This is a genomic window from Halomonas terrestris (assembly GCF_049166755.1).
Taxonomy (GTDB): domain Bacteria; phylum Pseudomonadota; class Gammaproteobacteria; order Pseudomonadales; family Halomonadaceae; genus Halomonas.
Window position 1 is genome coordinate 1 of the sequence record NZ_JBMHFZ010000018.1, and the last position, 105,483, is coordinate 105,483.

The following is a 105,483-nucleotide window of genomic DNA, read 5'->3' on the forward strand; positions in this document are numbered from 1 at the left end:
GGAAAAAAGGCGGCGGGGATGTCCCCGCCGCCAACCACCGATCGTTGCCGATCGAGAGAGTGCTCGCCAGTCAGTCCGACACGACCTCAGATCTCGAAGCCCAGGCCGAAGTCCTCGGCGCTGATCGCCATCAGCGGCTCGGCGCCGGCCTCGATGGCCTGCTTGTGGGCGCGGGTGCGCGGCAGCAGGCGCTGGTAGAAGAAGCGCGCGGTGTCCAGCTTGGCCCGGTAGAAGGCGGCCTCACCGGTGCCCTCGGCCAGCACGGTGCGGGCCTGCTTCGCCGCACGGGCGAACAGGTAGGCGAGGGTCACATAGCCGGCGTACATCAGGTAGTCGACGCTGGCCGCGCCCACCTCCTCGCGGTCGGTCATGGCCTTCATGCCGATGCCCATGGTCAGCTCGCCCCACTCGGCGTTGAGCTTGGCCAGGGGGCGCACGAACTCGGCCAGCTCGCCGTTGCCCTCCTCGGCCTGGCAGAACTTGTGGATCTCCCTGGTGAAGACCTTGAGGCTCTCACCCTGGCTCATCAGCACCTTGCGGCCCAGCAGGTCGAGGGCCTGGATGCCGGTGGTGCCCTCGTAGAGTCGGGTGATGCGAGCGTCGCGCACCAGCTGCTCCATGCCCCACTCCTGGATGAAGCCGTGGCCACCGAAGACCTGGACGCCCTCGTTGGTCGCCTCGAAGCCCACCTCGGTGAGGAACGCCTTGACGATGGGGGTCAGCAGGCCCAGCAGGGTCTCGGCGCGTTCCTTCTCGGCGGCGTCACTGCCGTGCTCGACGATATCGATCATCTGGGCGGTGTAGAGGGTCAGCATCCGGCCGCCCTCGGCGAAGGCCTTCTGGGTCAGCAGCATGCGGCGCACGTCCGGGTGGACGATGATCGGGTCGGCGGCCTTCTCCGGCGCCCTGGGGCCGGAGAGCGCGCGCATCTGCAGGCGGTCGCGGGCATAGGCCAGGGCGTTCTGGAAGCTCGCCTCGGTGAGGCCCAGGCCCTGGATACCGACGCCGATGCGGGCGGCGTTCATCATGGTGAACATGCAGGCCAGGCCCTTGTTGGGCGCGCCCACCAGGAAGCCTTTCGCCGCGTCGAAGTTCATCACGCAGGTGGCGTTGCCGTGGATGCCCATCTTGTGCTCGAGCGACCCGCAGGAAACGCCGTTGCGCTCGCCCGGGTTGCCGTCGGCATCGGGCAGGTGCTCATTCGGTAAGAACTTCGGCACCACGAACAGCGAGATGCCTTTCGAGCCCTCGGGGGCGTCGGGCAGCTTGGCCAGCACCAGGTGGACGATGTTCTCGGCCAGGTCGTGCTCGCCGGCAGAGATGAATATCTTCGTCCCCGTGACCGCATAGCTGCCGTCGTCATCGGGCACCGCGCGGGTCTTGATCAGGCCCAGGTCGGTGCCGCAGTGGGGCTCGGTGAGGCACATGGTGCCGGTCCAGGTGCCTTCGACCAGCCTGGTCAGGTAGGTGGCCTGCTGCTCCTCGGTGCCGTGGTGGCGCAGGGCGTCGGCGGCGCCGTGGGAGAGCCCCGGGTACATGCCCCAGGCCAGGTTGGTGGAGCAGACCATCTCGTTGAGCACCATGGCCAGCGAGTGCGGCAGCCCCTGGCCGCCGTGGGCGGGGTCGGCGGCGAGGCTCGGCCAGCCGCCCTCCACGTACTGGGCGTAGGCCTCCTTGAAGCCCTTGGGTGCCTTCACCTCGCCGCCCTCCAGCAGGCAGCCCTCGCGGTCGCCGCTCTGGTTCAGCGGCAGCAGCACCTCGCGGGCGAAGCGCGCGCCCTCCTCGAGTATCGCCGCCACCACGTCGGGGCTGGCCTCCTCGCCGCCGGGCAGGCGGGCGTAGTGGGCCGGGTAGTCCAGCATCTCGTCCATCACGAAGCGGATATCGCGCAGGGGGGCCTGATAGTCGGGCATCTCGATCTCTCCCAGAAAAGGTCGCCTGAAGTCGGGCGCAGGAAGGCGGCGGCGGCCGCTTTCAAACATGTGTTTGAAATTACGCGCGAGAGAACAAGGAGTCAAGCGTTCGTTTTAAAGCTGGAAGCTGGACAGCAACATCAGCTTCTAGTCTCGATGGAAAACACCCCCGCAGGTTGGCTACGAGGGTGTTTCTTCTTCAGGCTTCGCGCTTATAGCTTACAGCTCCCGGCGAAGCCGGGTCATTGCATGCGGATACCGCCGTCGAGGCGGATCACCTCGCCGTTGAGCATGGGGTTGGTGATGATCTGCTCGGCCAGGCGGGCGAACTCGTCGGGCTTGCCGAGCCGCTTGGGGAAGGGCACGGCGGCGGCCAGGGCCTGGGCGGCCTCGTCGGGGATCTCGCTCATCATGGGGGTCTCGAAGACTCCGGGGGCGATGGCCATCACCCGCACGCCGTGACGCGAGAGCTCCCGGGCCGCGGGCAGGCTCATGCCCACCACGCCGGCCTTGGAGGCGCTGTAGGCGCACTGCCCCACCTGGCCGTCCATGGCGGCGATGGAGGCGGTGTTGATGATCACCCCGCGCTCGCCGTCCTCGCCCGGCGCACGCTTCGCCATGGCCGCGGCGGCCAGGCGCATCACGTTGAAGGTGCCCACCAGGTTGATGTTGATGGTGCGCATGTAGGCGTCGAGGTCGGCGGGGTTGCCCTCGCGGTCGACCAGCTTGGCCACGCTGACCACGCCGGCGCAGTGCACGACGCCGGCCAGGCCACGGCCATCGCTGAGCGCGACGGCGGCGTCCACCGCCGCCTGGATGTCGTCACCCGAGGTGACGTCGCCGCGCACCGCCCGGGCGGCGTCGCCCAGGCGCTCGGCGTGGGCCTGGACGGCATCGTTCAGGTCGCAGAGCACGACCCGGCCGCCGGCGGCGACCAGCCGCTCGGCGGTGGCCGCCCCCAGCCCGGAGGCGGCGCCGGTGATCAGAAAGGTATTGTCCTTGACGTGCATATCGGGGTCCTTGGGTTACTTGGCCGGCGCCGCGTCGGCCTTGTCGACGGCATCGGCGCGCAGCTTGAAGCGCTGGATCTTGCCGCTCGGGGTCTTGGGCAGCTCCTCGACGAATTCGATCACCCGCGGGAAGGCGTGGGTGGAGAGCCGCTCGCGCACCTGCTTGCGGATCTCGTCGGCCAGCTGCTCGCTTGCCTCGAAGCCCTCGCGCAGCACCACGTAGGACTTGATGATCTCGCCGCGGATCTCGTCAGGCTGGCCCACGGCAGCGGATTCCGCCACCGCCGGATGGGTCATCACGCTGTTCTCCACGTCGGTGGGTCCCACCCGGTAGCCGGCGGTGGTGATGATATCGTCGTCGCGGCCGGCGAACTGGAAGGTACCGTCCTCGTTGCGGATCACCACGTCGCCGGTCAGGTAGTAACCCTCGGCGAAGGGGTGCTTCTCCTGCCAGGTGTAGCCGGCGAAGAAGTGCGCCGGGGAGTTCTCGATGTCCACTGCCAGCACGCCCGGCTCGCCCGCGGGCAGCTCGTTGTACTCGGCGTCGAGGATCGCCAGGCGGTAGCCGGGCATCGGCACGCCCATGGCGCCGACATGCTTGGGATGGTCCAGGGCATGGTGGTTGTTGCAGGTCATGCCGGTCTCGGTCTGGCCGTAGTGGTCCATGACCGGGCAGCCCAGGGCGCGCTCCACCCAGGTCACCACCTCGGTGTTGAGCGGCTCGCCGGCGGAGCTCGCCGCGCGCAGCTCCAGGGTCCGGTGGGCGTCGTCGAACAGGCCGGAGGCCTTCATCAGCCGGTAGGCCGTGGGGGCGGCGGCGAAGTTGGTGATGCGGTGTCGCGTCATGAAGTCAAGCGCGCCCTCGGCGGAAAAGCCCGCCTCGCAGAAGTGGGTGGTGACGCCCAGCAGCAGCGGTCCGGCGATGGCGTAGTAGAGGCCATAGGCCCAGCCCGGGTCGGCCATGTTCCAGAAGCGGTCGGTGTCGCGCAGGTCGACGGCCAGCTCCATGTAGAGGGCGAAGGCGGGCATGGCGGCCAGCGGCACCGCCACCCCCTTGGGCTTGCCCACGGTGCCGGAGGTGAACATCTGCAGGAAGGGCGCGTCGCGACCCAGCCGCGGCGGGTTCGAGGCGATCGGCGAGTGGGCCAGCGCATCGCGCCAGTCAAGGTCGTCGCCGTGATCGGCGTCCGGGCCGCCCACCGCCAGCACCGGCGGGCACTGGGAGAGGCCGTCGAACTTGAAGCGGTTGGCGTGATCGGTGATCACCAGCCGGGTGTCGGCGCGGCCCAGGCGGTAGTCCACGGCGTCCGGGCCGAAGGCGGTGAACAGCGGCTGGTAGACCGCGCCGATGCGCCAGGTGGCCAGCACCGCCACCAGCAGCTGGGGCGAGCGCGGCAGCATGCAGGCGATGCGGTCGCCCACGCCCAGGCCGCGCTCGGCGAACCATCCGGCGAGCTTCGCGCTCTGGGCCTCGAGCTCGGCGTAGGTCAGGGTATTGACGTTGCCCTGGGTATCCTCGTGGACCAGCGCCGGCACTTCGCCCCGGCCGGCGCGCAGGTGGCGCCCGCAGCAGGATTCGAAGGCATTGGCCTTGCCGTCCCGGTGATCGTCGAGCCGGGCGATCACGTCCTCGACGGAGAAGGTTTCCAGGTAGGTGCGGTAATCGGGAAGGTTCGCTTGGGTGCTCATGGAGTGACTGCCCTCTCGCGGTTTGTGCTTGTTGTCGGCCAAGGCGTCGGCAGGGATCGGCGCCGGCGTGCGGGCCCCTCTACCGTGTTATATGCAGTTGACGTAAGCGTCAACCTAGCAAGCGCTCGGTACAACGTAGTAACTTGCACGAGACAGGGCAACCCCTGGCGGGAGAAAGGCGACTAGACCATGGTCGAGCGAGCGGGCCAACGGGCCCGCCAAGGGCATCAGGCAGCGGGATGGGTGATCATGGCGACCAGCTCGCGGGCCAGGTCGTCCGGGGAGCGCGGCCCGGCCGGATCGTACCAGCGCACCGTCCAGTTCAGTGCCCCCATCACGAAGCGCGACACCAGGAAGCGGTCGCCATGAATCAGTCCCGCCGCCAGGGCCTCGTCGATGACCTGCTCCCACAGGGCCTCATAGGCGTCGCGCAGGTGGCTCAGGTGATCACGCGACTCGGCATCGAGCCGGCGCCATTCGTAGAGCGCCACCACGTGAGCATTGCGATCGGTGAGCAGGGTCTCGAGATGAGCGCTCGCCATGGCATGCAACCGTGCCTCGGGCGTGCTGTCGCACAGCTGGAGGGCCTCGCGCGCGATGGCCAGGGCGTTCTGGGTCCCCTCCTCGATCACCGCCGCGAGGATCTCCTGCTTGTCGCGGAAATGATGGAAGAGGCTGCCGGACTTGATGCCCATCTCCTGGGCCAGCATGCGCACCGTGGTGCGGTCGAAGCCCTCCTGGACGAACAGCTGTGCCGCCTGGCGCGTGAGTTCCTTGCGGCGGGGGGAGTCATTCATTACATTCATCGACGTTTACACTAGCGCTTGCTTGGTTGACCCTGAGAAAACCACAGCCCTGCGAACGGGTCAACGCGGCGGCCCCGTCGGCCGGCCTCGATGCCCCGGCAACAGTGAAGCGCCGGGGGCTACACCCAATCACGAAGCGGCTCCACCGGGAACCGCACGCCACACCGGGAGAACCACCATGAGCCACGCCAGCGATATCGTCTTCCTCTCCGCCGCCCGCACCCCCATGGGGGGCATGCTCGGCAGCCTCGCCAGCCTCACCGCCCCGGAACTCGGCGCGGTAGCCATTCGCGCCGCCATCGAGCGCGCCGCCATCGAGGCCACCAGCCTCGATGAAGGCATCCTGGGCTGCGTGCTGCCCGCCGGCGTCAAGCAGGGCCCGGCCCGCCAGGCCATGCGCCAGGCCGGCATCCCCGACGCCATCGGCGCCACCACCGTCAACAAGCTGTGCGGCTCGGGCATGAAGGCCACCATGCTGGCCCACGACCTGATCCGCGCCGGCAGCGGCGAGGTGATGCTCGCCGGCGGCATGGAGTCCATGTCCAATGCTCCCCACGTGCTGACCCGGGCACGCACCGGCTACCGTCTGGGGCACGGCGAGCTCAAGGACCATATGTTCCTGGATGGCCTGGAGGACGCCGAGACCGGCAAGCTGATGGGGGTGTTCGCCCAGGACGTCGCCAGTGCCCGCGACTACAGCCGCGAGCGCCTGGATGACTTCGCCATCGCCTCCCTGGAGCGCGCCATGGCGGCCACCAATGCCGGCCACCTGGACGCCGAGATGGCCCCGGTCACCGTCACCACCCGCCAGGGCGAGAACCTGGTCGAGCACGACGAGCAGCCCTTCCAGGCCAAGCTCGACAAGATCCGCTCGCTGCGCCCCGCCTTCGCCAAGGAGGGCACCATCACCGCGGCCAACTCCAGCTCCATCTCCGACGGCGCCTCGGCGCTGATACTCGCCAGCGCGTCGGCCGCCGAGCGCCTCGGCGCCAGGCCGCTGGCGCGCATGCTGGGCCACAGCACCCACTCCCAGCACCCCAGCGAGTTCACCATCGCCCCGGTGGGCGCCATCGACAAGCTGCTGAAGAAGCTCGACTGGCGCGTCGACGACGTCGACCTCTTCGAGATCAACGAGGCCTTCGCCGTGGTCACCCTGCTGGCCATGGACGGGCTCGACATCCCCCACGACAAGGTCAACGTCTTCGGCGGCGCCTGCGCCCAGGGCCACCCCATCGGCTCCACCGGCTCGCGGATCATCGCCACCCTGATCCACGCCCTGCGCACCAAGGGCGGCAAGCGCGGCATCGCCAGCCTGTGCATCGGCGGCGGCGAGGCCACCGCGGTGGCGGTCGAGCTGGTCGACTGAGGCCGGCGGCGTGACAGGGACGCCCGGGATGCATGAAGCCTGGATCGCCTCGCCCCGCGGCGAACGCTTCGCCGCGCGCTGGGCCCCTCCGGGCGGCGAGACGCCACGCAGCCCCATCGTGCTGCTGCACGACTCGCTGGGCTGCGTGGCACTGTGGCGGGAATTTCCCGCCATGCTCGCCGTCGCCAGCGGCCGGGAGGTGATCGCCTACGACCGTCTCGGCTTCGGCAAGTCGGCCTGCCATCCGGGCCCGCAACCCACCAGCTTTATCGCCGATGAGGCCGAGGCCTTCGACGAGCTACGCGAGCGCTTCGGGCTTGCGCGCTTCATGGCCCTGGGGCACAGCGTCGGCGGCGCCATGGCGACCGAGATCGCCGGCCGGCATGCCGACGGCTGCGAGGCGCTGATCACGGTGGCGGCCCAGGCCTGCATCGAGCCGCGCACCCTGGCCGGCATCCGCGAGGCGGAGCACGCCTTCCGGAACCCCGCCGCCATGGCGCGCCTGACGAAGCATCACGGTGACAAGGCCGAATGGGTGCTGCGCGCCTGGGTCGACACCTGGCACGCCGAGGCCTTCGCCGACTGGACGCTGGACAGCGCGCTGCATCGCGTGACCTGCCCGACCCTGGTGATCCACGGCAAGCACGACGAGTACGGCTCACTGGCCCAGCCCGAACGTATCGCCGGGGGGGTCGCCGGCCCCATCGAGACCGCCATCCTGCCCTGCGGCCATGTCCCACATCGCGAGTGCCCCGAGCAGCTGATCGCCACCCTCCAGCCCTTCCTGGCCGGCCCGACCTCGGCCTGACGCTTGACCGCTGTATCCACTCACCCCCGGGGTGCCGCCAGACGATCGAGGCGCAGACGCTCTCGGCCATCGAACAGCCGGCGGCTGCCTGCCGCCACCGCGGCCAGGGTACCGAAACCGGTCCCCAGGGTGATGGTGAACATCACGAGTATCTGGTACTTCACCGCCAGCGCCGGCGAGGTGCCGGCCAGTATCTGACCGGTCATCATGCCCGGCAGGCTGACCACCCCGGCGGCGGCCATGGCATTGATCATGGGCATCAGCCCGCTGCGCATCGCCTCGCGGCGGATGTCACCGATCGACTCCTGCCAGCGCTGGCCCAGCATCAGCCGGTTCTCGATCACGGCCCGCTGGCGCCAGGCGGTGTCGGTGAGACGATCGAGCGCCAATGCCACCCCGGTCATGGTGTTGCCGAGCATCATCCCCAGCAACGGGATGGCGTACTGGGGACGGTACCAGGGCTCCGGGCCGATGATCACCGTCAGGGTGAGTACCGTGACGGTGAAAGACGACAGGAACATCGCCACCGTACCGATGCCGAAGGCCCAGCCACCCAGCAGTCGACGCTTCTGGCGTGCCATCACCTCGCGGCCGGCAATCAGCAGCATACCCAGCGCCATCAACGCCACCCAGTGCAGCCGTGACGCCGCGAACAGCGCCTCGAGCACCAGGCCGACCAGCGCCAACTGGATCACCGTGCGCGCTGCGGCGACCAGCAGGCTCCGGCTCATCCCCAGGCGCGCGGCTGCGGTGCAGGCAGCCAGGGCCACCACCAGAAGCGCTGCCATGGCCAGTTGCCACCAGGAGAGATCGATCACGTTCATGCGCTCTGCTCCACTTCTACCAGGCGGTTGTCGCGTATGCGCAGGTGGCGCCTCGCCACCCGTCCGATCTGTGCCCGGTCGTGGGCGACCCAGATCACCGGCCAGCCGCAGCCCCGCACCTTCTCCAGCAGCCAGGTCTCGACCCGTCGCGTGGTGGCATCGTCCAGGTTGGCGGTGGGTTCATCCAGCAGCAGGGCGGAGGGCTGGCGACACAGGGCACGCAGCAGGGCCAGGCGTTGCTTCTCGCCAGACGAGAGCCGGCTCACCTGCCACTCCAGCACCATCGGGTCTAAGCCCAGGGCATCGAGATCGTGGGGATCGGGAGCGGCGAGGTGCTCACCGACGCTGTCGGCCCACCAGTGGCTCTCCGCCGGCACCAGCATCACCCGCCGACGCCAGTGATGGCCCGGCATGGCGGACTGGGCCCGGTCGCCCAGCCACACCTCGCCGCCGTGGGGCTCGAGGTCGGCAATGGCACGCAACAGTCGGCTCTTTCCGGAACCGCTGGGGCCGGAGAGGCAGAGAATCTCGCCGGGGGCCACGACCAGTTCGACGGGGTGCAGCCCTCCGACGGTGACACTCTCGAGCCGCAGGGCACCCAGGTCAGACAAGATGATCACTCCCGTTCGTGAAAACTGGGATCCTACCGTGGCAGGGGGTCGGTAGTCTGGTAACTTGCGACATCAAGGTCGCCATTTTCCATCAGGATTTCGATGATGCCCCATTTCCTGGTCTTCCTGGGCTCGGCCCGGGACGGCACCCCGCCCCCGCCCGCTCGCCTTGTGGGCCGAGGCCGCCGCCAGGCATCGCCACATCCAGGACCCCAGCGTGGTTTCGCCGGCCTTCCAGCGCGCCCCGGACCAACGCAACGCGCCAGCAACGGGGTGAACGTCATGCACCGAGTGGCCAAGTGCCGCCGTCGGCCTTAAAATATACGCCAATCCATATGTTCACGCTCGCCGGCCAAAGGATCCTGTTCATGACCACACATCGGGACACCCCGTCACCCAGCACTTCGGAGGGCATGGGGCTCTTCGAGCGCTTCCTCTCGGTCTGGGTGGCGCTGGCCATCGTCGCCGGGGTGCTGCTCGGCCAGTTCGCCCCGGCGGTGCCCGAGACGCTCTCGCGCTTCGAATATGCCCAGGTGTCGATCCCGGTGGCGATCCTGATCTGGGCGATGATCTTCCCCATGATGGCGCAGATCGACTTCTCCGCCGTGCTCGGTGTGCGCCGCCAGCCCAAGGGGCTGATCATCACCACCTCGGTGAACTGGCTGATCAAGCCCTTCACCATGTTCGCCATCGCCTGGTTCTTCCTGATGGTGGTGTTCGCCCCGCTGATCCCGGAGCCCCTGGCCAGCCAGTACCTGGCCGGCGCCATCCTGCTGGGGGCCGCGCCCTGCACCGCCATGGTCTTCGTGTGGAGCTACCTGACCCGCGGCGACGCCGCCTACACCCTGGTGCAGGTCGCCCTCAACGACCTGATCATGCTGTTCGCCTTCGCCCCCATCGTGGTTTTCCTGCTCGGGGTCTCCAATATCCAGGTGCCCTGGGATACCGTGGCCCTGTCGGTGGTGCTCTACATCGTCATCCCGCTGGCTGCCGGCTACCTGACCCGCCGTACCCTGATCGCCCGCCACGGCATCGAGTGGTACGACAACGTCTTCATGAAGAAGGTGGGGCCGATCACCCCCGTCGGGCTGATCATCACCCTGGTGCTGCTGTTCGCCTTCCAGGGCGAGGTGATCCTGGAGGCGCCCCTGCACATCGTGCTGATCGCCATCCCGCTGATCATCCAGACCTTCCTGATCTTCTTCATCGCCTACGGCTGGGCCAAGGCGTGGCGGGTGCCCCACAACGTGGCGGCCCCCGGGGCGATGATCGGCGCCAGCAACTTCTTCGAGCTGGCGGTGGCCGCCGCCATCGCCCTGTTCGGCCTGCAGTCCGGCGCGGCACTGGCCACGGTGGTGGGGGTGCTCGTCGAGGTGCCGCTGATGCTGGCGCTGGTGCGCATCGCCAACAAGACCCGGCACCACTTCCCCGAGGCCGAGGCGCAGGCCCCCGCCGAGGCCAGGGGCTGACCCATGGCCATCGAGGTCAGCGACCGCGCCCGCGAATGGCTCAAGCGGAAAGGGGGAGTCGCCACGGTGCGCCTCTCCCCGCGCCACGGCTGCTGCGGCGGAGGAGCCGATATCGCGGTGGCCGAGGCCAGGGCGCCGGATGCACCCGAGCGCTACACCCGCCTCGACCTCGACGGCGTGACCGTCCATATCGACCCGACGCTGGTCGACCAGGGCCTGAGGCTCGACGTGGAGGGCTTCCTGGGCCTCAGGCATCTCTTCGTGGAGGGCGCCTCCCCCACCCGTTCCAAGGAGTAACACCATGTTCAAGCACATCCTGGTCGCCGTGGACTTCTCCCCCGCCTGGCCGCTGCTGCAGGCGCGGCTGAAGACGCTGACCGGCTGGGGCACCGAGCGGGTGACGCTGGTCCACGTGCTCAGCTCCCGCTACCCCGCCACCCCCGAGGAGACCCACCGCCCCCACTACGAGGCCAGGCTGAAAGAACTCGCCGGCGACCTGGCCGACCCGGGGCTGACGATCGACACCGAGGTGCGCTGCGGCGAGCCCGGTGCCGTGCTGACCGAGGCCGCCAGCGACCTGGGGGCCGACCTGCTGCTGCTGGGCTGTCGCGGCCACAACCGCCTGCATGAGTTCTTCCTGGGCAGCACGGCTCTGGATGCCGCCCGCCTGACCGTGCAGCCGCTGTGGCTGGAGCCGGTGGCCGAGGCGCTGGTCGGCGCCGACTCGCGCCTGCTGATGCTGGCCACCGACGGCTCCGAGGCCGTGGGCGGCGCCGAGGCCCTGGCCGCGCGGCTCGCCCCGCACTTCCAGCGCCGCCTGGCGGTGACCGCCACCTGCGCCTCCGAGGGGTGCGATCGCGAGATCGCCGACGCCCAGCATCATCTCGACGAGATCGGCCAGCACATCGAGGGCCTCGAGACCCGGGTGCTGGACGGCGACCCGCGCCATGCCATCGTCGAGGCGGCCCGGCGCGAGCAGGCCGACCTGATCGTGATCGGCAAGCGCGGGCGCAACCGCATCCAGGAGTTCCTGCTGGGCAGCACCGCCGAGGCCATCGCCCGGGACGCCCACTGCCCGGTGCTGGTGGTACCCCGGGGCACCTGATCCATCGTGTCGTTCGCCCTCGGGTCCTTGCCAGCGGCAGTGCCAGCGGGAATGATGCCAAGATGCTCACTTCACTGATCCGGCGCTTTCCGCTGGCGGTCATCGTGCTCGCCCAGCTGTTCGGCACCTCGCTGTGGTTCTCGGTCAACGGCGTGGGGCTGTCGCTCTCCCGCGACCTGGGCTTCTCCGAGGCGGACCTGGGCCGACTGACCCTCACCGTGCAGGCGGGCTTCATCGCCGGCACCCTGTTCATCGCCACCACGGGCCTGGCAGACCGCTTTCGCGCCAGCCGGATCTTCGCCGCCTCCTGCTTGGCCGGTGCCCTGGCCAATGCCGGCTTCGTGCTGGTGGCCGACCAGATGTCCCTGGCGATCACCCTGCGCCTGCTGACCGGGCTGTGCCTGGCCGGCATCTACCCGCTGGGGATGAAGCTGGTGATCGGCTGGACGCCGAAGCACACCGGCGCGGCGCTGGCCTGGCTCGTCGGCATGCTGACCCTGGGCACCGCCCTGCCCCACCTGCTGCGCGGCGCCAGCCTGGGCATGCCCTGGGAGTGGCCGCTGCTGGGCGCCTCCGCGCTGGCCCTGCTGGGCGGTGCCCTGATCCTGTCCCTGGGGGATGGGCCACACCTGCCGCCCTCGAGCGGCAGGGCCCGGCTGCTGGACGGCCTGGCCGCGCTGCGCGAGGCCCGCTTCCGCGCCGTGGCCGGAGGCTACTTCGGCCACTGCTGGGAGCTCTACGCCTTCTGGACGCTCGCCCCCTTCCTGGTCGCCCGGGAAGTGGCGCGACTCGGCGCCCCGCCGGCCTGGATTCCCTGGCTGTCGTTCACCGTCATCGCCCTGGGGCTCGCCGGCTGCGTGGGTGGCGGCCGGCTGAGCCGAAGGCTCGGCAGCCTGTGGGTGGCGCGCCGCGCCCTGGCCGCCTCGGGGCTGATCTGCCTGGCGTACCCGCTGATGACCTGGCTGCCGCCTGGCATGCTGCTGTTGCTCCTTGCCTTCTGGGGGCTGACCGTGATCGCCGACTCGCCGCAGTTCTCGGCGCTGGCCGCGGCAAGCGCACCTCGCGAGCGGGTGGGGTCGACCCTGGCGGTGATGAACGCCGTGGGCTTCGCCCTGACCATCCCGGCCATCTCGCTCACCACCGCCCTGTGGGAACTGCAGGGCGCCTGGGTGCTGTGGTGGCTGCTGCCGGGGCCGCTGCTGGGCCTCTGGGCCCTGCGCCCACTGACGATCGCCCACGCCGCCGCCGAGGGCCGTACGCGCTGAGCCCCACCCCCCTTGACGCATATCACGGCGGTCGAGCCAGGGGTGTGCTATACCGAACGTCACATCGTTGAGCTTGCCCCCTTGTCGCCACCAGGAGTCTGCCATGTCATCTCGCGACGCCGTCATCTGCCACCCCGTGCGCACCGCCATCGGCACCTACGGCGGCAGCCTCAAGGACACCCCGGCACCCGACCTGGGCGCGCGGGTCATCCAGGAGACCCTCTCCCGCTCCGGGCTGGCCGCCGACAAGGTGCAGTCGCTGGTGATGGGTCACGTCATCCAGGCCGGCTGCCGCATGAACGCCGCCCGCCAGGCCGGCATCGGCGGCGGGCTGCCGGTGGAAGTCCCGGCACTCACCTCAACCGGGTCTGTGGCTCCGGCGCCCAGGCCGTGGCCAGCGCCGCCATGGAGATCTGGAGCGGCATGGCCGACTGCGCCATCGCCGGCGGCATGGAGAACATGGACCGCGCCCCCTATGTGCTGCCCCAGGGCCGCTGGGGCGCGCGCATGGGCGACGTGACCATGCACGACACCATGCTGCTCGATGGCCTCAACGATGCCTTCAGCGGCAAGCACTCCGGCTGGCACACCGAGGACCTGGTCACCCGCTACGCCATCTCCCGTGACGACCAGGACGCCTGGGCGCTGCGCTCCCAGCTGAACTTCTCCAGGGCCCAGGAGGCGGGCCACTTCGACGCCGAGATCGCCGGCGTCGAGCTCACCAGCCGCAAGGGCACCACCACCTTCGCCCGGGACGAGCACAACCGCGGCGATACCACCGCGGAGTCCCTGGCCAGGCTGATGCCCGCCTTTCGCAAGGAGGGCACCATCACCGCCGGCAATGCCCCGGGGCTCAACAGCGGCGCTGCGGCGATGATCGTCGCCGAGCGCGACTGGGCCGAGAAGCAGGGCCTCGCGCCCATGGCAAGGCTGGTGGCCTTCGGCGTCGGCGCCGTGGAACCGGGCTACTTCGGTATCGGCCCCGTGCCGGCGGTCAGGCAGGCCCTCGAGCGCGCCGGCTGGTCGGTGGGCGACCTGGACCGGGTGGAGATCAACGAAGCCTTCGCCGCCATCGCCCTGGCCTGCCAGCGCGAGCTCGGCCTGCCGGAGGCGATCGTCAATGTGGAGGGCGGCGCCATCGCCCACGGCCACCCCATCGGCGCCACCGGCGCGGTGCTGACCACCCGCCTGCTGCATGCCATGCAACGCAACGGCCAGCGCCGCGGCATCGTCACCCTGTGCATCGGCGGCGGTCAGGGCATCGCCCTGGCGCTGGAAAGCCTCTGATCCCAACCCACTCTCCCTCTTTCCCTTCCCCCGGTTGCCGGGAGCTTGATGCCCCTCAAGCTCCCGGCAGGCAGGGCTAGTAAATATACGCATAAGCATATATCATTATCGACATACCTCTCAGCTTGTCGCGAGGCTTCACATGTCGGAATCCAGGCCAGCCACCCCCTCCTTTCCCCAACGCCTGCTGGGCCTCGCCAGGGAGAATCCCGAGCAGGTGCGCTGGCTGGGTGCCGTGGTGGGAATCTTCCTGCTGATCTACTTCCTGCCCGCCGGCAGCGCCCGCTTCGACAACGCGGTGCTGGAAGGCATCCGGCTGACCCACTGGTACGCCCAGGAGCACGTGATCCTCTGCCTGCTCCCGGCCTTCCTGATCGCCGGCGCCATGGCCGCCTACCTGAGCCAGGGCGCGGTGATGCGCTACCTGGGCCCGTCGGCGCCAAAGCCGGTCGCCTTCGGCATGGCATCAATCTCCGGCACCCTGCTGGCGGTCTGCTCCTGCACCGTGCTGCCGCTGTTCGGCGGCATCTACCGGCGCGGCGCGGGGCTGGGGCCGGCGGTGGCCTTCCTCTACTCGGGGCCGGCCATCAATATCATGGCCATCGTGGTCACCGCCAAGGTGCTGGGCCTGGAACTGGGGCTGGCGCGGGCCATCGGCGCCATCGTCTTCGCCGTGGTGATCGGGGTGATCATGCACCTTATCTATCGCCGCGAGGAGCAGGCGCGTGCCGTTGCCAACGGCCGCGGCTTCGAGGGCGAGCTCTCCCGTCCCCTGGGGCAGATCGCCCTCTTCTTCGGCCTGATGGTGGGCATCCTGGTGTTCGCCAACTGGGCCGCCGCCGACAGCCCGACCTGGATGGCCATCCACGCCCTCAAGTGGCACATCACCGCCCTGCTCGCCGGCCTCTTCGCCCTGCTGCTGATCCGCCGCTGGGGCTGGCCGCTGCATCAGGTGGCGGTACTGGCCGGCGCCGTGGTGCTGGCCGCCCTGCTGGTGCCCGGCGTGCCGGAGCTGGCCTTCGCGGTGGGCATCATCGGCCTGATGCTGATCGCCACCCTGCGCGACGACGACCGGGAGTGGGCCGAGCAGAGCTGGGACTTCACCAGGCAGATCATGCCGCTGCTGCTGGTCGGGGTCTTCGTGGCCGGCCTGCTGCTGGGCCGCCCCGGGGAGGAGGGGCTGATTCCCTCCGAGTGGGTGGTGCTGGCGGTGGGGGACAACGGCTTCCGCTCTACCTTCCTTGCCTCGCTGCTGGGCGGCTTCATGTACTTCTCGACCCTCACCGAGGTGCCCATCGTCCAGGGGCTGATCGGCAACGGCATGGGCAAGGGCCCGGCCCTGGCGCTGCTGCTGGCGGGGCCGGCGCTGTCGCTGCCCAACATGCTGGTGATTCGCACCATCATGGGCACCCGGAAGACCCTGGTCTACTGCTCGCTGGTGGTGGTCATGGCGACCCTCACCGGCTATCCCTACGGTCAGTTCTGGCCCTGAGCACTGATCATCGACTCTGACCATGAGCCACGGGGCCGCGCGAGTCACCTCCCGTGGCCTGCCTTCCACCCGCAAGGAGTGATGCCATGAAACTCAAGATCTACGGCAGCGGCTGCAAGAAGTGCCAGCAGCTCGCCGCCAATGCCGAGACCGCCACCCGTGCCCTGGGCATCGGCTGCGAGATCGAGAAGGTCACCGACGTCAACGACATCGTCGATGCCGGCGTACTGCGTACGCCGGCACTCGGGGTCAACGGCGAGATCCTCGTCGAGGGCAAGGTGGCCAGCGCCACGGAGCTCGAGAAGCTGCTCAAGGCCTGATGCCGGTAACGGGCCCGGCGCCTGGCGGGTTCAGGGCACCGGGCCGCTCCCCTCCGTACCGAATGCCTCGCTGAGAGAGCCCTGGTAGCGCCAGCCGTCCGGCACCCGCAGCTCGTGGCTCTGGCTACCGGCCAGGCGACAGATCGCCACGCCGGGCGGCGTACCGCCGATGCCGATGTTCACCGTCTCGAAGGTCAGCCAGTCGCAGGGGGTGATCAGGCCGCGCTTCTGGTCGGCGAAGGCGATGTCCTCGACGTTGCCCTCCCAGTCGAAGCGCAGGCCCAGTGCCACCAGGCGACCCACCAGGCGACGCACCTCGGCCGGGTCGAACAGGCTGATGCTGACCAGTTCGTCGTCGGAGCAGACGCCCTGCTCGGGCAGGCTGTCGCCCAGGGCCTCCCAGCCTCCCGGGATGCGCTGCTCCACCGCCGCCGCACGGACGATCACCGCCGTTGCTTCCACCAGTACCGCCATGAACCTCTCCCCCACCTCGTGTTGATGGCCAGCTCGGATTGTCTCGTTGCCGGACCGTGCAAAATTGATCCAGGTCAATGCCTGGCGCTTCCCGCCGCTCTCTTAGACTAAAGGTCGTGGCAGCAGCCCTGGCTCTCTGCCACGCTTTCCTCTAGATATATGTTAATACGCATATAATCATAATAATGATAGCGGGCGAACCACCATGCCGCACCGTGACACCCACTCCGATCACCCCCCCAGGGCGCTCACGCCCATGGGGCCCCCACTTGGCTGGGTCGCCTCCCGCTGCCTGCAGGCGCCGCCCCATCCGCTGTCCTGCACGCGCTGCGTCGACGCCTGCCCGGTCGCGGCCCTCGCCTTCCACGAAGATGGCGACGACGGCGTTGCCCTGCGGGCCAGCGATGCCTGCCACGGCTGCGGCCAGTGCGTTCCGGCCTGCCCCAGCGAGGCCCTGGTCAGCACCGAGCTGGATGCCCTGATGGAGCAGCCGCCGCTCGGCGAGCCGCTGCGCCTGGGCTGTCATCGGGTGGTAGAAGTCGGCGGACCGGCTCGCCTGCACTGCCTGCGCACCCTGGGCCCCGACCTGCTGGCCTGGCTGGCGGCACGCGCCGCTCCCGCGGCGCTCACGCTGACCCTGCCCGAGGGCTGCCGCGACTGCCCGGCCGCCCCCGGGCAGGCCCCGGACACCTGGCGCCGCGACGCCGAGGCGCTCGTGACTGTCGCCGACACCCCCAGCGCCAGCGATTTTCGCGCCGCCCGCCCGGCGGTAAGCCGCCGTGACCTGCTGCGCGGCCGCCCGGCACCGCGGCTGCCGGCCATCGCCGCCGCCGACGCCGCTCCCGCAGCCCGCCGGCTTGAGCGCCAGCGGGTGGCCGCCGAGGCGCTGGGGAAGCCCCATGCGGCACCGGCACTGCCCGGGCTGAGCCTGGCCCCCGATGCCTGTCGGGCCCACGGCGTCTGCGCGCGGGTCTGCCCCACCACGGCCCTGCAGGAGACACCCGAAGGCGAGCTGGTCTTCGACCCCAGGGCCTGCCTCGACTGCGGGCACTGCCAGTCCGCCTGCCCGGAGGGCGCCCTGGCCACCGGCGCACCCGACGGCCCGCAAGCGGTGACGCTGCGCAGCACGCCGCGCATCGACTGCTTCCAGTGCAGGCGCCCCTTCACGCCACCCGGGGGCGATAGCGCCCGGAACGGCAACGAGACCACCGCCCGCTGCCCGGCCTGCCGGCGAGAGGCGGCACTGATGCAGGAGAGCTTCGATGACCTCTTCGGCTAGCCCGGGCCAGTGCGCCCGACGACCGACGACGACCGGTGGCGACCCGCCCCCGCCGCTCGAGCACCCGCGATACCAGCACGACTCGCACAACAAGACGAGCACCCCGAGGGAGATCCGATGAAACTGTTCCAGACCCTGATCAACCGGCGCCGCTTCCTGCAGTCGTCGGCCGCCGTCGGCGCCGCCGGTGCCGTGACGGCGGGCGTCACCGGCCTGCCCGGCCTGGCCCCCGCGCCGGAGGCCCGCGCCCAGGCACGCCGCGGCGAGACGACGATCACCAAGAACGTCTGCGCCCAGTGCCCGGCGCGCTGCGGCATCGACGTCTACACCACCGACGGCCGGGTGCACGCCATCTACGGCGACACCGGCAATCCCATCGCCAACGGCAAGCTCTGCCCCAAGGGGCACCTGGGCAGCTACTTCCTCTACGACCCGGACCGCTTCAAGGGGCCGATGAAGCGCACCAACCCCAACAAGGGGCGCGACGAGGATCCCGGCTTCGTGCCGATCTCCTGGGAGGAGGCACTGGACACCGTGGCCGAGCGCCTCAACGACCTGCGCCGCCGCGGCGAGTCGCATCGCTTCTCGATGTTCTACGGTCGTGGCTGGGGGGCCTCCGACGCCGGCATGCAGGGCACCTTCGGCCAGCTCTACGGCACGCCCAACGCCGCCATCGGCCACTCCTCCATGTGTGCCGACGGTTCCAAGAAGGCCAAGCACGCCACCGATGGCAACAACTCCTACAGCTCCTACGACTATCGCAACACCAACTACCTGCTGATCATCGGGGCCAGCTTCCTCGAGGCCTTCCGCCCCTACAACAACGTGATGCAGATGTGGGGCTACATGCGCACCAAGAGCCCCAAGACGCGGGTCACCACGGTGGACGTGCGCATGAACCCCACCATGGCCGCCTCCGATCGGGCCCTCTACATCAAGCCCGGCACCGACGGTGCCTTCGCCCTGGCCATCGCCCACGTGATCCTCACCGAGGGGCTCTGGGACCGTGAGTTCGTCGGCGACTTCACCAACCCCAACCTGCGGTTCGTCGAGGGCCGGCGCATCTCCCCCGCCACCTTCGCCGAGAAGTGGGTGCACGGCCTGGCCGACTGGTGGAACGAAGAGCTCAAGGACCGCACCCCGGAGTGGGCCGAGGAGGTCACCGGCATCAAGGCCGCCGACATCCGCCGCACCGCCATGGAGTTCGGCAGCACGCGGCCGGCCATCGCGCTGTTCGAACGTGGCGCCACCGGCCACTCCAACGGCACCTACAACGGCATGGCGATCCACAGCCTCAACGCCCTGGTGGGCTCGCTGTTCGCCGAGGGTGGCCTGGGCTACCAGGTCGGCCCCTCCTACGGCGCACTGCCGGCCAATGCCGAGGACTACCTGGACGACCATGCGCGCAACGGCGAATGGCGCAACCAGCCGCGCATCGACATGAAGGGCACCGAGCGCTGGCCCATGGTCGGCAACATGATGCAGGAGTGCGCGCCCAACCACCTGGCGGGCGACCCCTACAAGCTCGATACCGCGATGTTCTTCTACACCAACCCGATCTGGTCGGCCCCCGATCCCCGGGTCTGGGAGGAAGCGCTCAAGGACGTCTTCGTCATCGACACCTCGCCCTTCCCCGGCGAGACGGCCATGTACGCCGATATCGTGCTGCCCGACAGCACCTACCTGGAGCGCCTGCAGGATATCCCCACCTACCCCTTCGAGGGCTGGCCCATGGCGGCGCTGCGGGTACCGGCGGTGGAGCCGATCCACGACACGAAGATGTATGGCGACGTGATCATCGAGCTCGGCAAGCGCATCGAGGGCCCCACCGGCGACTACTACCGGGAACTGGACAACATCGAGAACGTGGTGCGCCACCTGGCGGCCGGCTTCGCCGATGACCCGGGCGACAACGGTGTCAACGACTTCGAAAGCTGGAAGGAGAAGGGCGTCTGGTACAAGAAGCCCTACCAGTGGCGCCAGATCCGCGGCGAGTTCTACGAGTGGGACGGCCGGCGCTACGCACGCCAGCTGAGCGAGGAGGAGGTCCAGCAGAACCTCTTCAAGACGCCCTCCGGCAAGTTCGAGGTGCGCTCCGGCTACCTGGAGCAGCATGCCGACTACATCGAGCGCGAGATGGGCATTCCCCGCGATCGCGCCGGGCTGGTGCAGTGGGTCGAGCCGGTGCACACCGGCGGTGACGGCGATCTTCACTTCGTGACGCCCAAGACGCCGCTTCACGCCGAGGGACGGGGGGCCAACATTCCCCACCAGATGGCGGTTCACCAGCCCATCGTCGGCGGCCGCAACACCGTCTACCTCGAAGTGCACCCGCAGACGGCCAGGGAGCGCGGCATCCGCAACGGCGACCGGGTCAGGGTCACCTCAGACCTCGGCAGCATCGAGGCGGAGTGCCGCTTCGTGGCCTCGCACCGCCCCGACACCCTGGTACTGCCCTTCGAGTACGGCCACTGGGCCCAGGGGCGCTGGGCCAAGGGCCGCGGCCCGGGCAACTCCAGCGAGATCACCGCCAACGTGTCGGATCCGATCTCCGGGCTCGCCAGCTACTACACCGGCAAGGTCAGGCTGGAACGCGCCTGAACCATAACCCCTGACCGAACAAGGCATTGAGGACAACGACTATGGCAAAGTGGGGAATGGTCATCGACCTGGACAAGTGCACCGGCTGCCAGGCCTGCACGACCGCCTGCGCGATGGAGAACAACACCCTGCCGGGAGAGAGCTGGCAGGACGTGCTCTTCTACAACGCGGGCGAGTACCCGAGCGGCCAGATGAAGTGGCTGCCGCGGCCCTGCATGCAGTGCGAGAACCCCTCCTGCGTGCACGTCTGCCCGACCCGGGCCACCTACAAGGACCCGGACGCCGGCGGCATCGTCTTCGTCGACTGGAACAAGTGCATCGGCTGCAAGTACTGCATGATCGCCTGCCCCTACGGCGTGCGCTTCTACGCCGACGAGAAGCCGCTGATCGAGCCCGACATCCGCGACACCTTCCCGAGCGACAACGGCCAGCTGTGGAGCCCGCCCTACCAGAACCCGGAGGAGGACTGGCGGCGCGGCATCGGCATCCAGCCGCCCGGCGTGGTCTCCAAGTGCACCTTCTGCTACCACAAGGTCCGCCATGCGCCGGAGGGCGTGGCCGACCTCGACGAGGACAACCCCGAGGTCAAGGAGTACGTGCCGGCCTGCGTGCGCACCTGCGCCCCCAAGGCACGCTACTTCGGTGACCTGGACAACCCCGAGAGCCAGGTCAACCAGCTGATCGGTGACAAGCACGGGGTTCGCCTCAAGGACCACACCGGCAACCGGCCGCAGGTCTACTACCTGGGCGCCGGCGCCGGCGTGCCCGCCTTCACCCCCGCCGACAGGGAGAATGACGCATGACCACCCGGACTCGTGACAACGCCATCCAGGGCCCCCTGGGCTGGGGGCTGCTGGTGATCGCCGCCGTGGCACTGCTGGCCAGCCTGGGCTATGCCTTTTCCCAGCTGATGGCCAGCGGCCACGCCTCCTTCAACACCAGTTCCAACCTGCCCTGGGGGCAGCCCATCGCCACCTATCTCTACTTCGCCCTGGCCTCATCCGGCTTGGGCCTGGTCGCTGCGCTGCCGCTGGTCTTCGGCTTCAAGCAGTACTACCCGGTGGCCAAGCGCTGCATCTTCCTGGCCTTCATCGTGCTGATCTCGGGGATGGCGGTCCTGGCCCTGGAACTGGGCAACGTCTTCCGCATGCTGTGGGCCATCCCGCTGAACCTGCAGGTGCAGTCGGCGATGTTCTGGATGGGCGTCTTCTATGCCCTGGACCTGGTGTTCCTGCTGTGGAAGTTCAGCAAGCTGCAGGGCGGCGAATGGGACAGCAAGACCAGCAAGCAGGTCGGCATCGCCTCTTTCATCGGCGTGCTGCTGGCCAGCGGCAACCTGGCGCTGATCTTCGGCATGATGAGCATGCGCCCCTTCTGGTTCGATGCCCTGCTGCCGATCTACTTCTACTTCACCGGCGTGACCAGCGGCGTGGCCGCCCTGGTGTTCTTCACCTACCTGGCGTACGGCTTCCGGCGCGAGCGCATGCCCGGCGCCCTCCAGGCGCTGCTCACCGGGGCGCTGCCCAAGCTGTTCGCCGCGCTGATCGGCGGCACCCTGCTGTTCATCGCGGTACGCGCCATCACCGGGCTATACAGCAACAACCCGGAGATCCACCTGGTATGGTCGGACTACCTGTTCGCCTCGCCGCTCTACAACGCCGCCCTGCTGCTGGGCCTGTTGCTGCCCTTCGTGGTGATGCTCAGCGCCTCGCTGCGCAACCGCACGGGGGTGCAGGTACTGGTCGCCTGCCTGGTGTTCCTGGGGCTGTTCGCCGAACGCTTCTACTTCGTGGTGGGCGGCCAGGTGGTGCCGCTGTTCAAGGGCACCTGGGCGCCCGGCCTGATCAGCTACAGCCCCTCCGCCACCGAATGGTCCCTGACCCTGATCGGCTTGTCACTGTGCTTCGTGCTCTACCTGCTCGGCGAGAAGTTCCTGAACCTGGGGGACATGCCGCACCAGATGGCCCAGGCGCCGGCCGGCAACCCGGCGGCCGGCTCACCGGCGGGCACCGCCTGACCCACCCTCACGTCGCATCCTGAAGGAGAAGGGGCGGCCTGCCAGTCGGCGGGCCGCCCCGTCAGCCAGATGACACAAGATCCGCAACTTCCCGATCTGCTGCCGGCCGCCGAGCTCAGCCTCTGCCTCTCCCGGGTCTTCCTCGCCCCCCAGGCGCGGGTCACCCTGGCAGAGGCCCAGGGGCCGCTGCTCGACGACCTGCACAGCCTCGCCGAGACGCTGCCGACGCTCGACACCGAGCGCCTCGGCGCGCTGGCCCGGGCGCTGGCGGCACTGACCGATACCCAGCAGCTGATCCTCGGCTACAGCCGGCTGTTCCTGACGCCGCCGGCCCCGGCCCCACTCAACCTGGGCGCCTACCTGGACGGCGGCCTGATGGCTCGCAGCGTCCCCACCATGGAGGCCCTCTATCGTCGCCACGGCCTGGAACGCGACCCGGCCTTCCGCGAGCTGCCCGACCACCTGGCGCTGCACCTGCAGTGGCTGGCCTGGGTCTACAGCGAGGCCATGGAGGCCACCGAGGCGGGTGGTGACGCCACCCCCGCGCTGACCGATGCCGCGACCATGCTCCACGACCTCACCCTGCCCGCCCTGGCGGGCGTTCGCCGCAAGGTGGCCCAGTCGGTCAACGACGCCACCACCCTGCCCTGGCGAGCGCTGGTCGAGCTGACCCATGACCAGCTGAGCCACGACCTGGCGCGGCTCCAGGCGGCCCTGCCCGCCCTCGCCCCCGAGGCGAATCGCCCCCCGCCGCCAACCGGGGGGCGGGACATGGTGGAGACCTTCGAGGCCAGCGAGGCACCCAGCGAGACGCTCAGTTGCCGCGCCTGCGGCGAGGCATTCGAGAGCGACCCGGTGTTGGCGGAGATGCGCCGGCGGCTTGCTGCGGCCGGCGTCAGCGCCGACCATCTGGCCGTATGCCCGCGCTGCCAGGGCCGCCATGGCGCTTCACCCTCGCTGAAGCCACCCGGCGCCGACCTGAAGGCGTGGCAATGATGACCCAGGAGGAGAGAGCGATGACGCGCATCGGCCCCTTGTGCGAGATCACCGCCGAGTACGTGCTGACCGGCGAGGATGGCGAGCGCCTTGCGGCCTCCACGCCCGAGACGCCGCTGCGCTACGTGCATGGCACGGGCCAGATGCTGCCGGCCCTGGAGGCGGCACTGGAGGGACGTCGGGCCGGCGACGAGGTCAGCGTGACGCTGACGCCGGAGCAGGCCTATGGCCCCCACCGGCCGGAACTGGTCTTCGAGGCGGTGCGCGACAACTTGCCGCCGGGCCGGGAGATCCGCGTCGGCATGACACTGACGCCGGGCGGCCAGCGGGGAAAGTTCTCGCTCAAGGTGGTGGGCCTCACCGAGCGCGGCGCCATGCTCGACGGCAACCACCCGCTGGCGGGCAGGACGGTGACCTGGGAACTCAGGGTGAGAGAGGTCAACCCCGGCAGGCAGCCGCCCCAGGGAGAACTGGACTACCAGCCGATCCGCTGGGTGGAAGTGGACTGACAGCGGGCCGGGAGAGGCCCGATCAGCACATGGCCAGCCGCCGCTCGGGGCGGTTGCCCATCCCGGACAGGCGCGCCTGCAGCCTGGCCAGGCGCTCGGCCTGCCCCTTCTCGGCGGCCAGCAGCACCTCGACGACCCAGCCAGGCGCCGTCTCGGCAATGCGGTAGTAGACCCACTGGCCCTCGCGGCGATCGCTGAGCAGGCCGCAGTTGCGCAGCTGCGCCAGGTGGCGCGACACCTTGGGCTGGGATTCTTCCAGCGCGTGGGTCATCTCGCAGACACACAGCTCCCCCTCGCGGCGAAGCAGCAGGGTCAGGGTCAGGCGGGTCTCGTCGCCCAGGCACTTGAACAGTCGAGCAGGTTCGAACAACCTCAAGGGCTCCCCCTTAACGGGTAACTGGAACGATTATCTTACGCCAAAGTCCGCCCGGCCGACAGCGGCAACGGGTCGCGGTAGCCCCCGTCGGCAAACGAGCGATGTTGGCATTGCCCAGCAAGGACGAGAGCTGCTTGGGCATGGGGGCTCCTGCTCAGCCGTAGCGCCCGGTGATGTAGTCCTCGGCCTTCCTGGTCGCCGGGTTGGAGAACATCGTCTTGGTGTCGTTGTACTCGATGATCTCGCCCAGGTGGAAGAAGGCGGTGTAGTCGGCCACCCGTGCCGCCTGCTGCATGTTGTGGGTCACGGTGATGATGGTGAACTGCGACTTGAGCTTGTCCATCAGGTCCTCGATGGTCGCCGTGGAGATCGGGTCCAGCGCCGAGGTGGGCTCGTCCATCAGGATCACGTCGGGCTGCACGGCGATGGCCCGGGCGATGCACAGGCGCTGCTGCTGGCCGCCGGAGAGCGAGGTGCCCGGCTGCTGCAGCTTGTCCTTGACCTCCTCCCAGAGGCCGGCGTCACGCAGCGCCTTCTCCACCAGGTCGTCCTGCTCCGGCTTGCGGCTGACCATGTCATGCATGCGCGGCGCATAGGCAACGTTCTCGTAGATGGACTTCGGGAAGGGGTTGGGCTTCTGGAAGACCATGCCCACCCGGCGGCGCAGCGCCACCTCATCCATCTTCGCGGCATTCACGTCGCGGCCGTCCATCTCCACCAGGCCCCGGATGCGCACGCCGGGGATCAGGTCGTTCATGCGGTTGAGGCAGCGCAGGAAGGTCGACTTGCCGCAGCCGGAGGGGCCGATCAGCGCGGTCACGTTCTTCTGGAAGATGTCGATGTCCAGGCCCTTGAGCGCCTGGCTCTCGCCATACCAGAGGTTCAGGTCACGGACCCGGATGCTCAGGTCGTGGCTGGCCGACTCGTTGCGCGTATGAGGCTGGCCCACCTCGGGCTTGCCGGCCGGATGGGACGCACGGGGAGCGGTTTGCATGTTCATGTCGATGTCCTCTGTGACGTGCCGGTGCCTACCAGCGACGCTCGAATTTCTTGCGCAGTACCACCGCGGTGGCGTTCAGGAAGATCAGCACCGAGAGCAGCACCAGGATGCCGCCGGCGGTCTTCTCGACGAAGGCGCGATCGGGCTCCCCCGACCAGGTGAAGATCTGGGCCGGCAGCACCGTGGCCGCGTTGGTGAAGGTGGCGCTGACGTCCGGGATGAAGGCCACCATGCCGACGATGATCAGCGGGGCGGTCTCGCCCATGGCCTGGGCCAGGCCGATGATCGACCCGGTCATGATGCCGGGCATGGCCAGGGGCAGCACATGGTCGCGGACCACCTGCCAGCGCGAGCAGCCGACCCCGAAGGCGGCGTGGCGGATGGAGTCCGGCACGCTACGCAGCGCGGTGCGGGTGGAGATGATGATGATCGGCAGGGTCATCAGCGCCAGGGTCATGCCCCCCACCAGCGGCGAGGAGCGCGGCATGCCGAAGAACTGGATGAAGATCGCCAGGCCCAGCAGCCCGAACAGGATCGAGGGGATCGCCGCCAGGTTGTTGATGTTGATCTCGATCATCTGGGTGAAGCGGTTGTCCGGGGCGAACTCCTCCAGGTAGACCGCCGTCATCACCCCGATCGGGAAGGCCACGGCCAGGGTCACCAGCATGGTCATGATGGTGCCCATGGCGGCCGACATGATCCCTGCCAGCTCGGGCATCTTGGAGTCGCCGCGAGTAAAGAAGGTGGTATTGAACTTGAGCTCGGCGCGCCCCTCCTCGACCAGCCGGTCGACGCGGGCCCTGGCGTCGTCGCGCAGGCGGCTGGCATGGCCCTTGAGGTACTGGTCCACCTGGCCGTCGGCCAGCACCCACTCGGTGCGGGTGGTCCCGAGCAGCGCGGGATTGTCCCGCATCTGCATGGGGAGGGTGCGCAGCCAGCCACGGCTGACCAGTTCACGCACCTCCTCGTCCACGGCGGCCAGCGGCAGCTGGCTGGCCTGCTCGCTGTAGTCGACCTCGACCTGGACCTGCGCCTGCTGGAAGGCCGGCAGACCCTTGCCGAGCATGTCGGCGAAGAACACCACCAGGAAGGCCAGCGCCAGCAGCAGGGCCCCCAGGGACATCCACTCGAGCCGAGCCGACTGGCGGTGTCGCTTGCGCAGCTGGGCGCTGATCTCGTCGAAGGATTGACTCATCTTGGCGATTCCTCGGCGTTACAGGTTGTTGACGCGATACTTCTCGCGGAAGCGACGGATCATGATCACCGAGACCAGGTTCAGGCTCAGGGTCACCGCAAAGAGCACCAGGCCCAGGGCGAAGGCCGACAGCGTCTCGGCACTCTCGAACTCCAGGTCGCCGGTCAGCGCCGCCACGATGCGCACGGTCACCGTGGTCATCTCCTCCAGCGGGTTGGCGGTGAGGTTGGGCCGCATGCCCGCCGCCATCACCACGATCATGGTCTCGCCCAGGGCCCGGGAGACGGCCAGCAGCGAGGCGGAGATGATGCCGGGCAGCGCCGCGGGGATCACCACGTCGCGAATCGTCTCGCCCTTGGTCATGCCCAGCGCCAGCGACCCCTGGCGCATGCTGTCCGGCACGGCATTGATCACGTCGTCGGAGAGCGACGAGATGAAGGGGATGATCATGATGCCCATGACGATCCCGGGCGCCAGGGCGTTGTTGAACGACGCGCTGAGCCCCAGGCTGCCGGCCACGGAGACCACCAGCGGCGCCACGGTGATGGCGGTGAAGAAGCCGTATACCACCGTGGGGATGCCGGCCAGCACCTCCAGCACCGGCTTGGCCAGGGTGCGCACCCGGCGAGGAGCGAACTCGGACATGTAGATGGCCGCCATCAGCCCCACCGGGATCGCCACCAGCATGGCGATGGCGGTGATCATGAAGGTGCCGGCGAACAGCGGCACCGAGCCGAACCGGGCGGCACTGGCGGCGTCGTCGGCGCGTCCCGCGGCGGCCAGGAAGCTGTTGCCCGGCGCCCAGACGGTGCCGGTGATGAACTCCCAGAAGCCGTGCATGCGGAAGAAGCGCAGCGCCTCGGAGATGATCGACAGCAGGATGCCGAAGGTGGTGAAGATGGAGATCAGCGCGGCGCCGGCCAGGATGAAGCGGATCACCCGCTCGATGGCCTGGCGGGCGTGGAAATCGGGGGTGACCAGGCGCAGCCCCAGGGTCGCGCCGGCCGCGGCGACGACCAGGCTGCCGGCCAGGAGCCAGGCCGTGGGAATCTCGGCCCCCAGCAACAGCAGCAGGAAGCCGCCGACGCCGCTGACCACCAGGGCCGGCCCGGCGGTGGCAAGGGCGGCAAACCAGCCGTACTGGTCGGGCTGGGCGTACATGGCGGTACCGCTGGCCCGGACCCGCACGGCCTTGGCACGGCCCAGCAGGAAGGCCAGAACCCCGAGTACCAGCACGGCGACCAGGAACAGGAGCAGGGGATGGTTTGGCATCGGCATTCTCTCGTGACGTCTCGGCTCCACGGGAGCCAGTCATGCAACGCGGCCGGCAGCGCAGGCTGCCGGCCTCGTCGTCAGCGTCTGACCGCGATCAGTGCAGGTCGGACACGTCGAGCTTGACGCGGTTGGCCACGGCCTCGCGGGCCTCGGCGCGGGCCTGCTCGGCGGCGGGGATCAGGCCGATGCCCTTGAGGTAGCCCAGGTCACCGACCATCTGCTCGCTCATGAACATCTCGGCATACTCGTACATGGCCGGGACGTCGTCGGCGTGCTGGTTCTTGATGTAGAAGAACATGGAGCGAGCCACCGGGTATTCGCCGCTGGCGATGGTCTCCGGGCCGGCCTCGACGCCGTCGATGGTGGAGCCGATCAGCACGTCGCTGTTCTCCTCGAGAAAGGAGTAGCCGAAGATACCGAAGGCGGTGGTGTCCTGGGTGAGGCGCTGGACGATCAGGTTGTCGTTCTCGCCACCGTCGACCCAGGCACCGTCGGTGCGCACGTCGGAGTAGGCTTCGCCGCCGTAGGCCTCGGCGAAGTTCTCCGAGGCGGCCTCGAGGACCAGCTCCTCGAAGGCATCACGGGTGCCGGAGGTGGTGGGCGGGCCGACGATGACGATCTCGCGATCCGGAAGGCTCTCGTCGATCTCGCTCCAGTGGGTATAGGGGTTCTCGACCAGCTCGCCATCCACCGGCACCATGGCGGCCACGGCCAGGAAGATCTGCTCGCGGGTCACCGGCATGGGGTCGTTGGCGCTGGACTGGGCGAAGGCGATGCCGTCATAGCCGATGAAGGCCTCGGTGACGTCGGTCACGCCGTTCTCGACACAGCGCTCCAGTTCGGAGACCTTCATGCGGCGCGAGGCGTTGGTGATGTCCGGAGTGCCCTCGCCCACGCCGTTGCAGAACAGGCGGGCGCCGCCGCCGGAACCGGTGGACTCGATGACCGGGGTCGGGTAGTCGGTGGTCGCACCGAACTCCTCGGCCACGTAGCTGGAGAACGGATAGACGGTGCTGGAGCCGACGATGCGGACCTGATCGCGGGCCTGTGCCACGCCGACAACGCCCATGACGGTGGCGGCGATGACCGTGGTCTTGAATGCACGGCTCATGAGGATGCGGTTCATGCGAGTCACTCCTGTCAGTGATAGGTATCTGGCCTTCGCACGGCACACATTGCCCCACGTGGATGACACCTTCATGACAGCTGACGGGAAGCGACGGCACCCGATGAACGGCTAGAGGAGCAGCCCCAGCGCCGCCAGGGTGCAGAGGGCCAGCGAGGCTCCCTGGAGCAGGCGGCGGTCGAGGCGATGAGCCACCCGGCCGGCCAGCCAGCTGCCGGCCAGCACTCCCGGCGCGAAGGTCAGCGCCAGGCCGAAGTGCCAGGCGCTGACCAGCCCGGCCGGGGCCAGGGTAAGCAGGGTCATCAGGGCGGTGACCACGAAGAACGCCGAGAGGGTGCCGCGCAGGCGATCCGGCGAGAAGCCATGGAGCAGCAGCACCATGGGCGGGCCGCTCAGCGCCGCCACGGTGCCGAAGATGCCGGAGAGCACCCCGGCGCCGAACAGGGTGGCGCGGTTCACCGGCAGGCGGAAGCGGAACAGGGTCACCGCCACGGCGAACAGCACGCTGCCGGCGATCAGCGTTTCCAGCACCGCCATGGGGGCGGCGAGCAGCAGCCAGAGCCCCAGGGCATTGCCGGGAATCCGCCCCACCAGGGCCGTGCCGATCTCGGCCAGGCGCACCTCGCGCCAGTAGTGGCGCAGGGTGGTCAGCGCCACCGTGAAGCCGAACAGCACCAGGATCACCGGCACCAGCCGCGGCTCCAGCATCAGCAGCAGCGGCGCCCCCACCACCGCCAGGCCGAAGCCGGTGGCGCGCTGCACGAAGGCGCCCAGCGCCAGCACCGCTGCGCAGCCGAGCCAGATCCCGGGGCTCATGTCGGCCCAGGCGAGCAGCGCCTCAGCCATGCCCGGCACGTCCCGCCAGCAGGCGCAGCCCGATGTTGCCGATCAGCGCCGCGCCGAGCATGGTGCCCACCATGGGCCAGGCGCTGTCCACCTCGAAGGCCCCCACCAGCACGCCGGCCAGCGCCCCGCAGGAGAACTGGATGCTGCCCTGCAGGGCCGCCGCGGTGGCGCTCATGTGATGGAAGTGATCGAGCAGCGAGGAGATGGCGTTGGGCGCCACCAGGCCGATGGTGCCGGCGAACACCATGATCAGCGGCACCATGGTCCACAGCGACTCCAGGCCGCTGGCCACCACCAGCACCAGCCCCGCCGCCGCGCCCAGCTGGAGGGTGAGCCCCAGGCGCAGGTTCTGCTGGGGACTGCGCCCTCTTAGCAGGCGGATGTTGAGGCGGTTGGAGGCCGCCATGGTCAGCACGTTGACGCCGAACACCAGGGGGTAGAGCCCGGGGGACAGGTCGAAGTGCTCCAGGTAGAGGAAGGGCGAGGCGGTGACGAAGGCGAACAGCCCGGCGAAGGACATGGAGGCCGCACAGACGTAGCCCATGGCCTCGCGGTGGCGCAGCACGCTGGCGTAGTTGGCCAGCACCTGGCGCGGCGAGGCCGCGGGCGCGCCAGGCGCCCGGGTCTCGGGCAGCCGGGTGCCCAGCAGCCACATCAGGAAGGCCGCATAGGCCGCCAGGAAGACGAAGATCAGCCACCAGTCGGCGAGGTAGAGCAGCCCGCTGCCCACCACCGGCGCCACCAGCGGCGCCAGCAGCATGATGATCGCCATGGTCGACATCACCTTCGCCGCCTCGCGCCCGCTGAAGCAGTCGCGCACGATGGCCGCCGAGTTGACCACGGTGGCCCCGCCGCCCAGCGCCTGGATGAAGCGCCAGGCCAGCAGCTCGGGCAGCGAGCTCACCGTGGTGATCACCAGGCTGGCCAGCAGGAAGGCGACCAGCCCGCCGAGCAGCACGGGCTTGCGCCCCAGGCGGTCGGAGAGCGGACCGAACAGCAGCTGGCCCAGGGCGAAGCCCGCCAGGAAGGCGGGCAGCGACAGCTCGGTATGGTGAATGCTGGCCCCCACGGCATCGGCCAGGGCCGCCATGGCGGGCAGGTAGGCGTCGATGGCGAAGGGGGCAAGCGCCGTGTTGGCTGCCACCAGAAGCGCCACGCGTCGCGCGTTGAGCTCCAAGGAATCTCCTTTTCGCATGAATGAGCGAGACACTTGATAGGAAGCTAATGATAGCCCATCGCGTGTCGCGTGTCGGCGTCTGTTCCCCGTCCCGGCCCCTTGTTAAAGTGGAATCCATCCCAACCAAGGAGCCAGCTCCCCATGGCAGACGATCTGCTTTCGCAACTCAAGCGCATGACCACGGTAGTGGCCGACACGGGCGACATCGAGGCCATCCGGCGCTTCCAGCCCACCGATGCCACCACCAACCCCTCGCTGATCCTGCAGGCCGCCCAGCAGGAGACGCGCCGCGCACGACTGAGGGAGATTGCCCGTCAGGCCGCCGATATCGACGACGCCCTGGATGCGGTAGCGGTCGAGATCGGCAGCGAGATCAGCTCCCTGGTACCCGGCTATGTCTCCACCGAGGTCAGTGCACGGCTCTCCTTCGACACCGAGGCCACCCTGGCCCGCGCCCGCTCGCTGATCGAACGCTACGCTCGGCACGGTGTCGGTGCCGAGCGCATCCTGATCAAGGTCGCCTCGACCTGGGAAGGGATCCGGGCGGCACGCCAGCTCGAGCGTGAAGGCATCCACACCAACCTCACCCTGCTGTTCAGCTTCACCCAGGCCCGGGTCTGCGCCGACGCCGGCGTGACGCTGGTCTCGCCCTTCGTCGGCCGCATCCTCGACTGGCACAAGGCACGCCAGCCCGACGCGGACTTCACCGGCGACAACGACCCCGGCGTGCAGTCGGTCAGGCAGATCTACGAGCACTACAAGGGCCACGGCTACGATACCGTGGTGATGGGCGCGAGCTTCCGCAACTCGGGCGAGATCCTGGCCCTGGCCGGCTGTGACCGCCTGACCATCTCGCCTGCCCTGCTCGGCGAACTGGCGGAATCCGGCGGCACCCTGACGCGCCGCCTCTCGCCGCTGGATGCCGAGACCCGGACACCGGAACCACTGGACGAATCCGAGTTCCGCTGGGCGATGAACGAGGACGCCATGGCCACCGAGAAGCTGGCCGAGGGTATTCGCAAGTTCATGGAGGACCAGCGCAAGCTGGAAGCCCTGCTGGGCGAGCTGAGGAAGGAGTGACGCTGACTCCGGAGATCCGGAGGATGGGAGGTCAGTGGTGGTGCGACGAGGCCTCCTGGGCCTCGAGCATCTCCACCAGGGGCTGGAACTCCTCGCGATTGTGCTCGTTCATGTGCATCAGGATGCGGTGTGCCTCGAGGATGCGCTGCCGCAGCCCCTCCTCGTCGGCGGGCACCTCGGGGAGGTCGCTGAGTTCACAGGGTTCGGTGATCGGCGCGTCCACCAGCGTGAAATAGCGCGCGAACCCCATGACATCGAGCATCCGCTGGACGTCGGGATTGTCGGCGACGATGGTCGGCGGCTGCTCGAGCTTGCCCTGCACCGCCATGGCCACCTTGGCCAGGAAGCCCAGCGCCGTGGAATCCACGTTGGTGGCCTCGCGCAGGTCGATCATCACCGCCTGGAGCCCGGGCGTCTCGGCGAGCTGCCGCGCCTGGCTGTCCAGGGTGGCACACAGTGTCAGGCGCACGTCACCGCACAGCTTGAGCACGAAGACCCCGGAGTCGAACGCCGCCTTGATGCGGCCTTCATGAAATATCATTGCCAAATCCGCTCAAGATCATGATCGTCAGGTCGTCGGGCAGTTGTTCCGGTCCCGGGCCGTCCTCGGCGACATCCTCGTCGTCGTCGGGTAGGTCCCCCAGGGCCAGGCTGCCCCGCAGGTCCTCCAGCGTCTCGCTGGCCAGCACCCGCTGCTCGAGTTCCCTGAGCCGCATGTCGAGCGTATCGCCCGGCAGGCATTCCAGTATCCCATCGGAACACAGCCACAGGCGGAAGTTCTCCGGAAGCGGGCACCCCAGGGCGGGATATTCGACTCCGGGGAACAGTCCCACCGGCATGCCCTCTCCGGGCAGGGGACGAACGTCTCCGTTCGCCACCATCAAGGGCATGGGTAGCTGTGCGCCCAGCGAATAGTGCAGATAGCGACGCTCCAGGTCAATCACCCCGACGAACAGGGTGGCATGCTTGCCGATGCCGGTGTCCAGCAGCTCACGATTGAGCTCCGCCAGCCAGCGCGGCGCCAGCGCCTCCGGCCGGGTGCCGTCCCACTCACCCTGCCAGCGGTTGGAGAGGTACTTCAAGAGCACCGTGACGAAGGCCGAGGAGGCACCATGGCCCGAGACATCGGCGAAATTGAACAGCACGAAGCGGTCGTCGTAGCGCTGGAAATCGAGGAAGTCACCGGACAGGTAGAGCGAGGGCGCCAGCCAGTAGTCGCAGGTCACCCCGCCGACCGTCTGCGGCCGGGGCGGCAACAGCTTGCGCTGGATCTGGCCACCGGCCTGCTGATCGAGTCTCAGCATCGCCAGGTGCGTCTCGAGGCTCTCGTTGAGTTCTTCCAGATGCTCGTTGAGTTGCGCCAGACGCTCCCGATCCCGGGCCCGCTCCTGGGCCAGCTGATGCAGCTCGATGGCCTTGCGGATCATGCGTCGCAGCAGCTGCCCATGGCGCAGCGGCTCGACGATGTAGTCGATCAGGCCCGCATCCACCGCCTTGAGCAGGTCCGCATCCAGCCGCTCGTCGCTGACCACCAGGGTCGGCAGGTGGCCGCTCAGGCGAGCCCAGTCATTGCTGGGTACCGCGCGGGCATGGGCCACCACCAGCACCGTATCGGGTGGCAGGTCATCCAGGCTGTCGGCGGCAAACACCGCCAGCCCATCCCGGGCGATGGTCTCGGCCAGGGCATCCCTCGCCTCGCCAGGGTCATCGATCACGCCAATCAGCTGTTTGGGACGGTCCATGCCGGGGTGCCTCAGTCGGCGAAAGCGCCGTCGTCGAAATCCGCATCATCGAAGTCGAAGTCGAACTCGTCACTGGCGAAGGGATCATCGCCCAGTTCGCCGTCGCTGACCTCGAAACGTCGCCGCTGTAGCCAGGCATCGCGAATGAAGCTGTAGCGATCGCCACGGATCAGCTCTTCCTGGTCGAGCAGGCCGGCCCGTGTGTCCACCACCCGCAGCGCGGTCAGCCCGTAGCGTACCTTGTCATCTTCTACATAAGTGACAGGGTAAGTGTACATGTCAAGCGGCAGACCGGCAGTATCCCGTACGGTGCTCGGCCCGAGGAGTGGCAGGACCAGGTAGGGGCCCGCATCCACGCCCCAGGTGCCCAGGGTCTGGCCGAAGTCCTCGTCGCGGCCGGTGATCTCCATGTGGGTGGCGAAGTCCCACAGCCCGCCGATACCCACCGTGGTGTTGATCAGGAACCGCGACGTGGCGATGCCGGCGTTGCCCGGCTTGCCCTGCAGCACACTGTTGAGCGCGGTGCGGAGTTCGCCCAGGTTGGAGAAGAAGTTGCCCACCCCGGTCTGTACCGGCGGCGGCGTCACCTTGCGGTAACCCCGTGCCACCGGCTTCAGTACCGCCCGATCCAGGGCATCGTTGAAGGCGAATACCCGACGGTTGAAACCTTCCCAGGGGTCGTCGGGGTGGCGCTCTTCCACGGCAGCGGTGCTGGCACACCCGGCCAGCAGCAGGAGCGCCAGCAGCGCCCCCAGGCCCCGGCTCGCCGTTCCCCCTCCCTGTCTTGCCTGCGCCTCCCTCATCTCGTTTCCTTCCCTGGCAGCTGTAAGGAGCTCATCGCGATCCCCGTCGTCCTCATCGGCGGCGAACCACGACACTGCCGGCACTGTAGCCTGCGCCGAACGAACAGACCACACCGAGGGCGCCGGATTCGAGGTCCTCGTGGTGCAGGTGGAAGGCGATGATCGATCCGGCCGAACTGGTGTTGGCATAACGATCGAGGATGATCGGGGCCTGGGCCTCGCTGGGCTCGTGGCCCAGCACGCGACGCGCGATCAGGTCGTTCATGTGACGGTTGGCCTGGTGCAGCCAGAGTCGCGACAGGTCGTCGCCGGCGAGCTCGAGGCCCGCCAGGTGGTCGGTGATCAGTGCGGCCACCAGGGGACACACCTCCTTGAACACCCGCCGCCCCTCCTGAACGAACAGCTTGTCCGGTGCCCGGGGATCGCTGTCGGTGACACGGTCGAGGAAGCCGGCGTTGTTGCGAATGGCGTTGGAGAAGCGCGTCACCAGGCGCGTGCCGAGGATCTCGAAGCCATCCTGGCGGGTGGCCACCGCGTCACTCTCCAGCACGATGGCGGTACAGGCATCACCGAAGATGAAGTGGCTGTCGCGATCGCGGAAGTTGAGGTGTGCCGAGCAGATCTCGGGGCTGACCACCAGGGCACGCCTCGCGGAGCCGGCACGGATGGCGTTGGCTGCGGTCTCGATGGCGAAGGTCGCCGAGCTGCAGGCCACGTTCATGTCGAAGGCGTAGCCGCCGGCACCGAGCGCGGCCTGCAGCTCCACGGCCACCGCCGGGTAGGGACGCTCGAGGTTGGAGCAGGCGACGATCACCAGGTCGATGTCGCCCGCGGCGACGCCGGCCGCCTCCAGCGCCTGGCGGGCAGCCACGGCCCCCATCTCGCACTGGATGGAGGGCGCGTCGTTGCTGCGCTGGGGCAGGCGTGGGCGCATCCGCTCGGGGTCCAGGATGCCGTCGGCATCCAGCACGTAGCGGCTGTGGATGCCCGAGGCCTTGACGATGAAGTCGCTGCTGGAGCGGGCCAGCGGCTCGCGCTCGCCGGCGGCGATGGCCTCGGCGTGGCGCGCGTTCTCGGCATCCACCCAGGCATTGAACGACGCCACCAGGGCCTCGTTGTCGATGGCGTGCTCCGGCGTGAAGAGTCCCGTGCCGGTGATCACCACTTGGTTCATGCTGTTCTCCCTTGTCGCGGCCAGGCCGCCCGGGCCACCGCGCCGGCGATGGCCGTTGATCGGTGCCGGTCCGTCAGGCGCGGCCGGTGAGTTCCGCCCAGCGCTTCTCCAGGCGCTTGACGGAGACGGGGAATTTCGTGCCCAGCTGCTGGGCGAAGAGCGACACGCGCAGCTCCTCGATCCACCAGCCGAATTCCACCAGCGCGGGGTCCTCGATGCCGCCACGGCGCTCGCTCTCGCGGCGGGCGGCCAGGCGCGCCTCGAACTCCTGGACCTCCTGCATGTGCATCTGGTCGCGCATGCGCTCGCGGGGGGCCTTCTCCAGCCGGATCAGCGCCGCCTCCATGTAGCGCGGGTACTCGTCGAGCCACTCGCCCGCCTCAGTGATGAAGCCGGGGTGCACCAGCCGCGCCATCTGCGCCTTGAGGTCACTGTAGACCAGCGCCAGGGCCAGGCTGAGGTTGCCTTTCAGCGCCTTGGTCACCGCCAGGTGGCCCTTGAGCGCCGCCTCCAGGGTGGCCAGCCGCACCTCGGCGTGGGGCACCAGCGCCTCGCGGGTCTCGGCCAGCCGGGCCTCGAGCTCGCCCGCCGAGCGCGGCAGCGGTGACACCGCCACCACCTGGCGGAACACCGCGGTGACCAGGTCCTCGCCGAGCTGGCGCTTGCTGCCCACCTTGGCGAACAGCAGCGCGCAGGTCTCGAGCCCCTTGAGTCGCTCGATGGCCCGCACCGCGTCGGGCAGGTGCCGCATGGCCAGCCGGACCACGCCGTCGCGATGGGCCTCGCGAGCCTTGTCGGGATGGTCGAAGAGCTCCACCCGGAAGGCTTCGCCGTCGGGCACCAGGGCCGGATAGGCCTCGACGCGAATGCCCGCCTGGGAGGTGACCCGCGACTCGGGCAGCGGCGCCTCGGGCAGGTCCGCCACCGGCGCTTCCAGGCGCGCCTCCTCGGCCAGCGCCCGGGCGCCCTGCCCCGCCGCCGCCTCGAAGCGCCGTTCCAGTTCGCGGGCATCGCGGCCCTGGCCGAGCACCCGGCCGTCGTGGCCCACCACCTTGAGGTTCATCACCAGGTGCGGCTCGAGCTGGTCCGGCTGCCAGTCGTCGGGGTGGACGCGCACGCCGGTGCGGCGGCGCAGGAACTCGCCCAGCGCCTCGGTCAGCGGTATGTCGTCGGGCACCAGCGCCTCGAGGGCGGCATCCACCCAGTCGGGAATCGGCACCACCTGGCGGCGTACCGCCTTGGGCAGCGACTTCATCAGCGCGATGCACTTCTCGCGCAGCAGCCCCGGCACCAGCCACTCGAGCCGCGCCTGGGGCAGCTGGGGCAGCATGGCCGCCGGCACGGTGAGGGTCACGCCATCGTCCGGCGCACCGGGCGCGAAGTGGTAGGCGAGCGGGTAACGCACCCCGCCGAGCACCAGTTCGTCCGGGTAGTCGGCCTGGGTGACCTCGCTGGCCTCCCGGGCCAGCAGCGCGGCGCGGTCGAACTTGAGCACGTCCGGGTTCTCGGCCTCGGCCTTGCGGCGCCACGCCTCGAACCCCTTGCCGTTGTGGATCTCCTCGGGGATGCGCTCGTCGTAGAAGGCGAACAGCGTCTCCTCGTCCACCAGGATATCGCGACGCCGGGCGCGGTCCTCGAGGTCCTCGACCTCCTCGACCAGCGCCCGGTTGTGGGCAAAGAACTCGCCCTGGGTCTTGAACTCGCCCTCCACAAGCGCCCGGCGAATGAACAGCGCCCGGGCCTCCTGCGGGGCGATGGGGCCATAGTGGACCTTGCGCCCCGCGACGATGGGCAGGCCGAACAGGGTCACCTGCTCACTGGCCACCACCTGGGCGCGCTTCATCTCCCAGTGGGGCTCGGCGTAGCTGCGCTTGACCAGGTGACCGGCCAGCGGCTCGATCCACTGGGGGTCGATCCGGGCCACGGTGCGGGCGAAGAGCCTGGTGGTCTCGACCAGCTCGAAGGCCATCAGCCACCTGGGCGATTTCTTCGCCAGGCCGGACCCCGGGTGAATGACGAACTTGCGATTGCGCGCGCCCAGGTACTCGCGGTTCTCGGTGAGCAGCCCCAGGTGCGACAGCAGCCCCGGCAGCAGCGCCCGGTGCAGGGTGGCGGCGTGACGGCGGCGGGCCTCCTGAAGGGCCTTCTCCGCGTCGCCCTCCTCGAGGGCGGGCCGCGGCGCCGGCGGCGGCACCTCGATCTCCATGTCGCGCAGCAGCTGGCGCAGCTGGCGGAAGGTGTCGTGCCACTCGCGCAGGCGCAGGTAGTTCAGGTAGTGGTCGCGGCACCAGCGGCGCAGCCGGTTGCCGGAGAGCGTCTCGCGGGCGGCCTCGAAGCCGTCCCAGAGGTTGAGCAGGGCCATGAAGTCGGAATCCGGGTCCTGCCAGCGGCGATGGGCCTGGTCGGCGGCCTGGCGCTTGTCGGCCGGGCGGTCGCGGGGGTCCTGGACCGCCAGCCCGGCGACCACGATCAGCACCTCGCGAAGACCGCCCTGCTCGGCCCCGGCCAGCACCATGCGCGCCAGGCGCGGGTCGATGGGCAGCCGCGACAGCTTGCGCCCGATGGGCGTCAGCCGGTTGCCGGCGTCCACCGCGCCCAGCTCGAAGAGCAGCCGGAAGCCGTCGCTGACGAAGCGCGAGTCGGGCGGGTCGACGAAGGGGAAGGCCTCGATGTCACCGAGCTTCAGCGACAGCATCGAGAGGATCACCGAGGCCAGGTTGGTGCGCCGGATCTCGGGGTCGGTGAACTCTGGCCGGGCCAGGAAGTCCTCCTCGTCATAGAGCCGTATGCAGACCCCCTCGGCGATGCGCCCGCAGCGCCCCTTGCGCTGGTTGGCACTGGCCTGGCTGATGGCCTCCACCGGCAGGCGCTGGATCTTCGAGCGGTAGCTGTAGCGGCTGATGCGCACCAGCCCGGGGTCGATGACGTAGCGGATACCGGGCACGGTGAGCGAGGTCTCGGCCACGTTGGTGGACAGCACGATGCGCCGCCCGGCATGGGGCGCGAACACACGGTTCTGCTCGGCATTGGAGAGCCGGGCATAGAGCGGCAGGATCTCGGTGCCCCTGAGGTCGGCACGGCGCAGGGTGTCGGCGGTCTCGCGGATCTCGCGCTCGCCGGGCAGGAATACCAGGATGTCCCGCGGGCCGTGGAACCAGCGCCGCTCGCGCTCGATGGCCTCGATCTCCTCCACCGCGTGGAGGATGCCCTCCTGCAGGGTCCGGTCCTCCTCGTCGTCGGCATCGCGGACCAGCGGGCGATAGCGCACTTCCACCGGCCAGGTACGCCCGGAGACCTCCACCACCGGCGCCGGACGCGGCGTGCCATCGCTTCCCGGCAGGGTGAAGTGGGTGGAAAAGCGCTCCACATCGATGGTGGCCGAGGTGATGATCACCTTGAGATCGGGACGGCGTCCCAGCAGCTGCTTGAGATACCCGAGCAGGAAGTCGATGTTGAGGCTGCGCTCGTGTGCCTCGTCGATGATGATCGTGTCGTAGCGGCGCAGGTCCGGGTCGTGACGGGTCTCGGCCAGCAGGATGCCGTCGGTCATCAGCTTGACCAGGGTGTCGTCACCGGTCTGGTCGGTGAAACGCACCTGGTACCCGACCTGCTCGCCCAGCGGCACGGCCAGTTCCTCGGCCAGGCGCGCGGCCACCGAGCGGGCCGCCAGGCGGCGCGGCTGGGTATGGCCGATCAGGCCGCGGCGCCCCAGGCCCAGCTCCAGGCAGAGCTTGGGCAGCTGGGTAGTCTTGCCGGAGCCGGTCTCGCCGGCCACCACCACCACCTGGTGGTCGCGCAGTGCCGCGAGGATGTCCGCACGGCGCTCGGCCACCGGCAGGGCCTCGGGATACTCCAGGGTCACCGGGATGGCCGCACGACGCGCCGCCGTGCGGCAGGAGCGCGCCAGCGCCTCGCGTACCTGGCCGAGCCCGCGGTCCACCGGCTTGCCCTCCTTCAACCGCCGGGCCAGGCCGCGCAGGCGCTTGTCGAGGGTCGGCACATCCTGCCGCATGGCATCGTCGAGCCCCCGGCGCAGGGCCTGGAGTTCGTCGGAGGCGGCGAGGTTCGTGGGGGCTTGCGAACGGGTGGCGGTGGTCACGTTGGGCTCGGTCGGCTCCGGTGGATGTTGGCAAGGACACTGCCCGCCCCGGCGACCGGAGCGGGCAGCTCATTGTAACGCCAGGGTCACGGCCGCGCCTAATCCGGGCCATTGCCATTGGCTATGGATGCATCACGCCACGGCTATCGCCTCACGGTGACGCCTTCCCCTGATCCTCGTCGCGCAGCTGGCGGCGCAGCACCTTGCCCACATTGGTCTTCGGCAGCTCGTCGCGGAATTCGACGAACTTCGGCACCTTGTAGCCGGAGAGCTCCTTCTTGCACCAGGCGCGCAGGGTCTCGGCGTCCAGCTCCTCGTCCCTCGACACCACGAAAAGCTTGATCGCCTCGCCGCTGGCCTCGTCAGGCACGCCCACGGCAGCCGACTCCACCACGCCCGGATGGGCGGCCACGACATCCTCGATCTCGTTGGGATAGACGTTGAAGCCGGAGACCAGAATCATGTCCTTCTTGCGGTCGACGATACGGATGTAACCATCGTCCTGGAGCACCGCGATGTCCCCGGTATGGAACCAGCCGTTCCCGTCGATGGCCTTGGCGGTCTCGTCGTCTCGATTCCAGTAGCCCTTCATCACCTGGGGCCCCTTGACGCAGAGCTCGCCAGGTTCGTCCAGCGGAAGGTCGTTGCCGTCGGCATCCACCACCTTCACCAGGGTATCGGCCACCGGCTTGCCGATGGTGCCGAGCTGGATGGCATCGACGGGGTTGAAGCTGACGATCGGCGAGGTCTCGGTGAGCCCGTACCCCTCGGCGATGGCACAGCCGGTGACCTCTTCCCAGCGCTGCGCCACCGGCTTGGTCAGTGCCATGCCGCCGGAGATGGTCAGGTGCAGCTTCGAGAAGTCCAGCGCGCGGAAGTCCTCGCGGTTGCACAGGGCATTGAACAGGGTGTTGAGGCCGATGAAACCGGTGAACGGGAGGCCCTTGAGCTCCTTGACGAAGTTGTCGAGGTCGCGGGGATTGGTGATCAGGATGGAGTGATTGCCGGTCTCCATCATGAACAGGCAGTTCACCGTGAAGGTATAGATGTGGTAGACCGGCAGCGGCGCGATGATGGTCTCGGCGCCGTCGGCCAGCGCCGGGCCGATGGCCGCGCGCGCCTGGAGCATGTTGGCGATCAGGTTGCGGTGGGTCAGCATGGTGCCCTTGGCCAGCCCCGTGGTGCCGCCGGTGTACTGCAGTGCGGCGATGTCGTCGGCCTGGCGTGCCACTTCACGGTGGGTACGCCCGGCTCCCGCCTTGAGCGCCTGGCGGAAGGGGGTGGCGCCGGGCAACGAGAACTTCGGCACCATCTTCTTCACGTACTTGACTACCGCATTGATCAACTGGCGCTTGGGGAAACCGTGCAGGTCGCCGAGCTCGGTCACCAGCACCTGCTGGATGTCGGTACGGTCGAGGACCCTCTCGAGCTTGTCGGCCATGTTGGCCAGGATCAGGATCGCGCGGGCGCCGGAATCCTTGAACTGGTGGGCCATCTCGCGCTCGGTGTAGAGCGGATTGGTGTTGACGACCACCAGGCCGGCCCGCAGAGCACCGAAGACCGCCACCGGGAACTGCAGCACGTTGGGCAGCTGGATGGCGATGCGGTCGCCCGGCTGCAGGTCGGTCGCGTGCTGCAGCCAGGCGGCGAAGTCGCCGGAAAGCCGATCGAGGTCGGCATAGGTGATGGTCTGCCCCATGCAGCTGAAGGCCGGCTTGTCGCCGAAGCGCTTCACCGAGGCGTGGAAGACATCCATCACCGAGTCGTAGTGGTCCAGCCCCTCCAGCTCGGGGCCGCTCAGGATCGGGGCATTGGCGTGCTCGTTCATGGGCGCGATCTCCTCAGTCTCGTCGACGGCATGCGACGGTTGTTGTTCTCCCGGTGCCCTACGATATACCGCCATGGCATCACTGTAAAACGACCGATTTAAACTAACGTTTACTCGCTGCACGTCGACCGGCAAGTCTCCCTCTCACTGCCTTAAAGCTGGCCCAGGTCCATGGGGTTGGCAAGCCGCTGCGCTCCACGCTGGAGCGGTGTGTCAAGCGCCCGGCCCCTCAAGAGGGCTGCCGAAGCGGGCGAGGATCTCGCCGCCCTGCCAGACCAGCAGTTCGCCGGGGGCCATGCGCACCCAATCCTCGTTGTCGGTCAAGGGTTCGGTGGCGAGCACCGAGACGACATCGTCGGGGGTGGTGTGCTCGGCGAAATCGACGCTCAGCTCGGCGTCGGAAAGGCTGGCCCGGCCGAAAGGCGCACGCCGCGTGATATGCGCCAGCCGGGTCGAGCAGAAGGCGTAGAGGTAGTCGCCGTCGGCCAGCAGCAGGTTGAAGACGCCGAGTCCCCGCAAATGCTCGCAGAGCCGGTACAGATGCTGCCATAGCCCGTGGCGCTGGGCATCGCTGGCCGGCAGCTCGGGGTAGCGGCGCCGCAGCTCGCCCAGCAGCCAGCAGAAGGCATGTTCGCTGTCGGTATCCCCCACCGGGTGATAGAACCCCAGTGGCAGCGACTGCCAGCCGGTGAGCTGGCCGTTGTGGGCATAGCACCAGGGCCGGCCCCACATCTCGCGTACGAAGGGGTGGGTGTTGGCCAGGCGCACCTGGCCCACATTGGCCTGACGGATATGGCTGATGACGATGTTCGACTTGATCGGATAGTCGGTGATCAGCCGGGCGATGGGCGAACGGACGGAGGGGTGGGGATCGCGGAAGTCGCGATATCCCCCCTCCTCGTAGAAGGCGATGCCCCAGCCGTCGCGGTGGGGACCGGTGCCGCCGCCCCGATGCAGGAACCCGCTGAAGCTGAAGCAGATGTCGGTGGGGACGTTGGCACTCATCCCCAGCAGCTCACACATGCGGCTCCTCCCGGCGGCGGAAGCGGCGCGTCCGCCTGCGGCGGGCGGCCCGCCACATCACCAGCAGCACCAGCGCCGCGACCACCGCGACGGCGATCCACAGCCGCCGGTCGCGGCCATGGGATTCGGCCAGCCGCTCGAGTCCGGGCCGCCCCTCCTGCCACAGCTCCATGGCACGGCGCGGCAGGGCGTTGACCAGCGCCACGAAGCGGTCCGCGGCATCCAGGGGCGCTTCATCGGGGCGCCCCACCAGGTCCGGGTCCAGGTCCTCGTCGAAGCGCTCGGTGCCGAGCGTCGGACCGGCCATGTCCGCCAGGTCGAGGCCGGTGCTGGCGTCCGGATGGAGCAGCAGGCGTGGCAGGCGGATCTCCCGGGTCTCGCCATCCAGCGTGACCCGGGCGCTGAGCAGCAGTGGCCGGCTGACGGAGTCGTCCATCTCGGGAAGCGGGAGGTGCCAGCGCCGGGACGCCACGGCTTCGGCCTCGAGCGTTTCGCCCTGCAGTTCACCCGAGAGTTCGGTGTTGTCGCGATCGAGCCGCGGATGCTCGGCGGCCAGCACCACCCGGCCCGCCCGCGGCTGGTGTACCGCGCCGATGGCGGGCAGGACGTTCACCGCCTGGATACGCTGGCGGTGGACGCCTTCACCCTCCGCGCGTATCACCAGGCGGGCACTCCCGGTCAGGGCCGGGGCCGGCAGGAGGCCTGAGAAGCGGTCATCCCGCTGCTCCAGCCTTACCGCCGCCTGCACCTCGCCGTCGGCGTCGTGCAGTTCCACGCTCATGACGACATCGTCGCTCCCCTCGGCAAGGGGTTCGCCATCCTGCTCGAGCCAGGCCTCCACCGGCAGCGGAAAGCCGAGATAGAGGGTCGCCGGCAGGTCACCGGTGTGCAGCGTCAGCGGCGAGACCACGCTGATGCGGCTGTCAGCGCCGACCTCCCCCTCCAGGCGCCATTCGCCGGGCAGGGGGTCGGGCACGCGAATCAGGTCGAAGCGCGGCTCCACCTGCCAGTGCCCACCCTCCGGGCCGTCATCGGCGCGGTAGGCGGTTCCGTCGGGGGCGATCAGGGTCAGGGGCTCGCCGTCGGGGTCATGGAAGAGCAGCGCCGAGAAGGACTCGACACCCGGGTCGATCATGAAACGCCCCTCCCGCAGGGGCACCTGATCGGCGGGAAAAATGCGTTCGAAGATGTCGAGGAAGGAGCCGAGGAGGCTGTCGGGGCTCTCGACCATTGCCGGCAGGCCCCCGGTGATCTGGGAGAGACGCTCCACCAGGGCCAGGTCGGCCTCCTCGGAGAAGGCGACGCCATGCACCACGACCCCCTGGGCGGCCAGCCGAGGCGCCAGCTCCTCGAGCAGCGCCTGGCGCGAGTCATGGTCGACTCCGGGCTTGGCCCCGCGCGACGGCGGCAGGTCGATCATGCCGTCGGTGAGCAGCACCAGATGCCGCCAGCCGTTGGCATCGGCGGCGGCCGCCTCGCGAACCACGGCCTCGATGTCGGTGAACTGCTGGTAGTCCACCAGGGCCGGCGACAGGGCCAGGGCCTGGCGACGCCATTCGGCATCCACACGGCCCAGCGGCAAGGGATTGTCGACCCGCTCGCCGAAGGTCCAGACGCCGGCACTGACACCGTCGGGCAGCAACGACACCAGCAGCTCCAGTGCGCTGCCGCTGAGCTGGTCGGGATCGTTCTCCTTCATGCTGCCCGAGACGTCGATGATGACCCGTACGTCCGGCTGTTCCTCGACCTCCTGGGCCAGGCCTGGCCCTGCCGCGAGCCACAGCAGGCCGGCAGCGACCATCAGCCCGCAGACATGTCGACCATGCCTGCCCAGCATCCACCCAGCCATCATGGCTCCTTAGCCGATCATCGGCTCCCGACGCTCGCTGCTGCCACGAGGCGCGGGGGCGTCATCCTCGTCCATGTCGACGTAGTCGTCGCCATGGCGCCCTCGCCACCAGAGCAGCAGCCCGACCGCAAACCCGGCCAGCCCGCCGGCGACCAGCAGCAGCAGGGCCGGTATCAGCGCCGCGGTGTTGCGCTCGAGAAACGCGACGGCGGCCACCATCACCGCCGGCGCGAAGCCGGTGTAGAACTCACCCTCCTCGAGCAGCGGCAACCGGAAGCGTGCCGGCACCCAGATCATCCCGGCCACCACCCAGGTGATCACCAGCCGCGGCAGCCGTGGCAGAAAGCCCAGCCCCAGGTAGCCGGTCAGCACCACCACCAGCGACAAAAACCCGTAGCTCAGCCATAGTAGGGACATCGAATCTGTTATCGGCATCGATACCTCGCAGCCCGTGCGTCCCGCGACGCACCGTCTTGATAATGTTCTGAGTATGGTACATCCCGCGCAATGAAATCACAGCCGCCCCGTGACAACTCCCGGCATCCCGACGACACCCCCGTGGCACGCTTCCGTCGCCCCGACGACCCCGAGTGGCACTGGCTGGAGAACAGGGACGACCCGGACGTGACCGCCTTTCTGGAAGCGGCCAATCGCGAGTCCAGCGACTGGTTCGCCCCGCTGGATGAACTGGTGGAGCGACTCTACCACGGGCACCTGGCACGTCGTGAACTCGTCGTGCATGGCCTGCCCACCCCCCTGGACCACTACACCTACTGGAGCGAGACGGCGGTGGATGCCGACTATCCGGTATGGTGGCGCCATCCCAATGGCCAGGACGAGGCCCGGGAGATCTTCCTCGACCTCCAGGCCCGTGCCGAGTCGCACCACTACCTGGACTTGGGCGACATGGCACTCTCACCGGACGAGGCCTGGCTGGCCTGGACCGAGGATACCCGCGGCGACGAGACCTTCGAGCTCTTCCTCAAGCGCCTGCCCGACGGCGAGCCGGTACGCCTGCTGGAGGAGGTCGGCCCCGAGCTCAGCTGGGCCGAGGACAATCGTACCCTGCTGTTCACCCGCCATGACGCCACCCTGCGTCCGGAGAGCATCTGGCGACTGCCGCTGGCGGAGGGCTCGGCCGGCGAGCCGACGCTGGTGCTGCGGGAGGCGGATCCCGAGTTCTGGCTGGGACTGGGCAAGACCCGCTCTCGGGAGTGGCTGGTACTGGAGAGCGCTTCCAAGGATACCAGCGAGTGTCACCTGGTCCCGGCACGGGCCCCGGCAACGGCACCACGCTGCTTCCGCCCCCGAGAGAGCGGTGTCGAGTACTCCCTCGACCATCGCCCGGGCCACTTCTATGTGCTGCATAACCGTGAGGCCACCCACTTCCGACTGGACGTCATCGAGGAGGGCGCCATCATCGACGAGCGGCGCGAGGCATCCCGAGACCCGGTCAAGGGGTGGCAGCCGTTGATCGCCCATCGCGACGACCACACCCTGGAGGGGGTCGACGCCTTCCGCTGGGGACTGGTGATCACCGAACGCGACCACCATGAAGCCCAGGTACGCCTGCGCGTCCTCGAACTGGACGACGCCCACACCGTCACCCGGGACGAGCGCCTGCCGCTCCCGGAGACGCCCTGCAGCCTGGCGCTGGGTGACTCGCCCCACTTCGATGCACGACGCCTGAGGCTGCACGAGGAGTCCTTCACCCTGCCGTCGACCTGGCTGGAGCACGACCTGGACAATGGCGTGCGCCGCCTGCTCAAGCGGCAGCCGGTCCACGGCGACCTGGCCCCGGATCAGCTGGCCTGCGAACGGCTGTGGGCCAGGTCCCACGATGGCGAGCGGATTCCCGTCTCGGTCGTGATGCGCGCGGACCTGAGCGGCCACCCGCTGCCCACCCTGCTCTATGGCTACGGTGCCTACGGCGAGGTGCTCGACCCCTGGTTCTCGGTGGCCCGACTCGAGTTGCTGGCCCGCGGCATGGCCTTCGCCGTGGCCCATGTGCGTGGCGGTGGCGATCGCGGTGAACCCTGGTACCTGGCCGGCAAGCTCGAGCACAAGGAGAACAGCTTCCGCGACTTCCTCGCCGCCCGCGATGCCTTGGTCGAGAAGGGCATCAGCGATGCCGAGCGTATCGCCGCCTATGGGGCCAGCGCCGGTGGCCTGCTGGTCGGCGCCAGCCTGAACCTGGCCCCCGAGGGCTTCTGCGCGGCAGTACTCGACGTCCCCTTCGTCGACGTGCTGCGCACCATGGAGAACCCCGACCTGCCGCTGACCACCGCCGAGTACACCGAGTGGGGCAACCCCGGCGAGCCCGAGACGCGCAGGCGCATCCGGGCCTATTCACCGCTGGACAACCTCCCGGCCGTGCCCTGGCCAACGGTCTTCCTGCAGGGCAGCTGGCACGACACCCGGGTGCCCTACTGGGAACCGGCCAAGCTCTATGCCCGGCTGAACGAGCTCGGTACCGCCCGCGGCCCGGTGCTGATGCGCACCGACATGGCCGCCGGCCACGGCGGCGCCTCCGGTCGCTTCAAGGCCTGGCACGACAACGCCCGCCAGGATGCCTTCATCCTCTGGGCGCTGGGACTGGAAGAGCGGGAAGGCTGAAGGCGCCGATGGCCCGAGACACATCGGTGCTGACCACTCGACGGTGAAGCACTCCTGCAGGGAATGCCTGCAGGAGTGCGGCAGTGCACGGACAGGGGCCTAGCCGCCTCCGCCGCCTGCACCCCCTCCGGCGCCGCCGCCGGCACCCCCGCCACTGTCACCGCCGCCGGAGCCACCGCTGTCGCCGCCCCCGGAGCCACCGCTGTCGCCGCCCCCGGAGCCGCCACTGTCACCGCCGCCGGAACCACCGCCTCCTTCTCCTCCACCGTTGCCGGTTCCACCGCTACCGCTGTCGCCGCCGCCCGAGTCACCGCCGCCCGAGTCACCGCCGCCCGAGTCACCGCCGCCCGAGTCGCCGTCGCCCGAGTCGCCACCGCCCGAGTCGCCGCCGCCCGAGTCGCCGCCGCCCGAGTCACCGCCGCCCGAGTCGCCACCGCCCACATCGTCGGTACCCTCCGGACCGGCGGCGATGATCTGGCCTTCGCCACCCTCGCCTCCGCTGAAACCGGTAGCACTACCGATCTCGCCACCGGCTCCCGTCGGCGGCAATCGCCGCAACAGCTCGTCCAGCTGTTCGTCGGTCAGCACGGCCCCCTCATGGAGCAGCGCATTCCACATGTCCAGCAGCTCTTCTTCGCTGAGCGGACTGTTCCAGCCCCCGGACTGCCCCCAGGCGCCTGCCGACATCAATGCACCCAGCGATACCGCCAGGGTCAGCTTCCTGTAGCCTTTCATCCTCCGATCCCTCCATGCCCCTATGCTCACGCCAACGTCAAGTACCGCAACCCTTTGACCAACAAATTGTTACAGTCCAGCAAGCATCGCGGTAAGAGGAGGAGTTCGCTATCGGAAGAGAGGCTGAAACTGCAGGGGAGATCACTGACGTGACGCCACCCCGAGAAGGGTGGGATGGCTCATGCCGCGGTACTGAGAAAGGGCGACATCACGGGGCGGGATCAGCCGTCGATGGGCAGGATGGCGATGATGTGGTCCTCGAGCTGCTCCTCGGGGACCTCGTCCTGGGAGACGGCGAAGCTGCGCACGCTGATGCCCTTGCGGTGAACTCGCTCCGGGTCACCCGAGATCAGCGGGTGCCAGCCGGCGAGCTTGCGCCCCTCGGCGATGCGGCGATAGGCACAGGACTTCGGCAGCCAGCGGAACTCCTCGATGCGCTCGGGCGTCAGCTGGGCACAGTCCGGCACCCGCTCGAAGCGGTTGGGGTAGTCGCTGCAGCGACAGCCGTGGATATCGAGCAGCCGGCAGGCGACGTTGAGCACCGCCAGGTCGCCGCTCTCCTCGTCCTGGAACTTGAGCAGGCAGCACTGGCCGCAGCCGTCGCACAGCGCCTCCCACTCTTCCGTCGTCAGTTCCTCGAGGGGATAGCGTTCCCAGAACCGTTCTCTCATGATCTCTCCTGAGCCACCGACATCGTGACCGCATCTGTGGGGTCAGCCTTGGGAAATCCCCATGCTTCTCCCGACGTTGATGGCTTGTTCGCCGAAAGGCGCCGAGACCGCCCCTGCGGGGTCAGACCCCAGCCAAGTCCTTGCGAGGGAATTCGACACCGCCGGGGTCTGACCCCACAGGGCCTCCCGACGCTGGCAACCCACTCACAACGCCCTTCGCGCGGGGTCGGGCGCGACAGATTAACGCCCTTCGCGCGGGGTCGGGCGCGATAAACTAGTACTTCGCCTCGGTGGGGGTGCGATAGAGATCCAGCAGGTACTCCTCCTTGGCGGGGGGCATCTGCAGGTAGAAGCCCTTGTCGCGGATCGCCGCCATGACATCGGCGGCCTTCGCCCGGCCCAGGCGCTTGTCGGGGCTCAGGATCAGGGTCATCGCCGGCAGTGGCTTGCCGAAGCGTTCGAGCAGCACCTCGGGCACGTCAGCGAGTCCACGCCGCTTGTCCACGTAGAGGTACATCTCCTCCTTGCGAGGACTCTTGAAGACCTCGCACAGCAGCTTGTCACCCTTCATCCGGTCGTCGCTCATCCGTCATTCACCTCTTCCAGGGCCGCCCTGAGCCCCCTGTTCAATCGCTCGCCGCGCCAGCCGCCAGGCAACGGCAGCGGTTCGCCCTCGAGGTCGGCGGTCACCAGGGCTTCCATGTCGCGCCGGCGCATCAACACCTCGGGCGCCAGGCCCAGGGCCTGCGCCTCGGCACCGACCACCCGCTTCAGTGCCTTGAGGCGTTTCTTGAAGTCTGGCGCCATCGGCGAGGGCATCACCGGCGGCAACGCCTGCTCGTCGACATGCAGCGCCTCGCGCACCAGGGTCAGCAGCTCGTCGCCCTCGCGCTTGACCAGCGGCGGCCTGATCCCCTCGACCTGGGACAGCTCGTAGCGATTCTCGGGCAGCCGCTCGGCGATGGCGTAGAGCAGGCGATCGTTGACCAGCCAGCCCCGCGGCACGTCGCGCCGACGGGCCTCGCCCTCGCGCCAGGTGGTCAGGCGCCGGTAGGCCTCGGCCTGGCGCGGCGAGAGGCGCCACAGCTGGCGGTTGCGCAGGTACCACTGACCGTCGGCGGCATCGCTGCGTGCCGCCTGGGCGACCATCTCGCGGCAATCGGCCTCGAGCCAGGCCATGCGCCCCAGGCGCTCCAGTGCCTCGCGCTGGCGCTCCCAGACCTGCACCAGGTAGACCACGTCGAGCGCCGCGTACTGCTTCTGGGTCTCGCTGAGCGGCCGCTTCAGCCAGTCGGAGCGGGTCTCGTCCTTGGGCAGGGTCTCGCCGATCCAGTGCTCGACCAGCTTCTGGTAGCCCATGGAGGGGGTCTCGCCGAGCAGTCCCTGGGCCATCTGGGTATCCACCAGCGGGGCGGGGGGCACGCCGGCCCAGTGGGCGAAGACCTCGAGATCCTCGCTGCTGGCGTGCAGCAGCTTGAGCGGGCCCTCGCCGAGCAGGCGCCGGAAGGCCTCGGTGCACTCGACCTCCAGGGGATCGACCAGCCAGGCAGGCCCGCCGGCGGAGAACTGGATCAGCGCGGGTACCGGATGGAAGGTGTTCTCGCGAAAGAACTCGGTATCGAGCGCGATCACCCCTGCACCCGCCACCTCGTCACAGGCGGCGTCCAGGGCGTCAGGAGTATCGATCCAGCGAATATCGGGGGTCAGGGGCATGGGGGTTCCGGCAGGTCGGTAATCGTCAGGGGGCTCATTCGCCCAGGAACGGCAGGCGGCCGTTGAAGGCGCGGCTCAGGGTGCCGCCGTCCACGTACTCGAGCTCGCCCCCCATGGGGACGCCATAGGCCAGTCGCGAGAGCCGCACCCCGTGGGGCGCGAGCTGGGCGGCGATATAGTGGGCGGTGGCCTCGCCCTCCACGGTGGGGTTGGTGGCGAGGATCACCTCCTCCACGCCGTCCCCGGGGGTCTCTCGGTTGGCCACCAGGGCCTCGAGCTGCTCGAGCCCGATATCCTCGGGGCCGATGCCGTCCAGCGGCGAGAGGTGGCCATGCAGCACGAAGTAGCGGCCGCGATAGCCGCCGGCCTCCTCGATGGCCAGCTGGTCGGCTGGCGACTCGACCACGCAGAGCACGCTGTCGTCGCGCCGCGGGCTCAGGCAGAGCGCACAGACGTCCTCCTCGGTGAGGGTACGACAGCGACGGCAGTAGCCGACCTCCTCCAGCGCCACGCCCAGCACCTCGGCCAGGCGCCGACCACCGTCGCGATCACGTTCGAGCAGGTGCATGGCCATGCGCTGGGCGGTCTTGGGGCCGACACCGGGCAGGACACGCAGCGACTCCATCAGCCGCTCGACCAGGGGGGAGAAGCTCATATATCAGAATGGCATCTTGAAGCCAGGCGGCAAATTCAACCCCGCCGTCGCCTCTTCCATCTTGGCCTTGGAGTTGGCCTCGACCTTGCGCACGGCATCGTTCACCGCGGCGGCCAGCAGGTCCTCGAGCAGTTCCTTGTCCTCTTCCATGACGCTCGGGTCGATATCGACCTTGCTGACGTCATGGCGGCCATTCATGGTCACCTTGACCATGCCGGCACCGGCCTCGCCCAGAACCTCGGCCTTGGCGACCTCCTCCTGGACGCGCTGCATCTTCTCCTGCATCTCCTGGGCCTGCTTCATCAGGTTGCCCATTCCACCCTTCATCATGGGGGATTCCTCGCTTGTGGGATGTGAACTCTTGCCGTGGTCGATGCGGCGCCTCAACCGCGCACCTCGGCACCGGCGGGCTTGACCGTGGATTCGATCAGGCGTGCACCGAAGGCCTGCTGCAACTGTTGTACATGCGGGTCATTGCTGAGCGCTTCAACCGCCTCGGCATGACGCTCGGCGGCGAGGCGCTCGGCCTGCAGCCGGGGGGTCTCGACGCCCTCGGGCAGCTGGCCCTCCTCGACGGTGACACGACGCTCGATGCCGATGCCCGACAAGGCCTGGGTGATGCGCTGCACGTGCACCTCGGCGTTCATGGCCGAGAGCGCGGGGTCGAGCCGCAGCTCGAGGTGCCGGCCGTCATCGGCTTCGACAACGCAGTTCGCCGCCAGGTTGCGCGTCAGCCCGCCCAGCCCCAGCGACTCGAAGCGAGCCAGCCAGCCGGCGTGGTCGAGGTGCCCGTCGACGCCCTCGCCAGAGGCCACGGGCTCGCGGTCGGCTGCAGCGGGCTCGGGATCGGCCGTCACAGGCTCGGGCTCGGCTGCCATGGGCTCGGGCTCGGCTGCCATGGGCTCGGAAGCCGCAGGGACGGGATCCGGTGCCGGGGCGATCGGCCCGGGTGCGCTGTCCGTCTCCCGCGATGCGCTCTCCTCCTCCTCCCAGGGCGGAGGGGGTTCCGGCGCTGGCGAGGCCGGCACCTCTGCCGGGGAGGAGGCGGGTGTCGGCGCGCCCGGCGCCTCGGCGGCGGGCGCCTCCCCCGTGGCGGCTGCCTGCTGCGGCGCACGCGGAGCCGGCATGGCCGGAGCACCGCTCGCGGGTGCCTCGGCGTCGCCGGCACCTTCACCGGCATTGCCCCCCCGCAGGGGCAGCGGCGTCTTCGCCGGCCGGGGCACGCCCTGGGGACGGAAGGCCAGCATGCGCAGCAGGGTCATCTCCAGCGCCATGCGAAGGTCGGGGGCATGCTCCATGTCGCCGCGCCCCTGGAGGCCGATCTGGTAGTAGAGCTGCACGTCCTCGGCGGTGAAGCGGGAGGCCAGCGCGAGCAGCGCCTCGCGGTCGCCATGGCCGTTGTCCAGCGCCTCCGGCACCATCTGGGCGATGGCCAGGCGATGCAGCACGCCGGTGACGTCGTCGAGCACCGCGGCGAAATCGGGACCCTGCTCGGCGAGCGCCGCGACCTCGGCGAGCACACGCGCCGCGTCCACCTCGGCCAGGGCCTCGAGCAGCGCCAGGACATGACGGTGATCCAGGGTGCCGAGCATGGCCGCCACGTCGGCATGGCGCACCTGCCCCTGGCCGAAGGCGATGGCCTGGTCGGTGAGGCTCAGGGCGTCGCGCATGGAGCCGTCTGCTGCCTTGCCCAGCAGCCACAGGGCGCTCTCGTCGCAGGGCACGGCCTCGGCCTCGAGGACCCGGGTGAGGTGCTCGACGATGCGCTCCGGCGCCATGTTCTTGAGGGTGAACTGCAGGCAGCGCGACAGCACCGTGACCGGCAGCTTCTGCGGGTCGGTGGTGGCGAGCAGGAACTTCACGTGGGGCGGCGGCTCTTCCAGGGTCTTGAGCAGCGCATTGAAGCTGTGAGTGGAGAGCATGTGCACCTCGTCGATGAGGTACACCTTGTAGCGACCCTGGGTCGGGGCGTACTGCACGTTGTCGAGCAGTTCCCGGGTGTCCTCGACCTTGGTGCGCGAAGCGGCGTCGACCTCTATCAGGTCGACGAAGCGGCCCTCGTCGATGGCCCGGCAGCTGTCACATGCCCCGCAGGGGGTGGAGGTGATGCCCTCGTCGCCGTGCCCCTTCGCCGTGCAATTGAGGCACTTGGCGAGGATGCGCGCCAGGGTGGTCTTGCCCACCCCGCGGGTGCCGGTGAACAGGTAGGCGTGGTGCAGGCGCCCCTGGTCCAGGGCATTGACCAGCGCCCGCTGGACATGCTCCTGGCCGACCAGTTCATGGAAGGTACGCGGCCGCCACTTGCGGGCCAGAACCTGATAGCTCATGCAGCGCGGAATCCTTGCAGCTGGGCTGGCTGGCAGCCGGAGTCGGGATAGACGCCGCCCGGAAACCCGCTGGCCACGCCGATCATGGAATCGTTCCGTGTCATTCTACCGGCTGGGGGCGGGGGCGCAAAGCACGGCGCCGATGGCCAGTGCCCCCTCAGTCATCGACATACTCTCCCAGCAGCCCCCGGCCTCGCTCGCGCAGGAAGTCGAGGGCCCGGGCACGCTTCCACTCGCCACGATAGACCAGCCCGAAGCCGAACGTCATTGCCGGGAAGAACGGGCGCACCACCACCGCGTCCCGAGGCGAGAGCTGATCCCGGGCGGTCACCGGGTTCATCACCGTGATCCCCACGCCGTTGGCCACCAGCGCGGCGATGGTGCCGATATTGGCCTCGGTCTTGCCGGTGATCTGGATACCGTGGCGGGCGGTCAGCTCGAGCAGCGGGTTGGTGCTGATGCTCGGCTGGTTGCTGATCACCAGGTGCTGGTCGCGCAGGTCCTCGACGCCGATCCGTGCCTTGTCCGCCAGGGGGTGGGCCGCCGGCAGCAGGCAGACCGCCTCGGTGGTGAGCCAGGGCTCCACCTCCAGCACCCGCGAGGCCACCGGCAGGGTGACGAAGCCGATATCGGCATGGCTCGACTCCACGGCCAGCTGCACCTCGTGGCTGGACATCATGTCGAGGCTGACGCTGAAGCGGCGATTCTCCTCCAGCAGCGCCGCCACCAGGCGCGGCACGAAGCCGAAGGAGAGGCCGGGTATCGAGGCGATCCGCAGCCGCGAGGTGCCGAACTCCTTGAGCGCCAGCACGCTGTGGCGCAGCTCCTCGATGTTACCCATCAGCCGCAGGATCTCGTCGTAGAGCTCGCGGGCCTCGGGCGTGGCGACCAGGCGGTTCTTCTCGCGCAGGAACAGCTGGATCCCGAGGTTCTCCTCGAGCTGGGCCAGCGAGCGGCTGACCCCGGACTGGGTGATGCCCAGGGTCCTGGCCGCCTGCGACGCGCTGCCCGCCTCGAACAGCGTCTTGAAGATCGCCAGTGCCTTGAGGGAGTGGATGGTCACGTCAGCCATGAGTCGAACTCATCAAATTCGATAAAAACATCATATATTGAAATACCTGTGATTCGCCACCTAGACTTCGGACAGGTCGATTCCACAACGATAACGGTTCCTCACATGACCTCTTCCCCCCTGTTCTACCAGGCCGGCCCCGCCCTGCCGGAAATCAGCCACGGCGATGGCGTCACCCTCTGGGACACCCGGGGCAGGGCCTACCTGGACGGCTGCTCCGGTGCCATCTCCTGCAACCTCGGCCACGGCCGGCAGGATATCCGCAACGCCATGCTGGCCCAGCTCGACCGCGTCGCCTTCACCTACCGCACCCAGTTCGAGAGCGCCCCGGCGCTGGCCCTGGGCCATGCCCTGGTCGAGCTCACCGGCGGCGCCCTGGAGAAGGTGTTCTTCGTCTCCAGCGGCTCGGAAGCCGTGGAGTCGGCCCTCAAGCTGGCCCGGCAGTACGTCGTCGCCACCGGCGAGCCGCAGCGGCGCCGCTTCGTTTCCCTGCGCCCCTCCTACCACGGCAGCACCCTGGGGGCGCTGGGCGTCACCGGCTACCGGCCCCTGGAGGCCCCCTTCACCGCGCTCACCCAGGCCTCGCTCAAGGTGCCGGGGCCGGACTTCTACCGCCACACCGACGCCGACGACGATGCCCATGTGGACCGGGTGCTGGCCGAGACCCGCGCGGCCATCGAGGCCGCCGGCCCCGAGTCGATCATCGCCTTCGTGCTGGAGCCGGTGGGCGGCGCCAGCACCGGCGCCCGACTGCTGGGCGAGCGCTACCTCAAGGGCATCCGTGCGCTGTGCGACGAATTCGGCTGCCTGCTGATCCTCGACGAGGTGCTCACCGGCGTGGGCCGCACCGGCGCCTGGTTCGCCTTCCAGCACTACGGCGTGACGCCCGACCTGCTGGCCACCGCCAAGGGGCTGGGAGCCGGCTATTACCCGGTGGGGGCGCTGCTGGCCCGCGACGATATCGTCGAGGCGGTGATGGCCACCGGCGGCTTCCAGCACGGCCACACCTACGCCGGCAATCCGCTGGCCTGCGCCACCGGCCTCGCCGTGGTCGAGGCGATCCGCCGCGAGGGACTGCTGGAGAACGCCCGGGCGCGCGGCGAGCAGCTCGGCGCCGGCCTGCGGGCGCTGGCCGAGCGCCATGCCTGGGTCGGCCAGGTACGCGGAATCGGCCTGCTGTGGGGCGTGGAGCTGGTGGCCGACCCGGCGACCCGCGCGCCCTTCCCCGCCGAGCAGAACCGTTTCGCCCAGATCACCGCCCTGGCCCGGGAGGAGGGGCTGTTGATCTACCCCCGCCGCACCCTGGACGGCGTGGCCGGCGACCACTTCCTGGTCACCCCGCCGCTGACCATCACCGCCGACGAGGTGGAGACCCTGCTCGAGCGCCTGGCGCGTGCCATGGCGCGCTTCGACCGGGCGCTGGCCGACGAGGCCGCCGCCCCCACCGCCCGGTCGACGGAGGGCCGCCCGTCATGACGCTGCTCACCGAGAAGGTCCGCGACATCGAGGCGGCGGTGGCCGCCATCCCCGAGGGGGCGACGATCATGGTCGGCGGCTTCGGCTCGCCCGGCACCCCCTTTGCCCTGCTCGACGCCCTGCTCGAATCCGGCCAGGGCGGGCTCACCCTGATCAAGAACGACGCCAATGAACCCGGCATCGGCATCGGCAGGCTGATCGAGGCCGGCCGTGTCACGCGGCTGATCACTTCCCACCTGGGGCTCAACCGCACCGCCATCGAGGCGATGAACGCCGGGCGACTCGAGGTGAGCTTCCATCCCCAGGGCCTGCTCGCCGAGAAGATCCGCTGCGCCGGGGCCGGCCATGGCGGCTTTCTCACCGACATCGGCCAGGGCACCGAGATCGCCGCGGGCCGCCGGGAGGTCGAGATCGACGGCCGCCCCTGGGGCATCGAGCCCGCCCTGCACGCCGATGTCGCCCTGGTGCACGCCGAGCGGGCCGACCGCTACGGCAACCTGATCTATCGCGCCACCGCCAGCAACTTCAACCCGCTGATGGCCATGGCCGCCGAGCGGGTGATTGCCCAGGCCTATCGGCTCGACGCACCGGGCGAGCTGCCCATCGACGCCATCCACACCCCCTGCGCCTTCGTCAGCCAGGTGGTGCAGGTCGACCGTGCCACCAGCGAACAGGGAGTGCGTCCCCATGGCCTCTGACACCCAGCGCATCCTGGCCCGGGCCGCCCGGGAGGTGATCCCCGGCCAGATCGTCAACCTCGGCATCGGCCTGCCGACCCGCCTCTTCCACCACCTGCCCGACGAGATGGAGGTGCTGGTGCACTCGGAGAACGGCGTGCTGGGCTGCCGTCCACGCCGCGACGGCGAGGCGCCGGACCACGACATGATCGACTCCGGCGGGGCCTACATCACCACCCGTCCCGGGGCCAGCGTCTTCGACAGCGCCACCTCCTTCGCCATGATCCGGCGCAGCCGGGTCGACCTCACCTTCATGGGCGCCTTCGAGGTCGACGCCGCCGGCAACCTGGCCAACTGGAAGATCCCCGGCAAGTTCTCCCCGGGGATCGGCGGCGCCATGGAGCTGGCCCAGAAGGTCAGGCGGCTGGTGGTGCTCTGCTCCCACAACGACAAGCACGGCAACCCCAAGATACTGGCGCGCTGCCGCCTGCCGCTCACCGCCAGCGGCTGCGTGTCGCGCATCATCACCGACAAGGCGGTGATGGACGTGACCCCGGCGGGGCTTGCCGTGGTGGACATCGCCGAGGGGCTCGACCCTGCCGACCTGCAGGCGGCCACCGAGGCACCACTGCTCATCGACGAATCACGGCTGGGGAGGTTCTGATGCTGGATGCCACCGAGACGCGCATCGTCGCCGCCTGCGAGGCGCTGATGGATGACACCCTGGCCCTGACCCGCGACCTGGTGCGCGGCTACAGCGTGCTGGGCCAAGAGCAGGGCGCGCTGGATACCATGGAGGCCTGGCTCGCGCGGCTGGACCTGCCGGCGACCCGGGTGCCCCTGGACGCCCCGGGCCTTGCCGACCACCCCTGCCGAGCGCCCACCGAATGGTCGAGCGAGGGGCGCTACAACCTGGTCTCGCGGCTGAATCCCGAATCCGAGGCCTCGCACCTGGTGTTCAACGGTCACCTGGACGTGGTGCCCGCCGAGCCTACCGACATGTGGACCCGGCCGCCCTGGGAGCCCTGGGAGCGGGACGGCTGGCTCTACGGTCGCGGTGCCGGCGACATGAAGGCCGGCATCGCCGCCATGGTGATGGCGGTGGAGGCGGTGCGCCGGGCCGGGGTGGCCATCGACTTCCCGCTGACCCTGCAGACGGTGATCGAGGAGGAGTGCACCGGAAACGGCGCCCTGGCCTGCCTCCATCAGGGCTACGGCGGCGACTTCGTGCTGATCCCCGAGCCCTTCGGCGCCCGGATACTGAGTGGCCAGGTGGGCGTGCTGTGGTTCCGCATGCGCCTCGACGGGGTGCCTGCCCATGTGCTGGACACCGGCGCCGGCAAGAACGCCATCGAGAACCTGCAACAGTACCTGCCGGCCCTCAAGGCCCTGGAAGCGGAGATCAACGCCCTGCCCCGCCCGGCGCCCTACGAAGACCACCCCCACCCCTTCAACCTCAGCATCGGCCGGGTGGAGGGCGGCAACTGGGCCTCCAGCGTGCCGGCCCACGCCATCCTCGAGGGGCGCGTCGGCTTCCCGCCGGGCATGACGCCCGACGCGGCCATGCGCCGGGTGCGCGAGGCCATCATGGCCCGCCATGCCGAGCTCGACGACGCCACGCCCCAGCCCCGGGTCAGCTTCCACGGCTTCCGCTCCGAAGGGCACCTGGTCGACCTGGACACCCCCGGCATCCGGCTGCTCTCGGCCTGCCACGAGGCGCTGCTCGGCGAGCCGCCGGCCCACTACCTCGCCACCTGCACCACCGACCTGCGCGCCTTCCACGTCGCGGGCGGGATCAACGGCACCTGCTACGGCCCGGTGGCGCAGCGCATCCACGGCGTGGACGAGTGCGTGGAGATCGACTCCATCCGCCACGTGCTGACCACCTACGCGCTGTTCCTTCACCGCTGGGGACAGCAGGCCACGCAACAGGAGCCGAGCGCATGAGAGACGCCTATCTCGCCGACTACGCCCGCAGCGCCTTCACCCGCGCCCACCCCCGCAAGCCGGAGGTGGACGCCTGGGCCGACACCCGCAGCGACGTCCTGCTGGCCGCCGTGATCGACGCCCTGCTGGAACGCCGCGACCTCGACGGCGCCGCCGTGGAAGAGCTGAGCCTGGGCTGCGCCCTGCCGGTCAAGGAGCAGTGGAGCTTCGGCGGCCGCTACCCGCTGTGGCTCGCCGGGCGCCTGGGCGAACGGGGCCGCGCCTGCGCCAGCCGCCAGATCGACCAGCAGTGCGGTTCGGGGCTCGCTGCCCTGCGCAGCACCGCCCGGGAGATCCAGGCCGGCGCCATCGAGGTCGGCATCGCCGGCGGCGTCGAGAACATGACTCGGGTCCCCATGGGCCCGGCGCTGTTCCAGGAGGGCGTGCTGACCAGTCCCGCCGTGCTGCGCAAGGCCCCGTGGCTGGAGCTCGACGTGGCCCTGAACATGGGCCTGACCGCCGAGCGCCTGGCCGAGGCCGCGGGCATCGGCCGCGAGGCCATGGACGCCTTCGCCCTGGCCTCCCACCAACGGGCCGCCGCGGCCGATGCCGCGGGGCGCTTCGACGGCGAGCGCCTGGCCCTGGCCAACGCCGAGGGCGACCCGGTCGCGCGGGACGCCAATATCCGTGCCGACACCAGCGCCGAGCGCCTCGCCGGCCTCGACCCGGTATTTCTCGAGGGCGGCCGGGTGACCGCCGGCAACAGCTCGCCGCTGACCTCCGGGGCCGCCGCCACCCTGCTGATGTCCGAACAGGCCCTGGCGCGCCATGGCGCCACGCCCCTGGCCCGGGTGGTGGGCGTTGCCGACTGCGGGGTCGCCCCCGAACGGATGGGCGCCGGGGCGGCCGCCGCCATCCGCCGCGTGCTGGCCCGGACGGGCCTCACCGTGGCCGATATCGACGCCTGGGAGATCAACGAGGCCTTCGCCGCGGTGCCGCTGCACGCCATGGGCGAGCTGGAACTGGACCCCGATCGGGTCAACGTCTGGGGCGGCGCCCTGGCGCTGGGCCACCCGCTCGGTGCCACCGGCGTCCGGCTGGCCGGCACCCTGGCCCGCATCCTGCAGGCCGAAGGCAAGCGCTACGGCTGTGCGGCCGCCTGCATCGGCGGCGGCCAGGGCATCGCGGTGATCCTGGAGCGCATGTGACGACTCAGGTATTGCTTGCTAGTTTCGAATATGAAGGTTTACCAAAAGACCAGGAGGTGACAGGGCAGCAAGGCCCGAATCCGTTTCGATAGCGTGAAGCATGAACGAGGCATGTCGCGACGCTAATCGTGTCGCAAACCCATGTAAACAAACCAACATTGAGCAGGCATCGACATGACAAATCATAAAACGCCTTTTCATCGTCCTCTCATCGGCGCCATGACACTTCTCGGCGCCATTTCCCTGGCAAGCTTGCCGGCCCAGGCACGCGACCTGCCCGAGATTCAGGACGACGTCTTCCAGGTCGCCAACTCTGGCGCTTATCCTCCTTTCAGCTATGTCGATACGGCAGGAAACCTGATCGGCTTCGATGTGGATATCGCCGAAGCCCTGGCAGAGAAGATGGGAGTCGAGGTCAACATCCAGACCTCGCCGTGGAATGGTATCGTTGCTGCGCTGTCCGGTGGCCGTTTCGATGCCTGCATCTGCAGCATGAGCGTCACGGAAGAGCGCGAGAGAGCCGTCGATTTCACCGACAGCTATTACGGATCAGGGCTCTCCGTATGGGTGCAGGAAGGCACCGACGACGTCAGCAGCATCGATGACTTCGAAGGAAAAAGGGTGGGTTCCACCCTGGGCGAAACCGGCAACCAGTGGGCTACCGAGAACGCTGATGGGAAGTGGAGGAACCAGACCTTCCAGGGCCTTCCCGACATGATGAATGCACTGACCACCGGGCGTATCGACGTGATGATCGCCGATGACATTCCCGTCTATGTGGCACTCAATGAACAGGACATCGCTATCAAGCAGGTCGACGTCGGCGAGCTGCCCAGCTGGCCTGCGGCCATTGCCATCCAAAAGAACACGCCTCAGCTGAAGGAGGCACTCAATTCGGCACTGGCCGAGATCAAGGAAGATGGCACCTATCAGGCAATCGTCGACAGATGGATCGGCGAAGGGGTCGAATTCAACTGACGGATCGGCACAGCAGGGCGCAAGCCCTGCTGGCGCCTGCCCGCTTCACATCACCACGACAATCACAACAACAGGACAAGGGGGATCATGGACATCAGCCTGATGATCGACATAACGCCGTTGCTGGTGAAGGCAGCCTGGGTCACGATCGACATATCGGCTCGCGCCCTGTTCTTCGGATTCTTCATCGCCTCCGCGCTGGTGGCGCTGCGAACCTCTCGAAACACTCCTGCCCGCTGGCTGGCACGCGCCTACATCAGCGTCGTTCGCGGCACCCCCTATTTCGTCCAGCTGCTGCTGGTCTTCTATGGCGGCCCGGCGATCGGCCTGCGCCTGGACCCCTTCACCTGCGGCGTGGTGGTCGGGGCCTTCAATATCGGCGCCTACATGAGCGAGGCCATTCGGGGGGCCATCGAATCGGTGGACAGCGGCCAGAACGAGGCCTCGAGGTCGCTGGGGTTCGGCCGCCTGGCCACGCTGCAGCACATCGTCCTGCCCCAGGCAGCCGGCCTGATGATTCGCTCCATCGGGGTGCTCGCCATCATCCTGGTCAAGAACTCATCCCTGGTGTCGATCATCTCGGTGGTGGAGCTGACCTACCAGGCGCAGCGCCTGATCGGATCCACCTACAAGCCCCTGGAAGTCTTCACGCTCAGCGCCCTGCTGTACATCGTCATCATCTATGCAGTCATGGGCATCGTGGAATTCCTGTACCGCCGCGCCACTCGCTACACCTATCTGTAGACCCGCCAGGCAACAGAACAACCAGGACCCGCCATCATGGAATTCGACTTCAGCCCCGTCATCGCCTACTTTCCGACACTTATCACCGGCATAGGGGCCACGCTGCTGATTGCCCTTCTGGTAGCCGTCATGTCGGTGGTCGGCGGCCAGATCGTTGCCGTGATATCCATATTCACCAAGAAGTTGGTCAGCTGGCCGCTGCGCTTCTTCATCTGGCTATTCATGACCACACCGCTGCTCCTGCAGCTGTATTTCCTTTATTTCGGGATTGGCGAATGGATACTCATACCGGCGATCGTGGTTGGCGTTCTCGGCCTTGGATTTCACTACATGGCCTATAATGCCGATATCTTCATCGCCACCATCAAGTCAGTCTCGAACGGCCAGTATGAGGCCTCGCGCTCGCTGGGCTTCGGACACCTGGCCACCATCTTCTACATCATCGTCCCACAGGCCTTCTATCGCGCCATTCCCCAGCTCGGCAACAACATGATCATCATGGTCAAGGATACCGCGGTACTGTCGGCCATCGGCATCGCCGAGCTGGTCTATGTCTCGCAGTATGCCATCAGCGTGACCTTTCGCCCCTTCGAGTTCTACATCACCATTGCCGTGATCTACTACCTGATCAATATCCTGATGGAAGCCGGACAGTCGTGGATAGAACGCCGTGCTGCCTATCGCCGTTAACAAGGAAATCACATGACAGAAACGACAGAGACTCCGATGGTCGAACTCAAGGGAGTCAAGAAACGATTCGGTGACCTCGAGGTCCTCAAGGGTATCGATCTCAAGGTCGATCGCGGCAAGATCATCTCCATCATCGGCCCCTCCGGTTCGGGAAAGAGCACACTCCTGCGATCGATCAACAACCTGGAAGTCATCGATGAAGGCACCATCATGCTGGACGGCATCCAGGTGAACCGGCCCGACCTGAGCGGCCTGGCATTCGAAAGGCACATCAACCATATCCGCCAGAACATGGGCATGGTGTTCCAGCACTTCAACCTGTTTCCCCACCTCTCGACGCTGGAGAACGTGACGCTGGCGCCCAGGAAGCTCAAGGGCATGAACGCCGGCGCCGCCCGGGAGCTGGGCATGGAGCTGCTCGACCGCGTGGGCCTGGCGGACAAGGCACGGGCCTACCCGAGCTCGCTCTCCGGGGGCCAGAAGCAGCGAGTGGCCATCGCCAGGGCCCTGGCCATGCGCCCCAAGGTCATGCTCTTCGACGAGGCAACCTCGGCGCTGGATCCCGAACTGGTGGAAGAAGTGAACCGCGTCATGAAGAGCCTGGCCGAGGAGCACATGACCATGCTCATCGTCACCCACGAGATGGCCTTCGCCCGCGACGTTTCCGACTGGGCCATGTTCATGGACGGCGGCGTGGTGGTCGAGGCCAACACTCCCGACCACCTCTTCTCCCACCCCGACCAGGAGCGCACGCGCAACTTCCTGCGCAAGCACCTGGGGAGCCAGGCGCAGTCGTCGGCACAGTCTTGACCCGGGGCAGCAGCACCCGGCGGGGCCGGTGCACGAAAGCGACACTCAGGCAGGAACAAGGAGGAGAAAGGCGACGGATGGCCATGGAGAGGCCCCGAAATGGAGGCGGCCCCGACAGCCACATCCCGGCACACGCGTCCACCACTACCGTTGCTCCCTTCCGGGCCTGGCGGGGTTTGCGGTTTAGCGTTGCGGGAGGACCGACGGGGCCACCACGACACGACGCTCGAGGCGTCAAACCCGGCGAGCGATCAATGACTTGCCGAGTGCGACGGCACTATACCAGCACACCCCCCGGGCGGCAAGGGAAAGCCGTGCCGAGGAGAGCCCGCTGCGCTGCAAGGATGTGAGACACGGCCCACTGCTGTATGGTGAAGGGCATCCCCTGCCTCTCGACTAGACTCCGTTTACGGGAGGCTTCACCCGTTGCCGACATCTGGAGGCGCCCCATGAAGAAGGATCCGAACAAGGGCTACATCGCCCTGCTGGGCTGGAGCCTGAACGCCATCGAAGCCGCCGAGAACTTCGACCGACGCTATGTGGTGGTCGCTCCGGACTGGGCCGAGGAGTACTGCCAGAAGCACGACATCCCCCATGTCCCCTGGAACTTCGAACGCTTGAACGATCGCTCCATGGAGATCGCCGAAACGCTCAAGGAGATGGGGGTCGACGTGGCCATCCCGCTGTTCGAGGAGACCGTGGAGTGGGCCGGCGCCATCAACTCGCTGCTGCTCGACAAACCACGGCTCTATGGTCAGTCGCTTCTGCTCCGCGACAAGGCGCTGATGAAGCGCCGCGCCCAGCTCGGCGGTATCCGCGTGGGCATCTTCGAGGAGGCCCACGACAAGGGCGACGTCATCCGCTTCCTCAAGCGGGTCAACCAGACCCTGCTCAAGCTCGACGGCGACCCCAACGACCCCATCCACCTCAAGGCCTTCGACAAGGCCGGCTGCCTCGGCCATCGGGTGATCCGTACCCCCGACGAGGTCGATACCATCCCCGACGAGGAATTCCCGGTGCTGATGGAGTCGCACCTGGACGGCTGGGAGTTCGCGGTGGAGGCCTGGATCCACAATGGCAAGATCGCCTTCCTCAACATCTCGGAATACGTGACCCTGGGCTACTCGGTGTTCGTGCCCGCCTCGCCGGAGCTGGAGCAGTATCGCCCGCAGATCACCGCCCAGATCGAGAAGCTGATCAAGGCCTTCGACATCGACTTCGGCCTGATCCACCCCGAGTACTTCGTCACCAGCGACGGCGAGATGTACTTCGGCGAGGTCGCCTACCGGCCGCCGGGCTTCAAGGTCTTCGAACTGCTCGAGCGGGTCTACGGCTTCAACGCCTACCAGGCCAGCATGCTGGTGTTCGACCCCAAGAGCACCCGGGAGGAGGTCAAGGCCTTCTTCCCCAAGGAGGTGGTCGATGCCGACGGCTACGCCGGCTGCTTCGGCGTCTATCCGCGCCGCCGGGTGGTCAGCAAGCTGGAGATTCCCGAAGAGGTCGAGGACGACCCCTACTTCGAGTCCCACGAGCTGACCCCGCCAGTCGAGGAGACCGTTACCAAGCGGACCGCCTTCGGTACCCACTGGGGGCTGATCTACTTCAAGGGTGACGAGGCCGCGCGCATGAAAGAGCTTCTCAAGCACATGGAAGAGCTTGATTTCTATGTCTGAGCTTGATTTATCAGGCCAATGAAGGCGTCATGGGAATGATGACGGCCTGACGACAAGGAGTCGGCGTGACCACGCACCGACACATGCAAGACAACAGTGAGCCGGCGGGCAACGACAAGCTCGCCGGCCTGCTGGCGAAACTCGACGAGGCGACCACCCTGCTCGCCGAGTCACTCGAGTTCACCAAGCCCGCGAAGCTGCCCCGGGTGCTGGATACCGCGCGCCGGGTGCTGCTCCAGGACGGTGGTGCCGCCGCGGTGGAGTCGCGTGCCAGGGCCCTGGAGGAGGCCGGGGTCTTCCTCGGCTCCGACTGGGAAACCCCCCAGTACCTGGTGCCTTCGCTCACCACCCATGCGCTCGATAGCGCCGATCCCAATACCGTGGTGATCGAGGCGCTGAGCGAGCTGCGGCTGCTGGCCGTGGCCAAGGGGGAGTATCTCCACCCCATGGTCTCCGCCGAGCAGGCGCACCACTACCTGACCCAGGTGATGGCCATCAATCTCTCGCTGCTGTTCAGCGCGCCCAGCGAGGCCGAGCGGGAGACCCAGGGGCGCCTGGCGCAGATCCCCCGCCACCTGTTCCGCCACCTGGCCGAGCGAATCGGCTACGAGCACATCATCGATCGCCTGATCGACGAGATCTGGCGCATCCTCCAGCAGCGACCGATCCAGGTGGAACCGGTCAAGAAGATGATCACGCAGATCGCCATCTGCCAGGCAAACCCGGAGATCGACCTGGGCACCAGCGGACAGGGAGCCGACCGCCTGGTCAGTTCACTGTTCGGCCCGACCCGGGCCTGCCGCGAGGATCCGGGCATCGAGGTCTACCGCGAGCGACTGGCCAGCATGGATGCCACCGCCCTGCAGGGCGAGGCCACCGGCTTCGCCCGGGCCATGCACGACACGGGCCTGGTGTCGCCCTACCACCCGGTGCTGTTGCGCCACCTGCTCGACCACGGTGACCACCTGCTGGCCGAGGCGCTGGGCCTCTCCTCCACCGGCCGCGACTGCCTGCTGTGCTATCGGGAGCTGGTCCACGCCCTGATCCGGGGCGGGGTCTATCCGGCCACCCCCCAGGCCGCCTACGGACTGGCACTGATGCTGGAGCGCGGGATCCTCTACCAGCCCCCGGTGGCGCCGGCGATGTGGCGCCAGCTGGGGCTGACGCTCTCCGAATGGTCCCAGGCGCGCCTCAACCTGGCCTTCGGCGAGGCGGTCTCGCCGCGGGCTCGGCTCCTCGAGGGCGTGCTCTGCATGCTCGGCCTGCCGCTGGGCGTGGGCCAGGGCAACAACCCCACCTGCCAGTCGGCCCGAGCGCTGTCGATGTGGGCCTACAACGATCCCGACTACCTGCTGCAGATGGTGGCCTGGGCGGCGCGCGACGACGACATCATCATGCACTTCGAGGGCATGCCGCTCTCCTCCATGGCCAGCCTGTCCGGGGTGGCCCAGAGCCTGCCCATGGACCTCGACCCGGTATCGCTGATCGTGGTGCCGCATCTCGACCGCATCTATGCCGAGATGGGACGTCGCTGCATCGGCCGCGAGGGCGACCCGCACCGCTGGGTCAACCCGGAATTCCACGGCTGGTGGTCGGGCCGCGGCTTTCGCATCAACGTCGACGTGACCAGCGGCCAGCTTCACGATCTCGACGACTTCCTGCGTCACTTCTATGCCAGCTATCACCCCTACTACAACGGCAACCAGCCGCTGATCCACCCCCAGCCGGCGGGCATCGCCATCACCGACAGCGCCGCCCGCTTCATCGGCTGGCACGCCATCACCGTGCTGCGGGTCTCGCTGGATCCGAATGACGTCATGCGGGCCTACTTCTTCAACCCCAACAACGACAGTGGCCAGGACTGGGGCGACGGGATCAAGGTGAGTACCGCCGGCCACGGCGAGCGCTTCGGCGAATCCTCGCTGCCCTTCGAGCAGTTCGCCTCGCGACTCTATATCTTCCACTACGACCCGCTGGAGCGCGGCGAGCTGGCCCAGGTCACCCAGGAGGAGCTCGACCGGGTGATCGGCCATGTCCACCGCAGCTGGGGCGCCGATCGCATCCCGCCCACCGACCTGCAGGCCGACGCGGGGCCCGGTGGCGTCCCTTGATGCCGGTCAGGACTTCCGCGCCAGGCTCTGCCAGAATGGGCACAAAGGAGCCTGCCGGCTCGATACCCGGGCGTAACAGGAAGATGGCCATGGACTTCAAGCTGCTGATGGTCTTCGTCGATCAGGACAAGACCGACAAGGTGCTGGACGCCGCCCGCGAGGCGGGCGCCACCGGCGCCACCATCATCAACAATGCCCAGGGCCAGGGGCTCAGGCCCCACCTGACCTTCTTCGGGCTGGAGTTCATGGCCTCCCGCAGCGTGATCCTGGTCCTGGTCGAGGCACGTCGTTCCCAGACGGTCCTCGATGCGGTGACCCAGGCCGGTAGGCTGGACGAAAGCCTCAACACCGGCATCGCCCTGGAACTGGACGTTAGCCAGGCGCTTGGGCTGAGCGAACATATACGCGCGCTCAGCCGGGAGCACCCCCTGGACGACAGCTGAGCCGCCACGCATGAGACACCGGTTCGGCGATCGGTGGCTACTCCCTGGCCTCGGGGGCTTCGCCGCCGGTCAGGCGACGCTCTACCCGCTCGAGATTGTCCCCGGTGCCGAGCAACACCAGCACATCGTCTGCCTGCACCTCGGTATCCGCCTGCGGATAGCGACTGCGATGCTCGTTGCGCACCATCGCAGTCACCGAGACCTGATCGCGCTCGGTGTCCAGTTCGGCCAGGCTATGGCCTATCGCCGGGCAACCCTCGTTCAGCACCACGGAGTGCAGCCGCTCCTGTTCGGCCGCCGGGCGTGTGTCCTGAATGCTGTCCAGCGAGCCGCGGAACAGCTCGCGCAACATGCGGTAGTGGCTGGCGCGCTGTTCCTGCAGGTGACGGGTCACCCGATACAGCGGTACGCCCAGCGCCTGTAGCGCATGGGAAGTGAGGATCATGCTCGCCTCCAGGGTCTCGGGGATCACTTCCGTGGCACCCGCCGCGCAGAGCTCCGCAACCGAGGCTTCATCGCGGGTACGCACCACCGCCGGCAGCCCGAGATGGGCGGCGTGGCGCAGCGTTGCCAGTGCCGCCGGGCGGTCCTCATGGCTGATGATCAATAGCCGCGCCCGCGCCAGCCCCACGTTCTCCAGCACGGCGGCATCCGAGGAGTCGCCGAAATAGACCGGCTGGCCCGCCAGGCGTGCCTCGCGTACGATCGCCGGATCAATATCCAGGGCGACATACTCGACTCCTTCGCTCTCCAGGAAGCGCGCCACGGTCTGGCCGGTGCGCCCGAAGCCGCAGATCACCACGTGGCCCCGCTCATCGAGCTCCTTCGGCGCCGGGGCGGCCCCGTCGGGCCACCGTGCCGGGCGCCCGAACAGCCGGCGCGCCAGCGGCTGGTTGTAGCGGATCAGGAAGGGTGCCAGGATCATCGAGAAGAGCACCGAGGTGAGCACCACCTGGGCCGGCTGGCTGGCGATCACCCCGCCCTCCAGACCGATGGCCAGCAGCGCGAACCCGAACTCACCGCCCACCGCCAGCAGCAGCCCGGTACGCAAGGCCGTCTGCAGCTCCACCCCGGAGAGGCGCACGATCACGGTCACCAGGAGCAGCTTGATGGCCAGCAGCGCCAGGGCGCCCAGCAGCGCCTCCCACCAGATCTCGGGCAGCAGCGCGGGCTCCACCAGCATGCCGATGCTGACGAAGAAAAGCCCCAGCAGCACATCCCGGAACGGGCGGATGGTGGACTCCACCTGATGGCGGAACTCGGTATCACCCAGCACCATCCCGGCCAGGAAGGCACCGAAGGCCATGGAGAGCCCCAGGGTCTTGGTGGTCCAGGCCGCCACCAGGGAGACGAACAGCACCGTCAGGGTGAAGAGCTCGGCGGAGCGGCGCTCCGCCACTAGCTGAAACAGTGGGCGCAGCAGCAGTCTCCCGGAAACCAGCACGATCACGAAGGCCAGCAGCGCCTTGGCCAGCGCCAGCCCCAGTGCGCCGGCCACCTCCTGGGCCGCCGCCACACCCAGCACCGGGATCACCACCACGAAGGGCACCGCGGTGATGTCCTGGAACACCGACATGGTGGTGCCCAGGCGGCCGTGTCGGGTCTGGCTCTCGCCCTGCTCCATCAACTGCTTGGTGATCACTGTGGTGGAAGACTGGGCGAACACGGCGCCGACCACGAAGGCCGCCGGGCCGGGCAGCCCCATGCCCCAGGCCAGCAAGCCGACTGCCAGCGTGGTCAGCGTCACCTGTGCGGTCCCGAGCCCGAGGATGGTGTGGCGCAGGGCGTAGATCTGCGGCATCGAGAAGCTGAGCCCGATGGTGAAGAGCAGGAAGACGATGCCGAACTCGGCGATCACGCGAATGTAGTCATCGGCCACCACCGGGCCGGCGGTATGGGAACCCAGGAGCACGCCCACCAGCAGATAGCCCAGGCTCGGGGGAATCCTGAGCCGCTGGAAGACCAGCACCACAGCGACGGTAGCCCCTAACAGCAACAACATCTGCACCAGCGCCTGTTCCAGCATCCCCTGCTTTCCTCATCTGCCCGGCGGGCTACATGTCACGCGTGGATGATCGTCTGCGCCACTCATCATATCAGCCGGAAGCTGCGCGACGCTGCAGCCAGCGCGCCCAGAGCGGAGCGCAGAACATCAGCACGATCATCCTCAGCAGGTGGTGGAAGGCCACGAATACCGGGTCCAGGTCCAGTGCCACGGCGAGAATCGCCATCTCGCCGATGCCGCCGGGTGCCAGCGCCAGCAGGGCCACGTCCCGCGGCACCCCCACCAGACGGTGGATGAGTTCGGCGAAGAGCGACAGCACCGCCAGGGCGACCAGGGTGGCGACAAGGGCCTGGCCCAGGTAGCGCCCCAGCCGTACCGAGGAGAGCCCGCGGAAGCGTGCTCCGATGGCGCAGCCCAGCACCCAGAGCATGAGATTGAGCCCCCATTCCTCCAGCTGCAGGCTGGCGATGTCGAATCCGGAGAGCAACGCGGCAAACAGCAGTGGGGTCAGCAGGGTAGGCGTCGGCAGACGCAGCCAGCGCCCGAGGGGAAACAGCAGCGGCAGCACAGGCAACATCCACAACCCGGCGAAGCCACGCGCCATCGCCTCGGCCTGCACCTCCCCGGCGGCACCCTCGTAGGCCCAGAACAGTGGCGGCAGAATCAATACCACCAGCACCACCCGCAGCGACTGGGCGATGGCGATGCGCTGGGGGTCACCCCCGCCCTTCTCACCCATCAGGATCATCGCCGTCATGGCGCCCGGGGCCGAAGCGAACCAGGCACTCACCGAGTCGAAGCCGCAGCGCCGGTACCAGGCCGCTGCCGCGGCAGTGGAGGCCGCGACCCCGGCCAGCAGCAGCGCCGCGGAGAGGGGCCAGTCGACCAGTCGCTCGGCCAGTTGCCGGGTCACCTGGCTGCCCAGCACCAGGCCGAGAACCCCGAGGAAGGCCTCACGCAGCCGCTCCGGCACCCGCACGTCCAGGCCGCGAGCCGTTGCCAGCAGGTTGGCGACCAGGGGCCCCAGCATCCAGGCCAGCGGCAGGCCCGTGGCGTGAAACACGGCTCCGCCCAGGCTCCCGATGGCCAGCGACCGTGCCAACGCCTGTCCGGCCGCCTGATCCACTCGCGCCCCCTCTATTACCCGGCTAACGAAAATCCCATTATCCCATGACAGGGAACAGAAGCCAGCACTGCAGCGAATCCCCACAGGCGGCTATAATGGCGCCCCCCTTCCCCACTCGGAACGCCCATGCCGCGCCTCGACCAGCTTCTCGTCACCCTGGGCCTGGCCCGCTCCCGCACCCGCGCCCAGCGGCTGATTCGCCACGGGCGGGTGCGCCTCGAGGAGAGCGGCCGCGTGCTCGCCAGGCCCGGCGAGAAGCTCCCCGAGGATGTGCGGCTGGCCGTGGAGGAGGACCCCGAGGAGCGCTATGTCTCGCGGGCGGGGCTGAAGCTCGAGGCACTGGTCGAGATACTGGGGCTCGACCTGTCGGACCGCCTGGTGCTGGACGTGGGCCAGTCCACCGGCGGCTTCACCGACTGCGCGCTGCGCTTCGGCGCCCGGCACGTGATCGGCGTGGAGGTGGGCCACGACCAGCTGGATCCGGCCCTGCGCGAGGACCCGCGGGTGACCTGCCTGGAGGGCCTCAATGCCCGGGCCATGGCCACGGAGCCGCGCCTGAGGGCGGCCTTCGAGGCCCGGGGCGCCACGGGACCGGACCTGGTGGTGATGGACGTCTCCTTCATCTCCCAGACCCTGATCCTGCCGGAGCTGGCTGCCCTGCTCGCCCCGGGCAGGCAGCTGCTGTCGCTGGTCAAGCCGCAGTTCGAGCTGGGACCCGGTGGCGTCAATGCCCGGGGCGTGGTCTCCGACCCGGCCCGCTACGCCGAGGTGAAGGCACGCATCGGCGACTGCTGCACAGCTTGCGGCTTCGCCATCCTGCACTGGGGGGAGAGCCCGCTGCTCGGTGGCGACGGCAACCGCGAGTTCCTGCTCCACGCCGTGCGCGAACCGTCGCCGGCCTGACGGGACTCAGCGCCCGCCGTCTCCCCCGCCATCGCCGTCGAGGTCGACCTCGCCCGGGTCGCCATGGGCCCCAGGTGGCGGGTGTGCCGGTGCTGGCTCGCCGGCGGGGAGCACCTTCTGGACCCGCTGTGCCTGCCCGCCGGGGCGATGCAGCCAGACGTCGAGCTGGTTGAAGGCGATATCGACCTCGTGCTCGGCGAACAGCTCGCCGACCCGGCAGTTGATCTCGTCGGTGGCGAAGAGCCGATCCCCCAGCGAGTTGACGAAGATGCGCAGCTCGAAATTGAGCGTGCTCTCGCCGTAGTCCATGAAGAACACCTGGGGCTCGGGGTCGGCCAGCACCCGCGGGTTCTCGTCGGCCGCCTGGCGCAGCAGGCGATGCACCAGGCGATGGTCCGAGCCGTAGGCGACCCCGTAGGTGAGCACCACCCGGGTCACCGTGTCCGACAGCGACCAGTTGATCAGCTGGTCGGTGATGAAGGTCTGGTTGGGGATGATGATCTCCTTGCGGTCGAAGTCGGTCACCGTGGTGGCGCGGATGCGGATCTTGCTCACCGTGCCGGTGAGGTTGCCCAGGGTCACCGTATCGCCGATGCGCACCGGCCGCTCGAAGAGGATGATAAGGCCCGAGACGAAGTTGGCGAAGATCGCCTGCAGGCCGAAGCCCAGCCCCACCCCCAGCGCGGCCACCAGCCACTGCAGCTTGTCCCAGGAGACGCCGAGCGTGCCCAGGGACGCGACCAGGCCGGTGCCCACGATGGTGTAGGAGAGCAGCGAGGTAATGGCGTAGGCGCTGCCCTGCTTGAGCTCCAGGCGCGACAGCACCATCACCTCCAGCAGGCCCGGCAGGTTGCGCGCCATCATCAGCGTCAGCGCGACGATCAGCAGCGCGGTGAAGATATCGGCCACCGACAGGGTGCTGTCGACCAGGTCGGCGCCCTCCACCTCGTCGGCTTCCCAGATCGCCACCTCGTCGAGGTAGCCCAGCACCGTCAGCAGGTCCGACCACACCAGGTAGAGCAGCAGCACGAAGCCGATCAGCAGGATCAGCTTGGAGAGCCGCAGCGACTGCTGGTTGATCTGCTCCATGTCCAGCGGCGGCTCCTCGACCACCTCGACCCCCCCCTCGGCACCCTCCTGCACCTGGGCACGACGCCGCATCAGGGCGCGCCGGAAGGCGAGCCGCCGGGCCGCCACCGCCAGCCCCCTGACCACGGTGGCCTCGACCAGGATCCACAGTCCCAGCAGGTAGAGGGTGATCACGAAGCGCCCCACCAGGCTCAGCGCCGTGTACTCGTAGCCCGAGGCGATCAGGCCGATGAAGACCAGCGGCACCGCGGCCATGGCCAGGCCGAGGATCAGCCGGAACAGCTTGACCCCGAAGAAGGGGGTGTGGGCGAGGATCAGGCGTGCCAGCAGCACGCTCATCGCCACCAGGCCGCCGAGCAACAGCCCCAGCGCCACGGGGCGCAGGGTCAGGCTGATCTCGCCGTCCCGCGCCAGGGTGGAGATCAGCAGCACCGGGACCAGCGACACGCCCAGCCACAGCAGCAGCCAGCGCAGCCGGGCGGCGTAGCCCGCCGACCAGTAGAAGTGCTTGGTCGCCACGCCGTCCGTCACCAGCAGACGCCGCGACCAGGCGATCACGGCCCAGGCCAGCGCGAGGTGCCAGCTGGCCTGGCCCAGGCCCACCGCGATGCCGTGGCCCCCCATCACCAGGGCGGCACCCACGCCGGCCAGGGCCAGCGGCCCGGGAAGCGCCAGCAGGGCATTGAGTGCCACCGCCTGGGGCGTGTGACCCTGGCTGTCGCTGCGCAACCGCCCGATCTGCTCGTGCAGCAGGGCCAGCCGGGCCTTGATGCGCCGGCGACACCACAGCAGCACGGCCACCACGAGCAGGAAGGGAACCCCGAGCAGGGCCTCGGGGCCGGGCATCCGCCAGTGCACCGGCAGCACCTCGCGCCACTCCCCCACTTCCCATTCGGTGGCCAGGTGCGAGGGCAGCTGGCGAAGCCAGGACAGATCCAGGGGCCGGGTGTTGGCGATCCAGAACAGCTGCTCGTCGATGGTGGCACGCAGCTCCCGGGAGGTTTCCAGCAACTGCTGCTGATTGAGCTGCAGCTCGATGGCGGCGCTCAGCAGGTTGCCGTAGGACTGCTCGAGCTGGTCGACCAGTTCGCGACGCGACTGGTAGAGGCCCTGCAGCGACTCGACCAGGGCAGGGCTGATCTCGACGCCCGCCTCCTCGAGGCGCTGGTTGGCCAGCCGCTCCCCCTGGCGCAGTGCGTCCCGCTGGCGCACCAGGTCGAACTGGCGCAGGCGCAGGTCGGCGATCTCGTCCTGCAGGTTGAGCCGGGTGTCGACCTGGGGCAGCGACCGACGCTGCTCGCGCAGGATCCGCGACAGCAGCAGGCTGCCGCGGATCGCCTCGATCTGCTCGTTGAGGCTGCGCTGCAGCTGGCGCACATGGTCGAGCTGGCTGCGGATCGCCAGGCTGTCGCGCACCAGGCTGTTGTTGCGGTCGTTGGCGCGCAGCAGCTCCAGGCTCAGGTCCCGATTGATCTGCTGGGCCCGCTCCAGCACCGGGTGGCCGGCCTCGAGCAGCGGATCGTCCCGCGCGGCATCGGCGATCGCCTGCTCCGAGGCGATCCTGCGCTTGCGCTCGATGACGCTCTGCAGCAGCGCCAGCTCGGTCTCCTGGCGGGTGATCTGCTGCGACAGCAGGTCACGCCGCTGCTGGGCGAGCTCGCGCAGGCGGGTGTTGGTCCCCAGCTCGCGCTGGTGCAGGCGCAGGGTCTGCTCCGCCAGGCGCCGCTCGACCCGCTGCTGCCACAGCCGCGGGTCGTCCTCGGCCAGGCCACGGGCCTCCAGTTCGTCCAGTGCACGGCGCGATCGCTCGACGGCCTGCATGGCATCGGCGATGGCCTGCTGGGCCCGCTCGGGCAATGTCTGGGCGGAAAGCAACTGGGCATTGACCTCGGCGAGGCGGTCCTGCAGTTGCTGCAGTTCGAACACCGCCTCCTGCTGGCGGTACTCGAGCTCATCCAGGGGCTCATCGTCCAGATCGGTAGCGGAGAGCGCCGCCGCGGCCTCCTCCTCCTCACGCAGCTCTCGCTGCAGGCGCAGCAGCTCGGCCGGTGCCTGCTCCACCCTCTCCTCGAGGGCCGTCAACCGCTCCTTCACCTCGGCCAGCCCCTGCAGCCCCTCCAGGGTCGCCTCCAGCACCTCGATGCGGCGCTGATCGGGATCGCTCGGGGTTTCCCCCTCCTCGGGCTGGAGGGCGGCGAGGCGCTCCTCGACCACCGCCGGCTCGGGCAGTGACGCCTCGGCTCGGGCGTCAGACACCAGACCCGGCAGCAACAGCATCGCCAGCCACCCGACGACCAGCAGCGCCGGCCCAATATGCCCCCAGCCATGGGAGCCTTGTACAGATCGCATCCTTCTCACTGGCTCCCTCGGTAGCCCGTTGGCCGAACCGGCCACTGCACCGATTCTCGGCTTCCCGGCGCGGCAAGGCAATGTGTCGCCGTCAGGCTACGGCGACGTCGTCGCCTCGCCACGGTTGACTTGCCCCCCCGGCATGGTAGAACGGCGGTTCCCCCTGATCAGTCTCGGTACCATGACATGACCCCGTTGCGCTGCACCGCCCTCACCGGTATCGCCCTGGCACTGCTTGTCCAGGGTTCGGCCACGCTGGCGGCAGACCCGGACCCTGACCGGGCTGCCCTGGAGGCGCGCATCGAGGCCCTGACCCGGGAACTCGAGTCGCTGCACCAGCAACTGGCCGAGGATGATCGGCAGGCCCGGGATGCGGATTCCGACCCAGCGGACCAACGCTCCGCCGGGATCGAACAGGACCTCGAAGAGGTGGAGGAACGCCGCCAGCTGGAGCGGGAGTCCGCACGCAACCCCTATGCCATCACCACCCACCGGCGCAACTATCTGCTGCCGCTGAGTTACAACGACAATCCCGACGGAGCCGGCCTCGGCGGCGACAGCTCCACCACGGATCGCACCGAGGTGAAGTTCCAGTTCAGCTCCAAGGTCAACCTGGTCGAGGGGCTTTTCGATGGCAACGGCGATCTCTACTTCGCCTATACCCAGCGCAGCTGGTGGCAGGCCTACAACTCCGACGTTTCCTCGCCCTTCCGCGAGACCAACTTCGAACCCGAGGTTTTTCTCGACTTCGATAACCGCTGGTCGCTGCTCGGGTGGACGAACATCAACAATCGGCTGGCCTTCAACCACCAGTCCAACGGTCGCTCCAGTGACCAGTCTCGCAGCTGGAACCGGGTGATCCTGGAATCGACCTTCGTCAATGGCGACTGGGCATTCAGCCTGGCGCCCCATTGGCGAGTCCCCGAATCCGACGGTGACGACGACAACCCCGACATCGAGCGCTTCGTCGGCTACGGCGATGTCACCCTCGCCCGCCGCTTCGGCGGCCAGGAGCTCAGCCTGCTGTGGCGGGGCAATCCCGGCGCCGGCAACATGGGCACCCAGCTCGACTACTCCTGGCCACTGTTCGGCAACGTACGGGGACACGTGCAGTACTACTACGGATTCGGCGAAAGCCTGATCGACTACGACCACCGTACTCATCGCCTCAGCCTCGGGTTCAGCCTCAACCCCCTGTTCTCCACCAGCGGCATGGCCCCCTGAACCTGACCTGGAGCAACGGTCCCGCCGTGGCGGACACGGAACGAATTGAAGTCACCCCGGCGACTGCTATGCTGAGCCTGTCGTTCACCGTCAGAGGAAGACCCCGATGGCAAGCCGAGCTCCCCACACCCAAGAGTCCGCCCAGCAGCTCAAGGATGACCTGCACCACCTGACACAGACCATCGAGGAACTGGTCAACGCCACCGCCGATGATTCACGCAGCAACATCAAGGAGCTGCGCGAACGGGCCGAGAAACGCCTGAAGGATACCCGTGAGCGCCTCGAGGCGCGCGGCGAGCGGCTCTACGGCGAGACCCGCGACACCCTCACCCACCAGGCCGATGCCTGCGACCGCTACGTGCACGACAATCCCTGGACCAGCATCGGCATCGGTGCCACCGTGGGGGTCGTCATCGGCATGCTGATCGGGCGTCGCTGATGGCGGAGAGCCAGGGACCGGCACAGCGACTGTTCACCGCCGCCAAGCGCCTGCTCGGCAGCCTGCTGGCCACCGGCGAGACGCGGTTGCGCCTCGCCGTGCTGGAGCTCGAGGAGGAGCGGGCACGCCTGATCACCCTGCTCCTGCTGGCCGGGGTCAGCCTGATCCTGCTGCTGCTGGGCATCGGCGCGCTGACCGCCCTGGTGGTGGTCGCCTTCTGGGACAGCCACCGCCTCACCGCCATCACCGTCAGCGCCCTGGTGCTGCTGGGCAGCGGTATCGGCCTCGCGGTCTGGGTCATGCGCCTGGCCCGTCGCCGGACCCTGCTGGCGAGTACCCTCAAGCACCTGGCCACCGACCGCGACCTGATGGAACGTTCCCGCCATGACTGACGCCTCGCCCCCCCGGTCAGCCTTCCCCCGCGCCGCCGTCACCCTGGGGCGCGAGGAACGCAAGGCGCAGCTGGAGGCCATCATCGAGCAGCAGCGGGTGGACATCCTGGTCGAGGCCAGCCGCTGGCGCGAGGCCAGCCGTCCCATCGACGCTGGCTGGCACGCCCTGATGCGTTTCAAGGCACCGCTCTACGCGGTGGGTGGGGTACTGCTGTTCAAGGGGGCCCGCCATCCCCGCTCGCTGCTGCGGATGGCCAGGCGCCTGGCAACCGGCGCCCTGCTGTTCAGGCGCGCCCGGCGCCTGCTGCGCTGATCCCCGCCCCGGAGGAGACACCCATGGCCATCGCCATCACCCTGCACGTACTCGCCGCCGTCATCTGGGTTGGCGGCATGTTCTTCGCCTGGATGATCCTGCGGCCGGTGGCCGTGAGCCTGCTCGATCCGCCACAACGCCTCACCCTGTGGCGCCACGTCTTCCAGCGCTTCTTTCCCTGGGTCTGGGCGGCGGTGATCGTGCTGCTGGCCACCGGGCTGTGGATGCTGTTCGCCGTCTTCGGCGGCATGGCCGGTGCCCGCTGGCACATCCACCTCATGCTGCTGACCGGACTCGCCATGACGGCACTCTTCCTGCACGTCTGGTTCGCCCCCTACCGGAGGCTGACGCAGGCCGTGACCGGCGAGGACTGGCCCCGGGGGGGCCGGGCACTGGGCCAGATCCGCCGGCTGATCGGCATCAACCTGATCCTCGGCCTCGCCACCGTGGCCATCGCCGCCGGTGGGCGCTTCCTGTAAGCCCAGGCCGACGGCCTAGATCATCGCCTCGACCGGCGCCCTGGCGTGCCCGCCCGGCACCCACTTCATCCAGCCATCGCCCCGGCTCAGCCGCTTCTCGAGAAAGCGGCGGGTGCGGGTCTGGCCTTCGCTGTGGTCACGGGCCCATACCGCCAGGGTAGCGACGAAGAGGGCCGTCAGCGCCACCTCCTCGACCTGGGCTCGACGGCTGCCGTAGGGGGCATCGAGGTCGGCCGCCTCGCGCCACCACTGGATGGTCCGCGAGAGGTCGAAGACCATGGGCACCCAGGTATGAAGGTGCGGCAGGTGCGCCTTGGTGCGGAGCATCTCCACGGTGACCCGGCGATGCCCGGCGAAGGTGCCGAACCAGGCCAGCAGGCAGTGCTCGAGCCGCGCCCGCTCGGGCCAATGGGCGAACCCCTCGGGCTTGTCGGCCAGCATCGCCCGCCAGCCCCGCCGGAACCAGGCATTGGCCACCGCATCGAGGTCGCGATACTCGTCCAGCACCCGGTCCATCGGCAGCTCGAGCCGGGCCGCCACCGTGGTCAGCCGTACCGCCTCCCAGCCGACGATCTCGGCCTGGCGTACCGCCTCATCGACGATACGCTCGCCAAGGGGAGGCTCGTCGACGCCGGGATCGTGATGGATGCCAATCATGCTCATGGTCGCCCTCCTTCCGGCATTCCCTCCCCTCGAGCATAGTCCCCCCGGCGCCCTCGAGACACCTCGCCGCCACGCCTCCGGCAGCCGGGTCACAGCGCCGCGGCGGCATGCTGAAAATCAGCTCATGTGCGACCGGCATCCACATGCACATTAATCAACTGGCTAAGCCGAATTACTGAACTACGTTGAACGTTACACGTGGTAACCCGCTCACCCATCGAGTCTGTATCAACAGGAAAGGGAAGTTCGGACCCCATCGGGACGCATGCGCCATGCCGGCTGCCGAGTTCTCCGGAACTTCTCGTCCAGGAGTGCATCATGGCCAGCTACCTGCATCCCGGTGTCTATATCGAGGAAATCCCCAGTGGTGCGCGCCCCATCGAGGGTGTCTCCACCTCCACCGCCGCCTTCGTCGGCACCGCCTTCCGCGGGCCGGTCAACCAGCCCGAGCTGATCAACAGCTGGGACGACTTCGTCGATCGCTTCGGCGACTTCCGCCAGGCCAGCGGGATCAGCGACGAGGACGACGCCATGGGCCTGGCGGTGCGTGCCTTCTACCAGAACGGCGGCAAGGCCGCCTATGTCTGCCTGGTCCGCGGCGGCACCCCGGCGACGGCCGGCACCACCCTCAACCCGGCCGCTGACCTCGACCTCGGCGTCGAGGCGAGCAGCCCGGGGTCGTGGGGCGACCTGCTGCGGGTGACCCTGCACGAGAACAGCAGCAACGACCAGGAACTCGACCTGCTGGTGGGCACCGAGGATGGGGACGGCAACTTCGACCCGCTCCCCGGTGAATCCTTCCTCGGCCTGAGCCTCGACGAGCGGGCCGACAACTTCATCGAGAAGGTCATCAATGACGGGTCGCGACTGATCCGGGTCGAGCTCGAGGAGAACAACGGCGCCACCCAGACGCTGCATGATGCCGAGGTGGCGACGGAATTCGCCACCCTGGGTGGCGGCGGGGACGGCAGCGGCCCCGCCGCCGACGACTACGCCGGTTTCTACAACGACACCCTGCGCAAGTATCGCGACATCTCGATCATGCTGCTGCCGGGCGAGCGGTGGCCCACGGGCGGCGGTACCAACGACGTCATCACCAACACCCTCAACCATTGCGAGAGCACCATGAGCCGGGTGCTGATCCTCGACCCGCCGGGCGCGCATGAGCTGAGAAGCGGCGCCGATGTCGAGGACCTCGACCTGCCCACCTCCAGCTATGCGGTGCTCTACTATCCCTGGGTCAGGGTCACCAACCCCCTCCACCATCCGGACCTCAACCCCACCGCCAGTCGTACCCTGACCATTCCGCCCTCGCCCATCGCCGCCGCCCTGTGGGCCCGCACCGACGGCCGGCGCGGGGTGTGGAAGGCACCGGCGGGGGTCGAGACGCGCATCAACGTCAGCGGCCTGGAGTACCAGATCGAGGACCTCGAGCAGGGGGGGCTCAACCCGGCCGGCGTCAACTGCCTGCGCAATCGTGCCGGCTTCGGACCCGTGATCTGGGGCAGTCGCACCCTGGCGACCCGGGCCGACCCGGAATGGCGCTACGTGCCGGTGAGGCGTACCGCCATCTTCATCGAGCAGAGCCTCTACAACGGCATCCAGTGGGCGGTCTTCGAGCCCAATGACCACCCCCTGTGGAGTTCGCTGCGGGCCAACATCGGCTCCTTCATGAACGGCCTGTTCCGCGCCGGAGCCTTCCAGGGCGGCACGGCCAACGATGCCTACTTCGTGCGCTGCGGCCTCGGCGACACCATGACCCAGGGCGACATCGACCGTGGCCAGGTCATCGTGGTGGTGGGCTTCGCCCCACTCAAGCCCGCCGAGTTCGTGATCCTGCGTATCCAGCAGAAAGTGGCCCAGCAATGATTCCTTCACAGGAGGTGGCACCATGGCGGCACCCATGTTCACGGTGAATGCCCACCGTCACGACCCCTACCGCACCTTCATGTTCCAGGTGGTGATCGACGGCCAGCCGGTCGCCGGGCTGAAGAAGATGAGCGTGCTCAAGAAGAGCACCGAAGCGGTGAAGTGGCGCACCGCCGGCGACCCCGCCCACGAGCGGGTACTCCCCGGCGGGACCAGCTACGAACCCATCACCCTGGAGCAGGGCCTGACCCACGACACCGTCTTCGAGGACTGGGCCAACCTGGTGAACAACATCCAGGGCAATGCGGCCATGTCCCTCAAGGAGTACCGCAAGGACATCATCCTCAACGTGCTCAACCTGCAGGGGCAGGTGGCACTCTCCTATCGCGTCTATCGCGCCTGGGTCTCGGAGTTCCAGGCCCTGCCGGAGTTCGACGCCGGCACCATGAACGCCGTGGGCATCCAGACCATCACCATCCAGCACGAGGGCTGGGAGCGCGACGAGAGCGTCTCGGAGCCCAGCGAGTCATGAGACTGCCCGGCGGCCTGCTGATCGAGGGGCGGCTGGCACGGGAGTTCGAGCTGGCCACGCCCTCGGGCGCACTCGACCTGAGGCTCCATGAGTGCACCACCGCCGCCCGGGGGCGCCACCCCGACTGGGTGGCGGAACTGCTCGGCGAGCTGCTGGCGAGCCTGGGCGGCCAGCCCCCCGGTCGCGCGCAGATCGACGCCCTCTGCCCCGCGGATCGCCAGGCCATCGTGCTCGCCTGGCGGGTGCGCCGCGAGCCCGCCCCCCAGTGGTGGCACCTGCGCTGCCGGCACTGCGAGGCGCTGTTCGACATCGCCGTCTCGCTGGCCGAGCTGCCCTTCTCTCCGGCCGGCACCGACTACCCCTTCGCCGAGGCCGACACCCGCCTGGGCCGGGTGCGACTGCGGGTGCCGGACGGCCACGACCTGGCCTGGCTGGCCGACCAGGACGATCCCGAGCGGGCACGGGCCGGCCTGGCCCGTCGGCTGCTGGTCGAGGTGCCACCCGAATGGTCGCCGGACGAGACGGACATCGCCGCCATCGAGGACGCGGTGGAGGCCTGCCTGCCGGAGCTGGCCGAGTCGCTGGTCTGCCACTGCCCCGAGTGCGACAGCGAGAACCGGCTGGAACTGGATCCCTATGCCGGCCTGCTGCCATCCCTGTCGGCCCTGCTCGATGACGTGCACCGCCTGGCGAGCGGCTATCACTGGTCGGAGGCCGAGATCCTCGCCCTCCCGGAAGCGCGCCGCCGGGCCTACCTCGACCGGCTCGACAGGGCGCGCGGCCTCGTCGGTAGCGAAGGAGCGGCATCATGAGCGGTTGCTTCACACGCCTGCATCACGAGGCCCGGCGGCCCCTGCCCTGCCCCTCGGCAGAAGCCCCCGGCGCCCCGCCGCCGCCTGTCCCGCCGAGCGGCGAGTCCCGCGCCGTTCCGATGACCAGGCGCGAACCGGCGCCGATGACCGGCAGCCAACCCGCGATGCCCGCTGCCCGATCGTCGGCCACCACCACGCCGGCGGTCACGGCCGCCCCCGGGAGCGCGCGGACGGCGTCACCGGATTCCGCCATCGAGCCCCCCCGGCGAGGCGAGGCCCCGACGCCTGAGCGCCATGCTCGTCCCGTCCCCCGGCCGACCGCGATCGACAGCCCCGCGCCACCGCGACCGAACGAGGCGGCGGAAGGCCCCCGGTCGCCGGCCGAGACGTCCCCCACGCCCGGGCCCCATGCTGCACCGGCTCGCCCTGCAGCGGCGCCCCCCGCCAACGCCGTCGATACCCGGGCGGGAGGCGACCGCCTCGCCCCCGAGCCCCCCCGGGACGCCGTCTCGCCCGACCTCCCCGCGCCTGCACCTGGGGCACCCGAGTCGCGGGCAGAAGCCGTCCCGCCGCCTGCCGGCGCCCCGGCGCGCAGCGGACTCGCGGCGAGACTCGCCGAGGGCCCGGAGCCGGCCATCGCCGACGACCGCGCGGTCGAAGGCCCCACGGCAGCCGACGACGGCGAGCCAGGCGAGCCCTCCCCGGTGGCGGCGCCCCCCCGTGCCGAACCGGCAGCCATGGCGGCGACCGACCCCAGGCCCGCGGAGTCACCGCCGCGGACCCGGCCCGAGCCGCAACCGCCGGACCCGCCACGGGTGCATATCGGCGAGGTCCGGATCCGCGTCATCGCCGACGAGGCTGCCGCCCCGTCCCGCGAGCGCAAGTCGACGGCGCCGCGCGCCGACAGCGACAGCCGCCTGCTGATCAGGAGCCTGTGACATGCCGCTGCCCGACTCCACGCTCCATCAGGCCTGCCAGGCCCTCGCCGACTACCTGCGCTCCGGCCTGCAGGCCGCCGCCAACGACATCCACGTCTACCTCGGCGCCCCGGCGGAGGTCGCCACCCACCGCGACCAGCACCGCCTCGGCCTGTTCTTCTACCGCTTCGAGCCCTCGGGCTTCCAGGCCAACGCCCATCCCCGTGACCCCTGGCAGGTACGGCTCCACTGCATGATCAGCTGCATGGCCGCCGAGGAGAGCATCGACAACCCCGGCGCCGACGACCTGCGCCTGCTCGGCCTGGTGATGGCCCTGTTCCACGAGCACCCGCTGCTGCCCCCGGTGACCCTCGACAGCGAACGCCTGCACCTGGAGGTCGTGTTCCGCCCCGCCAGCGACGAACAGCTCAATCAGCTCTGGTCGATCCAGGGCGACACCGCCTACCGCCCCTCGCTGCTCTACGAGATCGCCCTGGCCCAGGTGATGCCCGAGACGCGCCGCGGCGAGCCGCCCCGGGTCGGCACCTTCGGCCTGGAGACCGGCGCCGATCCCGGGGCCAGGAGCGCCGATTTCGGTGGCGTCCTGCACGCCCCCCTGGCCCGAGCCCGCCGGGTGGACCCGAACCAGCCGGGCTGGGCCCCGCTGGCCTGCTGGGTCGAGGACGGCGACTGCGTCGAGTCCCTGACCCTCGACGTCACCACCACCGACCCCGCCGACTTCCAGCCGGCCCTGTGGATCGCCGGCGTGCCGGGCACCACCGTCAGCCTCGAGTGGCAGGTCTGGCAGGGGGAGCGCTGGCAGACCGTGGACGGCGGCGAGCGGGTGATCGACTCGCCGGCCATCGACCCCGCCCACGTGCCCGTGGCCCTGCCCGGCATCGCCCTGCCGGCGCTGGAGCTCGACGGCCGGGAGCGCTGGCAGCTGCTGCTGCACGTCAGCCGCGCCCATCGACCGGCGCCCGGGGGACCGATCCTGCCGCTGCGCAGCAACCCGCTGCTGATCAGCCTCTACCGGGGAGCCTGAGATGACCGTCGCGATCAAGCCCGACCCCCTGCATGCACCGCCCCCCGACCGGGAGGCCCACTGGTGCGAGTGGCAGCGCATCGAGCAGCTCTGCCTGTGTCTGCTGCAGGGCAGCGAGTCCCCTCCCCGGGCCCTGCTCGAGGCCCTGGAGGCCTGCCAACGCCAGGTCATCGCGCTGCGCGACGGCGGCTGGTGGCAGGCACGGCTTCCCTTCGCCGCGAAGGCATCGGGGCTGGATGACCTGGCGCTGGATGCCCTGGCCTGCGTCTATGCCCCCTGGCTGCTGCCCCGGGTCGGATGGCTCTATCAGGAACTCCACCGCGACCGCCAGCCGGCACCCAGCGAGGCGCTGATCGCCGCCCTGCTGGCGTTGCCCGACCCCCGGCTGCCCGAACTCCATGACGCCCTGCGCCGGCTCGAGCGACTCGGCCTGGTGGAGCGCGAGCGCCAGGACCCCTTCGCGCCGCTGGGCCCGGACCGCCTCTCGCTGGCGCGGCTCATGGACCGCCCCGACGAGGCCCAGGCCCCCCCCGGCGCCCGGGTCGTCACGACCACCGCCGGCTGGGACGACCTGGTCCTTCCCGAGGACACCCTGGCCATGCTGCGCGAATTCCTGCTCTGGCTGACCCATCGCGACCAGGTGGTGACCCGCTGGGGCGGCCAGCCCACGGGCGGCCCGGTGGCGCTGTTCGCCGGCCCCTCCGGCACCGGCAAGACCCTCGCCGCCAGCGTGCTGGCCGGCGCCATGGGCTGGCCGCTGTTCCGGGTCGACCTGGCGGCCCTGGTCAGCAAGTACATCGGCGAGACGGAGAAGAACCTGGCCCGCCTGTTCGATGCCACCCATGGGCGGCGGGTCTTCCTGCAGTTCGACGAGGTCGACGCCCTGATGGGCAAGCGCGGCGAGCTGCGCGAGGCCCGCGACCGCTACGCCAACATGGAGGTCAGCTACCTGCTGGACCGCCTCGAGACCCACGACGGCCCCTGCCTGTTGACCACCAACCTGCGCGGCCAGATCGACAAGGCCTTCCGCCGCCGCTTCCAGCTGGCGGTGGAGTTCCCGCGGCCCGGGCCGACCGAGCGCCTGCAGCTGTGGCAACGCCTGCTGCCCCCCCGGGCACCGCACGCCGACGACCTGGACCTCGCCGACATCGCCGAGGCGATCAACCTCACCGGCGGCCAGATCCGCAACGCCGCCCTGCATGCCGCCTACCTGGCCGCTGCCGACCAGGGGCAGATCGGCCCCCGCCAGGTGGCACTGGCCATCCACCGCGAGCTGGCCAAGGAGCAGAGCCGGGTCGACCCCGGCCAGCTCGGCCGTCTCGCCGTCCACCTCGACCCCGGAGAGCGCTCCCATGCCGCTGCACATTGATCGCCTCGACCTCACCCTGCCGGCGTCCCTGGGCCATCGCCGGCACGCCATCAAGCGCCTGCTGCGCAGCGAGCTCGGGCGCCACGCCTGGCCCGGGGAGCCGTCACTGGCCCGGCTCCAGGTCCCCGACCTGCGGCTCTCGCCGCAGCAGAGCAACCGGGCCATCGCCGCCGCCATCGCCGGGGCGATCCACCGCGCCAGCTGGCAACGGGTCGCCGAGGGTGGCCGGGGAGCACGGCCATGAGGGCCCAGGCGAGCCACGGCGCCCTGGTCGAGTACGGCCTGACCCAGCCGCCGCTGATCCTCGAGTTCGAGTTCAATCCCGAGTCGCTCAGCCGTACCCGCTCGGTATCGATCACCACCGGCAATGCCCCGGGCACCCGGGGCGGGTACGACTTCGCCTTCCCCTGGGAGACCTCCCGGGTGGCCCAGGGCGTCAGCGTGGATCCCGAGAGCTTCAGCCTGGACATCCTGCTCGACGCCACCGATCGCATGGCCGATGCCAGCCTGCCGGGGCATGACGTGGCCCGGGAGTTCGGCATCGAGCCGGAACTGGACACCCTGCGCTGCATGGTGGAGCCCAAGGTCCAGGGCCCGGGCGGTGTCCAGCAGCTGGCCGGCATGGGCCTGGGTGGCCAGCGCGCCTTCCAGCGTGACGAGCACCCCTCGGTGCTGCTGCTGGTGTGGGGCAGCCAGGTGCTGCCGGTGTTCCTGACCAGTGTGCAGGTCGAGGAGAGCGCCCACCTGCCCTCGCTGCGTCCCTATCGGGCCAACGTCAGCCTGGATGTCCAGGTGATCGAGGGCCACAACCCCTTCTACCAGGCGGAGAAGATTCGCCAGGTGCTGGGGGCGGGCCGGCACTTCGCCGCCGGTGCCGCCCAGTCGCTGACCAACCTGTTCTGAGCGGAGAAGCCCCATGCTGCCGACCTCGTCCCGCTACCAGGCCAGCCGCCCCTTCGAGCCCCGGGATGCACCGGGCACCTTCCCCGGGCACCGGGCCCGGCCGGTCCCCACGGCCGAGGGCATGCTCGAGCACCGGGTCGACGAGAGCGACCGCCTCGACCGCCTGGCCCTGCACTACTACAACGACGACCGGCTCTGGTGGCGCATCCTCGATGCCAACCCCGAGCTGCTCTCGGCCGACGAGCTCTCGGGCCCCGACTGGATCGGGCGCGTGCTGCTGATCCCGACGAGGAGCGACTGAGATGCTGCCGGACTGGTTCGACAAGCCCCTGCGCGCCCCGGCGGCCTGCCGGGTGTTCGTCGACGGTCACGAGATCGACGACCTCTATCCGCTGCTGGTGGAGGCACAGGCGATCCTCGACCGCCAGGAGAGCGCGGAAGCCACGCTGCTCCTGGAGGACCGACGCCTGGAGGACGGCCGCTGGGCGGTCCACGACGACCCGCGCCTCCACCCCTGGGCGGAGATCCGCCTCGAGGCCAGTTTCGGCAGCCACCAGGAGAGGGTGTTCAGCGGCTTCATCCGCCAGCTCAAGGTCGAGCTGCCCCAGGACCAGGGCGGGGCCAGCGTGACCCTGGAGTGCCAGGACCACGCCCTGCTCCTCGACCGGGTCCAGCGCCGCAAGCGCTGGGGGGACCGCACCCCCACCAGCGACGCCGCCATCGTCCGCTCGATCTGTGACGACGCCGACCTCGACACCCTCGAGCCCCTGGGCCAGGGCTTCACCGACCTGGTGGTGAACCAGAACGAGAGCGACGGCCGCTTCCTCAGAAAGCGCGCCGAGGAGAACGGCTACGACCTCTTCTTCCGCGACGGCGCCCTCTACTTCGGCCCGCCGCGCCTCGATCGCGACGCCCAGGCCCCCATCAAGGTCTACGCAGGCGCGGACACCCACGCGCTGCGCTTCGCCATCGACGATGACGGCCACCACCCCGCCCGGGTCGCCTACGAGGTCGCCGGCGACGACGACGACCGGACCCGAGCGCAGAGCGTCGAGAGCGACCTGCCGATCCTGGGGCAGACGCCGGCCACCCCCGGCGGCCCCGGCGACTTCACCTGGCACCTCGACCGCGAGGGGCTGAGCGATGAGAACCAGGCCCGCCACCGTGCCCGGGCCCTGGCCAACCAGGCCGCCCTGCGCATCGAGGCCAGCGGCGAGCTCGACGGCGCCTGCTACGGCCATGTGCTGCTGCCGGGCGAGCCGGTGGGGGTCGACGGCATCGGCGAACAGTACGGCGGGCGCTGGCTGGTTGCCCGGGTCGAGCACCGCTTCGACGCCGACGGCTACCGCCAGGCCTTCAGCCTGCTGCGCAACGGCTACGGCGACGACCTCGAGGTGCGCCCTCACCCGCTGGCCGCCCTCTTCTAGCGACATACCAGGTCAAGCGACACGCCCAGGAGGCCCCATGACCGACGCTCTGCACAGCACCATCCGCCAGGCCCAGCAACGGTACTACGGCAAGTTCCGCGGTTTCGTCGCCGACAACCGGGACCCCGAGCAGCGCGGACGCCTGAAGGTCCGGGTGCCCTCGGTCTTCGGCCAGGAGGAGAGCTGGTGGGCGCTGCCCTGCCTGCCCTTCGGCGGCCTGGCCGACCAGGGACTGTTCATGGTGCCGGAGGCGGGCGCCCAGGTCTGGATCGAGTTCGAGGAGGGCAACAAGGACTTCCCGATCTGGACCGGGGTGTTCTGGCAGCCCGGCCGGGAGATCCCCGAGGAGGCGCGTCACGAGGCCCCCACCACCCGGATGCTCAAGACCCCCGCCGGCCACCGCTGGCAGTTCGACGACGCCGAGGGGCAGCGCCGCCTCCTGCTGCACCACCCCGCCGGGAGCGAGCTGGAGATCGACGACCAGGGCAGCGTCGAGTTGAGCGCCGCCAACGGCTGTCGCCTGACCCTGGACGCCGAGGGCGACGCCCTCACCCTGGAGGACGCCTCGGGCAACGTGATGGTGATGGACGCCCAGGGCACCCGGGTCACCGACGTCCACGGCAACGAGATCACCATGGAAGGTGCCCAGCTGGCCATCAAGGGACAGCGGATCGTCATCGAGGGCAGCCAGGTCAGCCTCGGGGGCGGAGGCCAGGAACCGTTGATCAAGGGCTCGAGCTTCCTCAGCCTGTTCGCCACGCATGTCCACACCTGCGGCTCGCCGGGCTCGCCCACCTCGCCGCCGATTCCCCAGGGCGAGATGTCGACCCTCACCACCCACACCACCGCCGGCTGACGGCCGGGGAGGATGCCATGAGTCGGTTGAACCAGGCCCACTACCTCGATTTCCCGCTGCGGCTCGGGCCCGAGGGCGGCACCACCTGCAGCCGCATCGAGCACGTGCGCCACCAGATCGAGCAGGTGCTGTTCACCGACCCGGGCGAGCGCTGGTTCCGCCCCGAGTTCGGTGCCGGCATCCGCCGCCTGGTATTCGAGCCGCAGAGCTCGACCCTGTGGCAGGTCACCCGCCAGCGGCTGCAGAGCAGCCTCGCCGAGGCCCTGGCCGGCGAGATCGACGCCCGCGAACTGGAGGTGGAGGTGGCCGCCGACCCCGATGCCACCGAGCGGCTGCTGATCCTGATCCGCTACCGTCTCGCCGCCCTGAACCACAGCGAGACCCTGGAGTTCGAACTCACCGGAGGCACCCGCCATGGCTGAGGCCCCGCTGCCCCGTCTGCACTTCGCCCCCGGCTGCCAGGACTGCGGCCGACGGCTCACCGAGCTGCCGCCGCCGCTGCCGGAGATCGGTGACGACTTCGACTGGCAGACCCGCGACTACGACGCCTTCCGTCTCTTCCTCATGGAGGAGCTGGCCGGCCGTTTCCCCGAGCGCCGCCACTGGTCGCCGGCCGACCTCGAGGTGATCCTGGTCGAGGCCATGGCGGTGGTCCTCGACCAGCTCTCCGACAGCCTCGACCGGGTGCATGCCGAGGCCTTCCTCGACTCGGCCCGGCGCCCCGACAGCCTGCGGCGACTGCTGACCCTGATCGGCTACGACGCCCTGCGCGAGGAGTACCGTCCCCGCTGGTCCGACCCGGCCCTGGTGACCCACCTGCTCGCCCACCAGGGGCGGGTCGCGGAAGGGCTGCCCCTCGACCTGTTGGAGCCCGACAACCTGCGGCGACTGCTGGTACGGCTGGGACACGACGCCGAGGCCCTGGGGCCGCAACCCTCGCTGGCCGATCGTGACACCGAGCGCCACTTCCTGGCGCTGCTGGGCTATGACGCCGAGAGCCTGGACGACGCCCTCGACCTGGAGCAACGCGCTCATCGCCGCTTCGCCGTCGAGGCCCTGGAGCGGCACTGGCGCGACCACCCCGCCGACATGGAGGCGGCGCGCCGCAAGGGGCCGGCCGCCGTGCACCGCAATCGCCGCATGGTCACCCTGGACGACTACCGCCACCAGCTCGAGGGGCATCCCCTGGTGCTGCGCGCCACCGCCGAACAGCGCTGGACCGGTTCCTGGCACACCATGCTCGCGACCCTGGTGCTGGTCGGCAACCTCACCCTCGAGGCCACGCCGGAGACCTCGCTTCCGCTCGAGGCCTTCGCCGACCTGCAGGCGAGCATCGACCGGTTCCACTGGCGCGAGGGGCTGCCGCCGGTGGACTGGAGCCTCGCCCCCACCGGCCGTACCCTGCTGCGCCCCCTGCTGGAGCGACAGCGCCTGGCCGGCCAGGAGGTGTGGCTCCAGGACGCCGTCCCGGTGGGCATCCGCCTGGCCCTATCGCTGCGCCTCGCGCCCCACCATTTCCACTCCGAGGTCGCCGACCGGGTGGCCGAACGCCTGGGCACCGGACCGGCGGGCTACTTCGCCCCCGGGCGGCTGGCCTTCGGTGAGGACCTGCATGCCAGCGACCTGGTGGCCTGGCTGATGGCCATCGACGGCGTCGAGACGGTCTGCCTCAACCGCTTCAAGAGGGTCGGCGCACGCCATCCCGACGCCTCGGGCAGCGGCGTGATCTCCCTCTCGAGCCGGCAGATCGCGCGCTGCGACAACCGTCTCGCATCGCCCCAGTTCGGCTACTGGACCCTCAAGCTGCATGGAGGGCAACGCGGATGACGCCTCCCGACCTGACGCGCTGGAATCGTGCCGGCCTGACGCGGCTCGACTACGTGGACGGCAACGCCGCCACCTATCTCGAGACGCTGCGCGAGAGCCTGCGCGCCCGCTTCCCGGATGACCGGGACGTGCAGCGCTGGCTCGGCGACCCGGCCAACGACGCCAGCCTCCATGACTGGCACCAGCGGCTGCTCGAGCAGTACCAGGGGCCGCGACGGGACCATGCCTGGGAGCTGCTGCGCGCCCTGGCCCGGGCCGTGCACGTGCTGGCCCGCACCACCAACGCCTACGCCAATGAACGCTTCCTGGGCACCGCGACCCAGTGGGACAACCTGCGCCGCCTGGTTGCCATGCTCGACTACCAGCCGGCCCCGCCGGGCTCCGCCGAGACCTGGCTGGCCCTGCTGGCGCGTGAAGGCACCCCGGGCGGCCGCGTCGAGGCAGGGGTGGCGGTGCAGAACGATCCCGACGACGGCAGCGACCCGCTGACCTTCGAGACCCTGGACGCCCTGGACGTCGACCCGCGCCTCAACCTGCTGCGCGCCCCGGACCACGACCACTCGCCGGCGGTGCTGACCCTGCCCCCGGTCGGCACCCTGGGGCTGAGCTTCGAGTCCCTGCCCCCGGACCTGGCCATCGGCGATGCCGGCCTGCTCACGGCCGGTGACCTGGGGCTGGCGGTACGGGTCGACCACCTGGCTCCCGGCGCGCTGACGCTGACCGCCCTGGAGGCGACCGGCGAGACCCTCACGCTGCCCCTGGCCGACCTCAGCCTGCAGCTGCAGCCCCGCTGGCACCAGCCGGCGTCCCTCAACGGCGCGGGCGTGATCGGTGTCGACACCGCCACCGGCCTCCAGGCCGGCGAGGTCCTCGCCTATGCCGACGGCAGCGGCTACCGGGCCGTGCGGGTCGAGGCGGTGGACGGCAGACGACTGCGCCTGGCCGGCACCCTCCCCCCCGCCGGGGCCGAGCTGCTGCGTACCCAGTCGACCGACCCCATCGAGGTCGACGGCAGCCTGCGCTTCGTGCTGCCCCTGCCGATGGGGCACCACCGCGTCTGGGACGAGAACCTCGCCAGCCGCTCCACCCGGGTGCACAGCGAGGATGGTCAGCCCAGCTACCGCTATCGCACTGCCGGCAGCATGCAGCGGGCCCACTTCCTGCCGGCCCATGGCGAGCCCTGCTGCCGGGTCATCGAGACGCTGCCGACGGCGCTGCACTTCGCCGGCTCGCCGGGCAGCCTCGCCCCGGGACAGTGGCTGCAGCTGGTGGACACGGACGGGCAGCGCTACAGCCGCCGTGTCGTCTCCGTGGAGGCCGACGACCAGGGCTTCGACCTGGCGGTGACGGACCTCCCCGACCGGGCCTGGCAGCGTATCGAGGGGCGCTACCGCCACACCCTGAAGGACGCCCGGCGCTTCCACAACGCGACCTCGCTGTTTCTCGAGCAGGATGGCCAGGGCCTGGGCAGCCGGGTGACGGTGGGCCTCGAGGCCCCGGTGGCCGCCCTCGCCCCGGGCCGCACGCTGCTGCTCTGCGGTCCCGAGCGCCGGGTGCCGGTCAGCCTGGTCGGCGTCGACTACCAGCCCGACGCGGGCACGGCACGGCTCACCCTGCGCCCGCCCCAGCCGGTCGCCGACTTCCCGCGCAGCGGCAGCCACCTCCACGGCAACCTGGTGCGCGCCGGCCATGGCGAGAGCCGTGACCCCGTGGTGATCGGCAGCGGCGATCGCAGCCTGGCCGGCCAGCGCTTCCCCTGTCGCAGGCGCGGCCTGGCCTTCGTGCGCGACAGCGGCTTCACCAGCGGCGTGCGGGCCGCGGTACGGGTGTTCGTGGAGGGACGCGAGTGGACCCAGGTCGATGACCTGCAGCGCGCCTCGCCCACCGACACCCACTTCGAAGTGCGCCTCGACGAGGACGGCGAGGCCTGGATCGGCTTCGGTGATGGCCGCCATGGCCAGCGGCTGCCCACCGGCCGCAACAACGTCACGCTCCGCACCCGTCTCGGCAACGGCCTGGCCGGCAACCTGCCCGCCGGCAGCCTGGAGACGCTGGCGCGGGCCCACGAGCGGCTCGACGGCGTCCGCCAGCCCCTGCCCGCCGTCGGCGGCAGCCAGCACGAGCCCGGCGAGGCGCTGAGGGAGCAGGCGCCGGCCTCGGTGCTCACCCTGGGCCGGGCCGTGTCGGTGCGCGACTTCCAGGCCCTGGCCCGCCGGCATGCCGGCGTCTGGCAGGCCCATGCCCGGCCGCTGCGCAACCGCCCCGGTGCCAGCGACTGCATCGAGATCACCGTGGTGCCGGCCGGCGGCGGCGACCTGGGCGAACTCGCCGAGGACCTGGCCCGCACCCTGACGCGTCATGCCAGCCCCGGAATGGCGGTCGCCATCCGTCGCTACGAGGGGCTGCTGCTCGAGCTGGAGGTGCAACTGGGCGTCGATACGGCGGCCTACGCCACCGAAGAGGTGGTTGCCCGGGTCGAGGAGACGCTGCTGGCGACCCTCTCGCTGGAGCGAATGCGGCTCGGGGCCCCGCTCTACCGCTCCACCCTGCTGGCACTGATGGAGTCGGTCCCGGGGGTCGAGCACGTCGGCTGCCGCATCAACCCCCACGGCTTTCGCAACGACCGCGGCGAGCCCGGTGCGCCCGCCCACCGCTTCACCGCCGGCGACGGCAGCCTGCGCCGCATCTCGCCGCGCCCGGACCAGCTCGTCTATCTCGACGTCGCCCTGGCGCCGCCACAGATCACCGCCGGAGGTGCCCCGTGACTCGACGCCAGCTGCGACTCTTCGACCTGCTGCCGGCGCATGTCCGCCAGCGCGACACCCACCATCACACCCAGCGGCTGCTGGGCGCCGCCGACGAGCTGCTCGACCGGCTGCATGCCACCCTGCAGCAGTACCATCGGGACAACTTTCCCGACCACCCCGAGGACGACGGCCCGGCCAGCCAGGCCTGGCTGCTGCCCTATTTCGCCGAACTGCTGGACGCACGCCTGGTCTCGCCCCTGGAGGCGGGGCGCCGGGCCGAGGTGATGCAGGCGATCCGCTGGCGCCAGCGTGGCGGCACCCTGGCCGCCGTGGACGAGATCGCCGAGGCGGTGGGCCAGTGGGAGGTGGTGGTCCAGGAGGGCTGGCAGCGCCTGGCGATGACCCCGCGGCTCGATGCCCCGCTGCTGCCGGAATCCTGCCATGGCCTGGCGGAACCCCTGCCGGCCGAGCATCCTGCCGTCATCGCGCGCCACCCCGGCCTGCCCGCGGTGACGCCCGACTTCCGCTGCGCCAGCCAGGCCGTGGCCGACCCCGGCCGCAGCCCCCTGGGCCAGATCAGCCGGCTGCATGGCCAGGAGTTCCGCTGGCGCCAGCACAGCCCTCACGGGATTCCCTGCCATCACCAGCGCATCGACCCGCAGGGTCGCTTCCACGGCGCCGGCTTCGACGACGTCAGCCGCCGGACCCCGGACCTGCGCGAGCCCGACTGGCGTGTCGGCCACGCCCACCCGCGCCGACTGCTGCTGCACGTCATGCAGCCCGAGGGGTTCTTCCAGCGCCACCGGGTCAGGGTGCGCTGGCGCCAGCAGTGGCTCGACGACCTCGAACTGCCCAGCGAGCGTTTCCTCGAGCACGTCGCCTTCTACTGTCGCCTCGACCGCACCCTGGTCTTCGCCAACCGCCACCCCGAACGGCAGAGGGTGGAGGTCCAGGGCGTCTTCATGCTCGGCCAGGTGCCGGAGACCGGGGTCGGCCCCGCCGACCCCAGGCGCTGGCGCTTCGAGGACCTGATCGTGGTCAACCGGCTGGAGGCGGACAGCGGCCGGCTCGAACTCGAGCGCTGTGCCCTGCGCCAGGTGCGGGTCCACAGCATCGACATGGACGAACCGGTCATCGAGGCGCGCGACTGCCTGTTCGACCACCTGCGCAGCGCCCGCAGCCTGACCCGGCTGGAGTACGTCACGGTGCTCGGCAGCTGCCTGGTCGAGGCACTGGACGCCAGCGACTGCATCTTCCGCTGCCCGCTGCGCAAGGACGACACCAACGCGCTGCCGCCGGCACCGCTCTGCGTGCGCTACAGCAGCATCCTCCCCGACCAGGTGCCGGACGACCTGCAGCGCCGCCATCACAACACCCGGGCCCCGGTGGTGATGTTCAGCGAGACCTTCGGCGAGCCGGGCTGTGGGGTGCTCCACCCGGCCTGCGACAGCCGGGTGCGCTACCGCGCCGAGGACGCCACCGAGCCCGGTGCCTACCACTTCCTGCAGATCGCCCGGCGCCTGGAGGCGGTGGTCGAGAAGCTTCAGGACTCACTCGCGGTCGGCCAGCGGGCGGCGGTCATCCCCGACGCTGCCCTGGCCCGGCTGCCGGACGCCATCGGAAAGGACCGCTCATGAAGACCCAGATCTCACGCCACCGCTTCGACCCGGCAGACCGCTACTCCGGGGTCCAGCAGCAGATGGGCCGGATGATCACCGATGCCGACTGGAACGAGCTCGACGAGCTGGTGCGCCATCGCCTGGTCGACACCCTGGCCGACATCGTCGGCGAGGGCAGCCCCCGGGCCCGCGGCCTGGTGAGGCGCATCGGCGACGACGGCTACGCCCTGCGCTGGGGACACGTCTATGTCGACGGCATCCCCGCCCGGGTGGTACCGGACGACCCCTCGCTGCCGCCTCCCCTGCGCTTCGAGCGTCAGGCCGACCTGCCCGGCGTGCCGCCGCTGGCCGAGGGCAGCCACCGCCTCTATCTCGACGTCTGGGAGCGCAGCGTCACCCAGCTCGAGTCGCCCGACCTGATGGACCCGGGCCTGCACGGCGCCGACACCTGCACCCGCAGCCAGACCATGGCCCAGGTGAAGGCCTGCCCGGTCGACCTCGACCCGCGCGACCCGGCACTGAACCCGCCGCGGGGCAACATCCCGCTCGGCCTCTCGGTGCGCCAGGGCACCACCCTGGACGATCCCTGCGACCCCTGTGCCGAGGAGCTGGCGCTGCCCGAGGACGTGGGCAACTTCCTGTTCCGGGTCGAGGTGCACGAGGTGAGCTGGTCGGACGACCCCGTCCCCGAGGTCACCGGGCTGACCCTCAAGTGGTCCCGGGAGAACGGCGCCGAGGCCTATCGGGTCGACAGCCTGCCGCCGGGCTTCGCTTCCGACCGGTGGAGCTACGAGTACTTCGCCGGCCCCGAGGAGCGGATGCGCAGCGAACGCCACCTCGGCCATCACCTGATGCCGGGGTTCGAGCCCGAGCGCGGCGTGCTGACCGTCGGCCACGCCCCGGCGTCGGCCCCCGACCGCTCGCTGGTGCGCCGCTGGGACGGCCATGCCCGCCTCACCCGCGAGGCGGGCCAGTGGCAGCTGGCCGAGGGCGCCGACCGCGGCACCCCCCTCTCCACCGGCCACGGCGAGGGCGCCCACGGCCGTGTCGACATCACCGGGGGCCCCGAGCATCGCTGCGAGATCCACCTCGACCAGCTGGTGCTCTCGCTGCAGCTGGACGCCCCCCTGGCGGTGGCCGGCGACTACTGGCTGGCCACGGTCCGCCAGGTCGAGCACGCCGCCGGCGACACCCTGCTCGAGGAGTCACTCCCCGTCGGGGTGGCGCACCACTACTGGCTGCTGGGCCAGGTCGAGGTGGATGCCGAAGGCGAGATCACGGCCTTTTCACCCGACCCCGACGGCGCCTGCCGAGCGCTCGAGTTCCCGCCGCTGACCGATATCGATGCCGGCGATGTCTGCTACCGCAACGACGCCTGCGAGCTGCCCGGCGTGCGCAGCGTCGAACAGGCCCTGGATCATCTCTGCCGGCAGCGCGACCTGAGCTGGCACCATCGCCAGCTGCATGGCTGGGGCGTGGTCTGCGGCCTGATCGCCGAGTGCGGCGGCGAGGTGCTGCCCGACAACGACGGCCGGTTGCACCACCGCCGGGTGAGGGTCACTCCCGGCCACGCCCTGGACTGCGAGGGCCGCGACATCGTGATCGAGGAGCGCCGCTTCCTGGACGTGATGGCGGCCCTGGAGGGCCTCGACGAGAGCGTCCTGGAGGATGGCAGCGGCCAGGTCTACCTCTACGTGGAACTGGACGACGACGGCGAGCCGCGGCTCGCCGTCGCCACCGAGCCCCCCGCCGACAACGACAGCCCCTGGTGGCAGGGCCAGCTGTGGCTGGACTTCTACAACGACTGCCTCAAGGGAGTGATCGACGCCGTGCGCGGTGAGCTGGAGGTGCTGGGCGACGACAGCATCGAGGAGGCGGAGCGGGGCGACACCCTGGTCTCGCCCCAGCGCAAGCGCGTCACCACCCTGATGAACCTGCTCGCCGAGCTGCTCTACCGCCCCCATGGCGAGCGGGTCTTCCTCTCGCGCAAGGAGCACGAGCTGCTGCGCGACTTCTACCTGCACCTCCGCGAGATCCTGCAGAGCCGCACCTTCTGCGGCATGTTCCGCGGCCACGACTTCCCGGACTATCCCCTCGAGACCGGGATGACCACCTGGTTCGGCAAGCACCACCACGACACCCTGGTGCGCCAGCCCGACGGCGACCTGCTGGCCAGCCTCGGCGGAGCCAGCAGCCAGGTCAACCTCTACCACGCCGGGGAGGGTCGCCTGGCGGCGGTCAGCCAGGTCCCCTCCGCCGAGGGCGCCAACCTCACCGCGGGCGCCTTCAGTCCGGACGGGCGGCTGTTCTACGTGGCCGCCGACATCAACGGTACCGACAGCATTCTCAGCCGAGCCCGGGTGGAGGGTAACGGCCTGCACTGGGAGACCAGCGCCGTGCTCTGCGGGATGCGCATCACCGAGCTGCGCTTCGTCGGCGACCAGCCGCGCCTGCTGCTGGCCATCGGCCTGGGCAGCGGTCTCTTCGTGCTCAACCTGGCGGAACTGTTCGGCGAGGAGAAGCAGATCCCCGCGCCGGCCCTGGCCTTCAACGCCGCCGGCCACCTGGCCATCACGCCCGATGGCGAGTGGCTCTACGCCACCGCCAGCCCCGACGAGGGGGAGTGGCCCGAGGGGCGCTACGACCGGGTGCTCTGCATCCGCCTCGGCGGGCGCATCACGCGCCCCGAACGGGTGCACACCCTCGACCTGACCGAGCAGCAGGCCGACACGTCCGGCAGCGACGGCATCGCCGTGGGCCCGCGGCCCACCGGGGAGCGACTCGCCGAGAGCCCGGATGACCACGAGCTCTTCATCGCCATCGACGGCCGGCAGGAGAAGCATGTCTGGCGCTACGCCGCCCCCTGGACCGGGCAGGCCAGGCCCAGGCCGGCCGCCCTGGGCCTGGCCGACACCCGCCTGCGCCTGCACTACCACGCCGACGAGGAGGCCCTGCTGGTCAGCCTGGAGGACGAGTTCCGGGTGGGCCGCTATCGCAATGGCAAGCCGCTCGGCGAGTACATCCCGGTGCAGCTGATGCCCTGCGACTTCTGCATCGACGGCCGTGGCGACCTCCAGGTGCTCAACTTCGCCAGCAACACCATCACCTGGATTCCCCGCGACGAGCTCGCCCCCGAACCGGGCGCCTTCGCCCCGCTCAGGGCGTACCGCCGCGAGGTGCTGCAGGCCTTCATCGGCCTGTTCGGCAACCTGGTGCAGAACCTCAAGGACTGCTTCTGCCACCTGCTGCTGACCCGCTGCCCCGAGTGCGAGGGCGACGAGCGGATCTGGCTGGCCAAGGTCGAGATCCGCGACCACGAGGTCTACCACATCTGCAACTTCTCCCGGCGGCGCCACGTCAAGACCTTCCCCAAGCTGGAATACTGGCTGTCGCTGGTGCCGGTGCTGCCGGGCATCCGCCAGGCGGTGCAACGGCTCTGCTGCGCCATCCTGCCCGACTGGTTCGAGACCCGGCTGGCCGGCCAGGGCGCCGACACCGAGGTGAGCCGCGCCCCGCTCAAGGCGGGCACCTACCACCGCCTGGCCGCCACCCTGCAGCGGGCCGACCCGCCGCAACTGTTGCGTGCCCGCCAGCAGGAACTGAGCCTGGCCACCGGCCTGGCCCGGGACGGCCTGCTCAACCGCGGCCAGGCGCCCCGGGCGAAGCAGGCGACGGTGAGCCGCCAGGCCTATCGTGACCTGCCCACCGAGGAGGCGCTGGGCCAGCTGGAGGCCCACCGGATCGAGGCCCGGGTGGAGCCCTACGACCCCGCCCGTTCCGGCGAGTACATTCGCCGCTTCACCGCGACCCCGGAGCGCATCCCCGAGGGCAGCCGGGTCACCGTCATCGAGGAGCAGGGGCGGGTGAAGTTCTACGCCCTGGAACCCGATACCGCGGTGCCGGATGCCACACGGCTGGCCGAGCTGGAACGGCGCAAGGCAGCGCTGGGCGAACTGGGCGAGATCGAGCACTCCCTGGACGACCTGGCCGGGCGTCGCGAGCAGCTCACCGACCTGCAGGGCGTGGACGCCGACCTGGAACGGCTGGAGGCCCGCAAGCAGGCGGTCCGCGAGCTCGGCGACCTTCAGCAGGCGCTCGGCCAGCTCGAGCAGCAGCGCCAGAGCAGCACCCAGGAAGTCGCCGAGCTGGGCGAGCAGCTGACCCAGCTGCGCACCGAGCGCGTCGAGCTGCAGGACAGCCTCGCGCAGCTGCAATCCCAGCTCGCCAGCTCCACCGACGCCCTCGACGCACTGCGTGTCGAGACCGAGCGCTTGCGGCCCCTCGAGGGGCTCGAGGAGCTCGACGTCCAGGCCGCCAGGGCGCTACGCGAGCAGGGCGTGCTGACCCTGGGCGACCTGGCCGAGCTCGATGCCCAGCAGCTGACCCGTACCACCGGCCTGTCACGCCCCCAGGCCGACCAGCTCGTCGAGTCGGCTCGGCTGCGCCTCAACCCCCGGCCGCGCTGAGCGTGATCTCCCATGGAACACGCCCGTCTCGCCCCGCCCCGCCGAGCCGCACCCGAACCGCGGGGGCGGAGTACCACGCGGCGCCCCGCGGCCCTGCGACGGCCGCCGGCGGAGGGGGTGCAGGCGGTGCTGGGCACGGCACGGGCGACATCCGCCTCCCCGACCCTGCAGCGCAAGGCCAGCGGCCAGGCCGGCAGCACCCCGCTGCCGGTGGGCAGCGTCGATGATCCCCAGGAGCGCCAGGCGGAGGCCGTCGCCGACCGGGTGATACGCGGCGACGCCCCGTTCACCTCCCCGCCACAACCGGCCGCGGCACCGCACCCGGCGCGCCAGGCAGCCGACGCCGGCGAGACGCCCTCCCCAGGCGGCACACCGCACCCCGGGCTGTGGCAACGTATCCGCAACCTGCAGCACGGGGGACGCCCCCTGCCCGCGGCCAGCCGGCGCTTCTTCGACGGGCGCCTGGGCCACGACTTCTCCGCGGTACGGGTGCACACCGATCCCGCCGCCGCCGACACCGCCCGTGAGCTCGGCGCCCACGCCTACACCTGGGGAGAGCACCTGGTCTTCGCCCCGGGCGCCTGGCAGCCCCATACCCGGGCGGGACGTCACCTGCTCGCCCACGAGCTCACCCATGTGATCCAGCAGGGGGCCGCCACGCCGCATGCCGAGTCCCCGTCACCCACCCTCCGACGCAGTCCCGAACGCATCCAGTGCAGCCGCCTCGATGCCTTCCGTGACCGGGTGGGCGGCGCCGTCAGCGGCATTCGCGAGCGTGGCGGCGAGCTGGTCTCCGGGGTGGTGGAACGCGGCCGTGACGCTGCCTGGGGCATCGTGCGACGCGTGGCCCCGCGTCCCCTGCTGAACCTGATCGAGCAGGCCCGCGACGGCGGCCTCTTCGGCATCGTCCGCGAACGGGTGGGACGCATGGTGGCGCCGCTGTTCGGCGGCCTGGAGCACCACGCCGAGCCGCTGGCACGGCTCTTCAGCGGTTTCGCCGCACTGGTCTCGCGCATGAGCGCCATCGTCGTCGGCCTGGCCCAGGGCGACTGCCAGCCTCTGTTCGCCGCCCTGCGTCAGCTGCGCGACCTCGCCGTGGCACTGGGACGGGATGCCTTCGAGGCCCTGGCCGACTTCTTCCGCCCGGTGGGGGCGTTCTTCAGCGGGCTCTGGGAGCGCTGCGGCGCCCCCCTGGTCGACTGGGTGGGCCGGGTGGCCGGCGCCGCCTGGGAGGGCCTGCAGGCGTTCGGCCGGCAGATCTGGGACTGGTGCCGCCCGGTGGTGGAGCCCCTGAGCGCCGTGGTCAGTGATGCCTGGGGCTGGCTCAAGGCCAGGCTCGGCATCGGCGGCGACGGCGGCAACAGCAGCGGCGGGCTGGTACAGTGGATCCGGGACAGGGCCGAGGACGCCTGGCAGCTGATCCGCCGGGAACTCGACCCGGTGATCGCCCCCGTCGGCCGGCTGGTCGGCCGCATTCGCAAACTCCTGCCCCTCGAGGCCATCGCCGAGTTGCGCGAGCGTCTCGACGACTGGCTGCAGAGTGCCGCCGAGATGGCCGACAACCTCGACCCCGGCGAAGGCGGCGACGCCGCGGAGCAGCAGGCAAGCCTGCGCGAGGAGATCCTGCCGGCGCTGCTCGAGCGCATCCAGCAGCTGCGCACCCGCCTGCTGGTCACCGGCCAGTGGCTCGCCACCCGGGTCGGCATCCTGGTGCTCGAGGGCCAGGGCTTCCTCGCCGGCCTGGCCCGGCAGGCACTGCTGCGCCCCATCCAGGGCGTGTTCGGCTGGCTCGGTGACGCCCTGGATCGCCTCGGCGACTGGGCCATGGACGGGGTACAGCGGCTGTTCGCCAGCCTCGGCGACGGCCTGGTGCACCTCTCGGCCTTCCTCCGCCCGGTGCTCGACGCCCTGCAACGCCTGTTGACGGTGGTGGGCGACCTGCTGCGCCACCTGCCCGACTTCCTGCTCGGCCCGCTGTGGTGGGCCCTGCCCGGATGCATCAAGGAGAGCCTCAAGCGCTTCTTCATCGAGCAGATCCTCGGGCGTATCCCGCTGTTCCGCCAGCTCGCCGAGGCGGGCGAGATCTGGGACCGGGTGCGTCAGACGGCACTGCAGATCCTGCGCCAGGTCTTCGTCGACGGCGACCTGGGCGGTGCCCTGTGGCGCTTCTTCAGCGCCATGCTCGGGCTGATCGGGCTGCCCGCGGAGCTGGTCACCCAGCTGGTGGCCAACGCGGCCCGCGCCTTCGGCGATATCCTGCGCGACCCGGTGGGCTTCCTGGGCAACTTCCTGCGCTCGCTGTGGCAGGGGGTCAACCGCTTCTTCGGCAACATCTTCCAGCACCTCTACCGGGGCGTCACCGGCTGGCTGTTCGGCCAGCTCGAGGAGGCCGACATCACCCCACCGGACCTGACCAGCTTCCGCTCCATCCTCGACTTCGTCTTCCAGCTGATGGGGCTGACCCTGGACAGCCTATGGACGCGCATCGGCGAGCACCTGGGGGAGCCCCTGACCGAGCGGTTGCGTGCGGTGGCGCGCACCGCCAGCGGGGCCTTCGAGTGGCTCAGGCTCGCCGTCACCGAGGGGGTTGCCGGCCTCTGGCAGGCGCTGCAGCAACGCCTCTCCAATCTCTGGGAGCTGGTGCTCGGCAGCGTCGCCGAGTGGATCAACAGCGCCATCATCACCACCGCCTCGCGCTGGCTGCTGGGCCTGCTGGATGCCACCGGCATCACCCCGGTGATCAATGCCCTGATCGCCCTCTACCGCGCCATCGAGTCCTTCGTCGCCTACCTCGCCGACCTGCTGCGCATGCTCAACTCGGTGATGGCCACCCTCGGCGACATCGCCCGCGGCGTGCTCGACACCGCCGCCGAGCGGCTCGAGGAGAGCATGGCCAGCGGCGTGCCGGTGGTGATCGGCTTCCTCGCCAACCAGTTCGGCCTGGGGCGGCTCGGTTCGCGGATCCGTGAACTGGTCGAGGGGCTCAGGGAGCGGGTCGCCGCCGCGCTGGACTGGCTGATCGCCAACGCCGTCCGGCTCGGCCGCGGCTTCCTCGACGCCCTGCGCTCGGGGGTCGCGGCGGTACGCGACTGGTGGGAGGCCCGCCGGACCTTCCGCGCCGCCGACGGCCGCGAGCACAGCCTCTATTTCCGGGGTCGCGGCGGCGAGCTGCTCATCGCCAGCACCCCGACGCCGCTGGGGCGCTTCCTCGATGGCCTGCACATCGCCGAGGACGACCCGCAACGCCTCGACAAGCGCGACCACCTTCGTCGGGCCCGGGAACGCCTCGCCTCGCTGGCCTCCCTGCGCCGCGACCTGGAGAGCGCTCCCGAGGAGCAGCGCGGCGAACTGCAACAGGCGCTGAACGATACCCTCGAGGCCCTCGCCGGGCACCTGACCCCGCTGCTGGTGGCGCATGAAGGGGCGGCCCCGGGTCGCCACCCCAGCCCCCTGACCCTGGGCACACTGGCCGAAGCGCCGGTCCCCCTGCCGCGCAGTGCCGAGGAGGAGCAGGCCGACCTGGCCGCCGCGCGCCAGCTGGTGCTGCTGGCCGCCGAACAAAGCAGCGACACCCGGATCCTCGCCGAGTCGTTCGAGGCCATCCGGCGCCGCTTCGCCCTGGAACGGGTCGCCTTCCGGCGGCGGGACGACGAGGTGGTCATCGAACTGAGGGCCGATCGCACGCAGGAAGTGGAAGTCGAGACGCCGCTGTCCACCCGGACGCCGGGCGTCGAGATGAGAAGCCGGGTGGAGCACACCGAGGGCCGGGCCGGCGGCGATACCGTGGGCATTGCCATGCTGGCCGATCCCCTGGGCAGGGATCATGCACCCAATGGCGCCGGTCCACGGGACAGTGCCCTGTCGGGCGTGATGGACAGGCTGGTCACCGAGCCCCGCCAGCGGGAGCCGTCGAAGTACATCAAGGGGCACCTGCTCAACCACAACATCGGCGGCCACGGCGGCCCCGGCAACCTCTACCCGATCACCGCCGCGGCGAACCGGGCCCACGAGCGACGGGTCGAGCGGACGGTCAAGCGGTGGGTGCTCGATCGCCACCTCTGGGTCCACTACCGGGTGCGGGTCACCGGCATCACCGAGCATCTCGCCCAACCGGGCAAGCATCCCGAGAACTGGATCAATGCCAGCTTCGACTGCCAGGCCCACGTCAAGGGTGCCAGCGGTGGCCGGCATGAAGCGGTGAACGAGGTCATCCAGTCACGCTATACCCCCGGAACCGCCGAGCCCCGCCCGGCCCGCAACGAGGCAAGCCTGGACGCCGCCCTCAGGGCGAGCATCGACGCCCTGCCGACGAGCCGGCGCAACGCGACCGCCATCCTGGCGCTGATCCGTGAACACAATGCCACCGCCAGCGCCCCCATCCCCTTCGGCGAGGCCCGGGCCGCGGCGCTGATGACGGCCTACCACGACAGCGAGGGCGGCAGCGGCAACGCCAACCTGACCTTCATCAACAACCGTGCCGACCAGCTGCGAGCCATCCTGGAGGCCGCCGGTTGATCGACCTAGAGGGCGTTGCCGCAGGCCACGCCACTGGCCCAGGCCCACTGGAAGTTGTGCCCGCCGAGCTCGCCGGTGACGTCGAGCACCTCGCCGATGAAGCGCAGCTGGGGCAGGTCGTTGACGGCGAAGGTCTTCGACGACACGGCCCGGGTATCGACCCCGCCCAGGGTCACCTCGGCGGTGCGCCAGCCCTCGGTGCCGGCGGGCTTGAGGCGCCAGTCGTTGAGCCGCTCGGCCCAGCGCGACAGCTCGGCGTTGGAGCGCTCGGCCAGCACGCCGTCGCCGCCGTGCCATTCGATGAGCGCCTGGGCCAGCCGCTTCGGCAGCCGCTCGGCGAGCCAGCTGGAGAGCTGGCGCCTGGGGGTCTCGCGGCGGGCCGCCGCCAGTGCCTCGAAGGCCGGGACCCCGGGCAGCAGGTCGATGGCGAGCTCGTCGCCGGGTTGCCAGTGGCTGGATATCTGCAGCATGCCGGGCCCGGAGAGGCCACGGTGGGTGAACAGCATGGGCTCGCGGTAGTCGCCCCTCGGCTCGCCATCGCGCAATGCCCGCACCCGGACGTCGCAGGCGACCCCGGCCAGCTCGGCGCTGCGCTCCTTCCAGCGGGAAGTGAGGGTGAAGGGCACCAGGGCGGGACGGGTTTCCGTGACGGCCAGGGCGAACTGGCGGGCGACGTCGTACCCGAACCCGCTGGCCCCCATGGTGGGGATCGACAACCCGCCGGTGGCCACCACCACGGCGCCGGTGTCGATGCGTCCTGCCGAGGTCTCGAGCCGCATGCCCTCGCCCAGCCGCTCGATCCGGTCCACCGAGGTCTTCAGGCGGATCTCGACGCCGGCCCAGTCGCACTCGGTGAGCAGCACCCCGAGCAGCGCCCTGGCCGAATCGGCGCAGAACAGCTGGCCCGGCGCCTTCTCCACGTACTCGACGCCGTGGCGCTCCACCAGTTCGACGAAGTGTTCCGGGCGGTAGCGCTTGAGCGCCGAGATGCAGAAGCGGGGATTGTCGGAGAAGAAATTGGCGGGGCCCGAGGCCAGGTTGGTGAAGTTGCAGCGTCCGCCGCCCGACATCAGGATCTTCCTGCCGGCCTTGTTGGCATGGTCGAGCACCAGCACCCGACGCCCGGCATAGCCGGCCGTCAGTGCACACATCAGGCCGGCGGCACCGGCACCGATCACCACGACATCGGGTTGGAGGGTCATGCGGCATCACCATGGCGGGTCCAGCAGGGCCGGCGATTCTACCAGAGTGAGCGGGCCCCGCCAGTCGCGACCCGCCGCCTCCGCCCAGGCGGTGTCCCCACCGGGGGTGTCCCGGGGGACAGAGCGGCAGAGCCGGTCATGCGCCAGCATGAGAAATTTCATGCGTCAGGCACTATCCAATTACTGCCGTCACCATGACATCGAAAGCTACATTTTGAAATGAAACGCTACAAATAAGCAGAAACGACCTATCTCGGCTCTCACACGCGGCAACAAGGCATAACAACGTCAGGCTGCGTCGCCGAGGTACCGGCAGCACAGGGAACAAGCAGGGGGATCCTCGTCATGAAGGCTCATGACTATGTACTCGTCGTGGTACGAAACCTGCAGGAGACTCAAGAGAACGACTACCATCGTGCCCTGCGTCAACAGGGTTACCGTGTCGAACTCGTCAGCGCGGGGCAGGACCCGCTCCCGATCATGACGGCCCGGCCGCCCATCGCGGCCTGCTACCAGTTCGATTATCCCGACCTGCAGGGGTTGGCGGACCTGCGCCTGGCCAAGCAACGGGTCGCCTCGGTCCCGCTGCTGATGGTCACCCAGGCCCATTCGGAAAGCCTGGCCGTATGGGCCTTCCGCACCCGGGTATGGGACTACTTCGTGCAACCCGTGGAGATCGCCAGGTTCATGGAAGTGATGAAGGCGCTCTACCAGTTGCGGGTCCCGTCGCGGCACCACAACGAAGAGCGGCAGGCCATGGAGGTGAGCAACCAGATCCCCCCCGAGGCCCGCATCCGCTTCCCCTCGCCCGGCGACCAGCAGGCGAGGCTCGACCTGGCCATCACCTACATCGACCAGCACCTGCACCAGAAGATCGTCCAGGCCGAGGTGGCCGAGCGCTGTGGCCTGAGCGCCTTCCAGCTCAGCCGGTTGTTCCGCAAGCTCACCGGCACCACCTTCCAGGAGTTCCTGCTCAGGCGCCGCATCGACGAGGCACGGCGCCTGCTGACCAACCCCCGGGTCTCGGTCACCGACGTCTGTTTCAGTGTCGGCTTCCGCGACCTCTCCTACTTCACGCGCACCTTCCAGAAGCATGTGGGCCGGACACCGACCGCCTACCGGCAGGCATTGACCGTCCAGTATGGCCAGCTTCAGCCCATCACCGACGATGGCCCCCGCCATCAGGTCGGGAGTCTCGACGGGCGTCTCGCCATGATGCGGCAACACGCCCCCTGCCTGGCACGTTGAGTGCCGCCACGCTTTCTCGACAGCCGCTTTCGTGATCCCCGCGCCGCTACGCGGCGCATAGCTTGCATGCTGGATAGGGTCCGGTGACAGGCTGACAGCACTGGCGATCCCTATGGGGTCAGACCCCGGCCGGATCGAATCGGCTTGCAAGGTGCACCATGACGGGCTTCGTGACTTGGCTGGGGTCT

The 105,483-nt window shown here is 69.5% G+C and carries 88 protein-coding genes, 1 other RNA gene and 1 pseudogene; 53 read left to right on the plus strand and 37 right to left on the minus strand.

The features are described from left to right. Positions 1 to 86 precede the first annotated feature (86 nt). The 4 genes from ACOMD9_RS15650 to ACOMD9_RS15665 all read right to left on the minus strand — a co-directional run bounded on the left by ACOMD9_RS15650 (position 87) and on the right by ACOMD9_RS15665 (position 5,409). Positions 87 to 1,913 carry an acyl-CoA dehydrogenase C-terminal domain-containing protein gene (locus ACOMD9_RS15650; protein WP_421416705.1) on the minus strand — a complete coding sequence of 609 codons (1,827 nt, stop codon included), beginning with the start codon at positions 1,911 to 1,913 and terminating at the stop codon, positions 87 to 89. A gap of 242 nt (positions 1,914 to 2,155) precedes the next feature. Then, entirely contained in the window at positions 2,156 to 2,923 is a 768-nt protein-coding gene (locus ACOMD9_RS15655) for an SDR family NAD(P)-dependent oxidoreductase (protein WP_421416708.1), read from the minus strand. A gap of 15 nt (positions 2,924 to 2,938) precedes the next feature. Beyond that, entirely contained in the window at positions 2,939 to 4,612 is a 1,674-nt protein-coding gene (locus ACOMD9_RS15660; RefSeq protein WP_421416710.1) for an AMP-binding protein, read from the minus strand. Between the two features lie 227 nt (positions 4,613 to 4,839). After that, positions 4,840 to 5,409, minus strand: a complete 570-nt coding sequence (locus tag ACOMD9_RS15665; RefSeq protein ID WP_421416713.1) for a TetR/AcrR family transcriptional regulator — start codon at positions 5,407 to 5,409, stop codon at positions 4,840 to 4,842. Between the two features lie 187 nt (positions 5,410 to 5,596). Between ACOMD9_RS15665 and ACOMD9_RS15670 the strand changes: the two genes are divergently transcribed. Together ACOMD9_RS15670 and ACOMD9_RS15675 are read left to right on the plus strand one after the other, a co-directional pair. Then, positions 5,597 to 6,784, plus strand: a complete 1,188-nt coding sequence (locus tag ACOMD9_RS15670) for an acetyl-CoA C-acyltransferase (protein WP_421416715.1) — start codon at positions 5,597 to 5,599, stop codon at positions 6,782 to 6,784. 28 nt (positions 6,785 to 6,812) lie between these two features. Then, positions 6,813 to 7,592, plus strand: coding sequence for an alpha/beta fold hydrolase (locus ACOMD9_RS15675; RefSeq protein WP_421416718.1), 780 nt, complete (start codon positions 6,813 to 6,815; stop codon positions 7,590 to 7,592). Positions 7,593 to 7,612: 20 nt separating this feature from the next. On the opposite strand, the gene ACOMD9_RS15680 is transcribed toward ACOMD9_RS15675, so the two are convergent. Further along, positions 7,613 to 8,416 carry an ABC transporter permease gene (locus ACOMD9_RS15680; protein WP_421416721.1) on the minus strand — a complete coding sequence of 268 codons (804 nt, stop codon included), beginning with the start codon at positions 8,414 to 8,416 and terminating at the stop codon, positions 7,613 to 7,615. Continuing rightward, positions 8,413 to 9,027: an ABC transporter ATP-binding protein gene (locus tag ACOMD9_RS15685; protein WP_421416724.1), complete on the minus strand. Its 615-nt coding sequence runs from the start codon at positions 9,025 to 9,027 to the stop codon at positions 8,413 to 8,415. Before ACOMD9_RS15685 ends, ACOMD9_RS15680 begins: the two co-directional genes overlap by 4 nt. Positions 9,028 to 9,395: 368 nt before the next feature. Here ACOMD9_RS15685 and arsB point away from each other — a divergent pair, with 368 nt between their 5' ends. The 7 genes and pseudogenes from arsB to ACOMD9_RS15720 all read left to right on the plus strand — a co-directional run bounded on the left by arsB (position 9,396) and on the right by ACOMD9_RS15720 (position 15,965). Then, positions 9,396 to 10,496 (plus strand): ACR3 family arsenite efflux transporter, encoded by a 1,101-nt coding sequence (gene arsB, locus ACOMD9_RS15690; protein WP_421416726.1) that lies wholly within the window; start codon positions 9,396 to 9,398, stop codon positions 10,494 to 10,496. 3 nt (positions 10,497 to 10,499) lie between these two features. Continuing rightward, on the plus strand, positions 10,500 to 10,793 hold the full coding sequence (locus tag ACOMD9_RS15695; protein ID WP_421416728.1) for a CC/Se motif family (seleno)protein: 294 nt from the start codon (positions 10,500 to 10,502) through the stop codon (positions 10,791 to 10,793). A gap of 4 nt (positions 10,794 to 10,797) precedes the next feature. Then, on the plus strand, positions 10,798 to 11,601 hold the full coding sequence (locus tag ACOMD9_RS15700; RefSeq protein WP_421416730.1) for a universal stress protein: 804 nt from the start codon (positions 10,798 to 10,800) through the stop codon (positions 11,599 to 11,601). Between the two features lie 62 nt (positions 11,602 to 11,663). Next, positions 11,664 to 12,866, plus strand: a complete 1,203-nt coding sequence (locus ACOMD9_RS15705) for an MFS transporter (RefSeq protein ID WP_421416731.1) — start codon at positions 11,664 to 11,666, stop codon at positions 12,864 to 12,866. Positions 12,867 to 12,969: 103 nt separating this feature from the next. Then, positions 12,970 to 14,153 (plus strand): annotated as a pseudogene (locus ACOMD9_RS15710) (thiolase family protein). Between the two features lie 142 nt (positions 14,154 to 14,295). Beyond that, entirely contained in the window at positions 14,296 to 15,645 is a 1,350-nt protein-coding gene (locus tag ACOMD9_RS15715) for a permease (protein WP_421416734.1), read from the plus strand. An 86-nt stretch (positions 15,646 to 15,731) separates the two neighbouring features. Beyond that, on the plus strand, positions 15,732 to 15,965 hold the full coding sequence (locus tag ACOMD9_RS15720; RefSeq protein ID WP_421416736.1) for an MTH895/ArsE family thioredoxin-like protein: 234 nt from the start codon (positions 15,732 to 15,734) through the stop codon (positions 15,963 to 15,965). 30 nt (positions 15,966 to 15,995) lie between these two features. Here the strand turns inward: ACOMD9_RS15720 and ACOMD9_RS15725 are convergent, their stop codons facing one another. Beyond that, the gene (locus ACOMD9_RS15725; protein WP_421416738.1) at positions 15,996 to 16,439 is read right to left on the minus strand and encodes a hypothetical protein; all 444 of its coding nucleotides are present in this window, start codon (positions 16,437 to 16,439) and stop codon (positions 15,996 to 15,998) included. Between the two features lie 205 nt (positions 16,440 to 16,644). On the opposite strand from ACOMD9_RS15725, the gene ACOMD9_RS15730 reads away from it, so the two are divergent. The 6 genes from ACOMD9_RS15730 to ACOMD9_RS15755 all read left to right on the plus strand — a co-directional run bounded on the left by ACOMD9_RS15730 (position 16,645) and on the right by ACOMD9_RS15755 (position 23,841). Next, on the plus strand, positions 16,645 to 17,718 hold the full coding sequence (locus ACOMD9_RS15730) for a 4Fe-4S binding protein (RefSeq protein ID WP_421416740.1): 1,074 nt from the start codon (positions 16,645 to 16,647) through the stop codon (positions 17,716 to 17,718). 117 nt (positions 17,719 to 17,835) lie between these two features. Continuing rightward, positions 17,836 to 20,319 carry a molybdopterin-dependent oxidoreductase gene (locus ACOMD9_RS15735; protein WP_421416743.1) on the plus strand — a complete coding sequence of 828 codons (2,484 nt, stop codon included), beginning with the start codon at positions 17,836 to 17,838 and terminating at the stop codon, positions 20,317 to 20,319. Between the two features lie 41 nt (positions 20,320 to 20,360). Then, positions 20,361 to 21,122, plus strand: coding sequence for a 4Fe-4S dicluster domain-containing protein (locus tag ACOMD9_RS15740; RefSeq protein ID WP_421416745.1), 762 nt, complete (start codon positions 20,361 to 20,363; stop codon positions 21,120 to 21,122). Beyond that, positions 21,119 to 22,336, plus strand: coding sequence for an NrfD/PsrC family molybdoenzyme membrane anchor subunit (gene nrfD / locus ACOMD9_RS15745; protein WP_421416748.1), 1,218 nt, complete (start codon positions 21,119 to 21,121; stop codon positions 22,334 to 22,336). The genes ACOMD9_RS15740 and nrfD overlap by 4 nt, the downstream gene beginning before the upstream one ends. A gap of 69 nt (positions 22,337 to 22,405) precedes the next feature. Beyond that, positions 22,406 to 23,332 carry a molecular chaperone TorD family protein gene (locus tag ACOMD9_RS15750; RefSeq protein ID WP_421416750.1) on the plus strand — a complete coding sequence of 309 codons (927 nt, stop codon included), beginning with the start codon at positions 22,406 to 22,408 and terminating at the stop codon, positions 23,330 to 23,332. A 20-nt stretch (positions 23,333 to 23,352) separates the two neighbouring features. After that, positions 23,353 to 23,841, plus strand: coding sequence for an FKBP-type peptidyl-prolyl cis-trans isomerase (locus tag ACOMD9_RS15755; RefSeq protein ID WP_421416752.1), 489 nt, complete (start codon positions 23,353 to 23,355; stop codon positions 23,839 to 23,841). 22 nt (positions 23,842 to 23,863) lie between these two features. On the opposite strand, the gene ACOMD9_RS15760 is transcribed toward ACOMD9_RS15755, so the two are convergent. The 7 genes from ACOMD9_RS15760 to ACOMD9_RS15790 form a co-directional block, all read right to left on the minus strand. Continuing rightward, a complete protein-coding gene (locus tag ACOMD9_RS15760) occupies positions 23,864 to 24,211 on the minus strand; it encodes a metalloregulator ArsR/SmtB family transcription factor (RefSeq protein ID WP_421416755.1) in 348 nt (115 codons plus the stop codon). A 160-nt stretch (positions 24,212 to 24,371) separates the two neighbouring features. Next, a complete protein-coding gene (gene pstB / locus ACOMD9_RS15765) occupies positions 24,372 to 25,211 on the minus strand; it encodes a phosphate ABC transporter ATP-binding protein PstB (protein ID WP_421416913.1) in 840 nt (279 codons plus the stop codon). 34 nt (positions 25,212 to 25,245) lie between these two features. After that, positions 25,246 to 26,412 (minus strand): phosphate ABC transporter permease PstA, encoded by a 1,167-nt coding sequence (gene pstA, locus ACOMD9_RS15770; protein ID WP_421416757.1) that lies wholly within the window; start codon positions 26,410 to 26,412, stop codon positions 25,246 to 25,248. A gap of 18 nt (positions 26,413 to 26,430) precedes the next feature. After that, entirely contained in the window at positions 26,431 to 27,684 is a 1,254-nt protein-coding gene (gene pstC, locus ACOMD9_RS15775) for a phosphate ABC transporter permease subunit PstC (protein ID WP_421416759.1), read from the minus strand. Positions 27,685 to 27,781: 97 nt separating this feature from the next. Continuing rightward, entirely contained in the window at positions 27,782 to 28,798 is a 1,017-nt protein-coding gene (locus ACOMD9_RS15780) for a substrate-binding domain-containing protein (RefSeq protein ID WP_421416915.1), read from the minus strand. 126 nt (positions 28,799 to 28,924) lie between these two features. Next, on the minus strand, positions 28,925 to 29,659 hold the full coding sequence (locus tag ACOMD9_RS15785; RefSeq protein ID WP_421416762.1) for a TSUP family transporter: 735 nt from the start codon (positions 29,657 to 29,659) through the stop codon (positions 28,925 to 28,927). Then, positions 29,652 to 30,836, minus strand: a complete 1,185-nt coding sequence (locus ACOMD9_RS15790; RefSeq protein ID WP_421416765.1) for a Bcr/CflA family multidrug efflux MFS transporter — start codon at positions 30,834 to 30,836, stop codon at positions 29,652 to 29,654. The genes ACOMD9_RS15785 and ACOMD9_RS15790 overlap by 8 nt, the downstream gene beginning before the upstream one ends. Positions 30,837 to 30,977: 141 nt before the next feature. Here ACOMD9_RS15790 and tal point away from each other — a divergent pair, with 141 nt between their 5' ends. Beyond that, positions 30,978 to 31,916: a transaldolase gene (gene tal, locus ACOMD9_RS15795; RefSeq protein ID WP_421416767.1), complete on the plus strand. Its 939-nt coding sequence runs from the start codon at positions 30,978 to 30,980 to the stop codon at positions 31,914 to 31,916. A 31-nt stretch (positions 31,917 to 31,947) separates the two neighbouring features. On the opposite strand, the gene ACOMD9_RS15800 is transcribed toward tal, so the two are convergent. The 9 genes from ACOMD9_RS15800 to ACOMD9_RS15840 all read right to left on the minus strand — a co-directional run bounded on the left by ACOMD9_RS15800 (position 31,948) and on the right by ACOMD9_RS15840 (position 44,851). Further along, positions 31,948 to 32,457, minus strand: coding sequence for an STAS domain-containing protein (locus ACOMD9_RS15800; RefSeq protein ID WP_421416769.1), 510 nt, complete (start codon positions 32,455 to 32,457; stop codon positions 31,948 to 31,950). Beyond that, positions 32,444 to 33,658, minus strand: coding sequence for a PP2C family protein-serine/threonine phosphatase (locus tag ACOMD9_RS15805; RefSeq protein ID WP_421416772.1), 1,215 nt, complete (start codon positions 33,656 to 33,658; stop codon positions 32,444 to 32,446). The genes ACOMD9_RS15800 and ACOMD9_RS15805 overlap by 14 nt, the downstream gene beginning before the upstream one ends. Positions 33,659 to 33,669: 11 nt before the next feature. Then, positions 33,670 to 34,461: an MlaA family lipoprotein gene (locus tag ACOMD9_RS15810; protein ID WP_421416775.1), complete on the minus strand. Its 792-nt coding sequence runs from the start codon at positions 34,459 to 34,461 to the stop codon at positions 33,670 to 33,672. Positions 34,462 to 34,513: 52 nt separating this feature from the next. Continuing rightward, complete coding sequence (locus tag ACOMD9_RS15815; protein ID WP_421416778.1) at positions 34,514 to 35,635, minus strand: beta-ketoacyl-ACP synthase III; 1,122 nt, start codon at positions 35,633 to 35,635, stop codon at positions 34,514 to 34,516. A gap of 73 nt (positions 35,636 to 35,708) precedes the next feature. Further along, positions 35,709 to 39,734 carry an ATP-dependent RNA helicase HrpA gene (gene hrpA / locus ACOMD9_RS15820; protein WP_421416781.1) on the minus strand — a complete coding sequence of 1,342 codons (4,026 nt, stop codon included), beginning with the start codon at positions 39,732 to 39,734 and terminating at the stop codon, positions 35,709 to 35,711. Between the two features lie 151 nt (positions 39,735 to 39,885). Next, positions 39,886 to 41,562 (minus strand): AMP-binding protein, encoded by a 1,677-nt coding sequence (locus ACOMD9_RS15825; protein ID WP_421416783.1) that lies wholly within the window; start codon positions 41,560 to 41,562, stop codon positions 39,886 to 39,888. 213 nt (positions 41,563 to 41,775) lie between these two features. Beyond that, positions 41,776 to 42,585, minus strand: coding sequence for a class II glutamine amidotransferase (locus ACOMD9_RS15830; protein ID WP_421416786.1), 810 nt, complete (start codon positions 42,583 to 42,585; stop codon positions 41,776 to 41,778). Then, the gene (locus ACOMD9_RS15835) at positions 42,578 to 44,437 is read right to left on the minus strand and encodes a VWA domain-containing protein (protein ID WP_421416788.1); all 1,860 of its coding nucleotides are present in this window, start codon (positions 44,435 to 44,437) and stop codon (positions 42,578 to 42,580) included. Before ACOMD9_RS15835 ends, ACOMD9_RS15830 begins: the two co-directional genes overlap by 8 nt. A gap of 6 nt (positions 44,438 to 44,443) precedes the next feature. Then, entirely contained in the window at positions 44,444 to 44,851 is a 408-nt protein-coding gene (locus ACOMD9_RS15840) for a hypothetical protein (protein ID WP_421416791.1), read from the minus strand. Positions 44,852 to 44,941: 90 nt separating this feature from the next. Between ACOMD9_RS15840 and ACOMD9_RS15845 the strand changes: the two genes are divergently transcribed. Further along, a complete protein-coding gene (locus ACOMD9_RS15845; protein WP_421416793.1) occupies positions 44,942 to 47,050 on the plus strand; it encodes a S9 family peptidase in 2,109 nt (702 codons plus the stop codon). Positions 47,051 to 47,149: 99 nt separating this feature from the next. Here the strand turns inward: ACOMD9_RS15845 and ACOMD9_RS15850 are convergent, their stop codons facing one another. The 8 genes from ACOMD9_RS15850 to ACOMD9_RS15885 form a co-directional block, all read right to left on the minus strand. Beyond that, positions 47,150 to 47,785 (minus strand): hypothetical protein, encoded by a 636-nt coding sequence (locus tag ACOMD9_RS15850; protein ID WP_421416795.1) that lies wholly within the window; start codon positions 47,783 to 47,785, stop codon positions 47,150 to 47,152. Positions 47,786 to 48,006: 221 nt separating this feature from the next. Then, positions 48,007 to 48,456, minus strand: a complete 450-nt coding sequence (locus tag ACOMD9_RS15855; protein WP_421416797.1) for a YcgN family cysteine cluster protein — start codon at positions 48,454 to 48,456, stop codon at positions 48,007 to 48,009. 274 nt (positions 48,457 to 48,730) lie between these two features. Next, positions 48,731 to 49,042, minus strand: coding sequence for a YcgL domain-containing protein (locus tag ACOMD9_RS15860; protein WP_421416800.1), 312 nt, complete (start codon positions 49,040 to 49,042; stop codon positions 48,731 to 48,733). Then, a complete protein-coding gene (gene rnd / locus ACOMD9_RS15865; protein WP_421416803.1) occupies positions 49,039 to 50,169 on the minus strand; it encodes a ribonuclease D in 1,131 nt (376 codons plus the stop codon). The genes ACOMD9_RS15860 and rnd overlap by 4 nt, the downstream gene beginning before the upstream one ends. Before the next feature lie 34 nt (positions 50,170 to 50,203). Beyond that, on the minus strand, positions 50,204 to 50,824 hold the full coding sequence (gene recR / locus ACOMD9_RS15870; RefSeq protein ID WP_421416806.1) for a recombination mediator RecR: 621 nt from the start codon (positions 50,822 to 50,824) through the stop codon (positions 50,204 to 50,206). Positions 50,825 to 50,827: 3 nt separating this feature from the next. Beyond that, positions 50,828 to 51,154, minus strand: coding sequence for a YbaB/EbfC family nucleoid-associated protein (locus ACOMD9_RS15875; protein WP_421416809.1), 327 nt, complete (start codon positions 51,152 to 51,154; stop codon positions 50,828 to 50,830). A gap of 53 nt (positions 51,155 to 51,207) precedes the next feature. After that, the gene (gene dnaX, locus ACOMD9_RS15880) at positions 51,208 to 53,151 is read right to left on the minus strand and encodes a DNA polymerase III subunit gamma/tau (RefSeq protein WP_421416812.1); all 1,944 of its coding nucleotides are present in this window, start codon (positions 53,149 to 53,151) and stop codon (positions 51,208 to 51,210) included. Between the two features lie 157 nt (positions 53,152 to 53,308). Beyond that, positions 53,309 to 54,223, minus strand: a complete 915-nt coding sequence (locus ACOMD9_RS15885; protein WP_421416814.1) for a LysR family transcriptional regulator — start codon at positions 54,221 to 54,223, stop codon at positions 53,309 to 53,311. Positions 54,224 to 54,328: 105 nt separating this feature from the next. On the opposite strand from ACOMD9_RS15885, the gene ACOMD9_RS15890 reads away from it, so the two are divergent. The 9 genes from ACOMD9_RS15890 to ACOMD9_RS15930 all read left to right on the plus strand — a co-directional run bounded on the left by ACOMD9_RS15890 (position 54,329) and on the right by ACOMD9_RS15930 (position 62,732). Then, positions 54,329 to 55,699: an aminotransferase family protein gene (locus ACOMD9_RS15890; protein WP_421416817.1), complete on the plus strand. Its 1,371-nt coding sequence runs from the start codon at positions 54,329 to 54,331 to the stop codon at positions 55,697 to 55,699. Continuing rightward, positions 55,696 to 56,397: a CoA transferase subunit A gene (locus tag ACOMD9_RS15895; RefSeq protein ID WP_421416820.1), complete on the plus strand. Its 702-nt coding sequence runs from the start codon at positions 55,696 to 55,698 to the stop codon at positions 56,395 to 56,397. The genes ACOMD9_RS15890 and ACOMD9_RS15895 overlap by 4 nt, the downstream gene beginning before the upstream one ends. Then, on the plus strand, positions 56,387 to 57,040 hold the full coding sequence (locus ACOMD9_RS15900) for a 3-oxoacid CoA-transferase subunit B (RefSeq protein WP_421416822.1): 654 nt from the start codon (positions 56,387 to 56,389) through the stop codon (positions 57,038 to 57,040). Before ACOMD9_RS15895 ends, ACOMD9_RS15900 begins: the two co-directional genes overlap by 11 nt. Further along, positions 57,040 to 58,323 carry an ArgE/DapE family deacylase gene (locus ACOMD9_RS15905; RefSeq protein WP_421416825.1) on the plus strand — a complete coding sequence of 428 codons (1,284 nt, stop codon included), beginning with the start codon at positions 57,040 to 57,042 and terminating at the stop codon, positions 58,321 to 58,323. Before ACOMD9_RS15900 ends, ACOMD9_RS15905 begins: the two co-directional genes overlap by 1 nt. Beyond that, the gene (locus ACOMD9_RS15910) at positions 58,320 to 59,510 is read left to right on the plus strand and encodes an acetyl-CoA C-acyltransferase (protein WP_421416827.1); all 1,191 of its coding nucleotides are present in this window, start codon (positions 58,320 to 58,322) and stop codon (positions 59,508 to 59,510) included. The genes ACOMD9_RS15905 and ACOMD9_RS15910 overlap by 4 nt, the downstream gene beginning before the upstream one ends. A 174-nt stretch (positions 59,511 to 59,684) precedes the next feature. Beyond that, positions 59,685 to 60,488, plus strand: a complete 804-nt coding sequence (locus ACOMD9_RS15915; protein WP_421416830.1) for a transporter substrate-binding domain-containing protein — start codon at positions 59,685 to 59,687, stop codon at positions 60,486 to 60,488. 87 nt (positions 60,489 to 60,575) lie between these two features. After that, positions 60,576 to 61,232: an amino acid ABC transporter permease gene (locus tag ACOMD9_RS15920; RefSeq protein ID WP_421416832.1), complete on the plus strand. Its 657-nt coding sequence runs from the start codon at positions 60,576 to 60,578 to the stop codon at positions 61,230 to 61,232. A gap of 36 nt (positions 61,233 to 61,268) precedes the next feature. After that, a complete protein-coding gene (locus ACOMD9_RS15925) occupies positions 61,269 to 61,922 on the plus strand; it encodes an amino acid ABC transporter permease (protein ID WP_421416834.1) in 654 nt (217 codons plus the stop codon). Between the two features lie 12 nt (positions 61,923 to 61,934). Then, positions 61,935 to 62,732: an amino acid ABC transporter ATP-binding protein gene (locus tag ACOMD9_RS15930; protein ID WP_465249815.1), complete on the plus strand. Its 798-nt coding sequence runs from the start codon at positions 61,935 to 61,937 to the stop codon at positions 62,730 to 62,732. A gap of 109 nt (positions 62,733 to 62,841) precedes the next feature. On the opposite strand, the gene ffs is transcribed toward ACOMD9_RS15930, so the two are convergent. Next, positions 62,842 to 62,938: signal recognition particle sRNA small type (ffs, locus tag ACOMD9_RS15935), an RNA gene on the minus strand. A gap of 243 nt (positions 62,939 to 63,181) precedes the next feature. On the opposite strand from ffs, the gene ACOMD9_RS15940 reads away from it, so the two are divergent. The 3 genes from ACOMD9_RS15940 (at position 63,182) to ACOMD9_RS15950 (ending at position 66,959) form a co-directional block, all read left to right on the plus strand. Continuing rightward, entirely contained in the window at positions 63,182 to 64,405 is a 1,224-nt protein-coding gene (locus ACOMD9_RS15940) for an ATP-grasp domain-containing protein (RefSeq protein ID WP_421416837.1), read from the plus strand. 83 nt (positions 64,406 to 64,488) lie between these two features. Next, the gene (locus tag ACOMD9_RS15945) at positions 64,489 to 66,516 is read left to right on the plus strand and encodes a hypothetical protein (RefSeq protein WP_421416919.1); all 2,028 of its coding nucleotides are present in this window, start codon (positions 64,489 to 64,491) and stop codon (positions 66,514 to 66,516) included. 89 nt (positions 66,517 to 66,605) lie between these two features. Next, complete coding sequence (locus ACOMD9_RS15950) at positions 66,606 to 66,959, plus strand: P-II family nitrogen regulator (protein WP_421416840.1); 354 nt, start codon at positions 66,606 to 66,608, stop codon at positions 66,957 to 66,959. A 37-nt stretch (positions 66,960 to 66,996) separates the two neighbouring features. Here ACOMD9_RS15950 and ACOMD9_RS15955 read toward each other — a convergent pair whose 3' ends face one another. Next, positions 66,997 to 68,985 carry a monovalent cation:proton antiporter family protein gene (locus tag ACOMD9_RS15955; RefSeq protein WP_421416842.1) on the minus strand — a complete coding sequence of 663 codons (1,989 nt, stop codon included), beginning with the start codon at positions 68,983 to 68,985 and terminating at the stop codon, positions 66,997 to 66,999. A 70-nt stretch (positions 68,986 to 69,055) separates the two neighbouring features. Then, positions 69,056 to 70,090 (minus strand): AbrB family transcriptional regulator, encoded by a 1,035-nt coding sequence (locus ACOMD9_RS15960; protein WP_421416844.1) that lies wholly within the window; start codon positions 70,088 to 70,090, stop codon positions 69,056 to 69,058. Positions 70,091 to 70,216: 126 nt separating this feature from the next. On the opposite strand from ACOMD9_RS15960, the gene ACOMD9_RS15965 reads away from it, so the two are divergent. Next, a complete protein-coding gene (locus ACOMD9_RS15965) occupies positions 70,217 to 70,993 on the plus strand; it encodes a TlyA family RNA methyltransferase (RefSeq protein ID WP_421416846.1) in 777 nt (258 codons plus the stop codon). 6 nt (positions 70,994 to 70,999) lie between these two features. Here the strand turns inward: ACOMD9_RS15965 and mscK are convergent, their stop codons facing one another. Then, the gene (mscK, locus tag ACOMD9_RS15970) at positions 71,000 to 74,359 is read right to left on the minus strand and encodes a mechanosensitive channel MscK (protein WP_421416922.1); all 3,360 of its coding nucleotides are present in this window, start codon (positions 74,357 to 74,359) and stop codon (positions 71,000 to 71,002) included. Positions 74,360 to 74,617: 258 nt separating this feature from the next. Between mscK and ACOMD9_RS15975 the strand changes: the two genes are divergently transcribed. The 5 genes from ACOMD9_RS15975 to ACOMD9_RS15995 all read left to right on the plus strand — a co-directional run bounded on the left by ACOMD9_RS15975 (position 74,618) and on the right by ACOMD9_RS15995 (position 77,278). Beyond that, positions 74,618 to 75,655, plus strand: coding sequence for a phospholipase A (locus tag ACOMD9_RS15975; protein ID WP_421416849.1), 1,038 nt, complete (start codon positions 74,618 to 74,620; stop codon positions 75,653 to 75,655). Between the two features lie 106 nt (positions 75,656 to 75,761). After that, positions 75,762 to 76,094 (plus strand): ElaB/YgaM/YqjD family protein, encoded by a 333-nt coding sequence (locus tag ACOMD9_RS15980; RefSeq protein ID WP_421416852.1) that lies wholly within the window; start codon positions 75,762 to 75,764, stop codon positions 76,092 to 76,094. Further along, the gene (locus tag ACOMD9_RS15985; RefSeq protein WP_421416855.1) at positions 76,094 to 76,486 is read left to right on the plus strand and encodes a phage holin family protein; all 393 of its coding nucleotides are present in this window, start codon (positions 76,094 to 76,096) and stop codon (positions 76,484 to 76,486) included. The genes ACOMD9_RS15980 and ACOMD9_RS15985 overlap by 1 nt, the downstream gene beginning before the upstream one ends. Continuing rightward, positions 76,479 to 76,799 carry a YqjK-like family protein gene (locus ACOMD9_RS15990; protein WP_421416858.1) on the plus strand — a complete coding sequence of 107 codons (321 nt, stop codon included), beginning with the start codon at positions 76,479 to 76,481 and terminating at the stop codon, positions 76,797 to 76,799. The genes ACOMD9_RS15985 and ACOMD9_RS15990 overlap by 8 nt, the downstream gene beginning before the upstream one ends. A gap of 23 nt (positions 76,800 to 76,822) precedes the next feature. Beyond that, a complete protein-coding gene (locus ACOMD9_RS15995; protein ID WP_421416861.1) occupies positions 76,823 to 77,278 on the plus strand; it encodes a DUF4149 domain-containing protein in 456 nt (151 codons plus the stop codon). Positions 77,279 to 77,293: 15 nt separating this feature from the next. On the opposite strand, the gene ACOMD9_RS16000 is transcribed toward ACOMD9_RS15995, so the two are convergent. Beyond that, positions 77,294 to 77,941: a hypothetical protein gene (locus ACOMD9_RS16000; RefSeq protein ID WP_421416864.1), complete on the minus strand. Its 648-nt coding sequence runs from the start codon at positions 77,939 to 77,941 to the stop codon at positions 77,294 to 77,296. A gap of 318 nt (positions 77,942 to 78,259) precedes the next feature. Between ACOMD9_RS16000 and ACOMD9_RS16005 the strand changes: the two genes are divergently transcribed. From ACOMD9_RS16005 to ACOMD9_RS16085, 17 genes are read left to right on the plus strand one after another with little or no spacing between them, the layout of a single operon-like run. Continuing rightward, a complete protein-coding gene (locus ACOMD9_RS16005) occupies positions 78,260 to 79,810 on the plus strand; it encodes a phage tail sheath family protein (protein WP_421416867.1) in 1,551 nt (516 codons plus the stop codon). A gap of 22 nt (positions 79,811 to 79,832) precedes the next feature. Then, positions 79,833 to 80,342: a phage tail protein gene (locus ACOMD9_RS16010; protein WP_421416869.1), complete on the plus strand. Its 510-nt coding sequence runs from the start codon at positions 79,833 to 79,835 to the stop codon at positions 80,340 to 80,342. Beyond that, positions 80,339 to 81,154 (plus strand): hypothetical protein, encoded by an 816-nt coding sequence (locus tag ACOMD9_RS16015; protein ID WP_421416872.1) that lies wholly within the window; start codon positions 80,339 to 80,341, stop codon positions 81,152 to 81,154. The genes ACOMD9_RS16010 and ACOMD9_RS16015 overlap by 4 nt, the downstream gene beginning before the upstream one ends. Then, on the plus strand, positions 81,151 to 82,092 hold the full coding sequence (locus ACOMD9_RS16020) for a hypothetical protein (protein ID WP_421416874.1): 942 nt from the start codon (positions 81,151 to 81,153) through the stop codon (positions 82,090 to 82,092). The genes ACOMD9_RS16015 and ACOMD9_RS16020 overlap by 4 nt, the downstream gene beginning before the upstream one ends. 1 nt (position 82,093) lies before the next feature. Further along, positions 82,094 to 83,116 (plus strand): Pvc16 family protein, encoded by a 1,023-nt coding sequence (locus ACOMD9_RS16025; RefSeq protein WP_421416877.1) that lies wholly within the window; start codon positions 82,094 to 82,096, stop codon positions 83,114 to 83,116. Position 83,117: 1 nt separating this feature from the next. Next, positions 83,118 to 84,485 (plus strand): ATP-binding protein, encoded by a 1,368-nt coding sequence (locus ACOMD9_RS16030; protein ID WP_421416880.1) that lies wholly within the window; start codon positions 83,118 to 83,120, stop codon positions 84,483 to 84,485. Continuing rightward, on the plus strand, positions 84,469 to 84,729 hold the full coding sequence (locus ACOMD9_RS16035) for a hypothetical protein (protein WP_421416882.1): 261 nt from the start codon (positions 84,469 to 84,471) through the stop codon (positions 84,727 to 84,729). Before ACOMD9_RS16030 ends, ACOMD9_RS16035 begins: the two co-directional genes overlap by 17 nt. Continuing rightward, positions 84,726 to 85,388: a CIS tube protein gene (locus ACOMD9_RS16040; protein ID WP_421416885.1), complete on the plus strand. Its 663-nt coding sequence runs from the start codon at positions 84,726 to 84,728 to the stop codon at positions 85,386 to 85,388. Before ACOMD9_RS16035 ends, ACOMD9_RS16040 begins: the two co-directional genes overlap by 4 nt. A gap of 13 nt (positions 85,389 to 85,401) precedes the next feature. Next, the gene (locus ACOMD9_RS16045) at positions 85,402 to 85,689 is read left to right on the plus strand and encodes a hypothetical protein (RefSeq protein WP_421416887.1); all 288 of its coding nucleotides are present in this window, start codon (positions 85,402 to 85,404) and stop codon (positions 85,687 to 85,689) included. A gap of 1 nt (position 85,690) precedes the next feature. Beyond that, positions 85,691 to 86,815, plus strand: coding sequence for a phage late control D family protein (locus ACOMD9_RS16050; RefSeq protein ID WP_421416888.1), 1,125 nt, complete (start codon positions 85,691 to 85,693; stop codon positions 86,813 to 86,815). A gap of 37 nt (positions 86,816 to 86,852) precedes the next feature. Continuing rightward, a complete protein-coding gene (locus ACOMD9_RS16055; RefSeq protein WP_421416891.1) occupies positions 86,853 to 87,671 on the plus strand; it encodes a phage baseplate assembly protein V in 819 nt (272 codons plus the stop codon). A 17-nt stretch (positions 87,672 to 87,688) separates the two neighbouring features. After that, positions 87,689 to 88,093: a GPW/gp25 family protein gene (locus tag ACOMD9_RS16060; RefSeq protein ID WP_421416893.1), complete on the plus strand. Its 405-nt coding sequence runs from the start codon at positions 87,689 to 87,691 to the stop codon at positions 88,091 to 88,093. After that, entirely contained in the window at positions 88,086 to 89,498 is a 1,413-nt protein-coding gene (locus tag ACOMD9_RS16065) for a hypothetical protein (RefSeq protein ID WP_421416896.1), read from the plus strand. The genes ACOMD9_RS16060 and ACOMD9_RS16065 overlap by 8 nt, the downstream gene beginning before the upstream one ends. After that, complete coding sequence (locus ACOMD9_RS16070) at positions 89,495 to 92,263, plus strand: baseplate J/gp47 family protein (RefSeq protein ID WP_421416899.1); 2,769 nt, start codon at positions 89,495 to 89,497, stop codon at positions 92,261 to 92,263. The genes ACOMD9_RS16065 and ACOMD9_RS16070 overlap by 4 nt, the downstream gene beginning before the upstream one ends. After that, the gene (locus tag ACOMD9_RS16075) at positions 92,260 to 93,882 is read left to right on the plus strand and encodes a phage tail protein (RefSeq protein WP_421416902.1); all 1,623 of its coding nucleotides are present in this window, start codon (positions 92,260 to 92,262) and stop codon (positions 93,880 to 93,882) included. The genes ACOMD9_RS16070 and ACOMD9_RS16075 overlap by 4 nt, the downstream gene beginning before the upstream one ends. Beyond that, on the plus strand, positions 93,879 to 98,330 hold the full coding sequence (locus ACOMD9_RS16080; RefSeq protein WP_421416904.1) for a DUF6519 domain-containing protein: 4,452 nt from the start codon (positions 93,879 to 93,881) through the stop codon (positions 98,328 to 98,330). The genes ACOMD9_RS16075 and ACOMD9_RS16080 overlap by 4 nt, the downstream gene beginning before the upstream one ends. Before the next feature lie 12 nt (positions 98,331 to 98,342). Further along, entirely contained in the window at positions 98,343 to 102,845 is a 4,503-nt protein-coding gene (locus ACOMD9_RS16085; RefSeq protein ID WP_421416907.1) for an eCIS core domain-containing protein, read from the plus strand. A 5-nt stretch (positions 102,846 to 102,850) separates the two neighbouring features. On the opposite strand, the gene ACOMD9_RS16090 is transcribed toward ACOMD9_RS16085, so the two are convergent. Continuing rightward, positions 102,851 to 104,047 (minus strand): BaiN/RdsA family NAD(P)/FAD-dependent oxidoreductase, encoded by a 1,197-nt coding sequence (locus ACOMD9_RS16090; protein WP_421416909.1) that lies wholly within the window; start codon positions 104,045 to 104,047, stop codon positions 102,851 to 102,853. Between the two features lie 345 nt (positions 104,048 to 104,392). On the opposite strand from ACOMD9_RS16090, the gene ACOMD9_RS16095 reads away from it, so the two are divergent. Then, positions 104,393 to 105,295, plus strand: a complete 903-nt coding sequence (locus tag ACOMD9_RS16095; protein ID WP_421416911.1) for a helix-turn-helix transcriptional regulator — start codon at positions 104,393 to 104,395, stop codon at positions 105,293 to 105,295. Positions 105,296 to 105,483: the final 188 nt, after the last annotated feature.

Coding starts and splice junctions, on each gene's coding strand:
- ACOMD9_RS15650 (WP_421416705.1), bottom strand. CDS start 1,913: ATGCCCGACTATCAGGCCCCCCTGCGCGATATCCGCTTCGTGATGGAC.
- ACOMD9_RS15655 (WP_421416708.1), bottom strand. CDS start 2,923: ATGCACGTCAAGGACAATACCTTTCTGATCACCGGCGCCGCCTCCGGG.
- ACOMD9_RS15660 (WP_421416710.1), bottom strand. CDS start 4,612: ATGAGCACCCAAGCGAACCTTCCCGATTACCGCACCTACCTGGAAACC.
- ACOMD9_RS15665 (WP_421416713.1), bottom strand. CDS start 5,409: ATGAATGACTCCCCCCGCCGCAAGGAACTCACGCGCCAGGCGGCACAG.
- ACOMD9_RS15670 (WP_421416715.1), top strand. CDS start 5,597: ATGAGCCACGCCAGCGATATCGTCTTCCTCTCCGCCGCCCGCACCCCC.
- ACOMD9_RS15675 (WP_421416718.1), top strand. CDS start 6,813: ATGCATGAAGCCTGGATCGCCTCGCCCCGCGGCGAACGCTTCGCCGCG.
- ACOMD9_RS15680 (WP_421416721.1), bottom strand. CDS start 8,416: ATGAACGTGATCGATCTCTCCTGGTGGCAACTGGCCATGGCAGCGCTT.
- arsB (WP_421416726.1), top strand. CDS start 9,396: ATGACCACACATCGGGACACCCCGTCACCCAGCACTTCGGAGGGCATG.
- ACOMD9_RS15695 (WP_421416728.1), top strand. CDS start 10,500: ATGGCCATCGAGGTCAGCGACCGCGCCCGCGAATGGCTCAAGCGGAAA.
- ACOMD9_RS15700 (WP_421416730.1), top strand. CDS start 10,798: ATGTTCAAGCACATCCTGGTCGCCGTGGACTTCTCCCCCGCCTGGCCG.
- ACOMD9_RS15705 (WP_421416731.1), top strand. CDS start 11,664: ATGCTCACTTCACTGATCCGGCGCTTTCCGCTGGCGGTCATCGTGCTC.
- ACOMD9_RS15715 (WP_421416734.1), top strand. CDS start 14,296: ATGTCGGAATCCAGGCCAGCCACCCCCTCCTTTCCCCAACGCCTGCTG.
- ACOMD9_RS15720 (WP_421416736.1), top strand. CDS start 15,732: ATGAAACTCAAGATCTACGGCAGCGGCTGCAAGAAGTGCCAGCAGCTC.
- ACOMD9_RS15725 (WP_421416738.1), bottom strand. CDS start 16,439: ATGGCGGTACTGGTGGAAGCAACGGCGGTGATCGTCCGTGCGGCGGCG.
- ACOMD9_RS15730 (WP_421416740.1), top strand. CDS start 16,645: ATGCCGCACCGTGACACCCACTCCGATCACCCCCCCAGGGCGCTCACG.
- ACOMD9_RS15735 (WP_421416743.1), top strand. CDS start 17,836: ATGAAACTGTTCCAGACCCTGATCAACCGGCGCCGCTTCCTGCAGTCG.
- ACOMD9_RS15740 (WP_421416745.1), top strand. CDS start 20,361: ATGGCAAAGTGGGGAATGGTCATCGACCTGGACAAGTGCACCGGCTGC.
- nrfD (WP_421416748.1), top strand. CDS start 21,119: ATGACCACCCGGACTCGTGACAACGCCATCCAGGGCCCCCTGGGCTGG.
- ACOMD9_RS15750 (WP_421416750.1), top strand. CDS start 22,406: ATGACACAAGATCCGCAACTTCCCGATCTGCTGCCGGCCGCCGAGCTC.
- ACOMD9_RS15755 (WP_421416752.1), top strand. CDS start 23,353: ATGACGCGCATCGGCCCCTTGTGCGAGATCACCGCCGAGTACGTGCTG.
- pstB (WP_421416913.1), bottom strand. CDS start 25,211: ATGCAAACCGCTCCCCGTGCGTCCCATCCGGCCGGCAAGCCCGAGGTG.
- pstA (WP_421416757.1), bottom strand. CDS start 26,412: ATGAGTCAATCCTTCGACGAGATCAGCGCCCAGCTGCGCAAGCGACAC.
- pstC (WP_421416759.1), bottom strand. CDS start 27,684: ATGCCAAACCATCCCCTGCTCCTGTTCCTGGTCGCCGTGCTGGTACTC.
- ACOMD9_RS15780 (WP_421416915.1), bottom strand. CDS start 28,798: ATGAGCCGTGCATTCAAGACCACGGTCATCGCCGCCACCGTCATGGGC.
- ACOMD9_RS15785 (WP_421416762.1), bottom strand. CDS start 29,659: ATGGCTGAGGCGCTGCTCGCCTGGGCCGACATGAGCCCCGGGATCTGG.
- tal (WP_421416767.1), top strand. CDS start 30,978: ATGGCAGACGATCTGCTTTCGCAACTCAAGCGCATGACCACGGTAGTG.
- ACOMD9_RS15800 (WP_421416769.1), bottom strand. CDS start 32,457: ATGATATTTCATGAAGGCCGCATCAAGGCGGCGTTCGACTCCGGGGTC.
- ACOMD9_RS15805 (WP_421416772.1), bottom strand. CDS start 33,658: ATGGACCGTCCCAAACAGCTGATTGGCGTGATCGATGACCCTGGCGAG.
- ACOMD9_RS15810 (WP_421416775.1), bottom strand. CDS start 34,461: ATGAGGGAGGCGCAGGCAAGACAGGGAGGGGGAACGGCGAGCCGGGGC.
- ACOMD9_RS15815 (WP_421416778.1), bottom strand. CDS start 35,635: ATGAACCAAGTGGTGATCACCGGCACGGGACTCTTCACGCCGGAGCAC.
- ACOMD9_RS15825 (WP_421416783.1), bottom strand. CDS start 41,562: ATGAACGAGCACGCCAATGCCCCGATCCTGAGCGGCCCCGAGCTGGAG.
- ACOMD9_RS15830 (WP_421416786.1), bottom strand. CDS start 42,585: ATGTGTGAGCTGCTGGGGATGAGTGCCAACGTCCCCACCGACATCTGC.
- ACOMD9_RS15835 (WP_421416788.1), bottom strand. CDS start 44,437: ATGATGGCTGGGTGGATGCTGGGCAGGCATGGTCGACATGTCTGCGGG.
- ACOMD9_RS15840 (WP_421416791.1), bottom strand. CDS start 44,851: ATGTCCCTACTATGGCTGAGCTACGGGTTTTTGTCGCTGGTGGTGGTG.
- ACOMD9_RS15845 (WP_421416793.1), top strand. CDS start 44,942: ATGAAATCACAGCCGCCCCGTGACAACTCCCGGCATCCCGACGACACC.
- ACOMD9_RS15850 (WP_421416795.1), bottom strand. CDS start 47,785: ATGAAAGGCTACAGGAAGCTGACCCTGGCGGTATCGCTGGGTGCATTG.
- ACOMD9_RS15855 (WP_421416797.1), bottom strand. CDS start 48,456: ATGAGAGAACGGTTCTGGGAACGCTATCCCCTCGAGGAACTGACGACG.
- ACOMD9_RS15860 (WP_421416800.1), bottom strand. CDS start 49,042: ATGAGCGACGACCGGATGAAGGGTGACAAGCTGCTGTGCGAGGTCTTC.
- rnd (WP_421416803.1), bottom strand. CDS start 50,169: ATGCCCCTGACCCCCGATATTCGCTGGATCGATACTCCTGACGCCCTG.
- recR (WP_421416806.1), bottom strand. CDS start 50,824: ATGAGCTTCTCCCCCCTGGTCGAGCGGCTGATGGAGTCGCTGCGTGTC.
- ACOMD9_RS15875 (WP_421416809.1), bottom strand. CDS start 51,154: ATGATGAAGGGTGGAATGGGCAACCTGATGAAGCAGGCCCAGGAGATG.
- dnaX (WP_421416812.1), bottom strand. CDS start 53,151: ATGAGCTATCAGGTTCTGGCCCGCAAGTGGCGGCCGCGTACCTTCCAT.
- ACOMD9_RS15885 (WP_421416814.1), bottom strand. CDS start 54,223: ATGGCTGACGTGACCATCCACTCCCTCAAGGCACTGGCGATCTTCAAG.
- ACOMD9_RS15890 (WP_421416817.1), top strand. CDS start 54,329: ATGACCTCTTCCCCCCTGTTCTACCAGGCCGGCCCCGCCCTGCCGGAA.
- ACOMD9_RS15895 (WP_421416820.1), top strand. CDS start 55,696: ATGACGCTGCTCACCGAGAAGGTCCGCGACATCGAGGCGGCGGTGGCC.
- ACOMD9_RS15900 (WP_421416822.1), top strand. CDS start 56,387: ATGGCCTCTGACACCCAGCGCATCCTGGCCCGGGCCGCCCGGGAGGTG.
- ACOMD9_RS15905 (WP_421416825.1), top strand. CDS start 57,040: ATGCTGGATGCCACCGAGACGCGCATCGTCGCCGCCTGCGAGGCGCTG.
- ACOMD9_RS15910 (WP_421416827.1), top strand. CDS start 58,320: ATGAGAGACGCCTATCTCGCCGACTACGCCCGCAGCGCCTTCACCCGC.
- ACOMD9_RS15915 (WP_421416830.1), top strand. CDS start 59,685: ATGACAAATCATAAAACGCCTTTTCATCGTCCTCTCATCGGCGCCATG.
- ACOMD9_RS15920 (WP_421416832.1), top strand. CDS start 60,576: ATGGACATCAGCCTGATGATCGACATAACGCCGTTGCTGGTGAAGGCA.
- ACOMD9_RS15925 (WP_421416834.1), top strand. CDS start 61,269: ATGGAATTCGACTTCAGCCCCGTCATCGCCTACTTTCCGACACTTATC.
- ACOMD9_RS15930 (WP_465249815.1), top strand. CDS start 61,935: ATGACAGAAACGACAGAGACTCCGATGGTCGAACTCAAGGGAGTCAAG.
- ACOMD9_RS15940 (WP_421416837.1), top strand. CDS start 63,182: ATGAAGAAGGATCCGAACAAGGGCTACATCGCCCTGCTGGGCTGGAGC.
- ACOMD9_RS15945 (WP_421416919.1), top strand. CDS start 64,489: ATGCAAGACAACAGTGAGCCGGCGGGCAACGACAAGCTCGCCGGCCTG.
- ACOMD9_RS15950 (WP_421416840.1), top strand. CDS start 66,606: ATGGACTTCAAGCTGCTGATGGTCTTCGTCGATCAGGACAAGACCGAC.
- ACOMD9_RS15955 (WP_421416842.1), bottom strand. CDS start 68,985: ATGCTGGAACAGGCGCTGGTGCAGATGTTGTTGCTGTTAGGGGCTACC.
- ACOMD9_RS15965 (WP_421416846.1), top strand. CDS start 70,217: ATGCCGCGCCTCGACCAGCTTCTCGTCACCCTGGGCCTGGCCCGCTCC.
- mscK (WP_421416922.1), bottom strand. CDS start 74,359: ATGCTGTTGCTGCCGGGTCTGGTGTCTGACGCCCGAGCCGAGGCGTCA.
- ACOMD9_RS15975 (WP_421416849.1), top strand. CDS start 74,618: ATGACCCCGTTGCGCTGCACCGCCCTCACCGGTATCGCCCTGGCACTG.
- ACOMD9_RS15980 (WP_421416852.1), top strand. CDS start 75,762: ATGGCAAGCCGAGCTCCCCACACCCAAGAGTCCGCCCAGCAGCTCAAG.
- ACOMD9_RS15985 (WP_421416855.1), top strand. CDS start 76,094: ATGGCGGAGAGCCAGGGACCGGCACAGCGACTGTTCACCGCCGCCAAG.
- ACOMD9_RS15990 (WP_421416858.1), top strand. CDS start 76,479: ATGACTGACGCCTCGCCCCCCCGGTCAGCCTTCCCCCGCGCCGCCGTC.
- ACOMD9_RS15995 (WP_421416861.1), top strand. CDS start 76,823: ATGGCCATCGCCATCACCCTGCACGTACTCGCCGCCGTCATCTGGGTT.
- ACOMD9_RS16000 (WP_421416864.1), bottom strand. CDS start 77,941: ATGAGCATGATTGGCATCCATCACGATCCCGGCGTCGACGAGCCTCCC.
- ACOMD9_RS16005 (WP_421416867.1), top strand. CDS start 78,260: ATGGCCAGCTACCTGCATCCCGGTGTCTATATCGAGGAAATCCCCAGT.
- ACOMD9_RS16010 (WP_421416869.1), top strand. CDS start 79,833: ATGGCGGCACCCATGTTCACGGTGAATGCCCACCGTCACGACCCCTAC.
- ACOMD9_RS16015 (WP_421416872.1), top strand. CDS start 80,339: ATGAGACTGCCCGGCGGCCTGCTGATCGAGGGGCGGCTGGCACGGGAG.
- ACOMD9_RS16020 (WP_421416874.1), top strand. CDS start 81,151: ATGAGCGGTTGCTTCACACGCCTGCATCACGAGGCCCGGCGGCCCCTG.
- ACOMD9_RS16025 (WP_421416877.1), top strand. CDS start 82,094: ATGCCGCTGCCCGACTCCACGCTCCATCAGGCCTGCCAGGCCCTCGCC.
- ACOMD9_RS16030 (WP_421416880.1), top strand. CDS start 83,118: ATGACCGTCGCGATCAAGCCCGACCCCCTGCATGCACCGCCCCCCGAC.
- ACOMD9_RS16035 (WP_421416882.1), top strand. CDS start 84,469: ATGCCGCTGCACATTGATCGCCTCGACCTCACCCTGCCGGCGTCCCTG.
- ACOMD9_RS16040 (WP_421416885.1), top strand. CDS start 84,726: ATGAGGGCCCAGGCGAGCCACGGCGCCCTGGTCGAGTACGGCCTGACC.
- ACOMD9_RS16045 (WP_421416887.1), top strand. CDS start 85,402: ATGCTGCCGACCTCGTCCCGCTACCAGGCCAGCCGCCCCTTCGAGCCC.
- ACOMD9_RS16050 (WP_421416888.1), top strand. CDS start 85,691: ATGCTGCCGGACTGGTTCGACAAGCCCCTGCGCGCCCCGGCGGCCTGC.
- ACOMD9_RS16055 (WP_421416891.1), top strand. CDS start 86,853: ATGACCGACGCTCTGCACAGCACCATCCGCCAGGCCCAGCAACGGTAC.
- ACOMD9_RS16060 (WP_421416893.1), top strand. CDS start 87,689: ATGAGTCGGTTGAACCAGGCCCACTACCTCGATTTCCCGCTGCGGCTC.
- ACOMD9_RS16065 (WP_421416896.1), top strand. CDS start 88,086: ATGGCTGAGGCCCCGCTGCCCCGTCTGCACTTCGCCCCCGGCTGCCAG.
- ACOMD9_RS16070 (WP_421416899.1), top strand. CDS start 89,495: ATGACGCCTCCCGACCTGACGCGCTGGAATCGTGCCGGCCTGACGCGG.
- ACOMD9_RS16080 (WP_421416904.1), top strand. CDS start 93,879: ATGAAGACCCAGATCTCACGCCACCGCTTCGACCCGGCAGACCGCTAC.
- ACOMD9_RS16085 (WP_421416907.1), top strand. CDS start 98,343: ATGGAACACGCCCGTCTCGCCCCGCCCCGCCGAGCCGCACCCGAACCG.
- ACOMD9_RS16090 (WP_421416909.1), bottom strand. CDS start 104,047: ATGACCCTCCAACCCGATGTCGTGGTGATCGGTGCCGGTGCCGCCGGC.
- ACOMD9_RS16095 (WP_421416911.1), top strand. CDS start 104,393: ATGAAGGCTCATGACTATGTACTCGTCGTGGTACGAAACCTGCAGGAG.